This window comes from Mycolicibacterium sp. lyk4-40-TYG-92 (genome assembly GCF_030209435.1).
Taxonomy (GTDB): domain Bacteria; phylum Actinomycetota; class Actinomycetes; order Mycobacteriales; family Mycobacteriaceae; genus Mycobacterium.
On sequence record NZ_JARVRX010000003.1, the window covers coordinates 57,672 to 173,014 of the forward strand.

General features: G+C 66.3%; 95 protein-coding genes, 2 pseudogenes and 1 riboswitch (2 of these 98 cut by a window edge). Of the genes and pseudogenes, 48 read left to right on the forward strand and 49 right to left on the reverse strand.

What is annotated here, in order from left to right; all coding sequences use genetic code 11:
• Both QRN63_RS06520 and QRN63_RS06525 read left to right on the forward strand, forming a co-directional pair.
• On the forward strand, positions 1–739 hold the 3' portion of the coding sequence (locus QRN63_RS06520) for a tyrosine-protein kinase domain-containing protein (RefSeq protein WP_285030061.1). 650 nt of this gene lie to the left of the window's left edge; 739 of the gene's 1,389 nt are visible here — the last part of the coding sequence; the start codon falls outside the window, past its left edge; the stop codon is at positions 737–739.
• Positions 740–1,033: 294 nt separating this feature from the next.
• Complete coding sequence (locus QRN63_RS06525) at positions 1,034–1,615, forward strand: hypothetical protein (protein ID WP_267316080.1); 582 nt, start codon at positions 1,034–1,036, stop codon at positions 1,613–1,615.
• Here the strand turns inward: QRN63_RS06525 and QRN63_RS06530 are convergent.
• Together QRN63_RS06530 and QRN63_RS06535 are read right to left on the reverse strand one after the other, a co-directional pair.
• Positions 1,612–2,583, reverse strand: coding sequence for a class I SAM-dependent methyltransferase (locus QRN63_RS06530; RefSeq protein ID WP_267316081.1), 972 nt, complete (start codon positions 2,581–2,583; stop codon positions 1,612–1,614). The two genes, QRN63_RS06525 and QRN63_RS06530, sit on opposite strands and share 4 nt — an antisense overlap.
• 184 nt (positions 2,584–2,767) lie before the next feature.
• A complete protein-coding gene (locus tag QRN63_RS06535; RefSeq protein WP_267316082.1) occupies positions 2,768–4,204 on the reverse strand; it encodes a hypothetical protein in 1,437 nt (478 codons plus the stop codon).
• Positions 4,205–4,929: 725 nt separating this feature from the next.
• Between QRN63_RS06535 and QRN63_RS06540 the strand changes: the two genes are divergently transcribed.
• Positions 4,930–5,790, forward strand: coding sequence for a sulfotransferase family protein (locus QRN63_RS06540; protein ID WP_267316083.1), 861 nt, complete (start codon positions 4,930–4,932; stop codon positions 5,788–5,790).
• Positions 5,791–5,852: 62 nt separating this feature from the next.
• Here QRN63_RS06540 and QRN63_RS06545 read toward each other — a convergent pair whose 3' ends face one another.
• Positions 5,853–6,467 (reverse strand): class I SAM-dependent methyltransferase, encoded by a 615-nt coding sequence (locus tag QRN63_RS06545; RefSeq protein ID WP_285030064.1) that lies wholly within the window; start codon positions 6,465–6,467, stop codon positions 5,853–5,855.
• A gap of 378 nt (positions 6,468–6,845) precedes the next feature.
• Between QRN63_RS06545 and QRN63_RS06550 the strand changes: the two genes are divergently transcribed.
• The 5 genes from QRN63_RS06550 to QRN63_RS06570 all read left to right on the forward strand — a co-directional run bounded on the left by QRN63_RS06550 (position 6,846) and on the right by QRN63_RS06570 (position 11,506).
• A complete protein-coding gene (locus tag QRN63_RS06550) occupies positions 6,846–7,298 on the forward strand; it encodes a hypothetical protein (protein WP_267316085.1) in 453 nt (150 codons plus the stop codon).
• Positions 7,299–7,420: 122 nt separating this feature from the next.
• The gene (locus QRN63_RS06555; protein WP_285030066.1) at positions 7,421–8,764 is read left to right on the forward strand and encodes an acyltransferase family protein; all 1,344 of its coding nucleotides are present in this window, start codon (positions 7,421–7,423) and stop codon (positions 8,762–8,764) included.
• On the forward strand, positions 8,757–9,572 hold the full coding sequence (locus QRN63_RS06560; RefSeq protein WP_267316087.1) for a 2OG-Fe(II) oxygenase: 816 nt from the start codon (positions 8,757–8,759) through the stop codon (positions 9,570–9,572). Before QRN63_RS06555 ends, QRN63_RS06560 begins: the two co-directional genes overlap by 8 nt.
• Positions 9,573–9,623: 51 nt before the next feature.
• Positions 9,624–10,541, forward strand: a complete 918-nt coding sequence (locus QRN63_RS06565) for a class I SAM-dependent methyltransferase (protein ID WP_285030067.1) — start codon at positions 9,624–9,626, stop codon at positions 10,539–10,541.
• Positions 10,457–11,506, forward strand: a complete 1,050-nt coding sequence (locus tag QRN63_RS06570) for a glycosyltransferase family 2 protein (protein WP_285030068.1) — start codon at positions 10,457–10,459, stop codon at positions 11,504–11,506. Before QRN63_RS06565 ends, QRN63_RS06570 begins: the two co-directional genes overlap by 85 nt.
• Positions 11,507–11,510: 4 nt before the next feature.
• Here QRN63_RS06570 and QRN63_RS06575 read toward each other — a convergent pair whose 3' ends face one another.
• On the reverse strand, positions 11,511–12,581 hold the full coding sequence (locus QRN63_RS06575) for a glycosyltransferase family 4 protein (protein WP_267316090.1): 1,071 nt from the start codon (positions 12,579–12,581) through the stop codon (positions 11,511–11,513).
• 108 nt (positions 12,582–12,689) lie between these two features.
• On the reverse strand, positions 12,690–13,901 hold the full coding sequence (locus QRN63_RS06580; RefSeq protein ID WP_267316091.1) for a glycosyltransferase: 1,212 nt from the start codon (positions 13,899–13,901) through the stop codon (positions 12,690–12,692).
• A 501-nt stretch (positions 13,902–14,402) separates the two neighbouring features.
• Between QRN63_RS06580 and QRN63_RS06585 the strand changes: the two genes are divergently transcribed.
• Positions 14,403–15,887: an oligosaccharide flippase family protein gene (locus QRN63_RS06585; RefSeq protein WP_285030539.1), complete on the forward strand. Its 1,485-nt coding sequence runs from the start codon at positions 14,403–14,405 to the stop codon at positions 15,885–15,887.
• Between the two features lie 34 nt (positions 15,888–15,921).
• Here the strand turns inward: QRN63_RS06585 and QRN63_RS06590 are convergent, their stop codons facing one another.
• The 4 genes from QRN63_RS06590 to rfbA all read right to left on the reverse strand — a co-directional run bounded on the left by QRN63_RS06590 (position 15,922) and on the right by rfbA (position 20,400).
• Complete coding sequence (locus QRN63_RS06590) at positions 15,922–16,347, reverse strand: LbetaH domain-containing protein (RefSeq protein ID WP_267316093.1); 426 nt, start codon at positions 16,345–16,347, stop codon at positions 15,922–15,924.
• A 297-nt stretch (positions 16,348–16,644) separates the two neighbouring features.
• On the reverse strand, positions 16,645–17,583 hold the full coding sequence (locus QRN63_RS06595) for a methyltransferase domain-containing protein (RefSeq protein ID WP_285030069.1): 939 nt from the start codon (positions 17,581–17,583) through the stop codon (positions 16,645–16,647).
• A 299-nt stretch (positions 17,584–17,882) separates the two neighbouring features.
• On the reverse strand, positions 17,883–19,079 hold the full coding sequence (locus QRN63_RS06600) for a DUF1972 domain-containing protein (RefSeq protein WP_267316095.1): 1,197 nt from the start codon (positions 19,077–19,079) through the stop codon (positions 17,883–17,885).
• Between the two features lie 451 nt (positions 19,080–19,530).
• A complete protein-coding gene (gene rfbA / locus QRN63_RS06605) occupies positions 19,531–20,400 on the reverse strand; it encodes a glucose-1-phosphate thymidylyltransferase RfbA (RefSeq protein WP_267316096.1) in 870 nt (289 codons plus the stop codon).
• 76 nt (positions 20,401–20,476) lie between these two features.
• Between rfbA and QRN63_RS06610 the strand changes: the two genes are divergently transcribed.
• On the forward strand, positions 20,477–20,989 hold the full coding sequence (locus QRN63_RS06610) for an arsenate reductase/protein-tyrosine-phosphatase family protein (protein WP_267316653.1): 513 nt from the start codon (positions 20,477–20,479) through the stop codon (positions 20,987–20,989).
• Between the two features lie 9 nt (positions 20,990–20,998).
• Here the strand turns inward: QRN63_RS06610 and QRN63_RS06615 are convergent, their stop codons facing one another.
• On the reverse strand, positions 20,999–22,078 hold the full coding sequence (locus QRN63_RS06615; RefSeq protein ID WP_285030540.1) for an NAD(P)H-dependent amine dehydrogenase family protein: 1,080 nt from the start codon (positions 22,076–22,078) through the stop codon (positions 20,999–21,001).
• Positions 22,079–22,476: 398 nt separating this feature from the next.
• Here QRN63_RS06615 and QRN63_RS06620 point away from each other — a divergent pair, with 398 nt between their 5' ends.
• From QRN63_RS06620 to QRN63_RS06630, 3 genes are all read left to right on the forward strand, one after another.
• Positions 22,477–24,312, forward strand: coding sequence for an acyl-CoA dehydrogenase (locus QRN63_RS06620; RefSeq protein ID WP_267316098.1), 1,836 nt, complete (start codon positions 22,477–22,479; stop codon positions 24,310–24,312).
• Between the two features lie 105 nt (positions 24,313–24,417).
• Positions 24,418–25,038 (forward strand): hypothetical protein, encoded by a 621-nt coding sequence (locus QRN63_RS06625; protein ID WP_285030071.1) that lies wholly within the window; start codon positions 24,418–24,420, stop codon positions 25,036–25,038.
• Entirely contained in the window at positions 25,035–26,171 is a 1,137-nt protein-coding gene (locus tag QRN63_RS06630; RefSeq protein ID WP_285030072.1) for an HTTM domain-containing protein, read from the forward strand. The genes QRN63_RS06625 and QRN63_RS06630 overlap by 4 nt, the downstream gene beginning before the upstream one ends.
• A 20-nt stretch (positions 26,172–26,191) precedes the next feature.
• On the opposite strand, the gene QRN63_RS06635 is transcribed toward QRN63_RS06630, so the two are convergent.
• Positions 26,192–27,370, reverse strand: coding sequence for a PucR family transcriptional regulator (locus QRN63_RS06635; RefSeq protein WP_285030073.1), 1,179 nt, complete (start codon positions 27,368–27,370; stop codon positions 26,192–26,194).
• Between the two features lie 107 nt (positions 27,371–27,477).
• On the opposite strand from QRN63_RS06635, the gene QRN63_RS06640 reads away from it, so the two are divergent.
• From QRN63_RS06640 to phaZ, 3 genes are read left to right on the forward strand one after another with little or no spacing between them, the layout of a single operon-like run.
• Positions 27,478–28,980, forward strand: coding sequence for a long-chain-fatty-acid--CoA ligase (locus QRN63_RS06640; protein ID WP_285030075.1), 1,503 nt, complete (start codon positions 27,478–27,480; stop codon positions 28,978–28,980).
• A 7-nt stretch (positions 28,981–28,987) separates the two neighbouring features.
• A complete protein-coding gene (locus tag QRN63_RS06645; protein ID WP_502888093.1) occupies positions 28,988–30,667 on the forward strand; it encodes a PHA/PHB synthase family protein in 1,680 nt (559 codons plus the stop codon).
• Complete coding sequence (gene phaZ, locus QRN63_RS06650; protein ID WP_285030077.1) at positions 30,664–31,479, forward strand: poly(3-hydroxyalkanoate) depolymerase; 816 nt, start codon at positions 30,664–30,666, stop codon at positions 31,477–31,479. The genes QRN63_RS06645 and phaZ overlap by 4 nt, the downstream gene beginning before the upstream one ends.
• A 48-nt stretch (positions 31,480–31,527) precedes the next feature.
• On the opposite strand, the gene QRN63_RS06655 is transcribed toward phaZ, so the two are convergent.
• Positions 31,528–32,241 (reverse strand): VIT1/CCC1 transporter family protein, encoded by a 714-nt coding sequence (locus QRN63_RS06655; RefSeq protein ID WP_267316105.1) that lies wholly within the window; start codon positions 32,239–32,241, stop codon positions 31,528–31,530.
• A gap of 61 nt (positions 32,242–32,302) precedes the next feature.
• A complete protein-coding gene (locus QRN63_RS06660) occupies positions 32,303–33,268 on the reverse strand; it encodes a TIGR03564 family F420-dependent LLM class oxidoreductase (protein ID WP_285030079.1) in 966 nt (321 codons plus the stop codon).
• A gap of 33 nt (positions 33,269–33,301) precedes the next feature.
• On the opposite strand from QRN63_RS06660, the gene QRN63_RS06665 reads away from it, so the two are divergent.
• Positions 33,302–34,417, forward strand: coding sequence for a TDT family transporter (locus tag QRN63_RS06665; RefSeq protein ID WP_285030080.1), 1,116 nt, complete (start codon positions 33,302–33,304; stop codon positions 34,415–34,417).
• Between the two features lie 37 nt (positions 34,418–34,454).
• On the opposite strand, the gene QRN63_RS06670 is transcribed toward QRN63_RS06665, so the two are convergent.
• From QRN63_RS06670 to QRN63_RS06680, 3 genes are all read right to left on the reverse strand, one after another.
• The gene (locus QRN63_RS06670; RefSeq protein ID WP_285030082.1) at positions 34,455–34,931 is read right to left on the reverse strand and encodes a MerR family transcriptional regulator; all 477 of its coding nucleotides are present in this window, start codon (positions 34,929–34,931) and stop codon (positions 34,455–34,457) included.
• 8 nt (positions 34,932–34,939) lie between these two features.
• Complete coding sequence (locus QRN63_RS06675) at positions 34,940–35,812, reverse strand: SDR family oxidoreductase (protein ID WP_285030084.1); 873 nt, start codon at positions 35,810–35,812, stop codon at positions 34,940–34,942.
• Between the two features lie 411 nt (positions 35,813–36,223).
• A complete protein-coding gene (locus tag QRN63_RS06680) occupies positions 36,224–37,525 on the reverse strand; it encodes an acetyl-CoA C-acetyltransferase (RefSeq protein WP_285030085.1) in 1,302 nt (433 codons plus the stop codon).
• Positions 37,526–37,670: 145 nt separating this feature from the next.
• Here QRN63_RS06680 and QRN63_RS06685 point away from each other — a divergent pair, with 145 nt between their 5' ends.
• Together QRN63_RS06685 and QRN63_RS06690 are read left to right on the forward strand one after the other, a co-directional pair.
• The gene (locus QRN63_RS06685) at positions 37,671–39,032 is read left to right on the forward strand and encodes a 3-oxoacyl-ACP reductase (protein ID WP_285030086.1); all 1,362 of its coding nucleotides are present in this window, start codon (positions 37,671–37,673) and stop codon (positions 39,030–39,032) included.
• A 1-nt stretch (position 39,033) separates the two neighbouring features.
• Entirely contained in the window at positions 39,034–39,876 is an 843-nt protein-coding gene (locus QRN63_RS06690; protein WP_267316112.1) for a MaoC/PaaZ C-terminal domain-containing protein, read from the forward strand.
• A gap of 65 nt (positions 39,877–39,941) precedes the next feature.
• Here the strand turns inward: QRN63_RS06690 and QRN63_RS06695 are convergent, their stop codons facing one another.
• From QRN63_RS06695 to QRN63_RS06715, 5 genes are all read right to left on the reverse strand, one after another.
• On the reverse strand, positions 39,942–40,715 hold the full coding sequence (locus QRN63_RS06695) for an ABC transporter ATP-binding protein (RefSeq protein ID WP_285030087.1): 774 nt from the start codon (positions 40,713–40,715) through the stop codon (positions 39,942–39,944).
• Entirely contained in the window at positions 40,712–41,701 is a 990-nt protein-coding gene (locus QRN63_RS06700) for a FecCD family ABC transporter permease (protein ID WP_285030541.1), read from the reverse strand. The genes QRN63_RS06695 and QRN63_RS06700 overlap by 4 nt, the downstream gene beginning before the upstream one ends.
• Before the next feature lie 20 nt (positions 41,702–41,721).
• Positions 41,722–42,729 (reverse strand): ABC transporter substrate-binding protein, encoded by a 1,008-nt coding sequence (locus tag QRN63_RS06705; RefSeq protein ID WP_285030088.1) that lies wholly within the window; start codon positions 42,727–42,729, stop codon positions 41,722–41,724.
• Positions 42,730–42,797: 68 nt separating this feature from the next.
• Positions 42,798–42,983: riboswitch (cobalamin riboswitch) on the reverse strand.
• 385 nt (positions 42,984–43,368) lie between these two features.
• On the reverse strand, positions 43,369–43,968 hold the full coding sequence (locus QRN63_RS06710; protein WP_267316115.1) for a TetR/AcrR family transcriptional regulator: 600 nt from the start codon (positions 43,966–43,968) through the stop codon (positions 43,369–43,371).
• A gap of 25 nt (positions 43,969–43,993) precedes the next feature.
• Positions 43,994–45,181 (reverse strand): glycoside hydrolase family 3 N-terminal domain-containing protein, encoded by a 1,188-nt coding sequence (locus QRN63_RS06715; RefSeq protein WP_285030089.1) that lies wholly within the window; start codon positions 45,179–45,181, stop codon positions 43,994–43,996.
• 118 nt (positions 45,182–45,299) lie between these two features.
• Here QRN63_RS06715 and QRN63_RS06720 point away from each other — a divergent pair, with 118 nt between their 5' ends.
• Both QRN63_RS06720 and QRN63_RS06725 read left to right on the forward strand, forming a co-directional pair.
• Complete coding sequence (locus tag QRN63_RS06720) at positions 45,300–45,473, forward strand: DUF2613 domain-containing protein (RefSeq protein WP_020103457.1); 174 nt, start codon at positions 45,300–45,302, stop codon at positions 45,471–45,473.
• A 52-nt stretch (positions 45,474–45,525) separates the two neighbouring features.
• A complete protein-coding gene (locus tag QRN63_RS06725) occupies positions 45,526–49,662 on the forward strand; it encodes an alpha-(1->3)-arabinofuranosyltransferase (protein ID WP_285030542.1) in 4,137 nt (1,378 codons plus the stop codon).
• Between the two features lie 6 nt (positions 49,663–49,668).
• On the opposite strand, the gene QRN63_RS06730 is transcribed toward QRN63_RS06725, so the two are convergent.
• From QRN63_RS06730 to QRN63_RS06745, 4 genes are read right to left on the reverse strand one after another with little or no spacing between them, the layout of a single operon-like run.
• Positions 49,669–50,880 carry an MFS transporter gene (locus QRN63_RS06730; protein WP_285030095.1) on the reverse strand — a complete coding sequence of 404 codons (1,212 nt, stop codon included), beginning with the start codon at positions 50,878–50,880 and terminating at the stop codon, positions 49,669–49,671.
• Positions 50,877–52,439, reverse strand: coding sequence for an FAD-dependent oxidoreductase (locus QRN63_RS06735; RefSeq protein WP_285030097.1), 1,563 nt, complete (start codon positions 52,437–52,439; stop codon positions 50,877–50,879). The genes QRN63_RS06730 and QRN63_RS06735 overlap by 4 nt, the downstream gene beginning before the upstream one ends.
• Positions 52,440–52,442: 3 nt before the next feature.
• Entirely contained in the window at positions 52,443–53,312 is an 870-nt protein-coding gene (locus QRN63_RS06740) for an alpha/beta fold hydrolase (RefSeq protein ID WP_285030099.1), read from the reverse strand.
• Positions 53,313–53,320: 8 nt separating this feature from the next.
• Entirely contained in the window at positions 53,321–54,163 is an 843-nt protein-coding gene (locus QRN63_RS06745; protein WP_285030100.1) for an alpha/beta fold hydrolase, read from the reverse strand.
• Between the two features lie 57 nt (positions 54,164–54,220).
• Between QRN63_RS06745 and QRN63_RS06750 the strand changes: the two genes are divergently transcribed.
• Positions 54,221–54,904 carry a TetR/AcrR family transcriptional regulator gene (locus QRN63_RS06750; RefSeq protein WP_350224433.1) on the forward strand — a complete coding sequence of 228 codons (684 nt, stop codon included), beginning with the start codon at positions 54,221–54,223 and terminating at the stop codon, positions 54,902–54,904.
• Positions 54,905–55,072: 168 nt separating this feature from the next.
• On the forward strand, positions 55,073–56,470 hold the full coding sequence (locus tag QRN63_RS06755; protein ID WP_285030101.1) for an amidohydrolase family protein: 1,398 nt from the start codon (positions 55,073–55,075) through the stop codon (positions 56,468–56,470).
• 8 nt (positions 56,471–56,478) lie between these two features.
• Here QRN63_RS06755 and QRN63_RS06760 read toward each other — a convergent pair whose 3' ends face one another.
• Positions 56,479–57,588, reverse strand: a complete 1,110-nt coding sequence (locus tag QRN63_RS06760) for an acyltransferase family protein (protein WP_267316658.1) — start codon at positions 57,586–57,588, stop codon at positions 56,479–56,481.
• Between the two features lie 217 nt (positions 57,589–57,805).
• On the opposite strand from QRN63_RS06760, the gene pgfA reads away from it, so the two are divergent.
• Together pgfA and QRN63_RS06770 are read left to right on the forward strand one after the other, a co-directional pair.
• The gene (gene pgfA / locus QRN63_RS06765; RefSeq protein WP_267316121.1) at positions 57,806–59,002 is read left to right on the forward strand and encodes a cell envelope lipid trafficking protein PgfA; all 1,197 of its coding nucleotides are present in this window, start codon (positions 57,806–57,808) and stop codon (positions 59,000–59,002) included.
• 47 nt (positions 59,003–59,049) lie between these two features.
• On the forward strand, positions 59,050–60,714 hold the full coding sequence (locus tag QRN63_RS06770) for an MmpA family trehalose lipid delivery protein (RefSeq protein ID WP_285030544.1): 1,665 nt from the start codon (positions 59,050–59,052) through the stop codon (positions 60,712–60,714).
• On the opposite strand, the gene QRN63_RS06775 is transcribed toward QRN63_RS06770, so the two are convergent.
• From QRN63_RS06775 to QRN63_RS06795, 5 genes are all read right to left on the reverse strand, one after another.
• Positions 60,680–62,161 carry a sugar transferase gene (locus tag QRN63_RS06775; protein WP_285030102.1) on the reverse strand — a complete coding sequence of 494 codons (1,482 nt, stop codon included), beginning with the start codon at positions 62,159–62,161 and terminating at the stop codon, positions 60,680–60,682. The two genes, QRN63_RS06770 and QRN63_RS06775, sit on opposite strands and share 35 nt — an antisense overlap.
• A gap of 340 nt (positions 62,162–62,501) precedes the next feature.
• Positions 62,502–63,284: a type VII secretion target gene (locus QRN63_RS06780; protein WP_285030104.1), complete on the reverse strand. Its 783-nt coding sequence runs from the start codon at positions 63,282–63,284 to the stop codon at positions 62,502–62,504.
• A gap of 43 nt (positions 63,285–63,327) precedes the next feature.
• Entirely contained in the window at positions 63,328–64,245 is a 918-nt protein-coding gene (locus tag QRN63_RS06785; RefSeq protein ID WP_285030106.1) for a hypothetical protein, read from the reverse strand.
• Positions 64,246–64,248: 3 nt separating this feature from the next.
• Positions 64,249–66,651, reverse strand: a complete 2,403-nt coding sequence (locus QRN63_RS06790) for a TPR repeat domain-containing protein (protein ID WP_285030108.1) — start codon at positions 66,649–66,651, stop codon at positions 64,249–64,251.
• A gap of 78 nt (positions 66,652–66,729) precedes the next feature.
• A complete protein-coding gene (locus QRN63_RS06795; protein WP_285030110.1) occupies positions 66,730–67,917 on the reverse strand; it encodes a glycosyltransferase family 4 protein in 1,188 nt (395 codons plus the stop codon).
• Between the two features lie 33 nt (positions 67,918–67,950).
• Between QRN63_RS06795 and QRN63_RS06800 the strand changes: the two genes are divergently transcribed.
• From QRN63_RS06800 to QRN63_RS06810, 3 genes are all read left to right on the forward strand, one after another.
• Positions 67,951–68,763: a class I SAM-dependent methyltransferase gene (locus tag QRN63_RS06800; RefSeq protein ID WP_285030112.1), complete on the forward strand. Its 813-nt coding sequence runs from the start codon at positions 67,951–67,953 to the stop codon at positions 68,761–68,763.
• Between the two features lie 55 nt (positions 68,764–68,818).
• Positions 68,819–70,291: an aldehyde dehydrogenase gene (locus QRN63_RS06805; protein ID WP_267320489.1), complete on the forward strand. Its 1,473-nt coding sequence runs from the start codon at positions 68,819–68,821 to the stop codon at positions 70,289–70,291.
• Between the two features lie 171 nt (positions 70,292–70,462).
• On the forward strand, positions 70,463–70,684 hold the full coding sequence (locus QRN63_RS06810) for a hypothetical protein (protein ID WP_267320490.1): 222 nt from the start codon (positions 70,463–70,465) through the stop codon (positions 70,682–70,684).
• A gap of 198 nt (positions 70,685–70,882) precedes the next feature.
• Here QRN63_RS06810 and QRN63_RS06815 read toward each other — a convergent pair whose 3' ends face one another.
• Complete coding sequence (locus tag QRN63_RS06815) at positions 70,883–71,677, reverse strand: crotonase/enoyl-CoA hydratase family protein (protein WP_285030114.1); 795 nt, start codon at positions 71,675–71,677, stop codon at positions 70,883–70,885.
• Between the two features lie 154 nt (positions 71,678–71,831).
• Here QRN63_RS06815 and QRN63_RS06820 point away from each other — a divergent pair, with 154 nt between their 5' ends.
• Entirely contained in the window at positions 71,832–71,966 is a 135-nt protein-coding gene (locus QRN63_RS06820; protein WP_267320492.1) for a hypothetical protein, read from the forward strand.
• A 56-nt stretch (positions 71,967–72,022) separates the two neighbouring features.
• Entirely contained in the window at positions 72,023–72,598 is a 576-nt protein-coding gene (locus QRN63_RS06825; RefSeq protein ID WP_285030545.1) for a TetR/AcrR family transcriptional regulator, read from the forward strand.
• On the opposite strand, the gene QRN63_RS06830 is transcribed toward QRN63_RS06825, so the two are convergent.
• On the reverse strand, positions 72,595–73,122 hold the full coding sequence (locus tag QRN63_RS06830; protein WP_285030116.1) for a dihydrofolate reductase family protein: 528 nt from the start codon (positions 73,120–73,122) through the stop codon (positions 72,595–72,597). The two genes, QRN63_RS06825 and QRN63_RS06830, sit on opposite strands and share 4 nt — an antisense overlap.
• 58 nt (positions 73,123–73,180) lie before the next feature.
• Here QRN63_RS06830 and QRN63_RS06835 point away from each other — a divergent pair.
• From QRN63_RS06835 to QRN63_RS06850, 4 genes and pseudogenes are all read left to right on the forward strand, one after another.
• Positions 73,181–74,299: pseudogene (locus QRN63_RS06835) on the forward strand (acyl-CoA dehydrogenase family protein); the annotation flags it as partial.
• A 552-nt stretch (positions 74,300–74,851) separates the two neighbouring features.
• Positions 74,852–75,313: pseudogene (locus tag QRN63_RS06840) on the forward strand (acyl-CoA dehydrogenase family protein); the annotation flags it as partial.
• 89 nt (positions 75,314–75,402) lie between these two features.
• A complete protein-coding gene (locus tag QRN63_RS06845; RefSeq protein ID WP_267320494.1) occupies positions 75,403–75,888 on the forward strand; it encodes a hypothetical protein in 486 nt (161 codons plus the stop codon).
• Between the two features lie 60 nt (positions 75,889–75,948).
• Positions 75,949–76,398 (forward strand): hypothetical protein, encoded by a 450-nt coding sequence (locus tag QRN63_RS06850; protein ID WP_285030118.1) that lies wholly within the window; start codon positions 75,949–75,951, stop codon positions 76,396–76,398.
• Between the two features lie 6 nt (positions 76,399–76,404).
• On the opposite strand, the gene QRN63_RS06855 is transcribed toward QRN63_RS06850, so the two are convergent.
• Positions 76,405–77,181, reverse strand: coding sequence for a crotonase/enoyl-CoA hydratase family protein (locus QRN63_RS06855; protein WP_267320496.1), 777 nt, complete (start codon positions 77,179–77,181; stop codon positions 76,405–76,407).
• Between the two features lie 156 nt (positions 77,182–77,337).
• Between QRN63_RS06855 and QRN63_RS06860 the strand changes: the two genes are divergently transcribed.
• The 3 genes from QRN63_RS06860 to QRN63_RS06870 are packed head-to-tail and all read left to right on the forward strand — an operon-like array spanning position 77,338 to position 80,944.
• A complete protein-coding gene (locus tag QRN63_RS06860; protein WP_285030547.1) occupies positions 77,338–78,090 on the forward strand; it encodes a lysophospholipid acyltransferase family protein in 753 nt (250 codons plus the stop codon).
• Positions 78,091–78,096: 6 nt separating this feature from the next.
• Positions 78,097–79,719: an acyl-CoA ligase FadD12 gene (gene fadD12 / locus QRN63_RS06865; protein ID WP_285030120.1), complete on the forward strand. Its 1,623-nt coding sequence runs from the start codon at positions 78,097–78,099 to the stop codon at positions 79,717–79,719.
• Positions 79,709–80,944 (forward strand): alpha/beta hydrolase, encoded by a 1,236-nt coding sequence (locus QRN63_RS06870; RefSeq protein WP_285030122.1) that lies wholly within the window; start codon positions 79,709–79,711, stop codon positions 80,942–80,944. Before fadD12 ends, QRN63_RS06870 begins: the two co-directional genes overlap by 11 nt.
• Before the next feature lie 29 nt (positions 80,945–80,973).
• Here the strand turns inward: QRN63_RS06870 and QRN63_RS06875 are convergent, their stop codons facing one another.
• Both QRN63_RS06875 and QRN63_RS06880 read right to left on the reverse strand, forming a co-directional pair.
• On the reverse strand, positions 80,974–82,392 hold the full coding sequence (locus QRN63_RS06875; protein WP_285030124.1) for a WS/DGAT/MGAT family O-acyltransferase: 1,419 nt from the start codon (positions 82,390–82,392) through the stop codon (positions 80,974–80,976).
• A gap of 47 nt (positions 82,393–82,439) precedes the next feature.
• A complete protein-coding gene (locus QRN63_RS06880) occupies positions 82,440–83,663 on the reverse strand; it encodes an alpha/beta hydrolase (protein ID WP_267320500.1) in 1,224 nt (407 codons plus the stop codon).
• A gap of 144 nt (positions 83,664–83,807) precedes the next feature.
• Between QRN63_RS06880 and QRN63_RS06885 the strand changes: the two genes are divergently transcribed.
• The 3 genes from QRN63_RS06885 (at position 83,808) to QRN63_RS06895 (ending at position 88,313) form a co-directional block, all read left to right on the forward strand.
• On the forward strand, positions 83,808–85,967 hold the full coding sequence (locus QRN63_RS06885; protein ID WP_285030126.1) for an acyl-CoA dehydrogenase family protein: 2,160 nt from the start codon (positions 83,808–83,810) through the stop codon (positions 85,965–85,967).
• Positions 85,968–86,056: 89 nt separating this feature from the next.
• Positions 86,057–87,283 (forward strand): septum formation family protein, encoded by a 1,227-nt coding sequence (locus tag QRN63_RS06890; RefSeq protein ID WP_267320502.1) that lies wholly within the window; start codon positions 86,057–86,059, stop codon positions 87,281–87,283.
• 133 nt (positions 87,284–87,416) lie between these two features.
• Positions 87,417–88,313 (forward strand): PDDEXK family nuclease, encoded by an 897-nt coding sequence (locus tag QRN63_RS06895; RefSeq protein WP_285030129.1) that lies wholly within the window; start codon positions 87,417–87,419, stop codon positions 88,311–88,313.
• A 96-nt stretch (positions 88,314–88,409) separates the two neighbouring features.
• Here QRN63_RS06895 and QRN63_RS06900 read toward each other — a convergent pair whose 3' ends face one another.
• Both QRN63_RS06900 and QRN63_RS06905 read right to left on the reverse strand, forming a co-directional pair.
• Positions 88,410–89,768, reverse strand: coding sequence for a WS/DGAT/MGAT family O-acyltransferase (locus tag QRN63_RS06900; protein WP_285030131.1), 1,359 nt, complete (start codon positions 89,766–89,768; stop codon positions 88,410–88,412).
• A 44-nt stretch (positions 89,769–89,812) separates the two neighbouring features.
• Positions 89,813–91,300 carry an amino acid permease gene (locus tag QRN63_RS06905; RefSeq protein WP_267320505.1) on the reverse strand — a complete coding sequence of 496 codons (1,488 nt, stop codon included), beginning with the start codon at positions 91,298–91,300 and terminating at the stop codon, positions 89,813–89,815.
• Between the two features lie 97 nt (positions 91,301–91,397).
• Between QRN63_RS06905 and QRN63_RS06910 the strand changes: the two genes are divergently transcribed.
• Both QRN63_RS06910 and QRN63_RS06915 read left to right on the forward strand, forming a co-directional pair.
• The gene (locus tag QRN63_RS06910; protein ID WP_285030134.1) at positions 91,398–92,315 is read left to right on the forward strand and encodes an alpha/beta hydrolase; all 918 of its coding nucleotides are present in this window, start codon (positions 91,398–91,400) and stop codon (positions 92,313–92,315) included.
• Positions 92,316–92,585: 270 nt separating this feature from the next.
• The gene (locus tag QRN63_RS06915; RefSeq protein ID WP_267320507.1) at positions 92,586–92,855 is read left to right on the forward strand and encodes a hypothetical protein; all 270 of its coding nucleotides are present in this window, start codon (positions 92,586–92,588) and stop codon (positions 92,853–92,855) included.
• Positions 92,856–92,924: 69 nt separating this feature from the next.
• On the opposite strand, the gene QRN63_RS06920 is transcribed toward QRN63_RS06915, so the two are convergent.
• From QRN63_RS06920 to QRN63_RS06935, 4 genes are read right to left on the reverse strand one after another with little or no spacing between them, the layout of a single operon-like run.
• Entirely contained in the window at positions 92,925–94,070 is a 1,146-nt protein-coding gene (locus tag QRN63_RS06920; RefSeq protein ID WP_285030135.1) for a 3-ketosteroid-9-alpha-monooxygenase, oxygenase component, read from the reverse strand.
• 43 nt (positions 94,071–94,113) lie between these two features.
• On the reverse strand, positions 94,114–95,664 hold the full coding sequence (locus QRN63_RS06925; protein WP_285030136.1) for an FAD-binding protein: 1,551 nt from the start codon (positions 95,662–95,664) through the stop codon (positions 94,114–94,116).
• A 12-nt stretch (positions 95,665–95,676) separates the two neighbouring features.
• Positions 95,677–97,359: a steroid-22-oyl-CoA synthetase gene (gene casI, locus QRN63_RS06930; RefSeq protein ID WP_285030137.1), complete on the reverse strand. Its 1,683-nt coding sequence runs from the start codon at positions 97,357–97,359 to the stop codon at positions 95,677–95,679.
• Positions 97,352–97,912 (reverse strand): nuclear transport factor 2 family protein, encoded by a 561-nt coding sequence (locus QRN63_RS06935; protein ID WP_285030138.1) that lies wholly within the window; start codon positions 97,910–97,912, stop codon positions 97,352–97,354. Before QRN63_RS06935 ends, casI begins: the two co-directional genes overlap by 8 nt.
• A 209-nt stretch (positions 97,913–98,121) precedes the next feature.
• On the opposite strand from QRN63_RS06935, the gene QRN63_RS06940 reads away from it, so the two are divergent.
• Positions 98,122–98,550 (forward strand): PaaI family thioesterase, encoded by a 429-nt coding sequence (locus QRN63_RS06940; RefSeq protein ID WP_267320102.1) that lies wholly within the window; start codon positions 98,122–98,124, stop codon positions 98,548–98,550.
• A gap of 14 nt (positions 98,551–98,564) precedes the next feature.
• Here the strand turns inward: QRN63_RS06940 and QRN63_RS06945 are convergent, their stop codons facing one another.
• Genes QRN63_RS06945 through fadD4 form a run of 3 tightly spaced genes read right to left on the reverse strand, consistent with a single transcriptional unit; the run spans position 98,565 to position 102,118 of the window.
• A complete protein-coding gene (locus QRN63_RS06945; protein WP_267320101.1) occupies positions 98,565–99,596 on the reverse strand; it encodes a PucR family transcriptional regulator in 1,032 nt (343 codons plus the stop codon).
• Positions 99,597–99,615: 19 nt separating this feature from the next.
• On the reverse strand, positions 99,616–100,599 hold the full coding sequence (locus QRN63_RS06950) for a MaoC family dehydratase (RefSeq protein ID WP_323849191.1): 984 nt from the start codon (positions 100,597–100,599) through the stop codon (positions 99,616–99,618).
• 1 nt (position 100,600) lies between these two features.
• Entirely contained in the window at positions 100,601–102,118 is a 1,518-nt protein-coding gene (fadD4, locus tag QRN63_RS06955) for a fatty-acid--CoA ligase FadD4 (protein ID WP_267320100.1), read from the reverse strand.
• A 270-nt stretch (positions 102,119–102,388) separates the two neighbouring features.
• On the opposite strand from fadD4, the gene QRN63_RS06960 reads away from it, so the two are divergent.
• Positions 102,389–104,098, forward strand: coding sequence for a GMC family oxidoreductase (locus QRN63_RS06960; protein WP_285030139.1), 1,710 nt, complete (start codon positions 102,389–102,391; stop codon positions 104,096–104,098).
• On the opposite strand, the gene QRN63_RS06965 is transcribed toward QRN63_RS06960, so the two are convergent.
• The 3 genes from QRN63_RS06965 to QRN63_RS06975 all read right to left on the reverse strand — a co-directional run bounded on the left by QRN63_RS06965 (position 103,999) and on the right by QRN63_RS06975 (position 108,810).
• Positions 103,999–105,288, reverse strand: a complete 1,290-nt coding sequence (locus QRN63_RS06965; RefSeq protein WP_285030548.1) for a calcium:cation antiporter family protein — start codon at positions 105,286–105,288, stop codon at positions 103,999–104,001. The two genes, QRN63_RS06960 and QRN63_RS06965, sit on opposite strands and share 100 nt — an antisense overlap.
• 480 nt (positions 105,289–105,768) lie before the next feature.
• Positions 105,769–107,598, reverse strand: coding sequence for a phosphoenolpyruvate carboxykinase (GTP) (locus tag QRN63_RS06970; protein WP_267320097.1), 1,830 nt, complete (start codon positions 107,596–107,598; stop codon positions 105,769–105,771).
• 216 nt (positions 107,599–107,814) lie between these two features.
• The gene (locus tag QRN63_RS06975; RefSeq protein ID WP_285030140.1) at positions 107,815–108,810 is read right to left on the reverse strand and encodes a hypothetical protein; all 996 of its coding nucleotides are present in this window, start codon (positions 108,808–108,810) and stop codon (positions 107,815–107,817) included.
• A gap of 110 nt (positions 108,811–108,920) precedes the next feature.
• Between QRN63_RS06975 and trmB the strand changes: the two genes are divergently transcribed.
• The 3 genes from trmB to mmpL3 all read left to right on the forward strand — a co-directional run bounded on the left by trmB (position 108,921) and on the right by mmpL3 (position 113,495).
• On the forward strand, positions 108,921–109,724 hold the full coding sequence (gene trmB, locus QRN63_RS06980; RefSeq protein WP_285030141.1) for a tRNA (guanosine(46)-N7)-methyltransferase TrmB: 804 nt from the start codon (positions 108,921–108,923) through the stop codon (positions 109,722–109,724).
• Positions 109,721–110,431, forward strand: a complete 711-nt coding sequence (locus QRN63_RS06985; protein WP_410506159.1) for an NYN domain-containing protein — start codon at positions 109,721–109,723, stop codon at positions 110,429–110,431. The genes trmB and QRN63_RS06985 overlap by 4 nt, the downstream gene beginning before the upstream one ends.
• Before the next feature lie 85 nt (positions 110,432–110,516).
• Positions 110,517–113,495 carry a trehalose monomycolate exporter MmpL3 gene (gene mmpL3, locus QRN63_RS06990; RefSeq protein ID WP_285030142.1) on the forward strand — a complete coding sequence of 993 codons (2,979 nt, stop codon included), beginning with the start codon at positions 110,517–110,519 and terminating at the stop codon, positions 113,493–113,495.
• Here the strand turns inward: mmpL3 and QRN63_RS06995 are convergent.
• Positions 113,455–114,627 (reverse strand): AI-2E family transporter, encoded by a 1,173-nt coding sequence (locus tag QRN63_RS06995; protein WP_285030143.1) that lies wholly within the window; start codon positions 114,625–114,627, stop codon positions 113,455–113,457. The two genes, mmpL3 and QRN63_RS06995, sit on opposite strands and share 41 nt — an antisense overlap.
• Positions 114,628–114,749: 122 nt before the next feature.
• Between QRN63_RS06995 and QRN63_RS07000 the strand changes: the two genes are divergently transcribed.
• Positions 114,750–115,343: the 5' portion of a lysylphosphatidylglycerol synthase transmembrane domain-containing protein gene (locus QRN63_RS07000; protein WP_285030549.1), read on the forward strand. It continues 552 nt past the right edge of the window; the window shows 594 of its 1,146 coding nt (coding positions 1–594); it begins with the start codon at positions 114,750–114,752; its stop codon lies off the right edge, out of view.

The window sequence follows — 115,343 nt, forward strand, 5'->3', positions numbered from 1 at the left end:
AGGCGAGATTCCAGTGGACAAACCTCGCCGCACGGCACCAGCCATCACGTTCAGCAGCGACAATTCACGGATCGCCGAATCCTTTCGAAAGTTGCGTACAAACCTGAGCTTCCTGGCAGTCGACAACCCACCGCGGGTCATCGTGATCACCAGCTCGATTCCCAATGAAGGCAAATCAACCACGGCAATAAACATCGCTCTGGCACTGGCAGAGGCCGAAAACAACGTCCTCGTAGTCGACGGCGACATGCGACGACCGATGGTTCATCAATATCTGAAACTCGAAGGAGCGGTGGGTCTAAGCACTGTCCTCAGCGGTGCGGTTTCCCTACCGGAGGCTCTGCAGGACACGCAATTCGCCGGGCTGACAGTTCTGGCGGCCGGCGCAATCCCGCCGAACCCAAGCGAGCTATTGGCATCTCAAGCCGCGAAAAAGCTACTCGCGGAGCTCCGCGGACAATTCGACTACGTAATCATCGATTCGTGCCCGCTATTGGCTGTCACAGACGCCACCTTGTTGGCCGCCAATGCCGACGGAGCACTGTTGTTGGCACGGTATGGGAAGACGCGGCGTGATCAATTGGCTCATGCGTCTGATGCCCTTGAGAATGTGGGTGCCACCTTGCTCGGCACGGTCTTCTCGATGACGCCCCCGCGTAGTCATTCGCCCTACGCCGGCTCCTACTATTACTACTATCACGGCAAAAGCCGTAACGTCGGACGTCACGGCCAGGCCTAAGCCATTCGAGCGATGACTCTCCAAATCATTGGCGCCACGCGCGATAGGGTGACATGGAATCGCGCACGACAGGTGACCATCAAAAGTTTGTGCCTGGTGGGTGTCGTGTCGGCACTCACCGCGTGCACCCCGGGGCCCCCACCCTATGAATCGAGAAATGTATCGCCGTCCAGTGTCTCCCACAAACCACCGAAACCTGATTCCGTACAGCCGGATTCAGGACCGACGGAAGCGTCTTTCGTTGATGACTTCGACCGACCAGACATAGCAGACGGGTTGGGTGAAGGCTGGGATATGCGCACCGCGCAGAGTGGCGAGCCATCCTTGCGTCCCGCGACTGACGGATACCTCAAGGACGGACATTTCAGCTACGCAGGGAAGAGCGACGTCATTGCCATACGCCAGTTTCGCGCCCCGATCCTAAGCCTCGGTGCAGAAGGACAATTCGTCCGGCGGGGCGGCTCGACCGCCGACACCATCATGATGTTCGGTACCGCCGAAGACAACAACATCCAAACGAACATGGTCATATTTACGTCCAGCAGAACCGCCTGGGGCGTACATCTGCGAAACCAGGTCGCCAGCAGCAAGCTCAAGGCCATAGCGAGCGGTCAGTATGCCCATCCCCTGGAATTGGGGCGCAACTACAGGTTCCTGCTCCGCATCACCGACGGCCAAATCAGGATCACAGGTCCGGGCCTCGATGTGAGTAAATCATTACCGATGCCCCTCCCCCTCAACGTGTACGGATTCTGGCGTGAGTATCCCGACCGGCCATCAGCGGGCGGAATCTTTGACTTCGACAAGGTGTGGGCTCTCGAAGACGGCCTGCCGGCCGAACCCGTAGCGGCGTCAAGCGCCACTCCGGGAAATTAGGATCGTTGGATCCATAGCGAACCAGGCTCCCAGAGGTCGGTTCGCTTACCAAATACAGGGCACGAGCTAGACAGTTCTTGCGGATGGTGGTGCTTCAAGAAATTCAATGCGCCGATGATCTTGTACTCATGATTGAAGCAGAGAAATGCCTCCACGAGGTACTGCTCATTCCAGAATCGGACTTCACGGCTGAGCCATCCCTGCTGGTAGTCCTTGGGCGTACGAATGTCGTGAATGTGTACGAATACACCCGACTGGAGCACCGGCAGAATTTGCAGATACTCGAACAGCACATCGCCCTGCGGACGGATCATATGCGACGAATCAATAAATAGAATGTCGCCCTCTTCAAGTTCCCGGAAAACGTCGAGGTCGATTTGTTCCACGGGAGTACGGACCAGCTCCACGTCCAACTCGTTGAGCCAACCTGCTTCATACGGCTCAATGCAGACATGGCGGCATGAGTAGGCAGCTTCCTCGGCTCGGTTAGCGGCAATGGCGTGGCGCGCCATGAGCGTTGACTGGCCGCTGCCAATTTCGATGATCCGCTTCGGCCTCGCGTATCTGATCATGCTGTACAGGAACTCGGCGTCAGCCGGTCCGAAGACATGGTTGTCGTAATAAAAAACCGACTCCGATTGACTGTCCATCGGAAATGCGAGCAGCTCATTGCCGTACGAGAATTTCGTGAGTAGATCGAGCTGCTGACTGACATTCAAATCAAGCCCGGGCAATACGCGATCTTCTTCCAACGGCCGCCTCAGGGCAGTCGTATCGAACAGCGGTTCATAATAGTGATTACGGATCGGAAATATCCCTACGGTCCTGAACAACCAACGCGTTCGGGGCAGTCTTTCAATTCCGAAACGGCGGACAAGTTTCATCACGAGCGAGGCGACGAAGACTATCGGAACGAAGATGATGTCGATCAGCGGCGCCAGAGCTTGCGTCAGTCTGCCCACGGTCATCCCTTCTGAGAACACGCGACGCTGTCAGCCCAGCTCGAGGCCTGCAAATCCAGGCACAGCTACAGTCAAATCAAACCACATCCAGCGCGACCTACTGATCAAATTTGACGACCTCGCCTGGATCACATTCCCGCCGCCGAAGTGGACCCATGCCCCGGGACCCTCGACAAGGTCGAGCCGCAACTCACATGCGACGCATGGCAAATCGATGCTCCCGAGCGTTCGCTCCGAAAGGTGATTGAACCGCGCTGCTGTCAGCATCGCTGCTGAAACCACCGGCTAATTGAGGACCGCGAACCAGCAGTGCGATCCCGAGCAAGATGCCGAATGCCGGCGCGCCGAACGCGTCCTCGGGAATCGGAGTGACCACCATGGTGGCCATGTAGCCGACTGCCGCGGCCGCTGCGGCCGACCGCAATGCAAATCCGCCCCGTCCGAAGATCGCATGCAGAACTGGGGCGACGAAAGTAATCATGTACGCACAAAGTCCCAGCCAGCCGACCTTGGCAATAGCCCACCAATAGAAGTGGTGCGCGTAATACGTTCCCGAAGTCGCCGTGAATCCACGGCCGACTGGCGGCCTGTAGATAAAGCCCAAACCATTACCGAGCAGTTCATGGTCTACGATTCCGCTCTTGAGCCACTTGACTTCACTCTGCCGGTACAGCAATGAGTAGTCGAACTGTTGCGCAGTACTGCTGAACCCTTCCAGCACTCGAGCGGAGTACGCACTGTAAATTGATCCAATATAGTTCAGCCCTGGAATACCCGCCGTTGCAGATAGAAATAATCCCATCAGCTCGAACATCGCGACGCCACCGACAGCGATGAACACCGCGCGCAACACTCCGCTACGGGTTTGGCTTCCATCGACAGCAGTGCCGCTTCGATAAAACAATGGTGTCAGCAGCAACGTGACCACCACCAGAACTACGGCGTTTCGCGAGAACCCGATGGCGGTCACACCCAAAGCGGGGATCAAGTAGCCAATGGTCTTTCGAATCAAATCGGGCTTGATCGCCCACAACGCGATCACTATCGCGAGAGTGGCGCTCGCCAGGTGGGTTGTCGGTCCAAGCACTCGCTCCACGTCCGCTCTGGCGTGGACCGTCGTGCCGAATAGCGCCGCATCCTCGATGCGCGCGTTGAGGTTCACGAAGTTCCACGTACTGAGCAGAATCAGGACGAATGACACCCACAGGGTGATCTTCACCGCACGAAGGGCCGCATACGCCTCTGAGGTCGACGCGATGCGGCCGACGATGAACACGTACAAAGCCATCATCAAGATGCTTCGACCATCGTTCACCGTGGTCGGCACCCCATGACCGTTCCACAGCCCATGGGCGATGCCCACCGCGGTAATTACCCCGATGCCTACAGCACACAGGTCCGTGTTGCGGTTTGCGGGTCGGCAGATCAGCAGGTACAGCGCAGTGATGATCAACGGAATCTCGTGCAAATAGATGCCTGAGCCGAATATGCGAATCTGCGATGGGATGAACGCTGGGAAGCTCGAGAAAGTGACGATGACGACGGCGCCTATCCACCATTCCGGCGCGCGCAAGACCGCGATCGTGACGAAGACCGCGATGAAGGCGACGATGACCATCGTCTGCATCCAACAGATGGTAGCCCAGGGTGGCGCGGATCACTCCAAATATTGACGCATCCGTTCGGCGGGCCGAATGTCCTCTCGGACAGGGCGAATGACGCCGGCGGGTACGCACGCTTCGGATATCTGCGGCTCCCGGAACCTCGAAGACCAGGCGCTATGACATGCGACCACTGTCTCGATCCCACCACCCGCACGCCGGCGCCGACTACGGTCCGCTACCGACCGGGCTTCGGCATTACCGCGGCGCCTAGCGCCTCGCGAAGATGAGCGCCCCGAGGAGCGATATTGACGTATCGGAAAAATCTTTGGGAAAACCCCCGCCTGTACGAGTCCTGTGGACGTAGCATCTGCGACATACCGAGGGCCGTGCCAGGGTGGTGGACCGGCGTCAGAAAATATTGATTCTCTAACCGAGGGCACGATCGGGAGCGGGGTCCGATGTCGGCAGTCGCGATGGTTGATATAGCTGAATGCCCAAGTTATTGCGGCAGCTCTGAGGCGGCTCCGGGCAAAATCCACTCTGCTTCGACCTTCGGTCCACGGCACCCACCGCGACGTCGAGACGTCCGACTTCCGACCCGATGCCGCCGTGGCGAATAGCAAAGTAGCAACGTGCTCCACTCTCGATGTCCAGGCCGCGGGAAAGCTGTAGGCGGAAGACCAAGCCCCGCAACGGGTGCGTTCAACTTCGAGCGAATTCGCAACGGAGAGAGTAGCGAGGTGCGTACATGGCAGACGGGTTGACCATTGTTGGAGTTGGCCGCAGTGGTACTTCGACGGCGACGGCATTTGCCGAGTTTGCAGGGCTGCGCCTGCCCCGTGATGTCCTTCCAGCCGATCAGTGGAACCCTGACGGATACCTCGAAAGCAGCAGCCTCATTCATTTCAATGATCGCCTGCTGGCGGCCAGCGGTCAGACGTGGCTGAAGCCACGCCGCACCGACCGCAATTCCGTAACGGAATACCGCTGCTTACGCCGCGCCATGAAGGCGTTCAAAACCTCGTTCGGGAGCGGCCCGGGTTGGGTCTGGAAAGATCCCCGATTGCCCATGTTGCTTCCGTTCTGGGATCAAGTGCTCGGCGTGCAGCCGGCACTGGCCCCCTACCGAGAGCCGGTCGCAGTCGCCGCGAGCATCTCACGACGCGACAATGTCAATCTTGATGTTGCCCTTGCGATCTGGGAGCGCCATTCGCGTCAGATGCTCACCTCGGTCGCCGGTCGCCCAGTCCTGTTCAGCGATTATTCCCAACTTACCGGGCAGCCTGAATCCTGGTTCCGGCAGTTTTTCGACTTCTGCGTGGCGGCCGGGCTCAAAGTAACCGATGCAAATATCGACTTCGGTGCGCGCATTCGACACATCGACCGACCCGCCATACAGAAGAAGCCCACTTCGGAGCAATCCGAGTTGGCAGAACTGATCTGTAGCCTGGACGGCCCACACGAGAATTTCCAACAGATTTCACTACCGGATGAATCCCCGAGCACCCAGCGACTCATCGAGTCGGTGCAGAGCCCGCGCATGGCTGCCCGCATCCGCGCAACGTTCACCATGAGGCCGAAGTACGTCGTACTGGCGAACTTACTCTGATCACGCAATAGCGCGCACGGATGACGTTGCGCAACCAGCCAATTTACGCATCAGGTGCAGGTTCAACGTGCGTAGCGTGCAGTGAACGTCGGGCTGAGTAGCCGTCCGGATACCTTGGCGGTGCGCGGCAGCAGCGCACGAAATTCACGTCGCGACAGCAATCGCGTAAATTCCTTCTGGTGGCGCTTTCGCCAAGCCGGAATCCAATGCAGAAATAGTGTCGATGTGTGGGACTCGACTGGGAACCACTTGTTCGGTGTGGTTATGATCCACGTGCGCGCCACCCGCGTCATCTCCTCAACCATTCGCCGCTGGTCGATTTCCTGCCCTACGTGCTCAATTATGGCGTTTGCCAACGCAAAATCGACGCAGTCGTCGACAAAGGGCAGAGCGCGTGCGTCGGCAAGCATGAACGGATACGTCGTCGCAGCACGCTCGATGTTGATGCCTATTTTGACTGGATAGTGCTCTGCGATACACCTTTCGATAACGCCGGAATTCGCCAGATTTGGGTCGTCACCGTGTTCATCGCCCGTTGCTCCCACCAACAACACGTCCCCGGCGCCCTGCGCAGCCATGAAGCCGAGGATGAAGCGCGCCTTCTTTCTCCGGTTGTACAGGCTGTACGCAAGGACTGCCTTGCGGACGGTTTTCCCGACGAGTTCCGCCAGCGACACGCACCCACCCCCGCTCTCTGACAATTCCCCACAGATGCAATTAGGTCGCTGCTCGTAGCACTCGTAGCAGTGGCCAAAGTACCCCAGGGAGCGAATCCCGAGGCTCGAATCTCAATTCCCCGATCACGGCTTGCCGTAGCGACGGGCTCTCACTCCCTCAAGGCATCTCGTGCTGCCGATCACTTCAAACACCGCGTTCCAGGATCTGGCTCACGTCGACGGCCGGCTACTCGGCCCAGGTCGCGCATACGCCTTTGGCGAGCGTGGCTGCGTGTTCAAGGGCGCAACTCCGAGCCCGCCGATCAGGCTTTGCCATTTACTGACGTCAGCGTCAACATCGACGTAAGCTCTCACTCATCGGGCTGAGAGGTGACCATCGTGACCAGTTTCGCCACACGCATAGCAGCCATCACCGGAGGAACGCTCGCACTGACGATAGCGGCGGGCGTTGGCGGCGGAGTCGCGTCCGCCGTCGACCCGTTCGCGGGCATGCGATACGACAAGGTCGTCGAGTCCCTCAAATCCTGGAACGGCAAATCCGAAGTGGTAGCCGTCGTTGGGGACCAGTTGAAGCGCGATGACTGCATCGTGTCTTCTTCCCGCAAAGAGAAGAAGACAGGAACCTACTTGCTGGCGCTCTACTGCGATGGCGCCTACGCAACCGCGGGCCAGCCCGGTCGGTCAATGGGAACCCCAGAAGGGCGTAACGCCGTGAAGCACGAAGCCCAAGTCAAGTGGCTGCGTGAGAATCCCGACTACTGCCGCACGATGAAGCAGTCTCATCCCGAATGGTTCAAACAACCGGTAGAAGGGTGTGAAAACCTCGACTAGGCCGGCCATCGGGGCCCTGCGCACGAGATCGGAGCTCACGGGCGAGATGTTCGGTGGAGCTACGATCGGCCGCACCACCGGAACCCGCGCACCGGCCGTCTTCGCCGCTTTCGGATGGACAGATGATCACGCGACTGTCTGAGTGGTTCCGATACGATCCGAGTCGCTATCCGCTGGGATACAACCCCGGGCTCGACGGCCTGCGCGGTACCGCGACGCTTTGCGTACTGGCAGCACACCTCAGTCCCACCTGGTGCCCCGGTGCATTCCTGTACATGGACATGTTCTTTGTGATGAGCGCGTATCTGATTACGTCGCTCCTCCTCAAGCGGTGGGCGAAGAATGGCAACGTCGGGTTTGGCACGTTCTATGCTCGCCGCGTACTTCGGCTGTTCCCCGCAAATTACGCGATGATCGGCTGCTTCGTCGTTGCCGCGTACCTGATCCTCGACGACGATTTCATTTGGCATGTCATCGAAGCGGCCGCGGCAGCTACCTACGTCTCCAACTGGACCCGCGCCTTCGAAGCTCCGATCCCCGGATTCTTAAGCCACACTTGGTCGCTCGCCGTCGAAGAACAGTTCTATCTGATCTGGCCTGTGTTACTCACATTGCTGCTAAAGGCCATCGGACTCCGGATCCGCCTTGTTGTGCTGCTGGCGGTCCTGGCACTCGGTTCCGCCGGCTGGCGGAGTTGGCTCACGTTCCACGGAGCATCCATGGAGCGCCTGTACAACGGAACCGATGTGAGAGCCGACGCGCTCCTGATCGGCTGCGCGCTGGGTATTGCATTGGCAATGCCCAAGATACGCAACAGCCCGACCCTGCAGCGAACCGCGAAGATCCTGGCGGCCCCATCGCTGATCGCACTACTCGTGGGCGGGTTCACCATGGATCAACACAACCTCGCGATGTACGCCGGAATCTCATTGTTCTTCACTTTGGCGTCCGCGTGCCTGATAACCGCGCTGGTGCTGCCCGAGCAGACGATTGCCCACCAGGCATTTCGATCACCGCCGCTGGTCTTCCTCGGCCGCATTTGCTACGGCCTCTACATCTGGCACTTCCCGATATTCATGTTCATCATGTTCGGATTCGGGATCACCCATCCAGTGGTGGCGGGGCTGATCGGCGTTCCCTTGACATTCGCCGCCGCAATCCTATCGTGGCGATTCATCGAAAGCCCCTTCCTCAAGGCGAAGGATCGAATTCCGATCCAAGGCCCGGCGCACGCCACACGAAAACTCAGCCCATCGCCTAGCCCGGGTATACGCTGGCAACGGCGGGAATCGCTGCTAATTCAATTGCCTTCGCTATCGCCGAGCCTGCTGCGCTCACCACGTGTAACTGCGCAGGCGAGCCAGAATCTAGCGGCCAGCGTCGATGGCTGCAGCACCGAGTCAACGGCGCACAGGGCGAACCGAACCAGGACCAGCAGGAAGGCGGCAACTCACACCAATGAATGAAACAACTAGTTTCACGTTCAGCCGTGAAGAACTTTTCCCCATCGCAGACGCGTATCGAGAGAAGTTTCAAAACGCCGATCCGTTTCCACACATAGTAATTGACAATTTCCTGCCTGCGGCGGTTCTGGAGCCTGTGCTGAGCGAGTTTCCGGAACCGGGTGGCACCGAATGGCAGCAGTACGACAACGGTCGCGAAGTGAAGCTCGCGCTTGCCGACTCAGAACGGATGGGCCCAGCAACCCAACATCTGTTGGCGCAGTTCAACTCTGCACCTTTTGTCGACTTCATCGAACGACTCACCGGGATCGAGGGGATCGTTCCTGACCCCCACTTCTTTGGAGGTGGACTGCATCAGATCCGGACCGGCGGCTTCCTCAAGGTCCACGCTGATTTCAATCGCCATCACCGACTGAACCTGGACCGGCGGTTGAACGGCCTTCTCTATCTGAACAAAGATTGGGAGGAATCCTGGGGCGGGCACATTCAGTTGTGGGATCGCGACATGCAGCAATGCGTCCAGAAATCGCTACCCATCTTCAACCGATTCCTGCTCTTTGCGACAACCGACTTCTCGTATCACGGTCATCCAGATCCTCTGACCTGCCCGCCGCATCGTTCACGCCGGTCGATGGCGCTCTACTACTACACCAATGGCCGCCCAGATGAAGAGAAATCGTCGAGCGCACACTCGACGCTGTTTCGCGCCCGGCCGGGTGAGTCCATGAGCTCCACATTCAAGCAGAAGCTGAAGCGCTGGGTGCCGCCCGCCGCCATCGAAGGAGCGCAAAAGTTTCGGAATCAGCACTGAGCGCGCAGATTTCGGCGCTCGCCCGATCAACGACCTCAATGCGATTACGATTTGACTGAAGCGTCGATCAGTTGGGAGGTAGCAGTTTTGGTGTCGGATGTCGTGTTGAGATACCGCCAGAACTATGGCTTGGGTGACGAAATCGGGATCGAACAGGTGCAGGCCCACGAGCAGCTCGAGGCCCGGCTGACTCGCGAGTTGCTCGCATCCACACCCGAGTTGCGCTGGGAGGTCTTCAGCGCGGCGTATACCGAACTGTACGAATCTCTACCCTGGCTCAATACAACTGACGACTCTAGACCCGCATGGTGGACGGCGACATGGCTGAGGCTGGTGCCGGCGCACTCCGACGTCATCGAGGTAGGAAGCGGTCGAGCGGCCCTCATTCGTGACCTCGTGCGCTCCGGGCACCGGTGCGTCGCCACCGAGATTTCCCCAGAGCGGGGATCAAAACACCTCGCTGAGTCGGACGGGCTCCAGTGGCACATAACCGACGGCATCCACCTCGCATCATTCGAACCTGACGATTCGTTCGATGTTGTCATTTCCACACAAGTTATCGAGCACTTCCACCCTGACGACCTGCTGGTGCACTTTCAGAACGCGCGCCGCATCCTTCGACCCGGCGGCCGCTACCTGTTCGACACTCCGCACCGCAGTTCGGGCCCGCACGACCTCTCTCGCGTATTCGATTACGAACGCGCACAATTCATGCATCTGAAGGAGTACACGCACGACGAACTCACGAGCACTCTGAAGGCCGCCGGTTTCGACGAAGTAAAGGCTGTCATCGCGTTTCCGGGCGTTGTCGTCCAAACCGGCATCGGTCTACGTCTGTTGCGCTTGCTAGACCGAATTGAAGATCGGATGATCACGCGCACCAAGTGGAAGCGAATCCTCAGGGGACTGTTGAGCAAAGTCGGGGTTTCGAGGAACATCTGGCTCGCGGCGTATCGCAAGTCCGCGTGATGAGCAGCCCTCCCGCGTCGATCATCGTCGTCGCGTTCAACTCCGCATCGACGCTCGCCGATTGCATGACGTCGATACCGGCAGAGTACGAGGTCATCGTCGTCGATCAGCAGTCGTCGGACTCGTCGGTGCAGACTGCGCTGGATCACCGGCCTGACGCCAAGGTGATACGGGCCGGGAAGAATCGGGGCTTCGGTGCTGGCTGCAACCTGGGTGCGGCCAACGCGGCGTCGGAAATTCTCATCTTCTTGAACCCCGACGCCGCATTCCAATCATCCGAATCCGTAAAGATCCTCGCGGAGAGCGCGGCCCAGAACAACGTTGTCGCGGGGCCCAGAATCCTCGATTCCTCAGGTGCGGACCGGACCCGGGCCCGCTACTGGTCCTGGCCGGTTGCCGACATAGTGGATGTCTTCGCGCCAAACGCGCTGATCCTCGGCCGGCTGCTCCGCGACATTCCACCCGATGACCCGGTATACACCGAAGGTGGAGAGGTCGCATTCGTCCAAGGGTCGTGTATGGCCGTGAGCGCGACGAACTTCTGGCGCGCGGGCGGGTTTGATGAGCGCTTCTATCTGTACCAGGAAGAAGAGGTGCTGGCTCGGCGCTTGCTGGACCTTGGAGTGAAGAACCGCCTTGAACCGACCGCTGTCATCACCCACCTTGTCGGACGCTCCACCTCGCAGTTCCCAGAGTTCTCCGCGGGCCACTACTTCCGCTCGCTGGCGCTGTCGCTGATCTTGTTCCGCCGCAAGCTCGTTGCGCTGCCCACGATCTTTACCCTGTGGATGGTGCTGCGATTGATGGCACTCGTAACGCCGCTCCGCAAGCGAATCGGCTGGCGGTCCGAGCGAGGCCGAAGTTGGTACCGCGCCGCAGCAGCCGGATTGATCTGCGGAGCCCGTCGGCGGATGGCGGACCCGCCACCCAGTTCCCCAACGCGCCCGACAACGCCTTCGCGCTGAGCAGTCAACGGGGTCGACGTGCTTTCGCAGCGGCGGCCGCGGCATAAACCGCCTCATGCTGGCGGGCGATAGTTGCCGGCCGAAGCGATTCAGCAGCCGTTCTCTGAGCCCCGTCGGCCAACGTATCGAGCAGGCCGGGCTCAGTGAACAAACGAACGATGGCGTCTCGAAGCCCTTCGACCGTCGGAGATGCCACGAGCAGGCCGTTCACGCCATCGTCGACGGCTTCACCGAGTGCACCAACGTCGGTTGCGATGACGGGCCGGCCATTCGCGAACGCCAAGGGCACTACGCCGCTCTGGCTCGCTTCCCGATAGGGCAGAACCACGGCGCTGACCGATCCGAACAGCTTAGGCAAATCCTCGTCTGGAACGAAACCCTCGCGCCAATCGAATAATTCGGGATTCCGGACGAGCGCGCGGGCTCTCGGACCCTCTGACCCGTGGCCGGCAATGATGAGCCGGACATCGCCCAGAACCTGCGCGGCGGCTTGTGTCGCCTCGATCAGCAGATCGAGGCCCTTGTAGTATTCCCACCACCCGAAGAACAGCAGGGAACGACCTAGCGGCATCGGGTAACTCCCTGACGGTTGAGCAAGCGCACCATGTGGCACTACTCCGACGTACGCCGACAGCGGGACCCGCGGATCCTCGCGAAGCTTTGGTACCAGGCGCTCACCATGGACGACGAACCCATCGCTGGTCTTGTAGAGGGCCCACCTCACCAATCGCTTCAAATAGTTCGTGTGAAACTGGCGGCCGGGGTGGGGCGTGACGTCATGCACGGTCAAGATCCGGGTCGCGCGCGGCACTACGAGCGAAAGCAGCAGCAACCGCCAGTCCGAGTGCCACTGCGAATGCACTATGTGAGGACGAAAAGCCCGGGCATTCTTGACTACTCGGATCAGCGCTCCCAGACTGCGGGGGTCGAACTGTTTACCGGGAACGAAGTCGACTTCGAGCGGATCGAACATCGCAGTCTTCTCGCGAACAGCCTTGCCGGGCAGCCCCATTTCGGTGCCATGGTCCTTGAGGACACATCTCACATCGGCCGTCTCGTTCAGTGAAAGTGCCATCGGCGCAAGGTAGTAGACAAACCAGTCTGCAATCATCAACACCCGGAGTTCGGCAGTCGATCCAGATCGGTTAGGCATGGGCTCGCGCGGCTCCATCTCTAGCACAGCCTAACCTCGGTGGATGCTGCCGGGGACAGCCGTGCGACAGTTCCACCCAGTTCGCCTGCGGCGCTTGGCCGCTAGGTCGACTGCCCGAACAAACACGGGCGACAAATTCCGCCAGAACACCTCCGTCGTGAACTCGGACTCGACCCGAGTCCAGGCAGCGAACCCGATCTTGTCTATGAGGCCAGGCTCGTCGAGTACCCGCAATATCGCTTGTTGCAAGCTCACCTGGTCGCCCGGCGTGACCAGGAAGCCGGACACTCCGTCCTCGATCATCTCCACCGCGCCGCCATGCCGGGCCGCAATGACCACACATCCGCTACGCATGCCTTCCAGCACCACGGTAGGCAAGGGATCAGGAAGTATCGACGGAACCACGACAACGTGCATCGAGTCGAAAAGGGCTGGAATGTCTGAATGGAAGCCAACCGCCCGTATTTGGCCGGACAGCCCCCGACTGTTGATGGCCGATTCGATCTCATCGGTGCGCCACAGCTCGTTCGGCACAGGTTCGCCGGCGATGACGAACTCGACAGGCGCACCTTGCGAGGCGAGTCCGACTGCAGCGTCAAGGAATACGCCATACCCTTTCCACTCGCTCAACCGACCGGCAAAGCAGACGCGAAGCGGCACCACGCTGGGCTTTACGGGAAGCGCACGCGGCGCGATTCCATTGCGTAGCAACGTGACGTGTGGCGCAGCGTCGGTACTGCCGCACAAGTGCCGAAGTACCGCCCCCGACACAGCGATTACCTGGTCGGCGGTAAGCGGCAACTTTCGAAAGAGCCACGCCAGCCCGCGGGGATGCTCGATGATCTCGTGGACATGCCAAATAAGGCTCCAGCGACGCTTCCGGCCCAGGAAAGCGCCGATGATAAGCGCCGACGTATTGACGTAGACGATCTCGGGATCGAACGCCCTGATCTGCTGGCGCACGAACCAGCGGGCCTTCGCGAGGCCGGCGAGGTACTTCAGCAGGTTGCTTTTGGTCAGATACCGTCGCCTCGCCGTACCCAACGGTCCGTGCCGGACGGTGACGCCGATTTCGGTCAAGCGATCTGTCAACCATCCGGGGCCCGCGTCGTCGGGCAGCAGTACGTAGACCTGCGCCTGCATTTGGCACAGGTACTTCGCCACCGACAAGAGCACCCGGTCAGATCCGTAAGCTTCGTCTGCCGGATGCAGAAGCAATACGCGACTACCGGACTTGAGCACGACACTCCATCCGGCTCCACGTGCAACATGTTTTCGACGCAGACGCCTTGCTTACCGTCCCCGTGATGGTCGGGCACATCTGTAGCGCTCTCCCCGACGTCGGGGCTGACGCGCTCCCTTCACAAGCACTTGGCTTCGGGTTTTCTCGGCACGAACGCACGGTTGCAACTGTAGTGTTGTACGCAGATTCAGTTGGCCTAACTTCACAGTAATTACTTGGTATTTCAGCGGGATCCAGGATCTGCTGACCGTCATGGGAACGACGTTGGATGCCTTGAGCACATCGAAATTGGTGTCACCGCTACCCCGTCGATTTGCTCAGGACTTCTACACAACTCCAGGATTCGGCGGCGCCTGGTCCTACGGGAGCGCCGCCCGAGGATCAGCAGACGCCGGCGCCCAGGCGGGTGCCAGAAGTGGGGTTCGATCACATTGACAGAATCCGAGGAAGCACGGCCGACAAAGGGCGCAACGTCACTCAAGCTGGGTTCCGCTGTCCAAATGCTTCCAATTGTGGCCGGTTACAGCGTCCAGATCGTCTGCACCCCGTACGTCGTCGCGCGGCTTGGCCTGCACGATTTCGGCGTCTGGGCCGTCACCGGAGCAATCGTGCAGTACGGCGCGCTCCTCGATCTGGGCGCGGCACGAGCCACTGTCCGATATGTGGCCTTGTTCCACACCAAAGGCGATGTCAGGGGTCAGGGCAGTGTCCTCACCATGTGCTTCGGGATGCTGCTTGCGATCTGGGCAATCCTCAGCGGCGCAGCAGTATTGGCAGCAGAGCCCATGACTCATGTGCTTGGGTTGGATGATCCGGCGTTGACGCGCTGCCTGTTTCTGAGTTCGATCTCGATCTTGATTCTCGGCATCCTGGGCTGGGTGCTGACAGCTGCATCTATCGGTATCGGCCGGGTCGTACCGACAACCGTCGGCCTGGCCATCTTGTCGGTACTTCAAGCGTCCGGAGGCGTCGTGGCGCTGGCATTGGATCCGACATTGCGGGCGTTTGCCTATGGGTCCGTCGCCGGTTCAGTCCTTGGTTGTGCTGTGGTGCTCGTCATCAAACTTGGCGGCGAACGCCGAATACCCTTCGCCATCCCGACGCCGGCGTTGATGCGTGAATATTTCGGCTATGCACTGACGTCGCAGGTCGCGGCCGCCGCCGATACGTTGGTATTGCAATCGGGAAAGATCATCGCGGGCCTCATGATCGGACCTTCCGCGGCGGGCGTCTATGAGCTTGCCAATCGGCTCGCGATGGGGGCGCAAGTCTTGGGCAGCGCCTCAGCATCCACCTTGACCCCGCACCTGACGCAGAGTTACATCACCGGTGGCATGGACGGTGTCCTCCGCCAGTACGAGCATCTCACTCGGCGCAACACATCAGTCGCACTGATCTTCCCGTTTGCTATGGCTGCCACCGCTTTGTCGGCGATCACCGTTTGGCTCGGCCACGATCGCCAGCAGGTCACCGTCGTATTGCTCGCGCTACTGGCCGGAATAGCCGTCAACCTGTCGACCGCAATATGTTCATGCACGCTATCGGCAATCGGCAGGCCGGCAGTGATCGCGCAAGTGTCGGTGGTCACCGGCATCATTCAAACGATCGCCGCAGTAGCCGCCACATACTTCTGGGGATTCGCGGGACTCGCTGGGGCACTTGCCATCTGCGTTCCTATCGCGAAGTTCCTCGGCCTTCGCTATGCGCATCTGAAGCTCAACATCCCGTTGAAGCTGTACACCCGTGGTGTTGCGGGACCCTTCGCCGCCGCCGCTATGGCGGCCATAGCCGCTCTACCCTTCAATTTGATAGCGGAGACCGACGACCGCAGGTCGGCCATCTTGCCCTTCTGCGCATCGGCCGGGGTGTTCTTCGCAACCTATTTATTCGTCAGCTGGAAGCGTGAATACTTACCCGAGATGCCGCTTCCTTCGAAATGGCGCGCAGCATTCAAAGGGAAAGGCCTGCCCAGCCGAAGCCGGTAGACAAGTCGGTCTTGGCCGCGACACCGGCGTAGTTCTAGTTCGGCGTCTCGCTGTCTGGCCGCCGCCGGTCGAGACGTACGGCAAGTGGTGCCACGACGGTCTCACCGGCAGCAACGTCATGCATCACCGTCGCGTTGGCCCCGACTGTGGCGCCGTCGTGCAGGGTGATCGGCCCGAGGACAATGGCGCCGGCCGCGACCCAGACTCGGTCACCGAGCGTCGGCCGGCCCTTGGCGGTGTAGCCGATACTCACCTGATGGTTGATCCAGCAATGGCTTCCGATTGACTCGGCGCTGACGATCGTCCCCACTCCGTGCTGAATGAACAGCGCGGGGCCGATGCTGTCGGCAACAAGTTTGGGGTATGCAGGCGGCCGATACATCACGTACAGGATGAGGCGGACCGGCAACGGCGCACACCGTAGTCGGTAGTGCACCAATGTCCGGAACTCAGGCAGCATGCTGCTCAGATATGCGAATCGTGAGGACCAACCGAGTGCCTCGAGTTCGCGGTCCCCAAGGCAACGCACCCACCAATCGACATCCGCGGCAACTGTCGCCGCAGCCTCAGATCTGTTGACGCCAAACCGAAGTGGGAACGTCCAGAAGCGCATGAGCGGAACCAATCTCATCCGAACGCTACGCCCCATGCATCGAATTCTAATGGACCTGGGGCAGCCGATGGCGCCATCTGAATCCATTCGACCAGGTTATGTTCGCAGCGCTACGAGCGGGTCGCTGCCGGTCCACGCCCCGGATCAGCGCTCCCCGCAGGTCAATTCGACTGCCAGGAATGGCGCCAACGGTGTTGCGCCCAGCCAGCTTGGCAGATGATTCAGATAGAAGCGTGCCGCGGGCACCACCCACCCTGCACGCGCTGAACCGACACGCACGAATTGGAAATAGTTCGCCATGCTGAGTGGACGGATCTTGCTCGCACCCGCCGCGCGCGCCATTCGCCGAACCTCGGCGAAAGACATCAACGGGTGCGGCCCCCAGGTTGGGTGAAGGCAGAGGTGCGTTCGCTCGAAGAGACGGTGCCCAAACTTGCTCGTTGACCAGTCATGTGCTGGATCCAACGGGAAAAGCTTATTTGGCGCGACGATGATGGCTCGGCCGCCCGGCTTCAGGACCCGCATCATTTCGCTGATGTAGCGCTGGCGGTCAGATTCTCGTACCGCCGGCGGGTCTGGCTCACCAATGTGTTCGATGACACCGAAGGACCAGACCAGGTCGAACATGTCGGACTCGAACGGAAGATCCAGTGCGGAGCCGGACACCACGCGCTCAGGACTCGCCTCAGCGCTCTGCCAGCCGGGCAGGTTACCGGGGAGGTCGACTCCCCAAGCATCGATCGTCGGGCATGACTCGACGATTGACTTTCCGATTGAGCCGGTTCCACATCCGATGTCCAGCGCGTTGTGGTCTCCCGGTCGCAGTTGACGGACCAGCCACCGCTCGGCACGATCGGCTGCGCCGCAATCTATCTGCTCAGCCAAGTAGTCGTCGGATGGAACAAGCGCAATGGTCGACGAATGCGGCATCAAATTGAGATAGCCGCCGTCAAGCAGTGGATAAGTTATCGAGCAGGTCCGACAGACGGCGCCTGCCTCGTGACGGTCCAAGTTTCCATGACATTCAGGGCAGGCTATTGGACTCACGAGCGGCAGCCTTTCGGCCGTTCCTTCGATGCTCACTGTCGAAGTATGCCACGCCCGGATTCCTCGAAACTGCGTTTTCTCGTTGTCCCCCAAGTATCTTTTGCGACTGACGGCCGGGTGTTCGCAAACGGCTCAGCGGTGAGCGACGGACGACGTTTCGGCCTTCAACAATCGAACGAATCTGCACGCTAAGGTCTTTCGACAGACATCCAAACTGGCTACTCGAGTATCACCAGCGCGATTAGAAGTCCGGCGCCGTGCGCGATTCGAACAGTTACCCATTACGCCTATACGCCACACCGAGCAAGCCCTGAATCGCTCGAATGCCGATTCCGCTACATGGCGAGCCTCTGGGAACCAACAGGGTTCGGGACTGGAATGTTCAGCGCCGCAGCACGACTCAGGATGGGATGGACTTCGGCGTGCGCCGCGACGCCGCGCGCTTCCATCACAGCGCGCATTGCACCGTCATAACTGCGGGCAACCTGCGCCCACGAATAGTGCTGGGCAGCCCGCAGCATGCCGGCGTGCGATTCCTGCTCCCGCGCAGCGCGATTATCCATCAAATGAAGCACGGTCTTGGCGATCAGTTCCGGGTCGTCAGAGACAAACTCACCTGCAGAACCGAGCACCTCCCGGTTGTAGTCGGTGTCGCGCGCCAGAATCGGCGCACCTGCGGCCATCGCCTGCACCAATGCCGGGTTGGTCCCGCCGACGCTGTGACCGTGGAAGTAGAGACCGGCGTGTTGCCACAGCGCAAGCAACAACTCGTCATCGTGCACATGTCCCAGCCAGGTGACCGAAGGATGGGCGGACAGACGTCGGGCAGTGTCGTCCAGCTCACCGCCGTATCCGGAGCTCCCGACGATCACCACGGGGTATTGTTCGGCGATCGCCGGCACCGCCTCGAAGAACTGCGACACGGTGTTCTCGGGAACGAATCTCGTTACTACCAAAACGTATTCGCGATGGTTCAGGCCCCCTGGCACCGGTAGCTCGGCCGTGATGTCGCCGCCATAAGGAATGAAAGTCCCCTCGGCGCCAAAGGTGTCTTTCCAGTACTTGGCGATCCGGCGCGCATCAAAAACAAGACCGTCCGCCCACTGCGCCGTACACTCGGCAGCCCGTCTATAGACCTTCTTGGCGAGGGGACTCCACTTATCGCGTTCCCATTCCAGCCCATCGACATTCACCAACGTCGGGATACCACGCGCCCGCAGAATCGGGAGAAAATACCCATTCGCGCAATTCATGATCAATGCGACGTCAGGCTTGCGCACGGCAGCGTCCAAGGCAGCGGTCAGACCATGCGACAGCGTGCTCAGCTTTTGCGTCTCCATACCCCACGTGACCCGTCGCTTGATACGCGGATCCAAAGTGGGGTCGTCCGGCTTCGTGGCGCCGCGCCTGCCATATACCGTGACGTCCCAGCCCATATCTGCGAGATCTGGTGCAAGTTTTCGGACGGCCGTCTCAAATCCCCCGTAATAACTGGGGTACCCGCGCGTTCCGATTATTGCTACTGAAGACATCAGGCCCCCGATCTAGACCAAGCTCCAATGGTGCGGAAGCGGGCTTCTAATGGGAATCCGATGGAACCCACATGAAGGCCCGATACGAGGGCGATGCTACGACCACAGCGGACCATCAGGAAGCTCTTTCGCGAAGTTTTTTGCTAAACCGTCAATATAGTTTTATTGCTTTTCGTTAGCCTGTTTTATCGATTTCTAGACCAGCAATCAATTGAGTATTTGCATGAGCAACTTCAGCCATTGCCGTCCACCAAGCACGCCGGGGTCGACCTAAACTAACAGGAACGTTAAATAATTGCAGGTCAGGGCTTCGCGGAATCCGGTACCTGCGGTCCCCGCGTAGGCGACTCTCCCCTTGCCCACCAGCCTCGAGGGGTAGCCGCAGCGGGGCTCAGCAACGTCTCGCCAGACTGCGCCGCACGCGGTGCCAGATCGGCCGATAGACCGCCATTCACCACCCACTATCCAGAAGATCGAGCAGGTAGGAGCCATAGCCCGACCGTACGAGCCGCTCAGCTCGCTCCCGGAGCTCGTCGTCGGTGAGGAAGCCCTGTCTCCATGCGATCTCCTCGGGGACGCCGATCTTGAGCCCCGTCCGCCGCTCCATGGTGCGGACGAACTCTGCCGCATCGGTCATGTGGTCAACCGTTCCGGTATCGAGCCACACCGTCCCGCGGGGTAGCACCTGCACGTGCAGCTGGCCCCGCTCCAGGTACCGCCTGTTGACGTCGGTGATCTCGTACTCACCGCGATCACTCGGCTTCAAGTCCCGCGCGATCGACACCACGTCATTGTCGTAGAAGTAGAGGCCAGGAACAGCGTAATTACTTTTGGGTACTTTGGGTTTTTCCTCAAGAGAGACCGCCAATCCATTGGCGTCGAACTCAATGACGCCATAATCACTCGGCTCCGCCACCCAATACGCGAAAATTGCGCCACCATCGACTGCGTTGAAATACTGTAGTCGAGTACCCAAACCCGTGCCGTACAGCAGATTGTCACCTAGTACGAGCACGACTTTATCCGCGCCGATAAAGTCCGCACCAATACAGAATGCCTGCGCCAGCCCGTCCGGGGACGGCTGGCGTGCATAAGTGATCGATACGCCGAATCGCGACCCGTCGCCCAAAAGACGCTCGAAACTGGGCGCATCGAAAGGCGTTGTTATTACCAGGATGTCGCGGATCCGCGCCAGCAGCAGTGTCGACAGCGGGTAATAGACCATCGGCTTGTCATAGACCGGAATCAACTGCTTGGACACACCCAGCGTGATCGGGTGCAGTCTGGTGCCTGACCCGCCCGCTAGGATGATGCCCTTCACGGGCATATCGTGGCACGTCAAGGCCGTGCGCACGGGATTATTAACGTTTGCGTTAAGGCTCTTTTGGGAGGTCGACCTGCGCATCCTCTTCGTCTGCACCGGAAACATCTGCAGATCCCCTACGGCAGAACGACTTTCAGCGGGACTGGCCGCGCAGATGGGCATCCCCGACTTCACCGCGTCGAGCGCGGGAATCCACGCCGTGATCGGCCATCCGATCCATCGCTTCGCGGCTGAGGTCTTGATCGGACTCGGCGGCGATCCCGCGAACTTCGCCGCGCGACAGCTGACTCCGCGCATCGCCTCCGATGCCGACCTCGTCCTCACCATGACGTCGGCCCACCGCACAGCCGTCCTCGAACTCGCGCCGCGTCAGCTTCGGAGGACATTCACCCTCGGCGAGGCCTCGCTCCTGGCTTCCACCTACGGGGCACGCACAGTTGCCGACCTCGCTCCGCTACGCCTCCGCCTCAACGAACACCAGCCGGTCGAGATCGCTGACCCCATTGGGCGGGACCTCGACGCCTTTGAGGCAGTGGGTGAACAGATCGCCGCGCTGCTACCGCCGGTGATCGCGCTGACCCGCTAACCGGACCACTCAAACCCAGCGCGTTGCCTCGACCTCGGCAGGCAGCGGCGGGTGCAGCGGTACGTCGAGGCCGTCATAGATACCCGGCTTCTGGGTCGCGAGCCATTCGATCGCGCCGAGGAGCCGGTTGGCCGCGGTGGTGTTGCCGCCATCGGCGCGCGTGCCACCGGGCACGTCGGCCCGGACCACGATGGTCAGCTGCGGATCGCCGTCGATGATGACGCGGTGATCGCCCACACCCTCGTCCGGCTGCGGCCAATCCGGCGCGCAGGACGGGTCGATGCGGGTGATGTGCTCGATGATCACGCGCTGCACGCCCTGCGACCACCCGATGACCTCCAGCCGGAAGGCGCCCTGGGTCCCGGCCTCGAACCGGCCCATGACGTTCTCGACGGTCTCGGTCAGTGGCAGGCGCTCGCAGGTCTCGGTGATGTCGTCGATCTCGATGCCCAAGCCGCGGCCAATCAGCCGGACGTTGCCACCCCAGACCATGGTCGGGATGGTCGGGATCAGCATCAGCGGCGTCTCATCCATCGAACCGCCGAAACCACAGCGCACGCGCACCGCTTCGGGCTGGTTGTACGTGGAGTAGTCGAAGATCTCCTGACACCGGATGGTCTTGATCCGGGTGCACAGCCCGGCCGCCGTCACAGCGAGCGCGTCATTGCCCCATCCGGGGTCGACACCTGATACCAGCAACGAGGCGTTGCCGGTCGCCGCCGCGTCAGCGAGCCGCTCGACCCATTCGGCCGGCGCCGAAGCCGGGTCATACAGCGAGTACAGCGACGGCGTCACCACGTGCTTGCCGGCCCGCAGGCAGCGCTCGATGTCGGCGATGGCCTCCTCCGGGCGGATGTCTCCGGAAGACATATAGGCCACGGCGTCGCACTCCGCGAGGGCCGCGTCGACGTCGGTGGTGGCGGCCTTTCCCGTCGCGGTGTCGAGCTTGCCGAACGTCGCCGCATCGCGGCCGGCCTTGTCCGGACTCGAGGTGATGACCGCGGTCAGCTCGAGCCCCGGGAACGCGACCGCTGATCGGATCGCCGTCGCCCCCATATTTCCTGTTCCCCACACCGCTACCCGACGCATCTCGCCACATAACCACGGCATGGTGACCCGCCTCACAGCGACCCCCCAGGATTGCCCTCAAACCGCGCCGATCCGGGTCTGCGATCGCGGCGGGCGCAAGCCTTCGCGTCGACCGTCAGGCCCCCACAACAGGGCTCCCACTGACCCCAACTGACACGTCCTCCTCAGTTCCGGAGGTTTCCGGTGGCGGACATCACATTCGGCCTAAGCTGCAGGTCAGCGGGCATAAATCACCCCGAGTGCCGCCCCGTTCAACCACTGGGTTGGTTAGCTACGAAAAATTTGCTCTTGACTGCTTTGCGAAGAAGTTACCCGGCGGTATAGTTAAGGCCAGTTACTGGTGGGTAACTTAGCCCTGAGTACCCAACCCCAACAGTCCATCTCATCGAGGAGAAATCGTGGGCCACTACAAGAGCAACGTCCGTGACCAGGTGTTCAACCTGTTCGAGGTCTTCGGCGTGGACAAGGCTATGGGTGAAGGCAAGTTCGCCGACCTGGATGCCGAAACCGCCGGCGATATGCTCAACGAGATCGCGCGCCTCGCCGAGGGCCCGATCGCCGATTCGTTCGCCGACGGCGACCGCAACCCGCCGGTCTTCGACCCCGCGACCCACACCGTCACCCTGCCCGCGCCCTTCAAGAAGTCGATGCGCGCCCTGCTCGACGGCGGCTGGGACAAGGTCGGCCTGAAAGAGGAGCTCGGCGGCATGCCGATGCCCCGCGCGCTGCAGTGGGCGCTCATCGAGCACGTCCTCGGCGCCAACCCCGCCGCCTACATGTACGCCATGGGCTCGGGTATGTGCGAAATCTTCTACAACAACGGCACCGACGAGCAGAAGAAGTGGGCCGTCCTCGCTGCCGAGCGCGGCTGGGGCGCCACCATGGTGCTGACCGAGCCCGACGCCGGCTCTGACGTGGGCGCCGGCCGCACCAAGGCCACCCAGCAGGCCGACGGCACCTGGCACATCGACGGTGTGAAGCGATTCATCACCTCGGCCGACTCGGACGACCTGTTCGAAAACATCATGCACCTGGTCCTGGCCCGCCCCGAGGGCGCCGGCCCGGGCACCAAGGGTCTGTCGCTGTTCTTCGTGCCGAAGTTCCACTTCGACCCCGAGACCGGTGAGCCCGGCGAGCGCAATGGCGCCTTCGTCACCAACGTCGAGCACAAGATGGGCCTGAAGGTTTCGGCCACCTGTGAGCTGACCCTGGGCCAGCACGGCGTCCCCGCCGTCGGTTGGCTCGTCGGCGAGGTGCACAACGGCATTGCGCAGATGTTCGACGTCATCGAGCAGGCCCGCATGATGGTCGGCACCAAGGCCATCGCGACCCTGTCGACCGGCTACCTGAACGCTCTCGAGTACGCCAAGAGCCGCATCCAGGGTGCTGACCTGACCCAGATGATGGACAAGACCGCTCCGCGCGTCACGATCATGCACCACCCCGACGTGCGCCGGGCGCTGCTGACCCAGAAGTCCTACGCCGAGGGCCTGCGCGCCGTGTACCTGTACACCGCGACGTTCCAGGACCCCGAGGTCGCCAAGGCCGTCCACGGTGTGGACGCCGAGCTGGCCTTCAAGGTCAACGACCTCATGCTCCCGATCGTCAAGGGTGTCGGCTCCGAGCGCGCCTACGAGAAGCTGACCGAGTCGCTGCAGACCTTCGGTGGTTCCGGCTTCCTGCAGGACTACCCGGTCGAGCAGTACATCCGTGACGCCAAGATCGACTCGCTGTACGAAGGCACCACCGCCATCCAGGCGCAGGACTTCTTCTTCCGCAAGATCATCCGCGACAAGGGCCAGGCCCTGGCCTTCGTCGCCGGCGAGATCGAGCAGCTGATCAAGAACCAGGACGGCAACGGCCGCCTGAAGGCCGAGCGCGAACTGCTCGCCACCGCCCTGGGCGACGTCCAGAGCATGGCCGCCACGCTGACCGGCTACCTGATGGCCGCTCAGGAAGACTCGAAGTCCATCTACAAGGTGGGTCTGGGTTCGGTCCGCTTCCTGGTGGCCGTCGGTGACCTGGTCATCGGCTGGCTGCTGCTGAAGCAGGCCGCGGTTGCCATCAAGGCACTCGACGAGGGCGCCACCGGCGACGACCGGGCGTTCTACGAGGGCAAGATCGCGTCGGCTTCGTTCTTCGCCAAGAACATGCTGCCGCTGCTCACCAGCGTCCGCGCCGTCATCGAGTCCGTCGACAACGAGGTCATGGAGCTGGACGAAGCGTCCTTCTGATCCTCAGGCAAAACAGCAGCCCCCGGCATCCGCCGGGGGCTGCTGTTTTTTGTCGGTGCGCCGGCGCAGAATTTTGCAGGTAGCCGTCTACGAACCCGGAAACACGTGTCGGCCGAAGGGATGAACTTTGCTCCCAAAGCCCTCACCGGGTCACAGGCGGTGTACGACAGTGGGAAAGGGGGAGGGCAAGACGACCACGGTGCAGCGCATGATCGCGACGGTGTTGGGGAGACGCTAGTGGGGGCTGCGGAGAAACGCAGGGTGCGGACAGTCTTTGCTGTCACGTTCTTGTGGATCGCCCTGCTGCAATATGTCTTCCTCGGCATGGCGCGCGGGGAACCCTATCCGGCACTCATTCTCCCGGGATTCCCGGCGAACTGTCCCGGCTGCCTGTTGGAAACCGGGACGCCCAGGGCCAACGAGCCGGGGCTCATCGTTCGTTTCGCGGATGGGCATGTCGAGCCGGCGCCAATCGACACCATCCTGCCTCCGGGCCCGTCGGTGCCCTTCATCGCGTTCTCGACTGCATACGACAATGACGCCTTCAAGGAAAACCCTGCGGCAGTCGCGTGGCTCCGATCGAAAATCATGAAGCGGTTCCCGGGCCAAGATGTTGTAGGCCTGGAAATCGTATGGCGCACCGCGACATACCCTGCCGCTGAGCCATCGGCGACTGAGTATGCGCCATTGCGCACCGTCCGCATCGACTTCGGAAATGCGAAGTGAGGCTCGCCGATAAATTCGACCGCTGGGTCGAAGACGGACCGTTCACCTCTGAGGATTTGGGTATCTACCGGATCATTTATGCGCTGGGCGCGCTGCTGGTCGCGCCGGATATCGCATGGCTCTCCGACTATCCGGATTTCATGTTTCGCCCGCCTCCGGGCCCGCTTCAACTCCTCTCGGGATTTCCGTCCCCGGCAACACTCATCGGATTGGAAGTACTTCGTTCGGTCATTCTCATCATGCTCGGACTGGGTATATGGACAAAGTATGTGTCGCTCGCAGCCTGGTTCATCCTGTCCGCGACCTATGGCGTGACGTTCTGTTTGGGAAAGGTCGACCACACGATCTTGTTGACGTTGCCGCCTCTGGTGTTGGCGTTCGCCAATTGGGGGAACTGCTTTTCGGTCGACGCACTGCGGCGCCGCAGTGAATCTGCTGGTCAGGCGCAGTGGCCCTTGCGCCTGTTGGCCCTGCTGATCGGGTGGGGCTTTTTTGCCGCCGGGCTGACCAAGGCGCTGACAGGCTGGTTGTCTTTTTCGAGCCAGGCGTCGCGCGGATACTTCGTACTCGGGTTCGTGACCCAAGACCGGACACACTGGCTGGCGCGGTGGATAGCCGAACATGACGTGCTCGCCGCGTGGGAAGTCGTCGACTGGATGACTGTCGCTTTCGAGCTCTCCGTACTGATTTCCCTACCGTGGTGGCGGGCTTTCCGGATTACGCTCGCGGTAGCGACCATATTTCATTTGGTCGTATTGCTGATCATGAACATTGATTTCAGTCATGCCGTCGTGGCTTACGGTGCTTTTGTCTCGTGGGGTGCGACTGCCCGACGGATAAGCAGTTCACGGATCGGCAGATCCGGCTTGAGGGTGCTGGAATCGCGGCGCCAACTATTGACGGGCGCCGGCGGTCGCATTCTTTTGATGGTGCTGGCGATTGCAGTCGGCGCCGGGGCATGGTTCCTGATGGTGAGCCCCACGGGCACAATATCTACCGGCCCGATCGGCAGTAACCTGATCATTGTTATCGGCGCACTGATTGGGCTGACGTATCTCACGTTCGAAGCGCGGGCTGCCGTCACCGAGATCCGGCGGCAACGCGCCGGCAGTGCTGAACAGCCGGTCCCCTGACGGTCCGGACTACTGCCCGCCTAATCCGGCAGGCGCTGGCTGATCTCGAAGGCCAGGCACAGCTCGGCGACGTCGCGGGGACGCGACAGGGACCGTCCCGTCCGCTCCTCGATGCGGTGCAGGCGGTGCCGAATGGTGTTGGGGTGACAGAAGATTGCTGATGCCGCTTCGTTGGCGGAGCCACCGGCGTCGAGCCAGGCCTGAAAGGTCTGGGAGAGCATGGCCCGCTCCTCGGGAGGCAGCGCACGGAGGCCGCCGAGCACCGACTCCTCGATGCGGTTCATCACCTCAGGCGCGCTGACGGCGGCGAACGCCAGCGGCGCGTCGTCGAAGGCGCAGACGAAACCGTCGCGGCTCGGCTTGCCGGCCACCGCAAGCCGGGCCAGGCGCAGGCCCTCGCCCGTCTCCGCCAGGCCGGCGAACGCCGGACTGAGGCCGACCCGCGCCGTCGCGATCTTGCGCAGTACCTCGACCAGCACGCCGTACGTCGCGTCCTGCCGCAAGTGCACGACGCCGACCTGCAGGTCCGGCAGCAGGCGCCAGGCAGAGCGGATGTCGCGGGCCGCGAGCTTGCTCGCGATCTCGGGCAGCCCGAGCTTGCCGATGGCCGGAATCTCCGCCGCCGCGACCACGTAGGGGCCCGTTGTCGGCAGGCCCAGCAGATCAGCCGCCTCCCACAGGCTTTGGTTGTCGGTGATGCGGCCGAGCAGCACCGCCTCGACCAACGCCGACCGTTCCTCTTCCCGGTCCATGATCTGGCTGGTGAGCTGTTCGCGGTACGCGCCGGTCATCGCCTGCGTGAACTCGTCCTGGCTGAGGAAGATGCGCGCACTGGCCTCCAGGATCGACTCGGTCGGGATGCCGGCCTCTCGTGCGGCGGCGACACTGCTCTCCCACATGGAGCGGAAACCGATGCGATAGGCGGTCATCACCGATGCCAGCGGAATGCCCTCGACGGCCCGTTGCCGGCCGGTCGCTTCCGCCGGCGACAGGTCCGCCTCGCCGTCGTTGCAGAGGGTGTGGAACACGAAAGTCATATTGGCGACGCAACTTTCGCGCACGTTGTCACGCGCCGAGGGCGTGGCGCGGTAGCCGTCGATCCGGCTGTAGATGCGGTCGGCCAATTGCTCACCGAGAGTCTCCACGCGGGTCAGCATGATCCGGCTGAGTTCCCGCATGTGCTCGTCGACCCCGGCCATCAGCCAACCTTAGGCGAGGTGCCGATTGTGGCCGGTCACATTTGGCGGTGGGCACTGTTGTTCCCGCCACCATCGCCTCTGAAGCCGCGCGGAATCACGCTTGATGCATGACCAACCTGAGCCAGAACCTCGTCGCCAGCGCCACCCGTCGCCCGGACGGTGTCGCCCTACGCTGCGACGACCAGACCTACACGTACGCCCAGTTCGACAACGCCGCCGCTCGCGTCGCCACGCTGTTGCAGCAGGCCGGTATCGAACCGGGCGACCGGGTGGGCGTCATGCTGCCGAACGGTCCGGCCTTCGCCGCCGCGTTCTACGGGATTCTGTACGCCGGTGCCGTCGCAGTGCCGATGAACCCGCTGCTCAAGGCCCCCGAGATCGAGTTCTACCTCTCCAACACCACGGCCAGGGCGCTGTTCGCCCCACCGGCCTTCGCCGGCGAGGCGCAGGCCGGTGCCGAGGCTGCAGGCGCCGACTGCTGGGTGGTCGACGATGCCGGGTTGGCGGCGCTGATCGACGGCCTGCCCGCACAACCGGCCCCGGTCGAGCGCGCGGACGACGACACCGCCGTCGTCCTCCACACGTCGGGTACGACGGGCAAGCCCAAGGGCGCCGAGCTGACCCACGGCGGTCTGCGCCGCAATGCCGACGTGTGTGTGCGGACGCTGCTGAACATCGGGCCTGACGACGTGGTGATGGGCTGCCTGCCGCTGTTCCACGTGTTCGGCCTGACGTGCGGGCTGAACTCGGCGGTGCTGGCCGGGGCGACCCTGAGCCTGCTGCCGCGCTTCGATCCGGCGAAGGCGCTGGAACTGGTCGAGCGCGACGGCGTCACCATCTTCGAGGGCGTGCCGACGATGTACTCGGCGCTGCTGGCGACGCCCGGTGCGGCGTCGACGACCACGCTGCGGGTGGCGGTCTCCGGCGGTGCGGCCATTCCAGTTCAGGTGCTGCAGGACTTCGAGAAGACCTTCGACTGCCCCATCCTGGAGGGCTACGGCCTGTCCGAGACCTCGCCGGTGGCGGCGTTCAACCACCCGAACCGCACACGCAAGCCCGGCTCGATCGGTACGCCGGTCGAGGGCGTGGAGATGCGGATAGTCGACAACGACGGCGTCGAGGTGACACAGGGCGAGCCAGGCGAAATCCAGATCCGCGGACACAATGTCATGAAGGGCTACTGGAACCTGCCCGAAGCCACCGCCGAGGCCATCAACGCCGACGGCTGGTTCGCCACCGGCGACATCGCCCGCACCGACGAAGACGGCTACTACTACATCGTCGACCGCAAGAAGGCACTCATCATCCGCGGCGGATTCAACGTCTACCCCCGCGAGATCGAAGAGGTGCTCTACACCCACCCCGCCGTCGCCGAAGCGGCTGTCGTGGGCATCCCGCATGACTCGCTCGGCGAAGAGGTCGGCGCCGCCGTCAGCCTCAAGCCGGGCATCGAGGTCGCCGCCGATGAACTCCGCGAGTTCGTCAAGAGCCAGGTGGCCGCCTACAAGTACCCGCGACGCATCTGGTTCCTCAACGACCTGCCCAAGGGCCCGACCGGGAAGCTCCTCCGTCGCGAAATCACCATTCCCACAACCGAAAGCGACAACTGACATGGCTATGACACCACCTGATGAACTGGCCGCCCCACTCGACCTGCTGCTGACCAGCGCCACCAAACCGTTCGCGCGCCGGATGATGCCCGACCAGACCTGGGCCCGCATGGGTGTCAGCCTGGCCAAGCAGCCCGGCACTGTGCTCGAGCGCGGCAAGGAGCTGGCCCGCGAGCTCGGCAGCATCGCCACCGGAGACTGCGACCGCGCCCCGCTACGCGCCGACAAGCGGTTCAGCGACCCTGCATGGCAACAGAATCCGGTGCTGCACCGCATCATGCAGGCCTACCTCGCCGCGTCGGACACCGCCGAGAAACTGTTCTCCGACGCCGACCTGGACTGGCGCGACGAAGCCCGGATGCGGTTCGTCTTCGACAACGCCATCGAGGGCCTGGCCCCCACCAACAACCCGTTGATCAGCCCGCTGGGCTGGAAGGCCATGATCGACACCGGCGGGCTCAGTGCCGTCCGCGGCCTGAAAGCCTTTGCCCGCGACATGATGTCGTCACCGCGGGTGCCGGCCATGGTCGAGCCGGATGCCTACACCGTCGGCGAGACGGTCGCCGTCACCAAAGGTGCGGTGGTGCTGCAGACTCGGATGTTCGAACTCATCCAGTACGCACCCCAGACCCCGACAGTGCACTCGGTTCCGCTGCTGATGGTGCCGCCGGTGATCAACAAGTACTACATCATGGACATCGCCCCCGGGCGCAGCATGATCGAGTACTTCGTGCAGCAGGGCCAGCAGGTGTTCGCCATCTCGTGGCGCAATCCCCAAGCCCGGCACAAGGATTGGGACGTCAACGCCTACGGCGCGGCGATCATCGAGGCCATCGATGCGGTGCGGGCCATCACCGGCGCGGCCGGCACCCACCTGATGGCGAGCTGCTCGGGCGGCATCATCACAGCCATGACCGCGGCGCACCTGGCCGAGACCGGCGACGGCGACAAGGTCGCGAGTCTCACCCTCGCGGTGACGGTGCTGGACCAGGACCGGGCCGGATTCGCCTCTGCCGCAATGAGCGACCGCGCCGCACAGGCCGCCATCGCCACGTCGGCCCGCAAGGGCTACCTGGACGGCAAGGCCATGGCCGAGATGTTCGCCTGGCTGCGCCCGACCGATCTGGTGTGGCGCTACTGGGTGAACAACTACGTGCAGGGCCGCAGCCCGGCCGCGTTCGACGTCTTGTTCTGGAACGCCGATACCACCCGCATGGCGGCCGCGCTGCACCGCGACATGGTGCTGATGGGCCTGAACAATTCGTTGGTCACTCCGGGCGCGGTGAGCATGCTGGGCACGCCCGTGGACCTGTCGAAGATCACGTGCGACGCCTACGTCATCGGCGGCATCGCCGACCACATCTCACCGTGGCAGGCCACCTACCGCAGCGCAAAGCTGTTGGGCAGCAAGGACAACCGCTACGTGCTGTCCACCAGTGGCCACATCGCGGCGCTCGTCAACCCGCCGGGCAACCCGAAGGCGTCGTACCGGATCGCCCAGGTGCAGGACGGGACACCGGAGGAATGGCTGGCCGACGCCGAAAAGTCCAGTGATTCCTGGTGGCCCGACTATGTCGCGTGGCTCGCCGAGCGCAGCGGCGACGACGTCGACGCCCCGACGACGCTGGGCGCCGAGGGCTTCATCGCCACCGGCCCGGCACCCGGCACGTACGTGCTGCAGAAATGACGGTCACCGAGCAGTACGTGTCGGTCGGTGGCCAGCGGCTACGGGTCCGCATTGACCATGGCAGCGACCCGAGCGCGGTTCCCCTGGTGCTGTGCAACGGCATCGGCGCCAGCCTGGAGGTGCTCGACCCCTTCGTCGAGCACCTGCCCGGCACTGTGATCCGGTTCGACGTGCCAGGCACCGGCGGCTCGCCGACCTCCTTCGCGCCCTACGGCTTTCCCTATCTGGCATGGGTCCTGGGCCGGCTGCTGAACAAACTGGGGTTCACGGTCGTCGACATCCTCGGCCTGTCCTGGGGTGGGGCGCTGGCGCAGCAGTTCGCCTTCCAGAATCCACGGCGCTGCCGGCGGCTGGTGCTGGTGGCCACCGGGACCGGCGCGGTGATGATTCCGGGCCACCCGCAGGTTCTCGCGAAAATGGTGACACCGAAACGATTCTCGAACGCCGGGTACGCGGCATCGATCGCCGGGGAACTCTACGGTGGCACCGTCCGCCAACACGGCGACGACATCGCCAAGCTGTTCCTCCAGCAGCTGCATGCGGGTTCGAAGATCGGCTACGTGCACCAACTGCTGGCCGGCGCGGTGTGGACGAGCATCCACGCGCTGCCGGCGGTGCGTCAGGAGACCCTGATCGTGGCGGGCACCGACGACCCGATCATCCCCGTAGCCAACGCCCGCATCATGAATTTCCTACTGCCGCACTCGCATCTGCATCTGCATTCCGGCGGGCACGTCGACCTCATCACCAACGCCGGGGAGTTGGCGCCGGTGATCGCCACGTTCCTGACCGAACCCGGCGAACGCGCTTGAGCGCGAGCCGGCGCCAGGAGCCGAGGATGACGTCCACCGCGCTCGGGCTCAGGCGACGACGCCGCCGACCAGATGGCCGACGAGGTAGGTGGCACTCAGTGCGAGCGCGCCGCCGATTACGTTGCGTGCCACGGCCTTTCCAACCGGTGCACCGCCGAGCCGGGCCGACACCACGCCGGTGATCGCCAGTGCCAGCAGCACTGCGAACATCGTGACCGGAACACGCAGTGCCGTCGGGGGCAACAGGATCGCCACCAGAGGCAACAACGCGCCGATGGTGAACGACACCGCCGACGAGAAGGCCGCCGCCCACGGGTTGGCCAGATCGCCTGGCGTGATGCCCAATTCGACGACCGCGTGCGCGGCGAACGCGTTGTGGTCGGTCAGCTCCTCGGCCGCGGTCCGGGCCGTCGACGTCGACAGGCCTCTGCCTTCCAGCAGGCTTGCCAGCTCATCGAGTTCCGCTGCGGGATCCTCTTTGAGCTCGCGACGTTCTTTGGCCAGCAGGGCCCGTTCGGTGTCGCGCTGCGAGCTGACCGACACGTACTCGCCCAACGCCATCGACACCGCGCCCGCCACCAGTCCGGCCATACCGGCGGTGAAGATCGGCCCGCGGTCGGCCGTCGCGGCCGCGACACCGACGACGATGCCGGCGGTCGACACGATGCCATCGTTGGCACCGAGCACGCCAGCGCGCAACCAGTTCAGCTTCGACGCAACCGAACCCGCGTGGGGCTCGGCTTCATGGGACGAGATCGCCATTCCTGCAACGCTATGCGGGCGCGCGGCGATCCGCCAGCCAATGAAGCCTTGCCAAACCTGGTCAGGATTCCAGCTTTTTGAGCGCCGCGCGGGTGCGGGCCCGGCCTTCGGCCGACGGATCGAACGTCACGCCGACGTATTCGTCGACCCCGGCGGCTTCGAGTTCGGCCAGCCGATGGCGCACCGTCTGCTCATCGCCGATGATCGCGATGTCCTCCGGACCGGCGTAGCCCTCGCGATCGAGCATCGCCCGGTACGACGGCAGGTGACCGTAGATCGCGAACTGCTCGGCAGCCTGCTTCCGGGCGCCGTCGACGTCGTCGGTCACGGCAACCGGGATGGCCGCGACCACCCGAACCGCGTCGGCACGGCCGGCGTCGGCAGCGGCCTGGCGCAACATCGGACCGACATGGCCCGCAAGTGTTTTCGGTCCGGTCATCCAGGTGACGGTGCCCGACGAGCGCCGTCCGGCGATCTGCAGCAGCTTCGGTCCGAGTGCGGCGATGTACACGGGCGGGGTCGGCGCGCCGGGGATGATCAGCGCGCCGCGGGTGGTCACCGTCTCCCCGGTGGCGTCGGCCTTCTCGCCGTTCAGCAACGGCAACAATCCGTCCAGGTACTCGTTGAGCCGGCGCACTGGCTTGTCCCACGGAATGCCCCACATGCCCTCGGTGACGGCCTGATGCGTCATCCCGAGCCCGAGCAGCAGACGGCCGCCCGCCATCTGGCTGATGGTCAGCGCCCGCTGCGCCAGCAGCATCGGAAGCTGATTCTGGATGGGCAGCACGCCGGTGCCGACCTCGATGCCGTCGACCTCACGCAGCCCGACCGCCAGCACGGTGAGAAGGTCTGGCTCGTAAGGCATCTGGGCGAACCAGACCCTGCGGAAGCCCTCGTCACGCAGCTGGGCGAGGTATGCCACGGTGTCGTCGACTGGCGATTTGAGACCACTCAACGAACCGAAAATGCTGATCTGCACGGGATGCTCCTTGAAGCCGGTTTGGGTCACCTGTTTGTATCGAACCATGACTTCCCAGCGAGTAGTGCAGGCGGATCGCGCATGAGTACGGATGCGCCCGAGACTGCCCGGCTGCAATATTTCGGGCCCAACTGGTTCGCATCGGTCATGGGCACCGGCATTGTCGCCACCGCCGCTGCGTCGCTGCCCGTGCACCTGCCGGGACTGCGGGGCTTCGCCGAAGGCGTCTGGGTGATCGCCACCGCCCTGCTGGTGCTGCTGATCGTCGCGGTGTCGGTGCAGTGGGTACGCCACCCCACCGTGGCGCGCAGCCAGGTCCGCAATCCGCAGATGACGCACTTCTACGGCGCGGCGCCGATGGCGCTGATGACCGTCGGCGTCGGCGCGCTGCTGATCGGCAAGGACCTGATCGGCACGCGCTTCGCCGTCGACCTCGACTGGATCCTGTGGACCGCGGGCACCATCGGCGGCCTGTTCACCGCGATGACCATCCCGTTCCTGATGTTCACGCAGCTGGAAGTCGGGCCGGACGCCGCGTTCGGCGGCTGGCTGATGCCCGTCGTGCCGCCGATGGTGTCGGCGGCGTCGGGCGCACTGCTGCTGCCGCACCTGCCGCCGGGCACGGCCCGCACCACGATGTTCTACGGCTGCTTCGCGATGTTCGGGCTGTCGCTGATCGCGGCGCTCATCATCATCACGATGATCTGGAGCCGGCTGGCGCACTACGGCACCTCGGGGTCCGCGCGCGTGCCGACGCTGTGGATCGTGCTGGGACCGCTGGGGCAGGGCATCACCGCCGCGGGGCTGCTGGGGACGGCCGCGGCCTCGGCGATCAGCCCGGAGCTGGCGTCGGGCATGAACATCTTCGCGGTGCTGTTCGGTGTCCCGGTGTGGGGCTTCGCGGTGCTGTGGATCAGCCTCGCCAGCGCACTGACGGTGCGCACCATGCGGCGCGGCATGCCCTTCGCCCTGACATGGTGGAGCCTGACCTTCCCCGTCGGCACATTCGTCACCGGCACGTCGCAGCTCGCCTTGCACACCGGGCTGCCGGCCTTCCGCGTCGCCGCCGTCGCGGCATATGTCTTCCTGCTGTGCACCTGGGCACTGGTCGCGGTGCGGACGTTGCGTGGCTGTGTCGGAGGCAGTCTGTTCACCCCACCGCCTGCTCCGGCCGTCATCCACAAGGACCCGAAATGATCGACACTGCGCGGGTGTACGACCTAGACCCCGACAGTCAGCAGGTGTCGCCGGTGGTGCCCCCGTAGGTGGCGATCTTGTACTCGGTGGCGGCCAGCGAGAGGGTCAGTTCACGGATCTGGCGGCGGATCGTGTCGCGATGTTCCAGCAGCATGTCCAGTCGTTCTGGCACGGTCTGCTCGCCGCTGTCCACGAGTGCGATGTAGTGCTGCAGATCGCGAATAGCCATGCCGGACAAGCGCATCCGAGTGAGGAAGACCAGTCGGCGGACCGCCTCGGGTCCGTAGCTGCGGTGGCCGCTGCTGTCGCGGTCGACCTCGACCAGGCCGGCCCGTTCGTAGTAGCGCAAGGTGTGCGCGGAGACGTCGAGCAGGTCGGCAACGTCGGTGATCGTCATCGGATCGCTGAGGCCGTCGGTGTCCGCGAGCCGGTGGATCACCTCGATCGACATCGGGCCGTCCATCTCGCCGAGCGCCGCGAGCGCCCTGTTCATCAGGTCGTCGGTGGAGGACATACTCGATCCTAGATCGGCCGCGATGAGGCGGCGGCGTCCGCAAAGTCGGCGCTGCGGGCCAGCGTTGCCCACCGGCCGACCTCGTCGAGACCGCGGTGATAAGTGGCCGTGAGCCGCTCGACGGCCTCGGCACCCAGCGGCAGCCGCAGCGGCACATCCTCGGAGCGGACCAGGGAGACGATGATCTCTGCGGCCGCGACGGGGTCACCTTCCTGCTTCCCGTCCGCGCCGGCCATGTCGGCTCGCACGTCGGCCAGGACTTCCCGATAGGTCGACGACGCGGTGGTGAAGTCGAGCACCTCGGCGGCGTTGAAGGCGGTGCGGAACCGGCTCGGCTCGACCAGCATCACCCGAATGCCGAACGGCGCGACCTCCCCGGCCAGGGCTTCCGACCACCCCTCCAACGCGAACTTCGACGCCGAGTACGTCGAGACGCCGGGGAACGACATGCGGCCGCCTTGGCTGCTCATCTGGACGATCGTCCCGCGTCCCTGTGCCCGCATGACCGGCAACGCCGCGCGCACCAGGGCGGCAGGACCGAAGAGATGCAGGTCCATCAGGTCGCGCAATTGCGCATCGGTGACTTCCTCGGCGGCGCCGACGATGGCCCGCCCCGCGTTGTTCACCAGCACATCGAGGCGACCGTAGCGATCGACGGCCGCCTCGATGAGCTTGGTGGCGCCGCTCACGCCTCGGGCATCGAACGCAACGCCCGCGAAGTGGTCACCGTAGGTGGCGCTCAGGTCGGCCACACTGTCCGGATTACGGACCGCGGCGACAACCTGATCGCCTGCGGCAAGGGCGGCCTCGGCCAGTGCCCGCCCAAGTCCTTTCGAGGCGCCGGTGATGATCCAGGTCTGTGGTGACGTCGAGGTTGTCATGGCTGCGACGCTAAGAGTTTGAGCGCGCTCGAACGCAAGCCCGAACCTCCGCCGCGACGGCCGTGGGAATTCGGTCGATACGAGGACGCGCGGATGTTGCGGTCGGCAGGGCAGGTTGCACGTCTGCTCCGGGGTGCTACGCCGAACGTGCAGCTTTTGGCGCCAGTTCTCGAATCTGACGGCCGAAAGCTGCACGTTCGTCGTAGCAGCGCTGGGCCCATACCGACCTGGACAGGCCTCCTGGCCCCGGACACGAGAGTGCCCCGTGCCTCCGTCAGGTCGGGGGTCAGACGGAAACACGAGGCACTATGGGTATCGCAGCGGCTTCGCGGGGCGTTACACACTCGGCGAAATTAGTGGAAATGGCCGCAAAACCGCAGGTCGTGCGGCCATCTCCGGCGCGTTCGGAAGTTAGGCCTCCAGGATGGCCGTGACGCCCTGCCCACCTGCAGCGCAGATGGAGATCAGGCCACGCACCGGCTTGCCGGTCTCCTTCTTCTTCTCGGCGAGCTGCTTGGCCAGCTGGGCCACGATGCGGCCGCCGGTCGCGGCGAACGGGTGACCCGCGGCCAGCGACGAGCCGTTGACGTTGAGCTTCGACCGGTCGATCGAGCCGAGCGGCGCGTCGAGGCCGAGGCGGCCCTTGCAGTACTCGGGCGACTCCCAGGCCGCGAGTGTGGCCAGCACGACGGAGGCGAAGGCCTCGTGGATCTCGTAGAAGTCGAAGTCCTGCAGCGTCAGGCCGTTACGGGCCAGCAGGCGCGGCACGGCGTAGGTCGGGGCCATGAGCAGGCCGTCCGTGCCGTTGACGTAGTCGACGGCGGCGGTTTCGGAGTCGACGAAGTAGGCCAGCACCGGGATGTCGTGTTCGGCGGCCCACTCATCGGTCGACAGCAGCGCCACCGACGCGCCGTCGGTCAGCGGGGTCGAGTTGCCTGCGGTCATGGTGGCGTCGCCCAGCTTCACGCCGAAGACCGGCTTGAGCTTGGCCAGCTTCTCGGTCGACGAGTCGCCACGCAGGTTGTTGTCGCGGTACAGGCCCAGGAAGGGGCTGACCAGGTCGTCGAAGAAGCCGCGGTCGTAGGCGGCGGCCATGTTCTGGTGGCTGGCGGCGGCCAGGGCGTCCTGGTCGGTGCGCTTGACGCCCATCTCCTTGGCGGTCTGGGCCGCGTGCTCGCCCATCGACAGGCCGGTGCGGGCCTCGCTGTTGACCGGGATCTCGACGCCGACGGCGGCCGGCAGCTTGCCGACGAGCTTGAGGCGGTCGACGTTCGACTTGGCACGGCGCAGGCTCAGCAACACGCGGCGCAGGTCATTGCCAAGGGCGATGGGCGCGTCCGAGGCGGTGTCCACACCACCGGCCGCGGCCACCTGATAGCGACCGGCAGCGATGCCGTCAGCGGCCGCGATGGCCGACTGCAGACCGGTACCACAGGCCTGCTGCAGGTCGAAGGCCGGCGTGTAGGGCGACAGCGAGGTGCCGAGCACACATTCGCGCATGAGATTGAAATCACGGCTGTGCTTGAGGACTGCGCCACCGATGACCATATCGAGCTTCTCGCCCTTGAGGTTGAAGCGGTCGATCAGGCCGTCCAGGGCCGCGGTGAACATGTCCTGGTTGGAGGCGTTTGCGTACGCGCCGTCGGAGCGCGCGAAGGGAATGCGGTTACCACCCAGGACGGCCACGCGGCGGCGGCTGTTGGTCTCGGCCACGGTTTTTCTCCAGTTCCTTGACGTTTGATGACTGAGGCAAGATGTTGCTTGACGCCTATATTACCCACCGTTCTTACTCTGGAGTAAGTTCGTCTCTGACAAGACGGTTCCGTCTATACGACACACGTCCGCAGAAAGGTCCGCAATGGCTGACGTCCTCTCCCAAGTCCTCACCTCTGGCCCCGGTTCGTTCCTGGCCAAGCAGCTCGGCGTGCCGCAGCCCCAGCCGCTGCGCCGCTACAAGGCCGGCGAACCCCCGCTGGCCGGCCCACTGCTGATCGGCGGCGAAGGCCGCGTCGCCGAGCCGCTGCGCGCTGCCCTAGCTGACGACTACGACCTGGTCGGCAACAACGTGGGCGGCCGCTGGGCCGACTCGTTCGGCGGTCTGCTGTTCGACGCCACCGGCATCACCAAGCCCGAGCAGCTCAAGCAGCTCCACCAGTTCTTCACGCCCGTCCTGCGCAACCTGGCCGCCAACAGCCGCGTCGTCGTCGTCGGCACCACGCCCGACGAGACCGACAGCATCGACGAGCGCATCGCCCAGCGCGCCCTGGAAGGCTTCACTCGGTCGCTCGGCAAGGAGCTGCAGCGCGGCGCCACCATCGGCCTGGTCTACCTGTCCGCCAAGGCCGCGCCGGCCGCGTCGGGCATCGAGTCGACCGTCCGCTTCCTGCTGTCGGGCAAGTCAGCGTACGTCGACGGCCAGGTGTTCTACGTCGGCGCCGCCGACTCCGTCGCCCCGGCAGACTGGGACAAGCCGCTCGCCGGCAAGGTCGCGCTGGTGACCGGTGCCGCCCGCGGCATCGGCGCCGAGATCGCCCGCGTCTTCGCGCGCGACGGTGCTGCCGTCGTCGCCATTGACGTCCCGCAGGCCGCGGACGCGCTGGCTGAGACCGCCGCCGCGGTCGGTGGCACCGCGCTGGCCCTGGACGTGACGGCCGACGACGCGGTGGACCAGATCGTCGCGCACCTGACCGAACATCACTCGGAAACTTCGGGTGGCAAGGCTCACATACTCGTCAACAACGCCGGCATCACCCGCGACAAGCTGCTCGCCAACATGGACGACGCCCGCTGGGACTCCGTCATCGCCGTGAACCTGCTTGCGCCGCAACGTCTTGCGCAGGGTCTGGTGGAGAACGGCACCATCGGTGAGGGCGGCCGGATCGTCGGCCTGTCGTCGATGGCGGGTATCGCCGGCAACCGCGGCCAGACCAACTACGCCGCCACCAAAGCCGGCATGATCGGCATGACCGACGCGTACGCCGAAGTTTTCGGCGAGAAGGGCGTCACCATCAACGCCGTCGCGCCGGGCTTCATCGAGACCAAGATGACCGACGCCATCCCGCTGGCCACGCGCGAGGTCGGCCGCCGGCTCAACTCGCTGTTCCAGGGCGGCCTGCCGGTCGACGTCGCCGAGCTGATCGCCTACTTCGCCAGCCCCGCCTCGAATGCCGTCACCGGCAACACGATTCGGGTCTGCGGCCAGGCCCTGTTGGGAGCCTGAGATGAGCCAGCCCAACGGTCTTCTCAACATGGCACGGGCGGTGGCGGGTGCGCTGCCGTTCGTGTCGCGGGGTTCCACCCTGCCGGCGCGCACCGTGACGGTGTCGGGCCTGACCATCGACCCGAAGAACGTCGCCGAGTACGCCGCGGTGACCGGGCTGCGGTTCGGCGACACCGTGCCGCTGACCTACCCGTTCGCGCTGACGTTCCCGACCATGATGTCGTTGGTCACCGGATTCGATTTCCCGTTCGCCGCAATGGGTTCGGTGCACATCGAGAACCACATCACCCAGCACCGGCCCATCAAGGTGACCGACAAGCTGGACGTGGCCGTGCGCGCGGAGAACCTGCGCGAGCACCGCAAGGGCCTGCTGGTCGACATCATCACCGACATCAAGGTCGGCAATGACCTGGTGTGGAGCCAGGTCACCACGTTCCTGCACCAGCAGCGGACCAGTCTTTCGGGCGAGCCGAAGCCGGAGCCGGTGAAGCAGCCGAAGCTGCCGCCGCCCAACGCGGTCATCAGCATCACGCCGGGCCAGATTCGGCACTACGCCGACGTCGGCGGCGACCACAACCCGATCCACACCAGCTCGATCGGCGCCAAGCTGTTCGGCTTCCCGACCGCCATTGCGCACGGAATGTTCAGCGCCGCAGCGGTTCTGGCCAACATCGAGGGCCAGCTGCCGGACGCGGTGAAGTACTCCGTGAAGTTCGGCAAGCCCGTGCTGCTGCCGGCCAAGGTGGGCCTGTACGTCGAACCCATCGACGGCGGCTGGGAACTGGCGCTGCGCAACCTGTCCAAGGGTTACCCGCACCTGACGGCGACGGTCACCAGTTTGTAGTCACGAGCAGACGCAAAACCCCCCTTTTACTCCGAAAAATGGGGGTTTTCGCGTCTGCTCGCGGGTTAGGGCGGGAGTAATTGGACAGACGGGCGGCCGTCTCCTGAACCGTCCGGGACGATGCGGGCAGCGACGCCATAAGCCGACCAAATCAATTCAGCGGTAAGGACTTCCGCGGGCGTACCGGCGGCAACAACCCGCCCCTTGTCGAGCACGACGAGCCGGTCGCAGAACAACGCCGCGAGCGTCAGGTCGTGCAGTGTCACCACCGCCGTCACCGGCAGCGCCCGGATCAGAGCGAGCAGTTCGAACTGGTGCCGGATGTCGAGGTGATTGGTAGGCTCGTCGAGCAGCAGTTCGCGGGGCTCCTGCGCGAGTGCCCGGGCGATCTGCACGCGCTGCTGCTCGCCGCCGGAAAGCGTGCGCCAATCCCGGTCGCGCATGGCCGTCGTCTCGGTCTGCTCCAGAGCACGCTCGACCGCGCGGTCGTCGGCCGCAGTGTCGCCGGACCAGATGCCACGGTGCGGAATTCGGCCCAACCGAACGATCTGTTCGACGGTGAGCTCCAGCTCCGTGCTGACCTGCTGCTCGACCACCGCGACGCGCTGCGCCACCGCGCGGCGACGATGGCCGGCAAGCGGCTGCCCGTCGAGCCGCACGGCGCCGGCGTCCGGATGCCGTAGCCCGGCCAGCAACCGCAGCAGCGACGACTTGCCGGCGCCGTTGGGCCCGAGCAGCCCCAATGTCTCACCGTCGGCCACGGCCAGCGACACCCCGTCGATGACGAGCCTGCCGCCCGCCGACCAGCTGACCGATTCGGCACTGAGCGCGCCCGTCATCGAATCCTCCTGCGCCGAGAGAGAATCCACATGAAGATGGGTACTCCGACGAGTGCGGTCACTACACCGACAGGCAGTTCCTGCGGCGCGAACACCGTACGGGCCGCGGCGTCGACCCAGACCAGGAAGATGGCGCCGGTGACCGCGGTGACCGGCAACAGCCGCCGGTGCGACGGCCCGACGATCATGCGCGCCGCGTGCGGCAACACCAGTCCGACGAAACCGATTGCGCCCGCGGCACTCACCAGCACGGCGGTCAGGAGCGCCGTCGTCGCCAGCAAGACGGCGCGGACCCGGCGCACCGATACCCCCAACGCGGCGGCCGCATCACGGCCGAAGGCGAACGCGTCCAAGGCATCTGACTGCAGCCAGCAGATCGCCAGGCAGGCCGCGCAGACGAGGCCGCACAACGCCACCTGAGACCAGCCGGCCCCGGCCAGCGAGCCCAGTAGCCAGAACAGCACCCCGCGGGTCTGTTGCGCGTCGGCCGACGAGAACACCACAATCGCCGTTGCGGCGGAAAAGAGTTGGGTACCGGCGACTCCGGCCAGCAGTACCCGGTCCTGTCCGCCGCCGGACACTGCGGCGAGCGCCAGGACCAGACCGAACGCGATCACCGCACCGACGAACGCGCCCCCCGACAGCGTCAGCGCACCACCGATACCCGCGACGACGACCAGCACCGCTCCCGTCGACGCTCCGGAGGAGATGCCCAGCATGAACGGGTCGGCCAGCGGGTTGCGCATCAGCGACTGCAGGATCGCCCCGCAGATGGCCAGGCCCGCACCACAGATCGCGGCCAACAGCGCGCGGGGCAGCCGCAGTTCCCAGACGATGCCGTCGTCGATCGGCGCGATCTGTGCGGGCCGACCCCAAAGATGTTGCGCGACGACCGCATACACGTCTCCGAAACCGAGGTCGGCAGGCCCGATGATCATGGCCGCCGCGATCGACAGCGCCAGGACCGCGCAGCCGAGCATCACCATTCCGGCGGTGCGCACAGCAGTCAGGACTTCCCGTCCAGCCCGAAAGCGCGTAGTCCGGACGCGACGGTCTCGACGGCGTCGACATTGCGCAGTGACGGGTCCATCGCACTGGCCGGCAAGATGATCCACCGCCGCTCCCGTACGGCCTTCAACTTGCTTGCCGCCGGGTCGGTTTCGAGGAACTTGATCTTGTCGGCGACGCTGTCGCCGTCCTTGCCCCGCGTCAGATCGGCGAGCACCAGCACGTCGGGGTCCCGCTGCAGGATGGCCTCCCACGAGATCTCGGGCCATAGCTGCCGGTTGTCGGCGAACGCATTGCGGGCCCCCACCGCGGTGGTGATGATGCCGGGCGCACCACAGCAGCCGGCGATGTACGGCGTTCTGGTACCGGCGTACCACCACATCAGGGAGACGTCGTCGGCTTTGAGACCGTTGGTGGCGGTCGTCATTCGCGAGCGCAGCGTCGATACCAGTCGGTCTCCCCGTTCTGAAACACCGAAAATCTTGGCGACATCAACGATTTCGGCGTACATGTCGTCGAGTGTCAACGCGCGTTGTTGCGCCGCATCCTGGCCGCCGCACTCACTGGACGACTGGTATGTCGGCACTCCCAGCCGCTCGAACCGATCGCGCGGCGCGACGCCCTGATCGGTGAACGACCAGTCGAACGTCGCATACACGAAGTCGGGTTTCTCTTTCAGCACCCGCTCGAACGACGGGAAATCCCGGCTCAGCACAGGCACTTTGGCGTTGTCGGCGGCGAGGTCGGGCCGGACGTCGTCGCTCCAGGACGCGGTACCGACCATCCGGTCGGCGAGGCCGAGCGCCAGGAGCAGTTCATTGGCCGGCTGGTTGATCGAAACAGCGCGCTGCGGTGGCGCTTTCACGGTCACCGTCCGTCCACAGTTCTTCAGCGTGACGGGATTGCCGGCGGCTCCGGCGTTGACAGTTCCGGTCGCCCGCGGTCCGCCACAGGAGCAGACCAGCGAAACAACCAGTGCGACAAGCACAATGGTACGTCGAGACACGGCGGCGCCTTCCGATCCGGGACTCAGGTCGCGGAGTCCATGCGTGGGCGGGTCCTCGCGCCGCCAGGCCGCGAGAGCCCGAGCCAGCAGGTCTTCGGACTCGGGATCGACCAGGCCGGAGCGCCTTCCCAGCCCACGTGGGGCCAGTGGCAGTTGCTCCGCCTGTCCCCCTCACCGCTGCGCGTCAGTTCCGGGTTCGCACCGGATTCCCTGACCCAACCGCGTTGGGTTCGACTGGCTCGAGTCGGACCATACCAGCGCCGCGGGGGTGGTATGCCTGGCAAGCAGTTCGCCGTGAGCATTCATTCTGCGCTGAGAGCGACAAATGTCGAGTGGACGCGGCCGTGAGCGCAGGATCGACCGCGGCGCCCGGTTGACCCTGCGGCCACGGCGCAAAAGTTCGAGTACCCACCACCGCCAGCGCAGAGTCAACACACGCGTGAGTGATCCTGCGGCCAGGGCGTGGTTGCCCAAGTGGCACTTGCGAATTGAAGCCGTCAGCAAATGTTGACGTTGTCAGCCCAAGCTGACCGCTCCCGGCGAAACATGCCAACAGAGACCGATACTCAAGTTGCAGATGTGACGACTCGCGTCATGCCCGCAGCGCCACGTACCGCCCGCCGGGAAGGCCGAAAAGAATCAGGGCTCGGCGCGCTTACCCTTCAGGCCGCGCCAGAACAGGTTGATCATCAGCTCGGTGGCGTCGTTGACGTCGGTGTCGCCGGCGCTGACGCGGGAGGCGATGGCCTCACCGGCGCCCACGAGGGCCACGGCCATCATCTCGAAGTCGCTGTCCGGCTCCGGGTTTCGGGTACCGGTGCTGAGCAGCCGGGCCACCAGGTCGATGATCTTCTCGCGGCCCTCGCGCACGGTGTGGGCGAACGCCTGCGAGCTGGTGGCCTGCGTGTAGAGCACGATCCAGGACGCCCGGTTGCGGTCGATGTACGTCATGAACGACAGCACCGCGTTGCGCAGCAGGTCGCGCGGGCTCTGGGTGAAGTTGATGTCGGCCCGCACGGTATCGACGAAGCGGGTCAGCTCCCGATCCAGGCAGGCGGCGAACAGCTCTTCCTTCGAGCCGTAGTAGAGGTACAGCATCGGCTTCGAGATCTCGGCCTGCGCGGCGATCGCGTCCATCGAGGTCTCGTGATAGCCGTTCACCGAGAACATCTGCACGGCGGCGTCGAGCATCTGCTGTTCGCGGACGGCCCGCGGCAGCCGTTTGGTTCCACCTGCCATCAGATCAGGGTATGCAACGAGCGGCTCACTTCACGCATTTCGCGCCCGGACCCTTCATGGCCGCCACCCGCAGCACCGACTTGTCGACCTGCGCCTGGTCCAGCTGGCCGGCCTTCGCGGCCGCCTCGAGCTTGTCCAGCACCTCCGGGATGCCATCGGTGGTGATCCACAGGGCGACGTCCGCGCCGGCCTGCAGCGCCTTGAGCGCCGCGTCGGCCACGCCGAAGTGCTGGGTGATGGCCGCCATGCCGGTCAGATCGTCGGTGAACACCACTCCGTCGAACGGCGGGCCGCCGTACTCGCCGCTGCGCAGCAAGTCGTAGGCCGGCTTGCTCAGGCTGGCCGGGTCGTCGCCGAGCGTCAGGCCCGGCACCTGCAGATGACCGACCATCACGGCGACGGGCTGCTGCGTCGTCAGCGTCCGGTACGGCACCAGGTCGTTGTCCTTCAGCGCCTCCAGCGGCGGCGTCTTCACGCCACCGGTGTGCGAGTCGCCCGAGCCGTGCCCGTGTCCCGGGAAGTGCTTGAGCACCGGTACGAGTGCCGCCTCGCGCAGGCCCGCGGCGTATGCCCCGGCGTACTCGGTGACCTTCTGCGGGTCCGAGCCGAAGGAGCGGTCCCCGATGACCTCGTCGTCGGCCTCTTCGGTCACGTCGGCGTCGGGCGCGAAGTCGACGGTGATGCCGAACTTGTCCTTCATCTGCTGCCCGCGGTCCTTGGCGATGGCCTGCACCTCGGCCGGGGACTTGGTCGCCGCAAGGACCCGCGCCGACTCCTGCGGGCCGATCAGCTTCTTGAGCCGGGACACCCGGCCCCCCTCCTCGTCGATGCTGACCGCCAGCGGCAGCGCGCCCGATGCGGCCTGCAGCGCAGGGATCGAGCCGTCCGACAGCATGGACAGGTCCGTCCAGCTACCGATGAAGATGCCGCCGACCTGCTGCTGTGTCACCGCGGCGCGGGCATCGGCGGCGTCCTTGACGCCCACCATGAGCAACTGGGCCAGCTTCTGCCGCAGGGTGAGGGTGCTGAGCAGCGCGTTCGGATCGCACGGCGGGGCGGTCGGTGCGGGCGCGTCCATCGGCTTGCTCGACGACGCGGTGCTGGGGGCCTGGCTGGACGTGCTGGACGCCGCCGGACGGTCGGACGACGACGAGCAACCGGCGACCAATCCGGACACCAGTGCCAGCGCGCCGAGGGTTCGGGTCAGGGACATGGGGTCCGAGCCTAGCCGTGCGAGGAGTCGCGCGACCGGGGCACATTGGTCCCGCGATGACCTGCACGCAGGCCGGCGAGCACGGAAGCAGGCAGGTCGTCATGCTAGTTTGGGCGCCATGGACCGCTTCCTCGTGCCCGCCGGAGCCAGCATCGTGGTCGGTCTGTTGCTCGGCGCTGCAGCGGTCTTCGGCACCACGCTGATGCTGGAGCAGGACACCAAGCCGACGCTGCAATCGGGCGATCCAGCGTCATCGGTGCTCAACCGGGTCGAATACGGCAACCGCAGCTGATCCCGCGGCGCCGCTCTCGCGGCGCTGCCTATGGGTCGTCAGCGCGGCCGCACTGGTCCTGACGTTCGCCCAGTCACCGGGCCGGGTCTCGCCCGACACCAAACTCGATCTCACCGCCAACCCCGCACGCTTCCTGTCGCGGGCCGCGAATCTGTGGAGCAGCGACCTCCCCTTCGGCCAGTCGCAGAACCAGGCCTACGGCTACCTGTTCCCGCACGGCACGTTCTTCCTCGCCGGTGACGTCATCGGCCTGCCCGGCTGGGTGACTCAGCGACTGTGGTGGGCACTGCTGCTGGTCGTCGGATTCTGGGGGCTGGTGCGCGTCGCCGAGGCCCTCGGCATCGGCAGCCGATCGTCCCGCGTCCTCGCCGCCGTGGCGTTCGCCCTGTCCCCGCGGGCGCTGACGACGCTGGGCGCCATCTCGTCCGAGACTCTGCCGATGATGCTGGCGCCGTGGGTGCTGCTGCCGGTGATCCTGGCGCTGCGCGGCGATCCGCGGATTCGGCAGCTGGCGGCCCGCTCGGCCGCCGCCGTCGCGCTGATGGGCGCGGTGAATGCCGTCGCCACGCTGACGGGCTGCCTGGCCGCGATCTTCTGGTGGGCCGCGCACCGGCCCAACCGGCGCTGGTGGCGCTTCACGGCCTGGTGGTTCGGCTGCACGCTGCTCGCGATCCTGTGGTGGGCCGTGGCGCTGCTGCTGCTCGGCCGGATCAGCCCGCCGTTCCTGGACTTCATCGAATCGTCGGGCGTGACGACGCAGTGGCTGTCGCTGACCGAGGTGCTGCGCGGAACCTACGGCTGGACGGCGTTCGTCGCGACCAATGCGACGGCCGGGTCGTCGCTGGTGACCGGTTCGGTGGCGGTACTGGCCACGACACTGGTGGCGGCCGGCGGCATGGCCGGCCTGGCGATGCGCAGCATGCCGGCGCGTGGGCGGCTCATCTCGATGCTGCTACTCGGTCTGCTGCTGCTGGCGGTCGCGTACTCGGGTGGCCTGGGCTCGCCGATCGCGCACCAGGTGCAGATCTTCCTGGACGCCGCCGGCACGCCGCTGCGCAACGTCCACAAACTCGAGCCCGTGCTGCGGCTGCCGCTGGCGCTGGGCCTGGCCCACGTGCTGGGCCGGATTCCGTTGCCGGGCACCGTGCCGCGGCGGGAGTGGATCAACGCGTTCGCGCACCTCGAGCGGGACAAGCGGATGGCCGTGGCCGTGGTGCTGCTGACAGCGCTGGCCGCCGGCACGTCGCTGGCGTGGACGGGCCGGCTCGCCGCGCCGGGTACCTACCGCGCCATCCCGCAGTACTGGCACCAGACCGCGGACTGGCTCGACGCCCACAACGCCGAGACGCCGGGACGCGTGCTCGTCGCTCCGGGTGCGCCGTTCGCGAACCAGGTCTGGGGCAATACGCATGACGAGCCGCTGCAGGTCCTCGAGCGCGGCGCGTGGGGCGTGCGCGACTCGATTCCGCTGACGCCGCCCGAGACCATCCGCGCCCTGGACTCCGTGCAACGCCTGTTCGCCACCGGGCGGCCGTCCGCCGGATTGGCCGACACGCTTTCCCGCCAAGGTATTTCGTTCGTCGTGGTGCGCAACGACCTCGATCCCGACAACTCCCGGTCCGCGCGGCCGCTGCTGGTGCACCGGGCCTTGGAAGGTTCCCGGGGGATCACAAAAGTCGCCCAGTTCGGTGACCCCGTCGGCCCGGGCACGCTCGACGGCTTCGTCTCCGACAGCGGCCTGCGGCCGCGCTACCCCGCCGTCGAGATCTACCGCGTGACGGGCGCCGCGACCACCGTGCCGTACCTGGCCGACGCCGACACCATGCCCCGCATCGACGGCGGGCCCGAATCACTGCTGCGCATCGACGAGCGTCGCCGCCTGATGGGCCGAAACCCGTTGGGCCCCATGATCTTGACGTCCGACGCGCAGCGCGCCGGACTGCCGGTGCCCGAGGTCACCGTCACCGACACCCCGCTGGCCCGGGAAACCGACTACGGCCGTGTCGATGACCACTCGTCGGCGGTGCGGGCCCCCGACGACCCGCGGCGCACCTTCAACCGCGTCATGGACTACCCCAGCCCGGGCGCCACGACCGCCTACGGCCAGTGGCCGGGCGGACGGATCACGACGTCGAGTTCGTCGTCCGATTCCACCGCGCTGCCCAACGTGGCGACGGCGGCCGGGCCGGCCGCGGCGATCGACGGCGACACTTCGACCAGCTGGGTGTCCAGCTCGTTGCAAACCGCTGTGGGGCAATGGCTTCAGGTCGACTTCGACCATCCGGTGACCAACGCGACCATCACCCTGACACCCAGCGCCACCGCCGTCGGCGCCCAGGTGCGCCGGATCGAAGTGGCAACAGCCAACGGCACCAGCACCATTCGTTTCGACCAGCCCGGCAAACCACTTACCGCAGCCCTGCCCTATGGCGAGACGTCGTGGATCCGGTTTACCGCGACCGGCACCGACGACGGCTCCCCCGGCGTGCAGTTCGGCATCACCGACTTCTCCGTGACGCAGTACGACGCGTCCGGTTTCGCCCACGCCGTGAGCCTGCGGCACACCGTCGACGTTCCCGGTCCACCGCCGGGATCAGCTGTCGCACAATGGGATCTGGGCAACGACCAACTGGGCCGGCCCGGCTGCGCCCAGGGCCCGAACGGGGTCCGGTGCGCCGCCACCATGGCCCAATCGCCCGAAGAGCCCGTGAACATGAGCCGCACCCTCACCGTGCCGGCTCCGGTCGCCGTCGTCCCCACGATCTGGGTGCAGGCCCGGCAGGGGCCGCACCTGGCCGACCTCGTGACCCAGCCCGGCACCACCCGGGCGTCCGGTGATTCCGACGTCATCGACGTCGAGGGATCGGCCTACGCCGCCACCGACGGCGACCCGCGCACCGCCTGGGTGGCCCCGCAGGGCATCGTCCAGTTCCGGGGCGGCGCCAACCTGACCGTGCACCTGCCGGCCCCGACGACCGTCAGCGCCCTGCGACTCACGCCCAGCGCCTCCGAGCTGCCGGCGCATCCGACCGTCGTCGCCGTCGATCTCGGCAACGGACCGCAGGTCCGACGGATCGGCGACGGGCCGCAGACCATCAAGCTCGCCCCCGCCAAGACCGACACCATCAAGCTGTCGATCCTCGACTGGCACGACCTGATCGACCGCACGTCACTGGGATTCGATCAGGTGAAGCCGCCGGGCCTGGCCGAGGTCACCGCCCTCGACGACCGCGGCGCGCCGATCGCCCCCGCCGACGCGGCTGCCAACCGGCGCCGCGCCATCACGCTGCCGTGTGGCCGCGGACCGATCATCGCGATCGCGGGCCAGTTCCTGCAGACCTCGGTGCACACCACGGTCGGCGCGCTGCTGGAGAGCGAGCCCATCGCGGCCCAGCCGTGCCAGTCCGCGCCGCTGCAACTGCCCGCCGGGAAGCAGGAGCTGCTGATCAGCCCCGGCCCGTTCTTCACCGTCGTCGGCGCCCGCCTCACCGGCCCGCTCGCGACCCACATCCACAGCGCCCCAACAACTCCCGCGCAGCTGAAGAAATGGACGTCCGACCACCGCGAGGTGGACGTGGCCCCGTCTCCGGTACAGCGGGTGCTCGTCGTGCCCGAGAGCGTCAACCCCGGCTGGACGGCTCATACCGCCAACGGCGCCATCCTCACGCCGGTGACCATCAACGGCTGGCAACAGGGCTGGGTGCTACCGGCCGGCACCGCGGGCATCGTGACGCTGACGTTCCCGCTCAACACTCCGTACCGCATCGGGCTGTTCGGCGGGCTCGCGCTGCTCCCGTTCCTGGCACTGTTGGCGCTGCTACCGATGCGGCGCCGCGTCGATGACGACGCGACGCAGACCTGGCAGCCGGGTCCCGCGGTCGTCGGCGTGGCCCTCGTCGGGTTCGGTTTCCTGGTGGCCGGATTCGCGGGTCTGGCGACCGTCGGCGCGGCCATCGGCATCCGGTACCTACTGAGATCACGGGTGCGATGGCTGGACGGCTGGACCGTCATCGCCTCGGCGAGCGGCCTGATCGGTGCGGGCGCGGTGCTCAGCGCGTACCCGTGGCGGTCGGTGGACGGCTACGTGGGGCATTCACCGTGGGTGCAGTTCCTGGCACTGGTCTCCGTCGCGGCGCTGGCCGCGTCGTTGTGGGACCCGCCGCCGCGTGCGGAGAAATTGATCAGCTGAACATCGTCAGCGCCGGCGACGCACCGCCGGCAGCGCGACCAGGCAGGTGGCGGCGAGCACGCCGACTCCGATGGCGAAGCAGATGCCGGCGCTGCGCAGCCCCCAGCGCTGCGCGGCCAGGCCTTCGCCGATGACGGGCAGCGAGATGGCCAGGTAGGCCACCACGAACAGCGTTGAGGTGACTTCGGCGCGCCGGTCGACCGGCGTGGCCTCGGTGATGGCGGCCAGGCCGCGGCTGAAGCTGATGCCTTGTCCCGCACCGGAAATGATCGCGGCGGCGACGAGTCCGGCGAGTGAGCTGGTGACCAGCGCCGCGGTCAAGACGATCATGCCGAGCACCAGCGTGGCGCAGCCGATGGCCAGCGCGCGGTGTGGCTGCATCCGGTTGGCCGCCACCTGGGCCCCTGCTGAGGCGAGGAAGGCGCAGCTAGCGACCACCCCGGCTGCGGCATGGTTCTCGATGCCGATCATGGTGGACAGGAATGCCGGTGCCAGCGCGGCGAACAGTCCCATGCACGCAAACCCCGCGAACGTCCCGATGGCCGCGAGGGCGAAGGTGCCACGCACCTCCGCGGGAAGCTGCAGCCGCTGTGCACCGAGTTGTCCTGTCCTGGCCGATGTTTCGGGCACCGCGATGACCGCGAGACCTGCCGCCACCGCCAATCCGATGTGCAACGCGAAGGCCAGCTGCAGCGGCGCCGGACAGTACTGAACCAGAACACCGGCCAACAAGGGACCGGCGCCCAGACCGCCGATGTTGGCGATGGTGGTGATCGCGGCAGCCTTGCTGCGCCACTTCGGCGGTGCGGATTCGATGATCGCCGCGGTGGCCGTGCCGGTGAAGATGCCGGCAGACAATCCGGACAACACCCGAGCCACCACCAGAGTGAGCACGGTGTCAGCGACCAGGAACGTCGCGGCACTGGCGACCGCGAGGGCCACCCCGGTGAGCAGAACCGGCCGTCGGCCGACTGCGTCGGACCAGCGCCCGAACAGCACCAGCGCCGCCAGCACGCCACCGGCGTAGGCCGCGTAGATCACCGTGCCGGTGAGGACGGTGAAGCCGACGGTGCCGGCGTACAGGGCATACATCGGGGTCGGCAGGGTGGTGCCGGCCATGATCACCGCGAATGCGTAGGCCAGCAGCACGGTGGCCGCGCAGCCACCGGACCTGCGGTTTCGACCGCTCGACGTGCGGGCCTCGGCGCTGACCGTCATGACCGCTTCGATGACGCCGACGTCGCGGACGGCGGCGTCATGGCCTGTACCGCGCCCCGAGTTGTTTCGGCGAGGTCGTGGATGGCGATGTGGCCGATGTAACCGTCGGGCCGAATGAGCACCAGCGTGTCCCGGGTCAAGCCATAGATCTTGGCGAATTCTCCGGTCGGGTCACTGAGTGCGCCGTCAGGGCCGCCATCGATGACGAGGCGGTCGAGTCGCGCACCGCCGGTGGGCCAGTCCAGCGCCGCCAACGCGTCAGCGGCGTGCCGACCGTAGGCCAGCGCGGTGAAATGCGGTCCGCGGCAAGCGTCGAACAGTCGTACGCGGCGCCCGTCCGCGGTGACGAGGTCGGCGTCCGGCGCGCGGTCACCCACGCGCAGCGTCGCGGTGTGGTCGGCGGCCAGCGGCGCCAGCGGCCCGCCGCGGTAGGTCAGGGCGAGTTGTTTCTCGTCCTTGCCGCGCCGCATGCTCGAGGGGTCGAGCTTGGCAATCCCTTCGTACTTCTTCGTGGAGAGCCCGAGCACGCCGGCGGCGATGGGCCGGCGTTCCTGCTCGTAGGTGTCGAGGAGCCGATCGTCGGCACCGGCGAGGACCTGGCCGAGTTTCCAGCCCAGGTTGTAGGCGTCGCCGATGCCGGTGTTGAGGCCCTGGGCGCCGGCGGGGGTGTGCACGTGGGCGGCGTCACCGATCAGCAGGACGCGACCGCGGCGGTAGTTCTCGGCCAGCCGGATGTTGGGCCGAAACACCGACTGCCACTGGATGTCTCGCAGCGCGAGGCGCTTGTTGCGGGTGTGCGATTGGATGCGCGCGTTGATCTGAGCCAGGTTTTGCGGCGGTTGTTCGTCGGGCGCGAGCCGGATCATCCACTGGAAGGTGTCGCTGTGCGGCAGCGGGCAGGCGCCCACGAAGCGGCCTTTGACGCCGGGCCACACGTGCCAGTACTTGCGCGACAGGCCACCCGAGACGGCGCCGTCGACGATGAGGATGCGGTCGGCCTCGTCGGTGGATCCGCTGAACTCGACGCCAAGGATTTTGCGGATCCGGCTGGCGCCGCCGTCGGCGCCGGCGAGGTACCGCGCGGTGATGTCCTCGCCGCCATCCGCGGTCGTGACGTGTGCGGTGACATGGGTGCCGTCGTCGGTGTAATCCACCAGCTCGGTGCCGAATTCGACACGCCCGCCGAGGGATTCGAACCGCGCGTGCAATGCACGGTCAGTGCGGTGCTGCGGGATCAGCCAGGTGTCGGGATAGGGCACGTCGGGACTGCGCTTGCCCTTTGCCATCGCGCGGTACGGGATGGTGAGGGGGCCGAGGTGGATTCCCATCGGCGGGTACAGGGCGCCCTGATCGACGATGTCGGGCAGGGCGCCCAGGTCCTCGAGAACCTCGAGGGTGCGCGGCTGGACGCCTTTGGCGCGCGAACCGTCGAAGGCGTGCGGCGCCTTGTCGATGAGACGTACCGCCACGCCTCGGCGGGCGAGGTCGATCGCGAGCGCGGTGCCGGCAGGCCCCGCGCCGATGATCAAGACGTCGGTCGTGCTGCTTGTTGTGGTCATGGGTCAAGCCGATCTGTAGAAGGTCGCCAATTGATCGGCGACGACGAGCGGGCGTTCGAACGGAGCCATGTGGCCGCAGTCATCGATGACGTGGCATTGGCTGGGCCGGAGCAGTTCACGGACCTGGTCCAGGCTGCTGATCGGGGTGACGTTGTCCTGGCGACCCCAGATCAATTGGGTGGGCAGGCCGAGTGCGCCGGTCTGCCGGTAGAGCTCGGCGCGCTGGAACAATGGAAAGTGCTGCAGCGTCGCGAAAAGAGCGTAGATGGACCCTTCGTATCGCGAGGCGTCGCCGATCATGGCCGCCAGTGCGGCAGCGCGGTAGGGCTCCGCCACATTGTGTCCCAGATGCTGTTCGAGGAAGCGTCGCCCGAACCGCTTGGCGATGGCGCCGGCCGCGATGTCATTGCGCAGCAACAGTTTCTGCGCGACGGGTTGCCGGCTCAGCCCGGCGGGGCCCACCAGCGTCAGGGTGGCCGCACTCCCGACGTGTTGCCTCACATAGGCCATGGAGATCAGCGCACCCATCGACGTGCCCACCACGTGGTAGGACGCGGGTAGGTCGAGGTGCTGGACGAGTTCGCGGAGTTGGCGGACGAACAGCGCCTCGTCGTAGCGGGCGACGACGCGGTCGGAGTAGCCGCGGCCGTAGGCACTGTAGGCCAGTGTGCGCAGGCCGCGGGCATGGAGCTCGGCAGCCAAGTCGTCCCAGTAGAACAACGGAATCGTCAGCCCGCCGGCCAGCACGACGACGTCGCCGCCGTCGGGCCCGGTCAGCTCGTAATGTGTTACGCCGTCGGATAATCGGATGTAGTCGCCGCGCAGAGTGCCCCGTGTGGCGGCATCGAGCCGGCGGTCTTCACCACTTGCCACGAAGTACTTCATTCGGCGCCCCCGAACTGGAGGGACCGCAGGTACTCGGCGATCGCGTCGGCCACCCAGACGGGGTCTTCCTCGGGGAGCAGGTGCCCGCCGTCGGGATGGACTTTTTCAACGCTGCCGGCGATGTCGCGGGTGAAGTGCTGGCCGTCCATGTCGGCACTGCGCAACACCAGGGTCGGCACGTGGATGTGGGGAATCTCGCCACTGCGGTCGGGCTGGTCGGTGCACAGGAAATCGACGAACGCTGCGCGGTTACCGGGCCGGTTCCACATCCGGTGCGCGCGCTCCACCATCGCGGCGTCGACGATGTCGGAGTTGGGCCCGACGGCCTGGCGCAGACTGCGCTCGACGGCGCGCCGCGGCATGAACCGTCGCAACAGCTGACCCACAATGGGATTGCGCGCCAGTGCCATCGCAGCCGGCAGTTCCTTGTCGGGGTAGCCGGTGGCATTGATCAACACCAGACCCGTCAGCTGCAGATGGTCGGGGTGATCGAGCGCGAGGTTCCAGGCGATGTTGCCGCCCAGCGAGTTACCCGCCACGGCGCATCGCTCGACGCCGAGGGCGTCCAAGAAGCGCGCGAGCGTCTCGGCGTACGTAGTGACGCGGTAGTCGCGGTCGGGACGCGGCCCCGTCACCCCGAAACCGGGCAGGTCCAGACGGATCACGTCGAAGGACGGCCATAGCCGTTGGGCGACGGCCTCCACCCCGTACAGCGACGACGCGCTGCCGTGCAGCAGCACCAAGGTCGGGCCCGTACCCGAGCGCTTGTAGTGGATCCGCATGCCGTCGACGGTGGCGAACTGCGAGTTCGAATGAACGTCGGTATCGCTGATTTCCATAATGGATACAGTGTTGCCGTTATTGTGATTGCTGTCAAGGGTCGGCATACTGGCCGCGTGAGCACATCACGTACCAGCGCCGAGCTGGAGCAGAGCCCGCGGCGATCGCGCGGCCGTCCCCGGGTGCCGCTGGACCGGATCATCGCGACAGCCGTTGCGCTCCTGGACGAGGACGGCGCAGACGCGCTGTCGATGCGCAATCTGGCGCAGCGTCTCGACTCGGGTACCGCGACGCTGTACCGGCATTTCACCGGCCGGCCTCAGCTGGTCGCCCAGGTGATCGACAGCGTGCTGGCCGAGGCGCACGTCGACGACGAGGCACTCGACGCCATGACATGGCAGCAAGCCTGCGAAGCGTTGGCGCACAACCTGTTCGATGTATTCCGGCGCCACCCGCACGTCGCACCACTGCTGGTCGAGAAGATTCCGACCGGGCCCAATGCGATGGCCCAGCGCGAGCAGACAATCGCACTGCTGCTCAAATCGGGCTTCGCGCCGCCATTGGCCGCGCAGGCGTGCGCCACGCTGGCGCGCTACGTGCTGGGGTTCGCCACGCAGCTGTCCCCGCCGGACACCGACGCCGCGGACCGGGACAAGGTCTGGCAGTCCCTGGACCCACAGGCGTTTCCCGCCACCGTCAGCGTGGCCGATCACCTGCCTGTGCCACTGGAACAGGAGTTCGCCTTCGGCCTGGAACTGCTGATCAAAGGCCTGAGTCAGGTTGCGCACCAAAGTAGTTGAGCCCTGACGGCAACCTGGTCACGATTGCCTGTTGACATCGCACGACATTATCGGACACACTGTATCCATTAATCTCGCTGTGGTTATCGGCGCGTGGGTGGATTCGCGCTGCGGCACCGATCACACCAGCGCGACGGCGCCCCGCGAAGGCCGTACAGGAGACAATCAGTGACCCGAATTCTGTTGCGCGACGCGCAAGTAGTGACCATGGCTCCGAATCGGCCCGACGCCGAGCGCATCGACATCCTCATCGAGGACGATCGCATCGCTGCGATGGGCGACCGCGTCGACGCCACCGGCGCCGACGTCGTCAACCTCACCGGCCGCATCGTCATCCCAGGGCTCATCAATGCCCACCTGCACACCTGGCAGACCGCGCTCCGGTTCGCCGGCGCGGACTGGTCGTTACTGGAATACCTGGCCCACACCCACGGCCACGTCGCCCGCAGATACCGCCCCGAGGACATGCACATCGGCACCTTGGCCGGTGCGTTGAACCAGATCAATTGTGGCACAACAACAGTGGGCGACTGGTGCCACAACTGCCTGACGCCGGCGCACGCCGACGCCGCGATCGACGCGCTGAACGCCGCCGGCATCCGCGCCGTCTTTTTGCACGGCACCCCGCATGGCGGCCCCGCCAAACCTCATGACCTGCGCGAGGTCGACCGACTCCTCGACGGCCCCATCGCCAAGAGCGCACTGCTCACCCTGGGCATGGCCATCAAGGGCCCCCAGTTGTCGACGTCCGACGTGGCGATCGCGGACTTGCGGGCAGCCGTCGAACGCGGCGTGATCGCATCGATGCACCAGAGCGTCGGCGCCCCCGGGCCGGGCTGGAAAGCCGTCGGCACTGCCGGCCTGTGGGGGCCACATGCCAACATCGTGCACGGCACCGGCCTGACCGACGACTGGGTCAAGAGGCTCGTCGACGCCGGAGCCAGCTTCACGTCCACCCCGGAAAACGAACTGGGGCAGGGACATTGCACGTCGATCACCGAACAACTACTGCGCGCCCACGCGGCGCCATCGCTGGGCACCGACACCGAGACCGCCGTCGGCGGCGAAGTTCTCACTGCCGCCCGCATCACCTTGGCCCACCAACGCGGACTGGCCCACGAGTTGGAATTGCACCGAACCGGCATGGGCGCACCGAGCGTCATGCCCACCAGCAAGCAGGCACTGTCGTGGGCGACCGTCCACGGCGCGCGCGCCCTGGGCTTGTCCGACCGCGTCGGCCACCTCGCCCCCGGGATGCATGCCGATCTGGTCGTCATCGACGCCCGGGCTTTGAACCTGTGGCCCGCCCACGACCCCATCGCTGCGGCGTTGCAAGCCGGCATCGCCAACATCGAGGCCGTCATGATCGCCGGCAACTGGCGCAAGCGCCACCATGCTCTGACGGACACCGACATCGATGCGGTCAAGGACCGGCTGAAGGAGTCGGGCGCACGTTTCGCAGACAAGATCCGCGCGACCGGCCCGGTGGCCCGCACCCGACGCCGCGTCGTCCGCACCGTTGTGCGCCGGCACCTCCGCCACCAGACGCGCTCCGGTGGCGGGTAGGAACGCCGCTACCCGACCGCGGCGGGCTCCGGAACGTCCGTGATCGCACTGTCGCGCGGTGACGGCGCATGCCGCGATTCCCAGCGGCGCAGCAGCTCGCGGCACGGCGACTCGATCAAGCCGTAGCTGACGGCGGCGATCGCGAACCCGAAAATCCAGGTGAGTATCAGCACGATCGGCATGTGGCCGTTGAACGGGAACTCGCCGATCACCGGGAACACCATCGCCAGCGCCGCGAGGTGCCAGATGAACAGGCCGTAGGACCAGCGTCCCAGCGTCACCATCGCGGTGCTGCCGAGGATGCGGTGCGGCGTTCCGGGTGCGTCCAGCACCAGCGGTGCCAGCAGCGCCCCGGCGACGACGGCGCCCATCGCCGTCTTGACCACCACCTGGCTGACGGCGCCCGGCGCGAGTCCGATGTTGCCGGCCAGCGGGGTCGCCGCGATGACGAACGCCGCCCCGGCGATGGCCGCCATCACCCACCGGCGCCGGGCCAGCTCGTGCATACGGCCGACGGGCATGACCGTCAGCTCGGCCAGCAGCATGCCGGCGGCGAACCACGAGAACAGCGCCGGCAGCCAGTTCATCTGGTTGACGCCGAACGGCAGGTGCCACGGCAGCGCGGGCCACGCGAAGCTCGCCACCGCCAGCGCCGCGATCACGGGCACGCGCCAGTCCACCGGCAGTCGGCGGGCCAGCAGCGCCAACAGCGGCAGCACCAGATAGAAGGAGACCTCGACGGCCAGGCTCCACATCTGCGTCAGCCCGGCGGTCAGCGTCAGCGGCACATAGACCTGGGTCAGCGTGAGGTTGGCGAGCCACACCGTGAGGTCGGCGTGGGCGTCGGGCAGCAGCGCCAGGATGACCACGACGGCCACCAGATAGCCCGGCATGATCCGGACGATGCGCGAGCGCAGATAGTGGCCCGTCGGCGGCCGGTGCCGTAGGCCCCGTGCGGCGGCGGCGTGCCCCCGCCACAACAGGAAGCCCGACAGCGCGAAGAACACGGCGACCGCCAGGTCGAAACGGGTGAACAACCGGCCGTACCAGCCGCTGCTGTTGGCTGTCTGGAACGCCACGTGCGTGAGCACGACACCCATGGCGGCGCAGGCCCGCATGCCCTCGACAGCGGGCAGGAAACTGCGGGTGCCGCTCACCTCAGCACCGTCCGCGGTGTCGTGTCCCTGGTCGCCCACGACCCCAGTGTGCCGGGTGCCCGGTCTCGGCGGCGAATCTCACCGACGCCCGCACACCACTCTGAGGGTGTGCCTTAGTAAGGGCTGTTAGGGTCAGTCGGGTTGCTGTGTGGCTGGCAGACAAAGTAAGGAGCACGGGTTGAACCGCGCTGTGGGGTTGCGAATCGCGGCATGCGTGTTGATGGGGCTCGGCGCCGCCCTGCTGATTGCTGCTCTGCTGTTGACTACTTATACGTCGGGCAAAATCGCCAAGATTCCGCTCGACATCGACACCACGCTGGTCAGCAACGGCACCGGGACCGCACTGGACCCCGCGTCGCTGCTGGGCGAGAAGTTCGTCGTCAACAAGAACGTGCCACTGGTGCTGCAGCGACAGCTCAGCGTCGAGAACCCGGCGAACGCCGACGTGGTGACGCTGCAGGTCGGTAACACCGTGCGCCGCACCGACAAGCAACAGGACAACGGCCTGCTGCTCGCGCTCGTCGACACCGTGACGCTCAACCGCACCACCGCCGCCGCGGTGACCGGTGCGGCCGGCTCGGTGCAGAAGCCGCGCACCATCGAGGACCAGAATCCGCCGACCAACATCGCGCTGCCGCACACCGGGCTGAGCTACCGCTTCCCGTTCAGCACGGAGAAGAAGACCTACCAGGTGTTCGACCCGATCGCGCAGAAGGCGTACGACGCCAACTACGAGGGCGAAGAAGACGTCAACGGGCTGTCGGTCTACAAGTTCACCCAGAACGTCGGCTTCGACGCCGACGGCAAGCTGGTCGAGCCGATCAAGTTCTCGTCGCTGTACGACAAGGACGAAGACGGTTCGGTGACCGCCCGCGCCGAGCTGTGGGGCGTGCCGTCCGCCGAGCCCACCGACCCGATCACCATGCAGCGCTACTACGCCGCAGCGCGCACCTTCTGGGTGGACCCGGTCTCCGGCACCATCGTCAAGGAGAAGGACCGCGGCTTCCACTACTACTCGCGCGATGCCCTCAAGCCTGAGGTGACGTTCGCCGACTACACCGTCACCTCCAACGAGCAGACAGTCGAGTCGCAGGTGGCCGCCGCCCACGACGAGCGTGACAAGCTGGCCCTGTGGGACCGCATCCTGCCCATCACCTTCGGTGGTCTGGGACTGGTCTTCCTCGTCGGTGGCGTGCTGCTGGCCGGGTACAGCCTGCGTTCGCAGGCCGCGTTGATCGACCCGGGCCTCGACGCCGCCGGGCACGGTTTCTTCGGCCGGCGTGACACCGATTCCGGGCCGATGCCCGCCGCTGAAGCCATGACCGAGAAGCTGCCCACCCAGCGGCCGACCGATCTGCCACCGGACCGGATCTGATCTCTTTTCGTCCGCGCATCACCCGCCGCTTCGCTCGCCCTGAATCCCTGCCGGCGCTGTACGCGCTGGGGCTGACGCTCGCTGTCACCGCGCCACTGCTGGCGCCCGGTTATCTGCTGCTTCGTGACGCGGTCTCGACGCCGCGGTCGTATCTGTCCGACGCCGCCCTGGGTTTGTCCGAGGCCGCGCCGCGGGCCCTGCCGCAGGACTTCTTCCTGGCCGTCCTCTCGCCCGTCGTCGACGGCGGAGTGCTGGTCAAAGCGCTGCTGATCCTGGGCCTGTGGTGCGCCGGCTGGGGCGCGGCGAAGCTGGCCGCCTCGGTTCTCGACGCCGGTCTCGGCGGGCAGCTGGTGGCCGTCACCGTCGCGGTGTGGAACCCCTACGTCGCCGAGCGGTTGTTGCAGGGGCACTGGAGCCTGCTGGTCGGCTACGGCTGCCTGCCCTGGGTCGCCCGCTCGAGCAATTTGTGCACGATTTCTCGCGGTGAGCGCGAACAATCGTGCACAGATCGCTGGGGCCTGGTGTTCTGGATCGCGCTGGCCGGGCTGACGCCGACGGGTCTGCTGCTGGCATTGGTGGTGGCGCTGGTGTGTTCGCGGACCTGGCGCGGGGTGTGGGTGGCGCTGGCCGCTTCAGTCGGAGCCGCGCTGCCCTGGCTGGTGGCGACGGTCGTGGCCCGCTCGGTGCTGCCGGTGGCGAGCGCCGGCGTGCCGGCATTCGCGGCGCGGGCAGAACCGGGACTCGGGACGCTGGGCAGCCTGGCCGGACTCGGCGGTATCTGGAACGCCGGCGCCGTTCCGGTGTCCCGGACGACGCTGTGGGCCCTGGTCGGGACGGTGGCGCTGCTGGCTGTGGTGGCCTGTGGAGCGCGGAAGGCGTGGTCGGTGGCGGCGGCTCGGCCGCTGCTGGTGCTCGCGGTCGTCGCCGTGGTGGTGCCCGCGCTGCTCGCGACCGATCCCGGGTCGGCGTTCCTCGACTGGCTGATCCGGACCGTCCCCAGTACCGGCGTGCTGCGCGACGGCCAGAAGTGGGTGGCGCTGGCAATGCCGGGCTATGCCCTGGCCGGTGCCGCCGCGGTGACGGTGCTTCGGCGCTGGCTGCCAACGGCTTTCGCGGCGGCGGGATGTTGCGTGGTGGTCGTGGCCGCGTTACCTGACCTGGCATGGGGTGTCGGCAGCCAGCTGCGGTCGGTGCAGTACCCGGCCGGCTGGTATTCGGTTGCGGCGCAGATCAATTCCGACCCGAGGCCCGTCGCGGTGCTGCCGCCCGACGTCATCCGGCAGTTCCCGTGGGCCGGCCCCTCGGCGGTCCTGGACCCGCTGCCCCGCTGGGTCTCCGCCGACGTGCTGGCGACCGGGGACCTCGTGATCGGGGGCCGGACCGTGCCGGGCGAAGGCGTGCGGGCACGGCGGGTGCAGGACCTGCTGCTGCGGGGCGCCGACGTGCACCAGTTGGCCGCGGCCGGGGTCGGCTGGGTGGTCGTGGAGGGCGGAGAAGGCGCAGTTCCCGCGTCATCATTGCCGATTGCCTATCGGGACAACGACATTGCGCTGTATCGAGTGGGTGGGACGACTCCCGCGGCAGCGGGACGGCCGCTGCTGATCGCCGCACACGTGGTGTGGTTGGGCATGCTGATCGGCGCGCTCGCCGCGATGGTGCTCCAGCGGCGGCGGGGCCTCAGTACGCTCCGTCGCCGCGTGCCACCACACTGATGGTCTTCAGGATGATGCCGACGTCCGTCAGCATCGACCAGTTGTCGACGTACGAAAGATCAAGGCGCACAGCCTTGTCCCACGTCAGGTCGGACCGGCCGCTGATCTGCCACAACCCCGTCACACCCGGCTTGACGAGCAGCTTGCGCCTGATGTCGCCGTTGTAGGTCTCGACCTCCCGGCGCAGCGGGGGCCGCGGACCGACCACACTCATGTCCTGCTTGAGCACATTGATGAACTGCGGGAGCTCGTCGATGCTGTAGCGGCGCAACACTTTACCGACCAGCGTCACCCGCGGATCGTCGCGCATCTTGAACATGACGCCGCCCGCCATCTCATTCGACGGAAGCAGTTCGCCGAGACGCTCCTCCGCGTCGACCACCATGCTGCGGAACTTGATCATGGTGAACGGCTCACCGTCCAACCCGATGCGTTCCGACCGGTAGAACACCGGACCGCGACTCGTCATCTTGATGGCGATGGCCGCGAGCACGAGCAGCGGCGCCGTCCCGATCAGCGCCGCCAGCGCGAATCCGAAGTCGAACGCCTTCTTCAGGAAACTCTTGGCGCCGTGATACTGCGGCTTCTCGACGTGCAGCAGCGGCATGCCGGCCACCGGCCGCATCGCCAGCCGCGCACCCGCCACGTCGAGCAAGCCGGGCGACACCACGAGGTCGACATCGGAGGCCTCCAGACGCCAGGTGAGCCGCTGGATTCCGGCGACACCGAAGTGTTCGGCGTCGGTCAGCGCCACGGTGTCGGCGGCGCAGCGGTCGCCTAGTGCGCCAAGCGCGTCGTTCTCGTCGCCGAAGATCGGGATCACCCGGTCGCCGACCGTGATGATGTCACCGCGCGCGCCGGGCTGGCCGGGGATGCCGGCGCCGACCACCACATAGCCGTCGCCGGGGTCGTTCATGAGTTCGGTGGCCAGGACCGCGATGGCGTCCCGATCACCAATGGCAAGAACAGATGTCAGGCATTCGCCCGCGTGCCGGCGCGCACGAACGCGGCGCCGCCACACCTTGCGGCCGATCAGCAGTCCGATCGTGCCCAAAGGGAAAGCCAGGGCCAGGTAACCGCGCGCGATCTCGAGCCGCGCCAGCAGGGCCACGATCGCGATCACCCCGAACGTCCAGAAAGACGCTGCGACGACGCGGCGATACTCTTCGATGCCACAGCCGAGGATCGACGCCGAGCGGGCGTGGTGCAGCGTCAGAACGGCCAGCCACAGGCAAGCCAGCACCAGCGAATACCCGGTATAGAGCATGGAGGCCGACGGGCCGTAACCCGCTCCGCCGAATCGGACCCATTGCGCGAACAGCATCGCGAGGACGATGGCCGCGGCGTCGGTGATCAGCACACGACGCGCGTAATGCGGCTGCCAGACCGTGCGTGAACTCGGCAGCCGGGTGAGCCCGAACGTCGACAGCGTCATCGGCAACTCCACATGCTCTACTCCTCAGAACCGGCGGTACATCGATGGAGCGGGATATCCAATTGCATTGAATGAGAACGGAGTTCGAACGCACAGCATCACCGGGCCCAGTTGCCTGGATCCGCAAAATTCGAGGGACACCCGAAGGCCAAAACCCGGAGGTGGCCCTCATTTCTATTAAATTTGACTTGGCCGTCAGTTTATGCGGCGGGGCGATGTCGAACAGCAAAACGGCGGATTTGCATCAGAAATGATCGCCACCATGAGGACGGGTTGCTGGTGACCCGCCATTCAAGGGCCCCGGACATGCCACCTGGCCCGAAGACCCGGTTGCCGGGCGTCATCGCCTCTTTCAGTCGACAGGCGCGCGCGTAGCCGTCGGACGAGCCGCCGGCGCGCTCGGATCGATCGGCGCCCGCCCGGCTCCGCTCGAATTACCTTGAACCGCTTGATCGTGGGACGTCTGAGGCCGGCCCGTTCCGTCGCGCTCTGCCCGTGCAGACTTCTTACGTTCCGCATCATCGCCCTCACGCGCGCCCCGTTCAGCGTCGCGCACCTTGAGGTCCTTGCCCTGACCGGCGCCGCCAGCCGAAGTAGACTGCGATGCTTGCTGTGCAGCTTGTGCGATCTGCTGCGGGATCTGTTGCAGGCCCTGCGCCAGGCCCTGCAAAGGCTGGGTGACCGATTGCGCCAGCTGACCGACCTGCTGGCCCACCTGCCCCAGCATTTGGCCCATTTGGCCGATCATCTGTTGGCCTGCCTGAGCACTGGGAGCGCCGTCGGTCGGTCCGCCCGTCTGGCTACCGGAACCATTACCGTCCATCCCGCCCGCAGCGGCCTTGATTCGTTCCCCAGCTTGTCGATCGCCGTCAGCGTATGCCCTCGACGCGCGCTGCAGGCGTTCCGAAAACTTGTCGGCAGTCTCCGTGACAGCGCCAAAGACCTCACCACGGCCCTCCAGCGCACTCGAAAGCGCCGTGGAAACGGCGGACGACACGACGCCGTGGCTGGTGTCAACGCCCTTACCGTCGGGCGCACCCGCGCCGAGTAGACCTGACATACCCGAGGAGACATCGGCGTGCTGCTGGGCGTAGTTCAACAATCCCGCAGGGTCGACGCGCAGCGGTTCGGTCATGACAGATCTCCCGTCCAGTGGGTAGCGAGTTCCAATGGAGACGTCAAGGTCGGTCACCTATTGGCAGCGGCCACCCCGGGATTGCGTCGCCGTGCGGAGGCGGCGTGTCTCTGAACCCGGTGATGGTGGCGCGACGTTCCGCGGCGTTCTGCGGCATGACGGCATTACAACGGTTTTGAGGTTCGGGGTATCTCCAATGCAGCGACTTTGTATCGCCTTTTGGACCCCATCCGCCAAAACTCGCCGCAGTGATAAACCAGTTGCCGAAAACGTCGAGGTCGGGCGAGAAAGCAGGCCCCTTCTGCGGAGTCGTAACATCACCGGGAGCATCCGGACCGATGCGAGGATCGTGCTGAGTCAGCGTGATCCGGACGGGATATACCCCGAGATCTTCAGGCTTGTCACCACCCTTATATGGCTCCCCGGTCACCGCGTCCGCGTTGACGGCAACAAACTTTCCTGGTCGCACGCGGCTGGCCACAAAATGGGGATAGGACCCTGTACAGACGATTGCTTCCCAGCCAGCCCCCTGCGGCACAAGCTCCAGGAAATGGTTGATCTCGTATCCGAAATGCGCAACCGCGCCCTTCGGAGTAGTCGGATATCCCTCGCCCAGCGGACGCACATACGTCTGTTGCAATAATTCCGCTTGCTTGAATGTCAGATTCTCCGGCGTCGCCCGCATGAAACCGGGATACACGTTGCTCGCATCCACAGTGAACGTCGCAACCCCATAGGCTTCCACATACGCACGGACCACCATGGCCGGACCCGTCGTAAGGTCAATGCCGGGTTCGGCGCTCCAACGGAACCGGAAATCATTGAGCAGGGGCGGCCAATACTGGAACAGGCGCTTCGACTCGGACGTCGTTGCACCGGTATCAGTTTTCGGATCATCGATACATCCAGAAACCAGCGAGACAACAGCAAAAAGACACGCAGCGATTCTCGTTATTCGCATTATCTAACCGGTCCCATAGATCGAGCCAGTGTAGGTGTTCCAGTACGACTGCAGAAGACTATCGATGGACCCTGATTTACCGATTGATTCAAGATAAGCCACGACCGCATTGTGGTAGTCCTGATAATCCCTGCCACCGTTTTGATCAGGCGGCTTCAACTTTCCATCTTCGAAATAGCCTGACAACTTCGACAAATCCCCCGCGTTCGACTGCGCCAGTACCTCCGCCATGTGCTGCTGCGTGGGAAATGTACCTGGAATGACAGGACTGGCTGCCTTACCTTCCTTCGGCTCCGGGCCGATGATGTATTCCTTACCGAGGTCCATCACGTCCTTCGCAGCACCACCGGGGGCGCCGAATTGGTCGACACCCGCGCCGGCAATGTCGTACAACTTCGAACGCAGTTGCCACGCATCGTGCTGAGCCTGAAAATCGTTGTGCAGTCGGGAATTTGCTTCGTCGAAGCTTCCCAGATTCAGCGCTGCCTGTAGACGACCTGCGGCCTGAGCCGAGAAGTCATCTTTCGCGCCATTTGGGTCCACCGCGGACAATGCCGCCTTGTCGAACATCTCATTCACGTGGTGCTGAGTGGCCTCGAAAACGATCTGGCTGGCAGTCTTCGGCACATGCGCGTCGGGCTTTTGGTCGGCCGGCGGATGGTCGGACATCAGCACGCTCATGACGTGGCGCGTGTTCGTCGGTTCAGTCTTACTGCCATCAGCCGGATCAAGTGGCGGGAACAGTCCGTTGTTTCCACCGGTGTTGTTGCCCACCATGTCGTCAAGATACGGAGATAAGGCCCGCGCCCAATCACGGGTGAGTTCGGGGTTGACCTGGCCAAGGGACTGGCCGAGCGATTGGCCCGGCGCGCTTTCCAAATTCAGCAAGTGATGCTTGTCCGGGTCGCTCATGTACTCGGCGAGAGCATGCGCCGTCTGCGCAGCACGACCGTTCGAATCGTGCGCGGCAGTGTCTCCGACCCAGTCAAAGAGGCCGCCAGCGGCCAATCCGTTGTCCTGCCACTCATGCTTGGTGAGATTATCGAGAAAATTGTCCCTGCCAGACCCAGTAACGGCATCGTGGATCACCATGTCGTCCTTGTTCAGGGCGTTGAACATATTCTGTAGGGTCGGGTCAACGTGCTCGTGGTACCAACGCGCGCGGTCTGCCCCATCGGCTCCGGGCGCGTGAGCCTGAGCGATCGTCATGTTGTTCGACTGATCCAGCATTTCCTGGCTTTTTGTGAACAGCCCTGAATCGAGGGCGGTTCCTGCCTGGAGATCGCGATTGCCGCTCTGGACGATGTTGGCGAGGTCGTTCAGTCCAGTCGTTCCATGCATTGGACCGATGGGGTCCGGTGGTACCAACCACCGACCGTCTGCGAACACGCCACTGCTGAAATCCTGTGTCAGAGCGGGCCCATCGAGCACCTTCTGAATGCCGTCGGGCAGGGCGTACTTTCCACCGCTGGACGGATGGTCAATTGACGGAGGTTGTGTCTCCGGCAGTCCCGTCTTGATGTTGGGGTTCGATGCGAGCTGAAAGACATCAGCGACGCGTTTACCGTCAGGGCCGGCTTTGTCCATGATCGCTTTGATCTCGGCCGGCGTCTTGTCGCCGAATGCGCGGGAGAATCCCTGGAGATACGCCATCTGGTCGGGCGGCATATTCAGTTTTCCGTTGTGCAGCGCGGCCTGTTGCTCGGGACTCAGGGTGGTGTTTTGTGTCAGACGCTCACGCTGTTCCGGGGTCAGCTGTCCGTTCTGCAGGGCATTGGCATCGTCAGCGCCCGTTTGAGCCGGCGACTTCTTGTCGTCCTTGCCATCCTTTTTGTCATCGCCGACGACCGTTTCCTTGTCGCCCTTGTTGTCCTTGTCGTCCTTCTTGTCGTCCTTCGGCGACAGCGGCAGGTCGCCTTTGATTGCGCTGTACTGCGTTGTGAGCGCCTTGATGTCGCCGGCAACGGCATTCTGCTGCGTCACAGTCGACGTCAGCAGATCGCTAACCTGCTTGAGTCCCTGACTGGCGATGGGCAACAACTGCATGTCGCGGTTACGTCCGGCCGGCACCTGGGCCGCCATATCCTGAACCCACTTACGGGTCTCATCAAGGCCCTGCCGACCCTTCGTGACGATCTCGGCCGATCGATCGACAGTGGCGCGCAACTGCTGGTCCAGGTCCGCCAGTCCACCTAGGGCACGTCCCTGACTGTTGTTGGCCTTGCCATAAGCAGTGGACGCGGTACCGCTCCAGTTATCCCCTGGCGCTGCAGCCTGCACGGTGGCCTGCATGCCACGCAACTGCGTGCTCTTGTCGAAATGTTCGCCCGTCTGCGGCGTACCGGTACCGAATGTGGCGTGCGCCCGCTGCCACACCGAATCAAACGCATCGAGCACATCCCCCATACCGACCTAGTCTATTCGTGGTCGGCGAACTGCCAGACGGTAATTTCCCAGCTCAAGCCAGTTTCGCTCGCAGTCGCGTCAGACGATCCCGTTGACGAACTTGCCGTCCCGGACCGCTTGGGCAACGGTCAGCATCGCGGAAGCGCTTTGCGGCCACGAGAATTCGGCAGCCCGCACCTGTGCCTTGGCGCCCAGCTGATCGCGCAGGACGGCGTCGGTCAGCAGGGTCTCGAGCGCGGTCACCAAGCCGCGGTGGTCGTCGACCAGCAGGCCCGTCACCCCGTCGACGATCGAGTCGGTGAGGCCACCCGAGGACCGGTAGCCGACCGTCGGCACGCCGTGCTGCGCGGCCTCGATGACGGCCAGCGCCCAGCCTTCCTTGCGCGACGGCAGCGCATGGACCCAAGCCTGTTGCAGCACTTCGTGTTTGGTGGCCTCGTCGACGTGGCCGTGGAACGTGACCGCGGAACTGATGCCGAGCCGCCGGGCGTGCGCGACCAGCCGCTCGTCCCACCAGCCGCCGCCGACGACATCCAGCCGGAGGCCCGGCACCACCGGCGCCAGCAGCGCGACGGCGTCGAGCACGTCCTCGATCTGCTTGTGCGGCACCAACCGCGACAGCACCACGATGCGCGGCTGCTCCGAGCGCGACGCCGACAACGACTCAGCAGGCGCGAGGTCGACCCCGTTGCGGACGACGGCGATCCGCGAAGCGTCGACGCCCAGGTCCACCAGATCGCGCGCCGACGGCAGCGACACCGTCACGTACTGGTTGTTCCGATGCAGCCGGGGCGAGAGCCGCGACTCCACGAACCAGCCGAACTTGCTCATCAACCGCCCAGCTACCGGCCACTGGTCGCGGTGGCAGTGATGGACCAGCACCATCGCGCGCCGGCCGTAGGCCAAGCGAGCCAGGAAAGGAATGCCGTTCTGCGAATCGATCACCACATCCGGCCGGACGCCGCGCAGCGGACCCAGCCCGACGCGGGCCAGCACCATGGCCAGCCCGGCCCAGATGTAGACCGACAACCGGCCACCGCCGCGGCTGATCCGGATGCCGTCGACAACTTCGGTGCGCGACGCCCCGCGATACCGGGCGGTCCGCAGCGTCACCCGCACTCCGGACTCGGCCAGCTGTGCGCCGATGCGCTGGAGATACGTCTCACTGCCACCGCCCTGGGGGTGGCCGGTATCGCGCCAGCAGAGCAGCAGCACCGACCGGATCTCGTCAGGAGATCCAGCAGGCTGCTGGGGGTGGTCTGGCATCGAATGAAGGGTACCGGTCAGTAGGGTTGCGGAGTGAATCGCTGGGCAGCCAAACGACTGGTCACCACGCGCAAGCGGGCCACCCTCTCCCGCTCGATCCGACTGCTCAGCGAGTTCCGTTTCGAGCAGACCGACCCGGCCCGCTTCTACGGCGGCCTCGCCCGCGACACGGTCGCCTTGGTGGACGGCCTGTGGCGCGACCTCAACGGAACCGCACCCGAGGGCGCGACGGTGCTCGACGTGGGCGGTGGCCCTGGCTACTTCGCCACCGAATTCTCCAGCGCCGGAATGACGTACATCGGTGTCGAGCCCGATGAGGCCGAGGCGCACGCCGGAGCCGCCCTGGCGGCGACATCCAGCACGAGCCCGGCCGCCCAGCCCGATGCCGCCGGCACCTTCGTGCGCGCCTCGGGCATGGCGCTGCCGTTCGCCGACGACAGCGTCGACATCTGCTTGTCGTCGAACGTCGCCGAGCACGTTCGCGAACCGTGGCTGATGGGCCGGGAGATGTTGCGGGTCACCCGGCCGGGCGGACTGGCGATCCTGTCGTACACGGTGTGGCTCGGCCCCTTCGGTGGCCACGAGATGGGGCTGACGCATTACCTGGGGGGCCGGCGGGCCGCCGAGATGTACACCCGCAAACACGGTCACCGGCCGAAGAACGACTACGGATCGTCGTTGTTCGCGGTATCGGCCGCAGCTGGGCTGGAATGGGCACGCAGCACGGGGGCGCTGGTTGCCGCATTCCCCCGCTACCACCCGCAATGGGCCTGGCGTGCGACTTCTGTACCGGTGTTACAGGAGTTCTTGACGAGCAACCTGGTGTTGGTGCTCCGACCCAGCTGAACGACCTAAATGGAACATGTTCTCGTTTGGCCGAAAACTCGGTAGTGTGACGGCCATGACACAGAGCACGGCTTTCAAAACCGAGTGGGACCAGCTGTTCATCGGCGGTCAGTGGACCGCACCCTCGACGTCGGACGTCATCGAGGTGCACTCCCCGGCCACCGGCGAGCTCGTCGGCAAGGTGCCCCTGGCCTCGAAGGCCGATGTGGATGCCGCCTGTGCCGCGGCCCGCAAGGCGTTCGACGAGGGCCCGTGGCCCAAGATGTCCCCGGCCGAGCGCGCCGCGGTGATCGCCGAGGCGTCGCGCATCATGACCGAGCGCGCCGACGAACTGAAGTTCCTGCTGTCCGCCGAGACCGGCCAGCCCCCGAGCATCGTCGACATGATGCAGTACGGCGCGGCCATGTCGTCGTTCAACTACTACGCAGGCGCCGCCGACAAGTTCCAGTGGAGCGACATCCGCGACGGCATCTACGGCCAGACGCTGGTGACCCGCGAGCCCATCGGCGTCGTCGCCGCCGTCGCCGCGTGGAACGTGCCGTTCTTCCTGGCCGCCAACAAGCTGGGCCCGGCGCTGCTGGCCGGCTGCACCGTCGTCCTCAAGCCCGCCGCCGAGACGCCGCTGTCGGTGTTCGCCATGGCGCAGGCCTTCGCCGACGCCGGCCTGCCCGAGGGCGTGCTGTCGATCGTGCCGGGTGGCCCCGAGACCGGCCGCGCGCTGACCGCCAACCCCGAGATCGACAAGTTCACCTTCACCGGCAGCTCGGCCGTCGGCAAGGAGATCGGCAAGGTCGCCGCCGAGCGGCTCAAGCCCTGCACCCTGGAACTCGGTGGCAAGTCCGCGGCGATCATCCTCGAGGACGCCGACTTGGACTCGACCCTCCCGATGCTGCTGTTCTCGGGTCTGATGAACACCGGCCAGGCCTGTGTCGGCCAGACCCGCATCCTGGCGCCGCGGTCGCGGTACGACGAGGTCGTCGAGAAGGTGGCCGCCGGCGCGGCCGCCATGCAGGTCGGTCTGCCCGACAACCCGGCCGCCATGATCGGCCCGCTGATCAGCGAGAAGCAGCGCGAGCGCGTCGAGAGCTACATCAAGAAGGGTGTTGAAGAAGGCGCCCGCATCGCCACCGGCGGCGGCCGCCCCGAAGGCCTGGATTCCGGTTGGTTCGTGCAGCCGACGGTGTTCGCCGATGTCGACAACTCCATGACCATCGCCCAGGAGGAGATCTTCGGCCCGGTGCTGGCGATCATCCCCTTCGACACCGAAGAAGACGCCATCCGGATCGCCAACGACTCGGACTACGGCCTGGCCGGCAGCGTCTACACCACCGACATCCCACGCGCCATGAAGATCGCCTCGCAGATTCGCACCGGCACCTACGCGGTCAACATGTACGCGTTCGATCCGGGCGCGCCGTTCGGCGGCTACAAGAACTCGGGCATCGGCCGCGAGAACGGCCCCGAGGGCATCGAGGCCTACTGCCAGGCCAAGAGTGTGCTGCTGCCGTTCGGCTACACCCCGGAGTAACACCGCCTTCGTCCGGATGGCCACCCGCGTCTCGTCCTTCGCCCCTCGGGGGACTCGGCCGGGTGGCCATTCGGCTTTTCGGCACCCGTTTTTTAACCCAGGCGACACCCAGCAATGGCTGATACCGTCACGCCCGTCCGAAGGTCTGGCAAACAATCTGGGAGGAAACGCATGGCTGTCTCTGTAGATCTCGACAAGGCACTCGACAAGGCTTACGAGGAGAAGTCCCTCAAGGACATCCTCGACGCATCGCCCGCAGCGCTGGCCGGGGTCAGTGACTCCGACGCCGAGCACCTCGCCGCGGCGTTCAACATCAAGACCGTGCGCCAGCTCGGTGCCAACAAGTACTTCGCCGTCGCCGCCGCGCTCGTGGCGCTGGAGAACGCCGGCTAGTTTTCCGCGCGGGATTCACCGCGAACAGTCGCAAACCTGCCCCTTTTCCTTGGAGGAGGGGCAGTTTTGCGTTTCCCGCACGTGGGCGGCACCCCGGGAGTTGAGTGGGAACTGAGGTCGCAAAAGTTCGAGTGCGCAGATGCGTTGGTTCGCAGTCAACGAAATTCTCGCGCGGCCGGCGCTCGAGCTGGAACGAGCCTAGGCCCCCCGGAACTGGGCGGCACGACGCTCGACGAAGGACTGGACGCCTTCAGCGGCGTCCTGGGTGGTGAACAACCTGGACACTTCGGGTTGGAGCCGTCCGACCGCAGCTTGCGGGTCAGTGAGCGCGAGTTGCGCCGAGGCCAGCGTCGCCTGCACACCCAGTGGGGCCGCGCGGTCGGCGATTGTGTGGGCGATCTCGATGGCCCGCACGCGAGCGGCCGCGGCATCCTCGGCGACCTCCTGCACGAGGCCGATACGGTGCGCTTCGGTCGCGCCGAATTCGTCGCCCGTCAGCAGCCACCGCATGGCGTTGCCCCAGCCCGCGTCGCGCGGTAGCCGTACGCTGGCGCCGCCGAACGGGTAGATGCCGCGCAGTACCTCGATCTGAGCGAACCGGGCGTCGGCGGCAGCCACCCGAATGTCTGCGGCGAGCAGCAGTTCGATACCGAGTGTCAGGCACCGCCCTTGGACCGCCGCGACGAGCGGTTTGGTCCATGGCCCGTCGAGCCGCCACGGGTCACGACCGTCGGCGGGGAACGGACTCGCCCCCGCCGCAATGGACGGTGCGACGTCGAGCAGATCCAGCCCCGCGGTGAAGTGCTCACCATGCGCGACGAGCACTCCCACACGCAGGCTGCCGTCGCGCTCCAACAGGCCGTAGGCCCGTGACAGATCCGCCAGCATCGCGCGGTCGAACGCATTTCGCTTCTCGGGCCGGTTCAGGCCCATCACCAGAACATGCCCATCCCGCTCGAGGGTGACGGTCTGCAGATCGAGATCGGTCGTCATGCAAGCAGTGAACTCTTGATCCCAGAATTATGCAATAGACCATAGTTTTGGCCACGCACAGTCGCCAGAGCGGCCCGATAGTGACCTGGCATACATTCCTTGGCCCGATGTGTGCGACGTTTTATGCTCATCCCCATATCGAGGAGGGCGCGCCATGTGGGTGGTCGAGGTCAACGTGAAGGGTCATCGCTTCACGCATACCGTCCTGGGTGCCAACGCGCGGCTGCGTGAGGCAGCGCGCGGCGTACAGGATCGGATGACGCAGCTGCGGAACCGGGTCACGCATTGACGTCAGCTGAGCCCGCCACCAAGACCGTCAACAAGCGCGGCGCCACACGGGAACGGATGGTGCGCAGCGCCGCCGCCGTGCTGCGCGAACGCGGTGCCGCAGGCGTGACCATCGACGAGGTGCTGGTCCGCAGCGGTGCGCCGCGCGGCTCGGTCTACCACCACTTTCCCGAGGGCCGCAGCCAGCTGCTGATCGAGGCCCTGCAGTTCGCCGGTGATGCGATCGCCGCCCACATCGACGGTTCGGCCGCATACGGCGGCATCGCCCTTGTCCGCGGATTCGTCACCTTCTGGGATCGCATCCTCGCCGACAGCGACTTCACCGCCGGCTGCCCGGTGGTCGCCGCCGCAGTCGGGTCGGGCGATGAAGCACCGATCCTGACGCCCATCGCCGCCGAGATCTTCGACCGGTGGCGCACCGCGCTCGGACACGCCTTCACCGCGGAAGGCTTCAGCGACACCGATGCGTCAACGCTGGCGGTCACCTGCCTGGCGGCGCTCGAGGGCGCCGTGGTGCTCAGCCGCTCGTCGCAGAGCGTCGAACCGTTGCACGACGTCGCCACCCAGCTCGAATTCCTCATCAAAGCAAAGGCTTTCGTCAAGAACAACGGCCTGCCAACCGCGGGCGGTTAGCCTTCCGCGCGCACCCACCGCGCACACACGAAGTCCCCGTTGACCGCGGACTCCTGCAACCGCCACTCCGAGCGCACCGGCAGCACGGGCGCGCCTTCGCCCAACGAGCACGGCGCGTAGGACACCACGAGTTCGTCGACCAGACCGGCCGTCACGAACTGCGCCGCGACGTCCCCGCCTCCGAGGACCCACACGTCACGCTCGCCCGCCGCCTCGACGAGCGTCGGATGCAGTTGCGCCACATCACCGCTCACCGCCTGCACCGGATGCCCGTCGACGACGACGCACTGCCGCGAGGTGAGCACCCACGTCGGTTGGGGGTACGGCCAGTCGCCCGGCTCGTTCTCGACGACCCAGCGGTACGTCGTCGACCCCATGACGAGTGCACCTACGGACTTCTCGAACGCCTTGTAGCCGAACGGCCCGTCGACGTCGATGTCGCGCGAGAGCAGCCAGTCCAGGCTGCCTGCGGAGTCGACGATGAAGCCGTCCAAGCTCGATGCGGTGTAGTAAATGGTCGCCATCGCAGCGAGTATGCCGGGACCCACCGACAATCCGGGGTGCCACGATTAGTGTTGCCGGATGGACGATTTCGACGCGCTCCGCGCCGACGACGGTGACCTGGCGGAACTGCGCGACGACCTGCGCCGGTTCCTGGCCGCGGACGCGGAGCAGTTCGGCTGGCAACCGGGCGTCGACTGCTGGCTGTCGAAATGGGACGCCGACTTCAGCGTGCGGCTGGCGGCAGCCGGCTTCGTCGGGTTGACCATCCCCGTCGAGTACGGCGGCCGCGGGCGCAGCCATATGCACCGGTACGTCGTCACCGAGGAACTGCTGGCCCACGGCGCCCCGGTGGCCGCCCACTGGATCGCCGACCGGCAGGTGGCGCCCGCCCTCCTCACCTACGGCAGCGAGGAACAGCGGCGCCGCCTGCTGCCCCGAATCGCCTCCGGCACCCTGTATTCCGCCATCGGCATGAGTGAGCACGAGGCGGGTTCCGACCTGGCCGCCGTCACCACCAGGGCCACGCGCACCGACGACGGCTGGCTGCTGAGTGGTAGCAAGGTGTGGACCAGCGGCGCACACCTGGCACACCAGATCGTGGTGCTCGCCCGCACCAGTCCCCTGGACCCGAAACATCGGCACGCGGGGTTCAGCCAGTTCATCGTGCCGACCGACGCCCCGGGCGTCACCATCGAACCCATCGTCCAGATGAACGGCGAACACCATTTCAACGAGGTGCTGTTCGACGACGTCGCGCTGACCGACGCGGACCTGCTCGGCACCGTCGGCGCCGGCTGGCACCAGGTGACCTCCGAACTGGGTTTCGAACGCAGCGGGCCGGAACGCTTCCTATCCACGGCCACACTGCTTTTCGCGCTCATCGAGGCACTGCGCGACGACCCGCGCGCCGACGTCGGTGATCTGCTGGCGCGGATGATCTCGCTGCGCCAACTCTCGATATCGGTCGCCCGGGCACTGACCGCCGGCCGCGACGCCGCGGTGTCCGCCGCACTCGTGAAAGACCTCGGTACCCGTTTCGAACAGGATTCCGTCGAGATCGCGGCCGAGTTGCTGGACCGGTACGACGGCCCCGGCCGGCCGCGACTGCGGACGATGCTGGACACCGCCCGCGTACACGCACCACTGTTCACGCTGCGCGGCGGTACCAACGAGGTGCTACGCGGCATCGTCGCCAAGAATTGGACCAAACAGGCTGCCACCCAACATGATTCGGACGACTACGCCGAGCTGCGCGAACTGGCCGACCAGATCGGCCGCACGGCCGCGCCCGCCAGGACACTGCCGCTGACGTTCGACGACGCCCTGTGGCGCACCGCCGAGAGTTCCGGACTCACCCGGCTGAGCAGCGACGCCGACGCCGGACCCGCCGCCGCGGCCGTCGTGCTGGGCACCCTGGCCCGTCATGCCGCCGCGGTGCCGATCGCCGAAACCGATGTGCTCGCAACATGGTTGGCCACCGAAGCCGGCCTGCCGGTACCGGAGTCGGGACCGCTCGCGCTGGCGCTGGACGGTGTCGCCACCTGGCCCCAGTGCGGGCCCGTGGTGGTGGCCACGCACGCACCGGACGCGCTGTACGTCGCGCTGCGCGATGCCCCGACACTCGTCGAGAGCGGACACAACCTTGCCGGCGAGCCGCGGGCCGCTGTCGAATTCGACACCGCGGCAGCCGATGTCGTCCGGCTGCCCCTCACCATCGCCGAGGAGCTGACCATCCGCGGCGCCTGGTGTCGCTGCGTGCAGATTGTCGGCGCATTCGATGCGGCCGCACAACTGACCGTCACGCACACCGAAATGCGCGTGCAGTTCGGCCGCCCGCTCGCGGCGTTCCAGGCCGTGCAGCACTCGCTGGCCACGATGCTCGGGGAGATCGAACGTGCCAGGGCCGCAACCACTCTCGCAGTCACCGCCGCCGCGCAATACGGCTTCGGCGACGACCGCACCGCCTATGCGACGACGGTGGCCAAAGTCGCCGTCGGCCGGGCCGTCGCCCCGGTGACGACCATCGCCCATCAGTTGCACGGTGCCATCGGCACCACCGCGGAACATCCGCTGTGGCGCGCGACCCTGCGGGCACGCAGTTGGGCCGACGAGTTCGGCACCACCAGCTGGCATGCCCGGCGTCTGGCCGGCCGCACGGCGACGGCGGACCCGTGGGATGTGACGGTGGGCCGCATCGCAAACCCGTTGTGACCTAGGTCAATATCGGCGCCGATAGTGCGTTCCGTCCGTTTGTGACGGCGACCACTGCGCTACCGGCGGTCCCGGTAAAAACTCGACACATGTCCAAATTGAGTGGCACTTTCGCCGCGTTGGCCGTCTGTGCCGCCCTGCCCGCCGCGACCGTCGTCGCCGCACCCGCCCAGGCCGCCGGCACGGCCCGCCAGACCCTGATGTCGCGGACCTACACCTGCGACCGGCAGCCGATCAACTACATGAAGTTCCGGTTCCCGGCGGTGCCGACGGCTGAGATCACTTCCGACGGGCGCACCGCGACCGCCCACATCGAGATGCTCGACGGGGCCCGCAACGCGCAGTACACGGTCCGGGTGATCCCGGCCCCGCATGCCACGCTCGGCTGCCTGCCGGGTGACCCGAGCATCGCCACCGGCGCGCTGAGCACCGACGGCTTCGGCAACGGCAGCTCGACTGTCCAGCTTTCCGTCGCCCCCGGCACCACCGGTGTCTGGGTCGCGGTTGATCTGCCCCAGCCGAATTCGCAGAGCCCGGCCGAGTTCTACAGCAGCGACTTCGTCGCCTCGGTCTGACCCCGCTGGCCGGCGGCAGCCGTCTCCCGGTAGAACAAACACATGCGCTACCGGGAGAACATGACATCGCGGCGACTCGATGGCCGTAAGGCCGCGGTGCTGGCAGCTGCCCTGCTGCTGGCCGGATGCTCGGGTGACAAACAGCCGGCGCAGCCGACCACCTCGACGTCGAGCGCGCCGGCGCCCAGTTCCTCAGCCGCCCCGAGCACGCCCGACGCCGGCGCACCACCGTCCCCGACCAGCCGTCAGCTCGACGGCGGGACCTGCCTGCAACTCACCAGCGCGGTGGTGAACCTGATGTCCGGCACATCCCCCGACGACGCGAAGGCTGCCGGGGACACCATCAACGGTTTCCACCCGCCGGCCGATGTGCAGGCCGCCGTGACGCATTTCGTCAAGACCAACGGCCTGCACAGCAGCGATCCCGACCGCAGCCAGTTCAGCCGCACGCTCAACAACTGGGTTGAGCAGCAGTGCCCGGTGCAGCAGCCGGAAAAGAAACCCAAGTAGCGAAGGTCAGCTACCGGTCCACTGCGGGGGGCGCTTCTCGGCGAAGGCCACCGCGCCCTCGCGCGCGTCCTTCGACATGAAGACCGGCCCCAGGATCGCGGCCTGCTTGTCCCATTTCTCCGCGTCGGACCAGTCGGACGACTCGACGATGATGCGCTTGGTGGCGGCGACCGCGAGCGGGCCGTTGGCGGTGATGCGTTCAGCCAGCGCGAGGGCGGCATCGAGTGCGCCACCGGCCTCGGTCAGCTCGTTGACCAGGCCCAACTCATGAGCCCGCGGAGCGGTCAGGTTGTCACCGGTGAGCGCGAGTTCCATGGCGATGGCGTACGGGATGCGCTGCGGCAGCCGCAGCAACCCGCCACCACCGGCGACCAGACCACGCTTGACCTCAGGGATACCGAAAGCCGAGGCGTTGGAGGCCACGATCAGGTCGGCTGACAGCGCCAGCTCGGTGCCGCCCGCCAGCGCGTAGCCCTCGACGGCCGCGATCAGCGGCTTGGCCGGTGGGCGCTGCGTGAAGCCGAGGCCACGGTCCGACAGGACGTTCTCGCCTTTTGCGAAGGCCTTGAGATCCATGCCCGCACAGAACGTGCCGCCGGCACCGGTCAGGACGCCGACCGACAGTCCCGGATCCTCGTCCAGGCGGTCCGCGGCAGCGGCCAGGCCCTTGCTGACCGCTGAGTTGACAGCGTTCTTGGCCTGGGGCCGATTGATGGTGATGATCAGTATGCGGTCGCGCTGTTCGACGAGGACAGCATCTTCGCTGGTGGCTTCTTCGGTCACGACGGTGATGCTAGCCACAGGGGATTGGCGTCCGGCGGTCAACCAGTGAATAATCGAAAATTAGAACATGTTCTAGTTTTTGCCGCAGCCAGAGGAGAAACCGTGGCCAAGCTGCCCGAAATCACCAAATTCGACCCCGATCTGACCGAGAAGGTCATGGGAATTCTCCGCCCGCTGCTGAAGATCTATCACCGCTCCGAGGTCCGCGGGTTGGAGAACATTCCGCTGGGCGGCGCATTGGTGGTGAGCAACCACTCCGGCGGCATGCTGCCCATGGACGTGCCGATCTTCTCGTCGCACTTCTACGACAAGTACGGCTACGACCGCCCCGTCTACACCCTCAGCCACGCCATGCTGATGGTCGGCCCGACCGCGGACTTCTTCAAGAAGACCGGCTACATCCTGGCCAGCCACGAGAACGCCGACGAGGCGCTGCGCTCCGGCGGCCTCGTCGTCGTGTTCCCCGGCGGTGACTACGACGTCTACCGGCCGTCGACCGACGCCAACAAGATCGACTTCGACGGCCGCAAGGGCTACGTGAAGGCCGCCATCAACGCCGGCGTGCCGATCGTGCCGATGGTCGGCATCGGCGGCCAGGAGACCCAAATCTTCCTCACCCGCGGCGAGAAGATCGCCAAGGCCCTCGGCCCCATCGCGCGCGCCGCCCGTGCCAAGGTCGTGCCGCTGTCCATCGGCCTGCCGTTCGGGCTGTCCGCCGTGCTGCCGTTCAACGTGCCGCTGCCCTCGAAGATCGTCATGCAGGTGCTGCCGCCCGTCGATCCCGCCGCCATCGCGTTCGCGTCCGGCGATGAACCCGACATCGACGCGGTCGACGCGCATGTCCGCAAGGTCATGCAGGTCGCTCTCGACGAACTCGCCGAAGAGCGCCGCTTCCCGGTACTAGGCTGACCGGCCGTGGGTATCACCGACAAGCTGGCCGCGACCGCCGGCCTGGTCAACACCATGGTCCGGGCCGGCGTCATCGCCCCACTCCGTCCGGACAAATACATCCGGATCGCCGGCGCCATGGCGCGCGAAAACATGAGCGTCACTTCGGGTTTCGCAAGTTCCGCGCAGCGTTGCGGTAACCGTCCCGGCCTGATCGACGAGCTGGGCACGCTGACCTTCAGCGAGCTCGACAAGCGTGGCGACGCGTTCGCCGCCGCCCTGCAGATGCTGCCCTCGGCCAAGGTCGTGGGCATCATGGCGCGTAACCACCGCGGCTTCGTCGACGCGTTGATCGGAGCGAACCGCATCGGCGCAGATGTGTTGCTGCTCAACACTTCTTTTGCCGGGCCCGCGATGGCAGAGGTCGTGGCGCGCGAGAACGTCGACGTCATCATCTACGACGAAGAGTTCACCGCGACGGTGGATCGTGCGCTGCAGGATCAAAGCCGCCCCGTCAGCCGCATCGTCGCCTGGACCGACACCGAAGACCACCCGCTCACCGTCGAGTCGCTCATCATCGATCACATGGGCGTACAGCCCCGGCGCACCGGCGAGAAGAGCCGGGTGATCCTGCTGACCTCCGGAACCACCGGAACCCCCAAGGGCGCCAAGCATTCCGGCGGCGGCCTCGACGCGCTGAAGGCGATCCTGGACCGCACACCGTGGCGCACGGAGGAGACCACCGTCGTCGTCGCGCCGATGTTCCACGCGTGGGGCTTCTCGCAACTGGTGTTCGCGGCGTCGATGGCGTGCACCGTCGTCACCCGCCGCAAGTTCGACCCGCAGGCCACGCTGGCGCTGGTCGACAAGTACCAGGCAACCGGATTGTGTGTTGTCCCAGTGATGTTCGACCGCATCATGGAACTGCCGGACCACATCCGCAACCGCTATAGCGGCCGCTCGCTGCGGTTTGCCGCGGCCTCCGGTTCGCGCATGCGCCCCGATGTCGTCACGTCGTTCATGGACCAGTTCGGTGACGTCATCTACAACAACTACAACGCCACCGAGGCCGGCATGATCGCCACCGCGACACCGGCCGACCTGCGCGCCGCCCCCGACACCGCCGGCCGTCCGGCCGAGGGCACCGAGATCAAGATCCTGGACGCCGACTTCAAGGAGTTGCCGGCGGGTGAGGTGGGCACCATCTACGTGCGCAATTCCACGCAGTTCGATGGCTACACCACCGGTGCCACAAAGGATTTCCACGACGACTTCATGTCATCGGGCGACGTCGGCTACCTCGATGCCGCCGGCCGCTTGTTCGTGGTGGGCCGCGACGACGAGATGATCGTGTCGGGCGGCGAGAACGTCTACCCGATCGAGGTGGAGAAGACGCTGTCCACTCATCCCGAGGTGGCCGAGGCCACCGTATTGGGTGTCGACGACGAGCAGTACGGCCAGCGCCTGGTGGCGTTCGTCGTGCTGACAGACGGTTCAGCCGTCACCGCGGATGCACTCAAGCAGCACGTGCGCGACAACCTGGCCAATTACAAAGTGCCACGGTCGATTACGGTGCTGGGCGAGCTGCCACGAAACAGTACCGGGAAGATCGACCGCCGCGAGCTGAAGGCGCTGGCCGATGGCGCGTAAGTCGGTGACCCTGCTGCGGGCCGTCCTCGGACTCGTCAACGCCACCAACGCGGCCAGCCCGCTGGCCCGCTCCGGGAACCCCGGCATCGTCGCGTTCGCCTACGGCTGGCCGTCCAGTGAAGCGGCCGGCTTCGTGCTCAGTTCCTCGATGCTGTCCGCGATCCGCCGCGGCCGGCGCGGTGATTTCTCCGGCGCCGGTGGCCGAATCGCATTGGCTATCAACGCGATCACGTGGGCCATCCTGGGGTACATCTTCGCCCGTAGCCGGAGCTCGCAGCCGGCGTTCGAGAAGCCGCTGACCGACGTCATCGGTCCGCGCAACCCCACCGACCCGGGCGTCCCGCGCCTGCCCGGCATCGGGCGCACCATGCTGTCGCGCCGCAAATACAACAAGGACACCGTCAAGTACGGCCCGCACCGCGCCAACCTGGCCGACATCTGGCGCCGCCCGGACCTACCGAGCGACGGCAAAGCCCCTGTGCTGCTGCAGGTTCCGGGTGGCGGATGGATGCTCGGCGATCGCCGGCCGCAGGCGTACCCGCTGATGGGTGCCCTGGCCGACCGCGGCTGGATCTGCGTGTCCATCGGCTACCGCGTCAGCCCGAAACATCAGTGGCCGGCGCACATCATCGATGTGAAGCAGGCACTGGCCTGGGTCAAGGAGCACATCGCCGAGTACGGCGGCGACCCCGACTTCGTCGCGATCAGCGGCGGCTCGGCGGGCGGCCATCTGTCGTCACTGGCAGCCCTGACGCCCGGGGATACCCAGTGGCAGCCCGGTTTTGAGGACGCCGACACGTCGGTGGTAGCCGCGGTTCCGGTGTACGGCCGGTACGACTGGTTCGGGTTCGAAGGCCCCGGGCGCGCCGAGATGATGCGCGCCCTCGAGCAACTGATCATCAAGAAACGGTTCGCCAACGATTCGAAGGTGTTCCTCGACGCCTCTCCCATCAAGCGGATCGGCCCCGACGCCCCGCCGTTCTTCGTACTGCACGGCACCAACGACACGTTGATCGACGTGCAGGAGGGACGCGATTTCGTCGCCGCGCTGCGGGCGCAGTCACCGGCGCCGGTGGCGTACGCCGAGATCCCCAACGCGCAACACGCATTCGACGTCTTCGGTTCGGCACACGGCCGCTACACCGCCGAGGCCATCACGCGGTTCCTGGAATGGGTGCGGGCCGAGAAGGGGCACGTAGCGGTCCCCAGGGACGGCGTCGGCTAGCGGCGAAACCGCCCGCCGGGGCGCAGACCCTACTGCGCCATGGCGGTCTCGACGACCGTCAGCTCCTCGGAAAGCCCTGCCGCCCTGCGGATCTTCTTGAAATCCTCGACCATGCCGGCGGTCACCTCATGCGGATCATCGGTGGTCGAACCGTCGGCGAGCACCGAGATGTTGAGCTGGTCGACATAGCTCCACACGGTGATGTTCAGGCCACTGCCCGCCGTGAGCGGGCCGACCGAGTAGATCTCGGTGACGGTCGCGCCGCCCACCTTGCCGACTTCCCGGGGTCCGGGAACGTTGGAGATGTTGAGGTTCAGCACCTTGTTCTGCCCGTCCTTGTTGGACAGCCGGCGGAACATGGCCTCCATCGGCGCCGGCGGCATGTAGGCCGCCCACCGGGCGACGAGCTCCGGGCCGACCAGCTGGTGACTCTCCTTGGCCAGCAGGGCGGCCTCGCGGGCCTGCTGGACGCGCTGCGAGGCGTCGTCGACGTCGACCGGCAGCGCGATCAGCACGCCGCTGAATCGGTTGCCGGAGATACGATCCGGCGAAAAGTCGTAGCTCATCGGCACCGACGCCAGCAGCGGGTGGTCGGCCTTGCCGTCGTACTTCAGCAGCAGCTCCCGCAGCGCGCCCGACGACATGGCCAGCACGAGGTCGTTGATGGTGACGCCGAGCTTCTTGCTGGTCTCCTTGACATCGGCGAGCGCCAGAGTGGCTGTGGCGAAACGTCGTCTGGGAGTGAGCACGTGGTTCATGAAGCTCGGGGGCGGGGTGAACGGCCGGGTCAGTTCGGGCGACAGCTTGCGGGTGCTCTTACGCACCCGCGCCATGCCGTCGGCGGTGTACTTGACCACGCCGGGAATCCGGCTGATCTGCCGGAGGTGATCGACGAAGGCCGAGCGCACCAGCTCGCCGCGCGACGGCGCCGGATCAGCGATGTAGAGGTCCTGATCGCGCTGCGGACCCTCGGTGATGTCCATGCCGAGTGCCAGCAGGTTGGCGGACGCCACCCCGTCGGCCAGCGCGTGATGGATCTTGCCGACCACGGCGACCCGCCCGTTGGCCAGACCTTCGACGAGGTACATCTCCCACAGCGGACGGCTGCGATCCAGTGGGGTACTGGCGATTTCGCCGATCGCCTCGTCCAGTTCGCGGCGGCCACCCGGGGCGGCCACGCGCCACGGCCGGACGTGGTACTCGAGATCGACTGCGGCGTGCTCCCGCCACATGGGGTGGTGGAATTTGAACGGGATGTCGACGAGTTGATAGCCGAAGGGCTCCAGTTTGTGCAGTCGTTCCCGGAGGACGCGGCGGAATTCGTCGATGCCGAAGGTGCGGTCCCCCAAGCCGGACAGGTCGATGACGGCGATCTTGAGGGTGTGCATGTGCACGTTGGGCGTTTCCGAATACAGGAGGAACGCATCCCACCCACTCAGTCGTTTCACTCGACCTCTCCTGCGCTTCGGGTCAGAACCTCGGCCGGTCGAATGGTCTAGACGACCTCTTCGACGCAGTGCTGGTTCTGGTTCCGGCGAACCTCATCGAGGAACAACCCTATGGCAGTGGCCATCGAACCCGTGCGGGCACCGTCGGTCATGTCGAAACCGTGTCCGGCACCGGGCAATTCGATGTAGCTGACCGTCGACGCGGACACCGCGCGCAGCTCGTGCACGAAGTCCCGCGCCTGCGCCACCGGGATGACGCTGTCGCCGCTGCCGTGAATGACAAGGAACGGTGGCGCATCTCGGTGCACGCGCGCGATCGGCGAGGCCTGCCGGTAGATCTCCGGATGCTTGTCGATGCGGCGCCGGACCACGACGCGCTCGAGGAAGTCGACGAACTCCTCGCGCTCCTTGGTGGACCGGTCCTCCCAGTCGTAGCGGCCGTAGATGCCGACGACGGCGTCGACCGAGGTATCGGCGCCCTCAGGCAGCTCCGCCTGCAGTTCGGGGTCGTTGGCCGTCAGGCCGGCCAGCGCGGCGAGGTGACCACCGGCCGAGCCACCGGAGATCGCGATGAAGTTGCGGTCGCCGCCGAACTTGTCGACATTGGCCCGGGCCCAGGCGATCGCGGTCTTGACGTCGGTGATGTGTTGCGGCCAGCGGTGATTCGGGGCCACGCGGTAGTCGATGGACAGGCAGACCCAGCCCTGTTGGGCCAGGTGGCTCATCAGGGCGTAGCCCTGCAGCAGCCGGCTGCCGTGCACCCACGCCCCACCGGGCAGGTAGATCAGGACCGGGGCCGGCTCGCTGGGCAGGTCGTCGGCACGCCAGACGTCCAGCAGCTGCGACGGGCTGTCGCCGTAGCGCACCGAGGTGCGGTGCACCTGGCGCCGATGTTCGCGCGCCCGCCAGAACGGCGGCGTGCGCTCGGGCGCGGGCCATTCGATGTCGAGTTCGGCGGGGGGCACGACGCCCGTGAGTGCGGCCCGGACGACCTCGTTGGTGGAGTCCCGCTCGGCCCGGCGGATCTCGGCGACGCTGGGAGTGAACAGCGCCTTCGACGTCGACGCCCAGAAGCTGGGCACGTGCCGCATGCCCCACAGGGTCATCGCGGTGGCGCCGCCGAGCGGCTCGAGGCTCTTGCCGATCACCGGCAGCGAGGCCGCCGCCGTGGCCATGGCCAACAGGTGATCGGAGGGCTTGGCTGCCATGAACCAGCGCAGCCTGGTGGCCAAGGAAGGGCTGTGAACATCATTGTTCGGTCGAGCCGTCATTTCGCGAGCGTACACCGGGCTGACCACGCAGTTTCGGGGCCACGGGAAGTTCGCGGTCACAGTTCGACGACTGTTCGTTTGTGAACTGCATCACAGCTGATCAGGGCCTATTCGAAGTCGTACCGTCGTGCTTACAGTCGAGCAATGGGTACCTCAGCGCTGGCGATCACCGACGACCACAACGACCTCGCGGACTCGGCAACGGGACTGCTGCACCGGCTCGGCAGCCGGGCCGCCGCCCGCGCCACGCTCGAGGGTGGGCCGTCGCATCCGGCCGGTTTCTGGACGGCCGCCGCCGGTCTCGGATGGCAGGGCCTGGCCATCCCCGAGGCCTACGGCGGCGCCGGTTTCGGGCTGCCCGAGCTGGCGGTGGTGCTCGAGGCGCAGGGCCGCGAACTGTGTCCCGGGCCGTTCCTGCCCACCGTCGCCGCCGCCGTCGTCATCGACCGGTGCGGAACCGACGAACTGCGCGCCGCGCTGCTGCCCGGGCTGGCGGACGGCACCACCGTCGCCGCGCTGGGATTGTCGGGCCACGTCCACATCGCCGGCCACACGGTGTTCGGCGAGAGCCCGACGGTGCTCGGCGCCCCGGATGCCACGCTGCTCGTCCTGGTCGCCGGTGACGACGTGGTGGTCGTCGACGCCCAGGCCACCGGCGTCACCGTCACGCCGCTGGACGGGACGGACACCACGCGCAGCATCGGCTCGGTGACGCTGGACCAGGCCGCGGCAATCACCGTCATCCGCGGTGCGGCGACCAAGGCGCACACCGCTTTTCGCGTCCTGGCCGCCGCCGAGGCCGTCGGCGTCAGCTGGGCGGCGCTGGAGATGGCCGTCGAATACGCCAAGGTGCGCGAGCAGTTCGGCCGCACCATCGGCACCTTCCAGGCCGTCAAACATCACGCCGCCAACATGCTGGTGGCCGCTGAACTCACCACTGCCGCCGCGTGGGACGCGGCCCGCGCCGACGATCTGGACGATGCCTGGTTCGGCGCGGCCGTGGCCGCCACTCAGGCGATGCACAGTCAGATCTTCAACGCCGAGAACAACATTCAACTGCACGGCGGCATCGGCTTCACCTGGGAACACGACGCGCATCTGTATCTGCGCCGCGCTCTCACGCTGTCCGCACTGACCGGAGACGGCGCCGACCCGTTGGCCGATGTGGTCGAGGGACAGCGCACCGGGCGCGCCCACAGCGCGTCGTTCGCGCTGCCCGAGGAGGCCGCCGAATATCGCACCGCCGCTCGCGACGCCGTCGCCACCCTGCGGTCGCTGCCCGACGACAAGCAGCGGGACTTTCTGGTCGTCTCCGGCTATCTGGTGCCGCACTGGCCCAAGCCGTGGGGCCGCGACGCGGGCGTGCTGGAACAGCTGGCCATCGAAGAGGAGTTTCGTGATGTCGAGCGGCCCGACCTCGGCATCACCGGCTGGGTGACGCTGACCATCGCCCAGGCCGGCACCGACGAGCAGCGTGAGCGCTGGGTGTACCCGGTGCTGCGCGGCGAGATCATGTGGTGCCAGCTGTTCTCCGAACCCGAGGCCGGCTCGGATGCGGCCGCGGTGCGCACCAGCGCCAAGAAGGTCGACGGCGGCTGGCTGGTGACCGGCCAGAAGGTGTGGACCAGCCTGGCCCAGTACTGCCAGTGGGGCCTGGCCACCGTGCGCACCGACCCCGATGCGCCCAAGCACGCCGGCGTCACGATGATGGCGATCGACATGAAGGCGCCCGGCGTGACCGTCAACCCCCTCAAGGGTCTGACGGGCAACGCCCACTTCAACGAGGTGTTCTTCGACGAGGTCTTCGTCCCGGACGCCGACGTCATCGGTGACGTCAACAAAGGCTGGCTGGTGGCGCGGGCGACGCTGGGAAACGAGCGGCTGTCGATCGGCGGCGGCTCGGGTGCGCAGTCCGGCTTCAGCGCGGACGACCTGATCACCCTGCTGGACGCGGCCCCGCCCGAGCTGGCGGCCGGGCTGCGCGACCGGGCCGGCGCGGTGATCGCCGAGGGACACACCCTGCGGCTGCTGAATCTGCGCCGGATCAGCCGGGCCATCGCGGGCACCGGTCCGGGACCCGAGGGCAATGTCACCAAACTTGTGGTCGCCGAACAGGGACAGCGGCAGACCGAGCTGGGCATGAAACTGGCCGGCCCCGCGGCCGTGACCGGGCAAACTCCCGCGCTCACCCAGGCCTACCTGGGCTACCGCGCCATGACCATCGCCGGCGGTACCTCGGAGATCACCCGGAACACCATCGCCGAACGCATTCTCGGACTGCCCCGCGACCCTTTGCTCAAGTAGGCGCTCACCCATCACGACTCGGCCCCGACTCGGTAGCGATCGATCCGCCAAGCTGCGCCGATCGGTCGAATATGTCACGCTAGGCACCGATGAGTGTGCTATCGGTCAAGTTCTGGACGCAGCGCCGCGCTTTGCTAGCGGCTTTGCTGTGCGCCCAGCTGATCGCCGGCGTGGTCACCGTGGCCGCAGTGGGCCCGTCCGCCGGCGGCGCGACCGACGACGACCACACCGACGCCGTCTTCCGCAGCGCCCATGCCGGCAGCTGCCTGACCTGGCAACCTGAGCCGCCGCAGCGCCCCGCCTTCGTCCAGTGCAGCAGCCCGCACCTGTTCGAGGTCGTCAACGCGGTCCAGGGCGACGGTGACCAGGAATCCTGCGCGGTGTCGGGACGCCGGTACCTCGGCTCGCACTACGACCCCAACGGCCGGTTCGCGTATGGCCTACTGCGCTCGGTGGGCGAGGGTTCCGGGCCCCGTATCTCGCTGTGCGGACTGCAACTACCCGGCCCGAACGGCGAGCAGCTGCCGTTCCGCGGGCAGGTCGCCGAGCAGGACCAGTCGCGGGTGTGGCCGCCGGGCACCTGCCTGGGAGCCGACATGAAGGGCGGCCAGACGGGCCTCGTACCCGTGGACTGCGCCGAGGCGCACTCGGTCGAGGTCGTCGGCCCCATCGACCTCGGCGCGCACTTCCACGACGGCCCGCCGCCCTCGGATGCCGAGCAGGACGACGTGCTGCGGCCCGCCTGCGTCACGATGGCCGCCGCCTATCTCGCACCGAAGACCCTGGCCGGCAGCGCGTTGACCCTGAACCACCGGCCGATCGGACCGGCCAGCTGGGCCGCCGGCAGCCACCAGGTGCTCTGCGTACTCGCACCCCGGACACCCGGCCCGATGACCGGCAGCGTCAAGGCTCCCGGCGGCGCCACTGCAGTGCCCGCTCCCGTGGCCGCGCACCCGGTCGCACCTCCGCCGCCCGCCACGACGACGACCGTCGCTCCGACGAGCAGCGAGCCGACCACCGCCGCGGCTCCGACCGTGGCGCCGAGTACCGCGGCGGCACCGGCGTCGTCGTCGTCGCCGTCATCGTCGTCGTCCTCGTCGGCGGCGACTCACACCGCCGAAGCACCGAGTCCCGCGGTCACCGACACCACCGCGCCGCCGGCGGCCCCGGCGTCGCCCGTCGACAACCCGGCGCACGTTCCGCAGGCGCCCCCGGCCGAACCGGCGCCACCGGCCGAGCCGGCCCCGCCGTCGCATGTGCTCGAACTCCCGGGCATGGCCCCCATCACCCTGCCCTGGGCCCCGCCTCCGCTGTAGTCAGCCGCCGAGACTGACCACAGGGAGAATTTCGGGCAGGTTTTCCGCCACCCAGTCAGTCTCGCGGGAGTTATCCACAGCGAGGACCGACAGATGCTGGCTTCGTCGCCGAATCACGGGGCACACTGCCGACGTGGGGGAGCCGTTCATCGGGAGTGCCGCAGTGTCGGCGGGTCGCCTTACCCGTCATCAACTGCGGACGTCTTACGTAGCAATCCACAAAGACGTGTACGTGGCGAAGGGAACCCGCCCAACCGCGATCATCCGGGCGAAGGCAGCATGGCTGCGCTCCCATGGCGCAGGAGTTCTCGCGGGGTTCTCAGCGGCGGCAATGCACGGCGCCAGGTATATCGATGCGTCCTTGCCCGCCAACATCATTGGTAGCCCATGCCGACCGACGCGCGGCATCGTGGTGTGGGCCGACCACCCCGACGCCGATGAGGTGTGTCAGATCGGCGATCTGCGGCTGACCACCGCGGCCCGCACCGCGGTCGACCTGGCACGCAGGTTCCCCGAGGACATGGCGGTCGCCGCCATCGACGCGCTGGCGCGAGCAACGAAACTAACGGTCGCCGACATCGAATTGGCGGCACAGCGTCATCCAGGTCAGCGCGGAATCCGGCAGGCACGGAAGTCCATCGCGCTGGTCGACCCGAAAGCCGAGTCGCCGCAAGAAACCGCCTTGCGACTGCTCATTGTTCGGGCGGGGTTCCCAAGGCCGGTGAGCCAGCATCCGATCCTCAACGAATTCGGTGTGCTGATCGGCGTCGTCGATTTCGCCTGGCCGGAATTGCAGGTCGCCGTCGAATACGAGGGTCGGCACCACATGGACCCCGACCAGATCCGCAAGGACATCGCCCGGATCGAGGAGATGGTCGAGATGGGCTGGCACGTCATCCGCGTCACTTCGCGCGATCCCGCCGGTGTTGTGCTCCGCAGGATTGCCCATGCCCGCACGTCGCGGGGCGCGGTGGACGACGTGGATCTGCGGATCGATTGCGCCGAGTCCTCGTGGCGGTACGCCTCATGAACCGAGCCCACCGCCCAGACTGACCACGTGGCGATTTCCAGCCAGGTTTTCCGCCGCCCAGTCAGTTTCGCGAGCCGATGACAGCGACCGCTGCGACTAGCGGACCGCGGCCTCCAGGTCCGTCAGCGAATCTTCGAGGTGAACCAGCAGCCGCTGCAGGTGCGGCACGCTGTGCCGGCAGCCGACCAGCCCGAAGTCGAGGTTGTCGCCGTTGTTGACCAGCGTGATGTTCAGCGCCTGCCCGTCCAGCGCGATCGACAGCGGGTAGTTCCCGTCGAGCCGGGCGCCCTTCCAGTACATCGGCACCCGCGGCCCCGGCACATTCGAGATGACGATGTTGAACGGCGGCGGGGCCGCGTCGACGAAACCCGGCACAGTGGACAGCGCGATCGGAGACAGCAGCAGCGCCGACAGGGCCAACGACTCCGTCTTCGACAACCCGGCGAACACCTGCTTGTTGCCGTGCATCGAGTCGGCGATGGTCTGCAGCCGCGTCGCCGGATCCTTGACGTCGGTGGCCAGGTTGCACAGGATCGCGCCGACCTGGTTGCCGCCGGCATCGGCGTCGGCCTCGGACCGCAGGCTCACCGGGACCATCGCGATGAGCGGCGCGTCGGGCAACGCGCTCTGCTCGAGCAGGTAGGCGCGCAACGCACCCGAGCACATGGCCAGCACGACGTCGTTGACGGTGACGCCGGCGGCGGCCTGCTTGACGGCCTTGATGCGGGCGATCGGCCAGGACTGGGCCGCCACGCGTCGGGCGCCGCCGATCTTGACGTTGAACATCGTCTTCGGCGCGCTGAAGGTCCGGGTGAGGTTCTGCTCCAGCAGCACGGCGCGGGCCACCCGGAAGGTCGACGGCGCGAGACCGGCCGCCGCGCCGACGGCGCCGACCGCCGAACCGATCAGGGATGTGCCCTGCTTCGGCGCGCGCTTGCGGGACGGCAGGTCCCACGGCACCCGCACCTCCGTCTCGGCCGGGTCCTCGGACAGCGTGCGCATCGCCATCCGCAGCGCGGAGACCCCATCCAGCAGCGCGTGGTGGGCCTTCGAATAGACGGCGAACCGACCGTCGTCCAGGCCTTCCACGAAGTACGTCTCCCACAACGGACGGTGCCGGTCCAGCAGACTGGTATGCAGCCGGGAGGTCAGTTCCAGTAGTTCCCGGATCCGGCCCGGCCTGGGCAGGGCCGACCGACGCACGTGGTAGTCGACGTCCACGTCGTCGTCATAGGCCCAGCCGAAGCTCGCGATGCCGCCCAGAATTCGCGCCGGGCGTTTGCGGTAGGTGGGGTTGAAGTCGGTGTGCGCCAACATGTCCCGATAGAGCTCGGGCAGGAACTCCGGCCCGGATCCCTCGGGCGGGGTGAACAGCTGCAGGCCGCCGACGTGCATCGGATGCTCGCGCGATTCGCCGAGCAGAAACATGGCATCGGTCGGCGACATGATCTCCACCAGCCAAGTAAACCCCGAATCGGCCGGCCGTAAACGTCAACTCATCAAGGTTGACGTTCGCCCGGTGGCGGCGGGTTGGCGACCACCGGGAACTGGCCGGTGAAGCCCTGCCGCTGTTTGGCGATCTCCAGGACCCGGCCGCGCGCGGCGTACCAGCCGAGGATCAGCGCCGGGATGATGATCACCAGTGTCGCCACCGTCCAGGTGCCCACCGGCTTGTCGAACGCCATGAGCACCAGCACCGCGGCAAGGAAGGCCAGCGTCGCGTATCCGGTGTACGGCGCGCCCCACATCCGGAACGCGGGCCTGACCATCTCCCCCCGCTGCGACCAGCGGAACAGCTGCAACTGACAGATCACGATGGTGGCCCACGAGGCGATGATGCCCAGCGCCGCCATGTTCAGCACGATCTCGAACGCCTGGGCCGGCACGACGCCGTTGAGCACGACGCCCAGGAGGCCGATGCTGGCAGTGAGACAGATACCGCCGTACGGCACACCACGTTTGGACATGACGCCGGTGAACTTCGGGGCACTGCCGTTCATCGCCATGGAGCGCAGGATGCGGCCGGTCGAGTACAGCCCGGCGTTCAGGCTCGAGAACGCCGCGGTGAGGACGACGACGTTCATCAGGGTGCCGGCGCCCTCGAAACCGATCTTCGAGAAGAACGTGACGAACGGGCTCTCGCCCGGCTTGTACGCGGAGTACGGCAGCAGCAGGCCGAGCAGCACCAGCGAGCCGACGTAGAAGAGCGCGATGCGGAAGATCACCGAGTTGATGGCGCGCGGCATGATCTTGTGCGGTTCGGCCGTCTCACCCGCCGCGGTGCCGACGAGTTCGACTGCGGCATAAGCGAAGACGACACCCGATGTCACCACGACAAGGGGCAGCAGGCCCGTCGGGAACAGGCCGCCGTGGTCCGCGACGACGCTGAAGCCGGTGGACTGACCGTCGACCTTGAAGCGGCCGGCGAGGAAGACGGTGCCGACCACCAGGAAGGTCACCAGCGCAACAACTTTGATCAGGGCCGCCCAGAACTCGAGCTCGCCGAACAGCGTCACCGAGATCAGGTTCATGCTCAGCACGATGGCGAGGGCGATCAGCGCGATCAGCCACTGCGGGATCGCGTCGAACGCCGTCCAGTAGTGGAAGTAGGTGGCGATGGCGGTCGAGTCGACGATCGACGTCATGGCCCAGTTCAGGAAGTACATCCAGCCGGCGACGTAAGCCGCCTTCTCGCCGAGGAATTCACGCGCGTACGACACGAACGACCCCGACGACGGCCGGTGCAGCACCAGCTCCCCCAGGGCCCGCAGGATCAAAAAGACGAACGCGCCGCAGATCAGATAGACGAGGAACAGCCCTGGCCCCGCGTTGTGCAACCGGCCGCCGGCACCCAGGAACAGGCCGGTGCCGATGGCACCGCCGATCGCGATCATCTGCAGCTGGCGCGGTTTGAGCGTGTGGTGGTAGCCCGCGTCCTCGGCCGTCAGACCCGGTGGCTCGACATGCGTATGCGGCGTGGAAGTCATAGCGTTTCAGTGAACACTGATGCGCAGTCTCGCGCAGGACAACGAGTTTCCTGTGTGTGAACCCGCCGAGACGGCCCAGGTCGGTAATGTCGGTCGAATGTCGGGCCTCTCCCAAACAGTCGACTTCCACCCCGAGCTGGCGCGGGCCGCACGGTTCATGCCGCGCAGCCCCATCACGCCGTGGAACATCCGCGTTGTCCGGCTGCTGTCCAAACTGATGGAACGCCGCACACCCGAGGGCATCGAGGTGCTGACGCTGCCGTCGGGCGTCGGAATCCGGCTGCACCGCCCGCCCGCCGGGGCCGACAGCGGCGGTGCGCTCCTGTGGATCCACGGTGGCGGCTATCTCATCGGCAGCCCCGCGCAGGACGACGCGCTGTGCCGGCGTTTCGCCGACGAGCTGGGCATCACGGTGGCCGCCGTCAAGTACCGGTTGGCACCCGAGAATCCGTATCCGGCCGGGCTCGAGGACTGCTACACGGCGCTGAGGTGGCTCGTCGACCTGCCGGGAGTGGACCCCGCCCGGGTAGCGGTCGGCGGCGCCAGCGCCGGTGGTGGGCTGAGCGCGGCACTGGCCCAGCTGGCGTACGACCGTGGTGAAGTCCCCTTGGCGGCACAGCTTCTGGTGTATCCGATGATCGACGACCGGTCGGGGAGCCAGCCGGGGCTGGACCACCCGGGGCACAGGTTGTGGACGCAGAAGTCGAACCGCTTCGGCTGGGGTGCATACCTCGGTGGCGCCGATCCCGCGGTGGCCGTCCCCGCCCGGCGGACCGACCTGTCCGGTCTGCCGCCGGCCTGGGTCGGGGTCGGCACCTTCGACGTCTTCCACAACGAGGATGTCGAGTACGCCGAGCGATTGCGTGCGGCGGGTGTGCCGTGCGAACTGGAAGTGGTGCCGGGCGCCTATCACGGGTTCGACGGCGTCGCCGCCAAGACCCAGGTGGCCCGCGACTTCTTTGCCAGCCAGGTGGAGTTCCTACGGCCGCTACTGAACCCGGCCGTCGTCGGCTAGGCGCGTCGGCTAACCCACCGGCAGGCCGGGCCACGCCGGCGGCTGCCGCAACCCCCTGCAGCACTGCCGATCCCGCGCCGCGGCCCGGGAACAGCGTGATCTTCGTTACTTAGATTATATTAACTAATTGATATTTGCGCACGTCAATGCCTATTTTCGGAAAATTAGCCGATCAAATAAACCCTTGCGGGGAAGCATTTGAGGGCGCATGGTTGTTGAAGAGACCAACGACCAACTCGGTCGTGATCTTCACCGAGAAGAGGCACGGCAATGACCACCCTGACCCATCAGACGACCGAAAACATCGGCCCCCTGCGGCAGCTGTTCCGGCGTTCCACCGCTGTGGTGGTGCTGACGGCGGCAGGCTTGGGCGTGGCCGGCTACATGGCCCTCGGCATGCTGCAGGACAAGCCGGCCGACCCGGTACTGCCGGCGTTCTCGGCGGTCCCGGTCCCGTCCGCTCCGGACATGGACAAGCTGCAGAACCTGGGCCAGCTCGCCGCCATCGTGCAGGGCCCCCAGGCGCACCCGGCCCGCTAGGCCTGAACACCTCCGACCTGACCACTGAGCCGCCCCCGATTTCGAGGGCGGCTCAGTGCTGTCCGGCGACTACTGGACGACGTGCGCCTTGCCAACGGTGGCGCGGTTGGCCAGGTTCTGGGCGACCTCGGCGTGCCAGAGGTCGTTGGCGTGGGTGGTGTCGACTTCCTGTTCGAAGCGGGCGACCATGTCGGGTTTGATGTCGGCGACGTCGACGTAGAACTGCTCGTACCAGCGGCGGTGCTGGTAGACCGGGCCGTCTTCCTCGGTCAGCAGCGGGTTCTCGATCCGCGTCTTGTTCTTCCAGATCTCGACGTCTTCCATGAAGCCGTCCCCGAAACTGCGGCTCAATGACGCCGCGAGCTTGGCGGTCTTGTCCGCCGGCATCCCCGGGTTGTTCTGCACCGCCACCCCCCACTGCAGCACGAACGAATCGTGGGTGACCGGGTAGTGGCAGTTGATCAACGCGATCTCGACGGTGAAGTTCGGGGCCAGATCGTTGTGCAGCCAGTTGATCATGTACGCCGGCCCGAAATACGTCGCCTCCGACCGCAGGTAGGTGCCGTCCCACAGCTCCCGGGTCGCGTAGTCCGGGCGCGGCTTGGACTCCATGAACTGGCTCGCGGTGTGACCCTCGATGACGTTCTTGAAGTACGTCGGGTAGGCGTGGTGGATGTAGAAGAAGTGCGCCATGTCGACGTTGTTGTCGACGATCTCGCGGCAGTGCGATCCCTCGATCAGCAGCGCGTTCCACTGCCACGGCGACCACCGGCCCTCGGCATACCCCTCGATGGTCGGCGGCGTCAGCTCCGGCCCCGGTGTCGAACCCTCCGGGTCGTGCCAGATCAGCAGCTGCCCGTTGACCTCGGTGCTCAGCCAGGTGCGGGTGCGGGCCAGCCGCGGCGTGCGCTTGGCATACGGCACCAGCTGGCACCGGCCGTCCCCACCCCAGCGCCAGTCATGGAACGGGCACGCCACCGCATCACCTTTGACGGTGCCCTGGGACAGGTCACCACCCATGTGCCGGCAGTAACCGTCGAGCACCTTGATGGCACCGGCCGAGTCGGCGAACACCACGAGCTTGGTGCCGAACGCCTCGACCGCATGGGGCTTGCCATCGCGGAACGACTCGGCCAACCCGATGCAGTGCCAGCCCCGCGCGAACCGCGTCATCTCCACACCCGCATCGATGTGCCTGACCTCAGCCTCAGTCATCTTGCGCCCCTTTCGAATTCGCGGAGTCCTGGGTCCAGGACTCTTACGAAGCCTCTCGTTTGACCATGTCGAGCACCGCCAGGTGGGAGAACACCATGCTGGTGCCGATCGGGTTGCCGCCACCCGGGTAGGCGTAGCCGCTCGGTGCAGCCATGGTGTTGCCCGCCGCGTACAACCCGGGGATCGGGTTGCCGGCGGTGTCGAGCACCTGGCCGGTGGTGTCGGTGCGCAGGCCGCCCTTGGTGCCCAGGTCGGAGATGCCGAACTTTGCGGCGTGGAACGGCGCCTTGTCGATCCGGACCATCGGGCACGCGCCGCCGGAGAAGGCGCGGTCGTAGGCCTCGTCGCCGCGGCCGAAGTCCGGATCGGAGCCGGCGTCGGCGTATTCGTTGAACTGCTTGACGGTCGCGGCGAGCTGCTCGGCGGGCACGCCGATCTTGGCGGCCAGCTCATCCAGGGTGTCTGCGGTGTACCAGAGCCCGGCGTCGACATACTTCTCGGTTTCCACCATGGACACGTTCGTGGCCTTTATCGGCGGGACGCCGGCATCGGTGTCGTCGTAGATCATCCAGAACGGCAACGCCATCTCACCCTTGGCCAGCCGGTCCACGACGACGCGGCCGATGCGGTCGTACGCCGCGGACTCGTTGACGAACCGCTTACCGTCCTGGTCGACGAAGATGCCGCCGGTGAACCACAGTGCGAACGCGCTGCGACCGTCGGGATGGGTCAGACCGGGCGACCACCAGGCCTGCTCCATCAGATCGGTGTCGGCGCCGACGGCGATGCCCGCCTCATGCGCCTGACCCAGATTCCCCCAGGGCCCCATGGTGTCTCGCGCCTCGCCCGGTACACCGAACTTGCGCCGCAGCTCGTCGTTGCCCTCGAAGCCACCGGCCGCGAGCAGCACGCCCTTGCGCGCCCTGATCGCCTTGCGAACCCCGTCCGTCTCGACGACAGCACCCACGACAGCACCGTGCTCGGTCACCAGCTCGACGAGAGCGGTGCCCAGTTGCGTTGTCGCCGAAGGGTATTGCTTCAGCGCCACCAGGAAGCGGGCGATCAGTGCGCGACCGCCGATGAAGTAGTCGTCGGGCTGCGGCACGCCGAGCCGGTCGTTGTCGAGCGGGCCGCGCACCAATTCCTTGAATTCCGGCGCCTTTTCGATCTTCAGTGGACGGGCCGCGACATGCCGCTGACCGTCCAGCCGGGCCTTCGGCATCTTCCCGAAGTAGTCCGGCCAGGGCAGCATGTCGAACTTGAGGTTGGGGTCGGCTTCCAGGTACTCCATCAGCGGGGCGCCGCCACGGACGTAGGTGTCCTGCAGCTCGCGCGGCGTCCGGTCACCGACGACGGCGTGGTAGTACTCCAGCGCGTCCTCGATGGTGTCGTCGGTACCGGCCCGCTGCAGCACCGGGTTGCAGGGGAACCACACCCCGCCGCCACCGGAGTAGGCCGTGGTGCCACCGAACTTGTCGGTGGCCTCGACCAGCAGCACCTCGAGTCCCTCGCGCGCGGCGGTGTAGGCGCCGGTGACACCACCGCCACCCGAACCCGCCACCAACACGTCAACCGTCGCGTCCCAGTCCGTCATGCCCAAGCTCCCCTACAGATATCGCTGCCGTCCGTATTGCGTGAACTCCTCGTCCAACGCGCGCTTGGCATCCTCTGACATGAGGCCGTACCCCGGTACCCCCCTACCCACCCAGCGGTACACCAGCTCCTCGGTGTGCCACTTGTCCGCCTGCAGCGCACGCTTGAGCACCTTGTTGGACCCGGTGACCGGCAGCGAGTCCGAGATCCGCAGGAACCGCGGCGTGCCCTTCTTGCCCAGGTCGTCCTGGTCGTTCAGGTACCGCACGAACTTGTCGACGTCGAACAGGATCGGATCGGCCACCTCGATGGCCGCCATCACCTGATCGCCCGAGCGGGGGTCCGGCACCGCGTACACGCCGGCAGCGATCACCTCGGGATGACGCCGCAGCACGCGCTCGATGGACAGCGCCGAGGTGTTCTCGCCGTCGACCCGGATCCAGTCGCCGCGCCGGCCGGCGAAGTAGATGAAGCCGTTCTCGTCGAGGTACCCGAGGTCGCCGGTCCAGTACCAGCCGCCCCGAATGCGGTCGGCGTCGGCGGCGTCGTTCTTGTAATAGCCCTCGAACTTCTTGGTGCCGAGCTTGTCGACGATCTCGCCGACGGCGTCATCCGGGTTCAGGATGCGGCCGTGCCGGTCCAAAACCGCTGGGACACATTCGATCATGGTTTCCGGGTTGACGATCGCGACGCCCGGATGGGCGGGACGGCCGAGGGCCCCCTCGGGCTGGTCCGGGTCGAGCACGACAGCGCCGCCGCCCTCGCTGGAGCCGTAGCCTTCATAGAGATCGGCGCCGAAGCGGCGCTTGAAGTAGGCCTGGTCTTCTGGCGAGGCCTCGGTGCCGAAACCGCGGTTGAGCGTGTTGTCGGCGTCGTCGGGCTGTTCGGGGGTGGCCAGCAGGTAACCGAGCGCCTTGCCCACGTAGGTGAAGAACGTCGCGCCGAAGTACCGCACGTCGGGCAGGAACCCGGACGCCGAGAAGCTCGGGGTCAGGCAAACGGTCGCGCCGACGGCCAGCGCCGGCGCCCACAGCGCCATGATGGCGTTGCCGTGGAACAGCGGCATGCAGCAGTAGTCGACGTCCTCGCGGACGTGGTGGAACTTCTCCACCGCCGAGTAGGCGATCCACGCCAGGCGTCCCTGGCTGCACTTGACGGCCTTCGACGCGCCGGTGGTCCCGGAGGTGAAGAGCAGCAGGAGCAGAGACTGGTCGTCGACCCCGTGGGCCGGTGCGATTTGTGCACGATTTTCCGCGCCGGCCGCGGGTTTTCGTGCACAAATCGCGTCCTGGTAGGCCGGGTCGTCGACGACGAGGATGCGGTCGGGTGTCAAGCCGAGATCGAGTCCCGAAAGTCGTTCCCGCCCAGCCGAATCCGTGACGATCAGCTGGCAGTCCGCGTGCCGGACCTCGCCGGCCAGACCCTCGTTGCCGCGCGTCGGGTTGATGCCGACGATCGTCGCGCCGGACAGGGCGGCACCGCCCAGCCAGAAGGTGAAGTCGGGCACGTTGTCCAGCAGCACGCCGATATGGAAAGGGCCCTCGGCCCGCAACTCGGCCGCGTATGCGCCGCGGGCGGCGGACTCGCGGACCACCTCGTCCCAGGTCCAGTCCTGGTCCCGGGTGCGCAGACCCAGCCGCTCGTCGCCGAGGCGGTCGAGCAGCAGGGACGCGATGTCCTCGCGCGGCTCAGGCATCGGCGACAGCGGCGTTCTTCTGGTCGAGGTACGCCTGCGGCAGGTCCGCCACGCCCAGTTTGGTGACGCTGACCGGGCCGGTCTGGTAGGCGTCCTCGCCGATGATCAGGCCGTCGGCGTCGATCGGCCAGTTGATGAGCTGACGGAACACCAGCAGGTAATCGCCGTTCGGGTCGTCGACGTCGACGCCGATGGCCTGCGCGGCGGCACCCGGGTAGATCATCTTCATCCAGCCTTCGGTCATCACCAGATCATCGTCGACAGCGAGGCGATCGATCTCGAAGACGAGGTGATTGGCGCCGCTGGCCACGAACGCCTCGTAGTAGGCGCGCACACCTTCGGTGGTCTTCGGGCCCATGTCGGTGTTGGCGTACCAGAAGTGGTAATCCGGGTTCGGCGACAGCGTGGCCATCAGGCGATCCATGTCTGGCACGGCCTCCGCCTGCATGTGCTCGAGCACGATGCTCAGCACCTGGCGATGACGCTCGTTCGTGGTGCGCGACAGGCGTTCCTCCACCAGTTCCCAGGTCTTGGTGGGGTCGATGACGGCCATGTGGGTACTCCCTTGAATCTGTGGACTGAGCATGGGCTGTTCAGCGTTCTGTGGCAATCATCACGAACCCGGCCGCAGCCGGTCATCCGACGTACGTCGGATCTTGCGCGCAGTTTTCCCGACGCTCGTCGGGGCAGAGCTAAACGGTGCCCGGCCGTAGCCGAGGGCGATAACATGCGGATCTCCCGCGCGACAGGAGGTGCCCGGCCATGGTGCACGCGTTCCGCGATCCGCTCGAAGCGACCGCAGACCTGCGGCGTTCCCCCGTCCACCGGCACCTGCAGCTCAGCGTGGTGTGGCAGGAGCAGGGCGTCGCGATTCTGTCGATGCCGCTCGCGCCGGACCTCGAAGGGCTCGCAGCCGGTGGCATCCACGGCGGAATGCTGGCGACCCTCGCGGACGCTGCCTCCGGCTTCTGTCTCGAAGGCCTCTTCGACCTCGGCTCAGAAATCCCGGTGACCACCGACATGCACGTCCGCTACTACCGCCAGCCGCACGGCGGGCCGCTGGTCGCCGAAGCCCAGGTGGTCAATGTCGGTCGCCGGCTGCTCAGTTGCGAATGCTCGATAGTCGATGCCGGCGAGCGCGTGCTGGCCCGGTCCACCGCCACGTTCATGATCGTGCCGTTCGAGGGCTGACGACGCCGCGCGGGTCAGTCCGTCAGCTCCGCCGACGACAACGCGATACGCCGGATCATCAGCACCAGGGTCGCCGAGAACCGGTCCAGGGGATCGTCCATGTCCCAGCCCAACTGGGATTCGATGTGCGCCAGCCGCGCCGCCACCGTGCTGTGGTGCACGTGCAGTTCCTCGGCCGTCCGCCGCAGCGAACCGAACACGCAGAACGCCTCGGCCGTCTCGACCTGCAGCCGGCCCGCCGGGGTCGCCGCGATCTCGTTGAGGCGGGCCAGCGCGTGACTGCCGCGCGTCGCCTCGGGCGGCAGCTCTGCGAGCAACTCCAGCGCGCTCAACCGCTCGTAGGCGACGGCGCGCCGCCCGAATCCGGTCGACGACGCAAATCGCAGCGCCCGCAGGGCCTGAGCCCACGAAGCCGGCGCCGCGAAGACGCCGCCGGCCGCCCCGAGGCCGACCCACGGGCCCCGGTCGGCGCCGACCGGGAGCGGCGCCGGGAACGCGGTGACGATGGCCTGGTCCAACTCGTCGGACAGCGCGCGGGTATCGGTGCGGCCCTGGCACAGCACCGCCGTCGCGGTGCCCAGGTCCGCGGTCCGCACCGACACCGCCTTCAGGGCCGACGTGATGACCCGTAGGGCTTCCGGCGACGACTGCGCCGACACCGCCAGTACCCTGACCTCGCGGGACTCATCGAGCCCGAGCAGCCTGATCGCCCGCGCCCGATCCTCGGAGCGCTCGCGGCTGGACAGCACCACCTCGACGAGCGCCGGGTCGCCGAAGCTGGGCGGCACCCGGGCGCCGATGTCCCCCAGCGTGTGTCGCACCCGGTCGAGCAGCACGCCGTCCAAGGGGTGGCCCGGGGCGTCGCGCTCCAACCAGACCTCCGGCACGGAGCCGTCCCAGCGCACATGGACGGGACACCCGGCGACCTCCTGTGCCGCCTCCAACACCGCGTCGACGCCCGTGGCATCGAGGTCGTCGAAGAAGCGGACCACCCGCAGCACCGACTCGGGGTCACTGCCCAGCCCGGACAACCGCAAGGTGCTCACGCCGCCATTCTGGCAATGCTCAGAACTGCAGGACGCTGAACCGCCAGTCCAGGACCTGCCGGTCGGGACCGTCGGCGTCGGCCGCGAACACCACGGACCGCAGATCCAGCGTGCCGCCACGGCCCGGCGTCTCGTGGGCCGCTTCGACGTGCAACTCGCTGTACAGGGTGTCGCCCTCGTGCACGGGGCCGGTGTGGTCGCAGGACTCCCAGCCCAGGACGGTGACGATGTTCGGCAGGAGCCGGGTGGCCTGGGCCAATGCCAGGCCGATGGTGTGCCCGCCGTACACCAGGCGGCTGCCGGCCACCCGCGAATCATGGTGCGTGGCAGCGACGTTGAGTGTCAGCCGGGCCAGTTCCGGGGCGCTGCTGACGACGTCTGCCGTGCTGGTGAACACGCCGCCGGCGAGCTCCGGATCGAAATGCAGGCCGGGCACCGCGGAGCGCCAGGCGTCGGCACTCCATCCTGCGGCCGGGTCGGGAAGTCCGGGCACGGCAGTGCCGATGGTGCTGAGGTCGTCGGCGTGGCCGGTGTCGCCGGCGTCGTCGCGCAACGGCAGCATGGCGCACCGGTGGAAGTCGAGCACCGTGCGGCCGTCCTGGTCGATGGTGATCATGCGCAGGGCGGCCAAACCCGTGCGCGACCTGCCCGGCTTGGCCGAATTCTGTTTGAGTCCAACGACTTCGGTGCGGGTGGTGATGGTGTCGCCGATATGCGGGAAGCGGTGGAACCGCAGTCCGCGGTAGAACAGATTCGCCTTGACGCGCCGGGTCACCAAGGTCGACTGGCCGATCGCGACGTCACACACGAGCGCCGGATGCACCAGCGCCCGCGGCGATCCGGTGACCGCGGCAGCCAGGGCGGCATCCAGCGGTAGCCGCATCCGGTCGCCGAGAATGGCCTGGTGCACCGCTGCCGTGCCGTCGGTGAGTGTCATGCCGGGCGCCCAGTCGAAGACCTGACCTATTCTGAGGTCCTCGAAAAACGGTCCGCCAGTGGGCACGTCACACAGAGTACTTGTCGATCAGCGATTGCTTGTACAGCTTGCCCGTGTCGGTTCGCGGTAACTGCGCTTCGAACGAGATGGACCGCGGGCACTTGTAGTGCGTCAGCCGGTCCCGCAGCCAGCTCAGCAGCTCGGCGCCGAATTCCTCGGTGCTGTCGGCCGGATCCACGGTCTGCACAACCGCTTTCACACTCTGGCCCATCTCGGCATCCGGAATACCAAACACCGCGGCATCCATCACCTGGGGATGCGTCACGAGGACGTTCTCGGCCTCCTGCGGGTAGATGTTCACGCCGCCACTGATGATCATGTGATGCCGGCGGTCGGTGAGGTAGAGATAGCCGTCCTCGTCGAGGTAGCCGATGTCACCGACGGTGGCCCAACCGTGCGCGTCCCTTGAGGCCGCGGTCTTTTCGGCATCGTCGAGGTACTCGAAGGTGTTCCCGCCCTCGAAGTAGATTTCGCCGGGCACGCCCTGCGGCTGCTCGTTGCCGTCCTCGTCGAGGATGTGCAGGACGCCCAGCATCGGCTTGCCGACCGATCCGGGATGGGTCAGCCAGTCCTCGGCTGTGATCAGGGTGGAGCCGATGGCCTCGGACGACGCGTAGTACTCATCGACGATCGGCCCCCACCAGTCGATCATCTGCTTCTTGATCTCCACGGGACACGGGGCGGCGGCGTGCATGACGCGCTTGAGCGACGACAGGTCATACGAATCCCGCACGGACTGCGGCAGTTTCAGCATACGGGTGAACATCACGGGCACGAACTGGCCGTGGGTGATGCCGTAGCGCGCGATGGCGTCCAGACAGCCCTCGGCGTCGAACTTTTCCATCACGACCGTGGTGACGCCCTCGGCCTGAATCTGCATCGACCACACCGACGGCGCGGTGTGGTACAGCGGCGCCGGGCTGAGGTAGACGGCGTCCTTGGGAAGCCAGAAGCTCATCAGCATCTTCATCAGGCCGGGCACCTCGGCCGGCGGCAGGTGCGTCAGCTCGCGCTTGATGCCCTTGGGACGACCGGTCGTGCCGGACGAGTACTGCAGCAGGTCGCCTTCGATCTCGTCGTCGATCGGCGTATCGGCATGAGCCGCAACGCATTCCGGGTAGCGGTCCCAACCCGGCAGGTCACCGTCGGCGATCATGAGCAGCTTCGGCAACCCCGAGGCGAGGTGCTCGGCCAGGCCGGCACAGGTGTCGCCGAGGGCCGCCGAGCCGATCACCGCGGACGCCCCGCTGTTCTCGATGATGTACGCGGCTTCGGCTGGTGTCAGGTGGATGTTGATCGGCACGTAGTACAGGCCGCTGCGCCGCGCGCCCCACATCGCGGCGTGCATGTGCTCGTTGTTCTCCATCAGGATCGCAACGACATCGCCCTCGACCAGCCCGTTGGCCCGGAAGTGATGCGCCAGCCGGTTGGCTCGGGCCTCCAGCTCGTCGAACGTCACCACAGCCCCGGACGGGTGCAGGATCACGGCCGGTTTTCCATTGCCCACATGCTGGCGAATCTGCATGACGGCACTCTACGACAAGTGACTTGACACCTGTCAAGAGCGTGGATGTGTGGGCATCCCCGGCCTTCACCCACCCCGCCGCAGCACTCCGGCCAGGGTTCGGCACGCTGCCGATATTTTGCTATTTCCGCAATTTTGGCAAACTGCCAGCAAATCGCCAGAACAGTATCCGGTCGACATATTTTGCAGATCTATGCGACTATCGCTCGATGTCGCGTACTTGCGACTGTAGTTTTGGCAAATTTCCTGACACGTCGACCGGAGGTCGCGATGGCCACATTCGATTACCTCGTGGTGGGCGCCGGGACCGCAGGGTGTGTGCTGGCGAATCGCCTGTCCGCCGATCCTCGCAACCGGGTACTACTCATCGAGGCCGGCGGTCACGCGCGCAGCCCCTACCTTCGGGTCCCCAAACTCGGCAGCCGCTTGTTCGGCAACCCGCGATACATCTGGCAGCACCAGACCATTCCCTTCGGCCCCCACGGCACCACCGAACTCTGGCCACGCGGCAAGCTCCTCGGCGGATCCAGCTCGGTCAACGGCATGGTCTACAACCGCGGCCAGAAAGCGGACTTCGACGAGCTCGAAGAGCTGGGCAATCGCGGCTGGGGCTGGGACAACATCCTCGCCGCGTACCGAAGCTTCGAACACAACACCATCGGTCAGTCGTCGACCCGAGGGTTCGGCGGCGAACTGGCGATCAGCGTCGTCCGCGACCCCGATCCGCTCGCGCTGACCACGATCACCGCCGGTACCCGCCTGGGCATGCGACCCCTGGGCGACCTCAACGAAACGGACGAACCGCGCATCGGGCTGTCACCCGCGACCATCCACAACGGCAGGCGGGTCAGCGCCGCCACCGCGTTCCTGGACCCCGTGCGCGGCCGCCCCAATCTTCAGGTGCTCACCGGCGCCACGGCAGAGCGGCTGGAGATCACCCGGGGCCGGGCCACGGGCGTGGTGATCCGGATGGACGGGCTGTCCACGGTCGTCCGGGCGAATCGCGAAGTGATCCTCACCCTGGGTGCGCTGGGCTCACCAAAACTGTTGCAGCTCTCCGGAATCGGGCCAAGCGATGTCCTCGCAGCCGCCGGCGTCCCGCGCTACCTGGAGCGGGCGAACGTCGGGCGGCGGATGCGGGACCACCGCACCCTCGTGAACACCTACCGGCTCAACCGGAACATCGGGCACAACCGGCACCTGTCGACGACGTGCGGCAAGGTCCGGTCCACGATCAGATACGCCGCAAGTGGCCGAGGACCGCTGGCGGCGCCGACCGGCGACGTGCTCGCGTTCTTCAAGACCGGACCCGACCAGCCCCGCGTCGACGGTCAGATGCTCGTCACCGCCCTGACGCTGGCCGGCCACGGCGGTACCGTCGAGCGCCTGCCGGGCCTGTCCTGTATGGGCGAGATTCTCCGGCCGACGTCGGAAGGCAGTGTCTGGATCAGCTCGCCCGATCCCGACCACCCCTTGATGATCGACCCCAACTACCTGGCCACCGCCCACGACCGGACCGCTGCCATCGGAGTCCTGCGCACCATGCGCGAGGTGTTCCAGCAGTCTCCCATCGCCGACCTCATCGCCACGGAGCTGGCGCCCGGTCCCGACACCCAGTCCGATGACGAGCTCCTGCATGCCGCGATGACGCAGGGACTGACCGGGTTCCACGCGATCGGCACTTGCGGCATGGGACCGGACGACGAGGACATCGTCGACGACCAATTGCGGGTCCGCGGCATCGACGGACTACGGGTGGCCGATCTGTCGATCATGCCGATCATGTTGTCCGGCAACACGAATGCGCCCGCCATGGCGATGGCCGCGCGGGCTGCCGACCTCATCCTGGACGCGCCGGTCCGCGCCGGTCGCCACCGCCGTCACCGACCGGCGATCGACAGCTCCCGACCGTCGAACCGCAACCCGTCGCCGTCGTGGTCGTCGGCGCTGAACGGCGCCCGCAGCGTGGCGACGATGTGACGGCGGTTGACGATCAGACCCACCACCGTCAGCGCACCGTAGACGCCGCACAGCACCAGGCGGCCGGTGGTCGAGGTGATCGGGAACTGCACCACGAACAGCGCCAACAGCAGCCAGGCCGTCGCCCGGTGGAACCGCAGCGACAGGATCAGCGCGACGCCCATCATGGTCTGGGTGGCCGTCAGTAGCACTTCCTCGACCTGGCGGCCGTCGAGAACCAGCTCGGTGCCGCCACCACCGGCGAGGTAGGCGATGGGCAGCGAGCCCATCAGCAGTGTCCACTGATTGACCTTGGATGAGATGAGGGTCGCGATCGCCGCGGTGCTCTTGCCCCGCGCGGCGAAGATGGTCGCGATGATGAACTCCGGCGCCTCCGAGGCCAGCGGCGCCAGCCACTGCACCAGCAGGAAGCGGTCGACGCCCAGCTCGGTACCGGCGTTGATCAGGCTGTTCGCGAACGGCTCCGCGCACATCAGGATGACCGCGCCCGACACCAGGAACAACGTCACGACCGTGATGCGGCGGGCCCGGTCCGGCAGCGCGCCGATGGCCGCGGCGGTACCGACGAGTTCGGGCTCCTCCGGTTCGCCGCGGGTCAGTTTGTACAGGTAGAAGCCGAACCAGGCCAGCATTGCCACGCCGAGCACCAGGTGAATGCGGCCGGTCGCCGGGATGACGAACGCGACGAGCCCGGCGATGAGCAGGAAACCCAGCTCGACCCGGTTACCGGGCTCCAGCGCGAGCAGCCGTTTGCTGCTCTTGTCGGCCGACATCTTCTGTGCGACGTACAGCCCGACGATCACCACGACCGGCCAACCGATCCCCATCAGCAGCCGGTTGGAGCCTGTCATGTTGGCGGCGGCGTATTGCACGTATTCGGCGTCGTGGCCGGCGACGTAGGCGTAGTAGAGGTCGACGGCGTACTCGGGCAGCACCGCGATCAGAGCCAGGACGGCGATGGCGAGGCCACCTGACACGTCGACCTGCGCCGCCTCGGCCGCCCAGGCCAGCACGAAGCTGGCGGCGACGACGGCCGCGCCGAACGCCAGCAGCGAGACGACGGGGTTGGGGTGCGCTCCCGTGAGACGCAGCGCGACGGCCGGGAGAACGAACGCGGCGGCCAGCAGCAGGGATCGCGCAAGCGGCCGACGCGTGGTCGGGCCGGCTGATCGGGTACTGGTCACGCCGATGACGGTAGCCGCCCGAAACCGCGCCAGCAACTTAGCGTTGCTACGAATTGCCGCGGCTTGCGGTGCTGAATTTGCTGGTCAGAGTCCTGAATGTTTTGAGTTCGGTTATCCTAACTTGATTGTGTGGCTAACCGACTCGGCGATGCCGGCGGGTTCCGGCGGGCACAAACCGCGCCGAACACCCCAGCCATCGACCCCTGGCCGGACCCCGAGTCGAGCTCGGTCGCTGCTTTCGGGAGTGATATCAGCGCTGAGTCCCGGCGCAAAGTGCGTGGGTTCAATCGTGGCCGCCATTTGCCGGTGGTCACTGAACTCACGGACCGCTGACGCCCAGAAAAAGTGCCCAGCTTCCGTCATCGGCGGCTCTGCAGGCCGTGATTGAAGCCAGGCACAGCCAGGCACAATCGCGGCCGAACCGCAAAAACACCCAACCCCCGATCTCCTGGGAGACGGGGGCTGGGTGTTTGCGCGAGAGATGTACTACGCCTCTTCGGCCAAGCGGTGCTTGAGGGCGTCGAACTCGTCCTTGATGCCGGTCGGCAGTTTCTCGCCGACGAACTCGAACCACTCCTCGATCAGCGGCAGCTCGTTGCGCCACTCGTCGACACGCACTGCCAGCGCCTCGTCGACGTCCGCGGCCTTCACGTTCAGGCCCTCCAGATCGAGGTCTGCCGCAGTGGGAACGATGCCGATCGGGGTGCTCTTGCCCTCGGCCTGGTGCTCGATGCGCTCGATGGCCCACTTCAGCACACGGCTGTTCTCGCCGAAGCCCGGCCACAGGAAGCGGCCGTCGTCGCCGCGGCGGAACCAGTTGACGAAGAAGATCTTCGGCATCTTGGACTCGTCGGCGTTCTTGCCGATGTTGATCCAGTGCTGGAAGTAGTCACCGACGTGGTAGCCGAGGAACGGCAGCATGGCCATCGGGTCGCGGCGCACGGTGCCGACCTTGCCCTCGGCGGCGGCGGTCTGCTCGGAGCCCAGGGTGGCACCGATGAACACGCCGTGCTGCCAGTCGCGGGCCTGCGTGATCAGCGGGACGGTCGTCTTGCGGCGGCCGCCGAACAGGATCGCCGAGATCGGCACACCCTGCGGGTCGTCCCACTCGGGGGCGACCGACGGGCACTGCGAGATCGGGGTGCAGTAACGCGAGTTCGGGTGCGCGGCCTTGGTCTCGGTCTCCCGCAGGATCCAGTCCTGGCCCTTCCAGTCGATGAGGTGCTCCGGCTCGCCCTCCAGGCCCTCCCACCAGACATCACCGTCGTCGGTCTTGGCGACGTTGGTGAAGACGGTGTTGCCGGCGGCGATGGTCTTCATGGCGTTGGGGTTCGACGACCAGTTGGTGCCCGGCGCGACGCCGAAGAAGCCGAACTCGGGGTTGACGGCGTACAGCCGGCCGTCCTTGCCGAAGCGCATCCAGGCGATGTCGTCACCGACGGTCTCGGCGCGCCAGCCCGGGATGGTGGGCTGCAGCATCGCGAGGTTGGTCTTGCCGCAGGCCGACGGGAACGCGGCGGCGATGTAGTACGCCTTGTTCTCCGGGGAGATGAGCTTGAGGATCAGCATGTGCTCGGCGAGCCAGCCCTCGTCGTGCGCCATGGCCGAGGCGATGCGCAGCGAGTAGCACTTCTTGCCCAACAGCGCGTTGCCGCCGTAGCCCGAGCCGTAGCTCATGATCTCGCGGGTCTCGGGGAAGTGGGTGATGTACTTGGTCTCGTTGCAGGGCCACGGCACGTCGGCCTGGCCCGGCTCCAGCGGTGCACCGAGCGAGTGCAGCGCCTTGACGAAGAAGCCGTCATCGCCGAGCTTGGCCAGCGCCTTGGCGCCCATGCGCGTCATGGTGCGCATCGAGACGACGACGTACTCCGAGTCGGTGATCTCGACGCCGAGCTTGGGATCCTCGGCGTCCAGCGGGCCCATGCAGAAGGGCACGACCCACATGGTGCGGCCGCGCATGCAACCGCGGTACAGGTCGGTCATGATGCCGCGCATCTCGGCCGGATCCATCCAGTTGTTGGTGGGGCCGGCGTCCTCTTCGCGCTCCGAGCAGATGAAGGTGCGCGACTCGACACGGGCGACGTCAGACGGATCCGACAGTGCCAGATACGAATTCGGCTGCTTGTCGTTGTTCAGCTTCTGAAACGTGCCGGCTTCGACGAGGTGCGCGGCGAGGCGGTCATATTCCTCTTCCGAGCCGTCGGCGAACATCACCCGGTCGGGCTGAGTCAGCTCCGCAACTTCACGAACCCAGGCCAGTAGCCCGGCGTGATTGGTCGGTGCGGCGTCGAGACCGGGAATGGTCGCTGAGGTCATCAAATTCTCCTGCTCGCAAATCGCAGCTATACCTCTTTAGAGGTTAACGTGAGTGACATTCAAGTGGACAATCGGGCCGCTGTCCGATCTCTCACAAGAACGATTCAGAAAGCCCAATCGGCGCTCCCGAACCCGCAGGTAACGCGTTTGAGGGCACCGACGGGCGGTTACCGGTCAGTAGCGCGACGGCCTCGATGGGCGCAATTCGTAAAGCGGTCAATTTTTCGTTTTGTGATCTGCGGTCGCCATGCCCGCCTGCGCCTCCAGTAACCGGTACGCGAGTTCCTCTTCACTCGCCTGCCGCGCCACCGCGACGGCGGCCCCGACCCAGCGCTCAAGCACCGCGCGCCGGTGCAACCGGGCGCGGCCGCCGACGACTGCCACGGTGAGCGCCAGACCGAGGGCCAACCCCACCGCGCCGCCGATCCCGTCGGGCACGCCTGCCAGCCCGGTTGCCAGCCGGGCCAGCCCCAGGGCCGCCCCCAGGCCGAAACCCGCGCCCAGCACGAGGCCCAGCCACAGTTCGTCGGGGCGCTGGGCCGGCATGGGACCCGTGACCTCGGGCCGCGGCCACCGCCCGCCAGGCCCGGAAACGCCCAGCGCACGGGCGGTCGCGTCGCGAGCGCGGTCGGCGACCTCGGCCAGCCGCTCGCGGGCATCGGCTTCGAAACTCCCTACCGCAGCCCGCCCGGACGGCACCCGGGTGAGCAGCTCGGCCCGCAGGTCGGCGTACTGGCGGCGGAGGTCGCGAACCAGCTCCAGCCGGATGCGCTGCAGTTCCAGCCGGGACGTCACCCGGCCTGCGCCGGTACGTGCCAGCAGCCGCAACGAACCGCGGCTGACGTCCATTGCACAGCGACGGTGCAGGTCATCGGTGGTGCGACAGCCGAAGCGGCGCCAGTGCAGCGCCCGCCGCAGATGCGCGTCGGAGTCCATGGCGGCGTCGACGGCCAGACCGTCGGCTTCGAGTGCTGCCGTCGCCGCGGCGGTACGCAGTGCTGCCGTCGCGTCGGATGCCGACCACTGCCGCACCCGGTCGTCATCCAATTCGCTTGCCGCCCAGGTTATTTCACTCAGCACCGCGACAATCGTCCGGTACCGGCCGGCGGCGTCACCCGGGTCCTGGCCGGCGACGACGTGCGCCAGCTCCGGCACCTCGTCCGTCAACCGCTGCAGCGCCGCCGTGAACCGCTGCCAAACATCCCCTGACACCACGTACCCCCGGATGCCATCGTCGCACCTCGGCGCGGGTCCGGCCGACGCCGTTTTTCAGGCAACTGTTGGGTATCAATCTGCACCACGATGCGGGCTCTCACAGCCGGATGAGAGACGATGGACGGATGTATGCCCAGCGCGAGGACGACGCTGCCTCGTCGGCCGGCGCCTCGGCGGCCGAAAACGAGTCCGCAGCCGACACCACCGGCAGCCCCGCACACCAGCACCGGCGCGTCACCAGCTTCCGGTCCCGCCGGTCGAGCCTGTCCACCAAGCAGCAGAGCACGTGGGACCGGCGGTGGCCTGAGCTGGGCAAAGTCGCCCGCTCCGACGACGGTGAACCCGCCCCGCTGATCGACACCGCCGCCTGGTTCGGCCGCACCGCACCGGTCGTGGTGGAGATCGGCAGCGGCACCGGCATCTCGACGCTGGCCATGGCACAAGAGGAACCGCACCTCGACGTCATCGCGGTCGAGGTCTACCGCAAGGGCCTGGCCCAGCTGCTCGGCGGCGTCGATCGGGCCGGCCTGACGAATGTGAGATTTGTCCGCGGCGACGGCGTCGATGTGCTGGAACACATGATCGCGCCGGGCACCCTCACCGCCGTGCGCGTGTTCTTCCCGGATCCGTGGCCCAAGGCCCGCCACCACAAACGCCGGCTGCTGCAGGCCGAGACGGTGGCCCTGATCTCCAGCCGCCTCAAGCCCGGCGGCATCCTGCATGCGGCCACCGACCACGCCGACTACGCGGTGCAGATCGCCGAGGTCGGCGATGCCGAGCCGACGCTGAAGCGCACGTCGGCCGACGCCGACCTGCCGATCTCGGTGCAGCGGCCCACCACCAAATATGAGGCGCGGGGCATGCGGATGGGCAGTCCCATCACCGAGCTCATCTGGGAGAAGCCCGAGTGACGATCACCGAGGCCTTTCCGCAGGCCGTCCCCGGACCCAAGCCCTACCCGCCGGCTCCGCCGCCGGGACCCCGGCCGCACCGGGTGCTGCTGGTCTGGGACGCGCCCAACCTGGACATGGGCCTCGGATCGATCCTCGGCGGCCGTCCGACCGCTGCCCACCGTCCCCGCTTCGACGCGCTGGGCCGCTGGCTGCTGGCGCGTACCAATGAGATCGCCAACGGCCGCAGACCCGACCAGGCACCGGTGTCCCTGGAGCCCGAGGCGACGGTCTTCACCAACATCGCCCCCGGTAGCGCCGACGTCGTGCGCCCGTGGGTGGAGGCGCTGCGAAACGTCGGTTTCGCGGTGTTCGCCAAACCGAAAACGGACGAGGACAGCGACGTCGACAGCGACATGCTGGCGCACATCGCGCTACGCCGCAGCGAGGGCCTGGCCGGCATTTATGTGGCCTCGGCCGACGGCCAGGCGTTCCGCCAGCCGCTCGAGGACATCGCCCACGACGGCACTCCCGCGACCGTGGTCGGATTTCGCGAACATGCCAGTTGGGCGTTAGCGTCGGATACCTTGGACTTCGTCGACCTGGAAGACATCCCTGGTGTCTTCCGGGAGCCGCTGCCGCGAATCGGCTTGGATTCGCTGCCTGATCAGGGCGCCTGGCTGCAGCCCTTCCGGCCGTTGTCCGCGCTGCTGAGCTCGCGCGTTTAGGAAAAACTACAGATGACGTGTGCGGTGGCCAAAAATGGCAAAAACATTGAGCAGGACTTTATGCAGATAATCGTGAGGAGCTGACGTGTTCGCCTGGTGGGGTCGAACGGTGTACCGATTCCGATACGTAGTGATCGGTGTCATGGTCGCACTGTGCCTTGGTGGCGCCGTGTACGGGTCCAGCCTCGGTGAGCATGTCACGCAGAGTGGCTTCTACAACGAGGGCAGTGAGTCCGTCGCCGCGTCTGTGCTCGGTGACGAGGTGTACGGCCGCGACCGGACCAGCCTCGTGGTGGCCATCCTGACGCCGCCCGATGACAAGAAGATCACCGACCCGGCCTGGCAGAAGAAGGTCAGCGGTGAGCTCGATACCTTCGTCAACGACCACAAGGACAAGGTCGTCGCCTGGGTCGGCTGGCTGAAGGCGCCCAGCGACGGCCTGAAGAAGATGACGACGCCGGACCTGCGGCACACCTTCATCACCGTCCCGCTCAAGGGCGACAACGACGACGCGATCCTGAAGAACTACCAGTCCGTCGCCCCTGACCTGTACAAGGTCAACGGCGGCAACATCAAACTGGCCGGCCTGGAGCCGCTCGCGAGCGAGCTGACCGGCACCATCGGCACCGACCAGAAGCGCGCCGAACTCGCGATCGTGCCGCTGGTCGCGGTCGTGCTGTTCTTCGTGTTCGGCGGCGCGGTCGCCGCCGCCCTGCCCGCCATCATCGGTGGTCTGACCATCGGTGGCGCGCTCGGCATCCTGCGGTTCACCGCCGAATTTGGGCCGGTGCACTTCTTCGCCCAGCCCGTGGTGACCATGATGGGCTTCGGTATCGCCATCGACTACGGCCTGTTCATCGTGAGCCGGTTCCGAGAAGAGCTGGCCGAGGGCTACGACGTGGAAGCGGCCGTCCGAAGATCCGTCATGACCTCGGGCCGGACCGTCGCGTTCTCCGCGGTGATCATCGTCGCGTCGTCGCTGCCGCTGCTGCTGATCCCGCTGGGCTTCCTGCGGTCGATCACGTACGCGATCATCGCGTCGGTGCTGCTGGCGGCCTTCCTGTCGAACACCGTGCTGCCCGCTGTCCTCGGCATCCTGGGCACCAACGTCGACGCGCTCGGCGTCCGCACCCTGCTGAAGGTGCCGTTCCTGGCCAATTGGCCGTTCTCGCGCAAGATCATCGACTGGTTCGCCGAGAAGACGCAGAAGACCAAGACCCGCGAAGAAGTCGAGAAGGGCTTCTGGGGCAAGTTGGTCAACGTCGTGATGAAGCGGCCGCTGGCGTTCGCCGTGCCGATCACCATCGGCATGATCCTGCTGGTCATCCCGCTCGGACAGCTGGCCCTCGCCGGCATGAGCGAGAAGTACCTGCCGCCGGACAACTCGGTTCGTGTGGCGCAGGAAGAGTTCGACAAGATCTTCCCCGGCTTCCGCACCAACGCCCTGACCCTGGTGATCAAGAGCGACAACGGCCAGCCCGTCACCGATCAGCAGATCGCCCAGGTGCGGGCCAACGCCGGCACCGTCAGCGGGTTCGTCACCCCGGACGACAACGACAAGTCGAAGATGTGGGCCGAGCGGACGTACCAGGAGGGCGGCACCAAGGACCCGACCGTCCGCGTGCTGTCGAACGGTCTGATCAACAGCGGTGACGCCGCCCAGAAGATCGGCGAACTGCGCGGCCTGCAGGAACCGCACGGTGTCCACGTCATGGTCGGCGGTACCCCCGCCCTCGAGCAGGACAGCATCAGCACCCTGTTCGAGAAGCTGCCGTTGATGGTGGTGATCCTGGTGGTCACCACGACCGTCCTGATGTTCCTGGCGTTCGGCTCGCTGGTGCTGCCCATCAAGGCCGCGCTGATGAGCGCCCTGACCCTCGGCTCCACGATGGGCATCCTGACCTGGATGTTCGTCGAGAACGGGCATGGGTCCGGGTTGATGAACTACACCGCGCAGCCGCTGATGGCGCCGATGATCGGCCTGATCATCGCGGTGATCTGGGGTCTGTCCACCGACTACGAGGTGTTCCTGGTGTCCCGCATGGTGGAAGCCCGCGAGCGCGGCATGTCCACCGCCGAGGCCATCCGGATCGGTACCGCCACCACCGGCCGCCTCATCACCGGTGCCGCGCTGGTGCTGGCCGTCGTCGTCGGCGCCTTCGCGTTCTCCGACCTGGTGATGATGAAGTACCTGGCATTCGGTCTGCTGATGGCGCTGCTGCTCGACGCCACCGTCATCCGGATGTTCCTGGTGCCCGCCGTCATGAAGCTGCTCGGCGACGACTGCTGGTGGGCGCCGCTGTGGATGAAGCGCGTGCAGCAGAAGTTGGGTCTCGGCGAGACCGAGCTGCCCGACGAGCGCAAGCGTCCGGCGGTCCGCGAACCGGAAGATCCGCGTGCGCTGGTCGGTTCCGGCGCCCCGGTCCGGGCGCCGCACGATCCGACGCATCCGGCCGCCGGCCAGCGCGCCGTCCCGACCCGGATCAACCCGGGTCAGCCGCAACCGCCGAGCCAGGCGCCGACCAACCGGATGCCGAGCGCGCCCGTGCAGCCACCCGCTCCGCAGGCCCCGCCCGCGCCGCCGTCGGCTCCCGCTGCTGAGCCCCCGACCACGCGGTTCAGCGCCGCCAAGGGCGCCTTCCGCAACGTGGTGTCGAACGTGACCCGCGCCGTCACCCCGCAGAACGGGGACCCGACGCCGCCGACCACAGCGATCGGCGACCCGGCAACCACTGCGTTCCGTCAGGCCGATCCCGCCACCACTGCGTTCCGTGCGCCGGGCGGCGTCAAACCGCCCGCCGGCGACACCGGCCCGGGCGGCGGCAACCGGGAGATCGAGTCGTGGCTGGGACAGCTGCGGGGCAACATCAGTGCCTCGGGTCCGCAGATCCAGACTCCGTCAGACGCGCCCGGTGAGGGCAACGAGCCGACCACGGCGTTCCGCGCCCAGCCGGCCGACGCCCCCGACGCCACCGAGAAGATCGATACCGCGGAAACTCAGCGGCGCGGTACCGGCGGCGGGGTCAGCGCGCAGGATCTGCTGCGCCGGGAGGGCCGTCTGTAGCAGGGGCGTCTGCCCCTTGCGAGACGGTCGCGGCGGCGACTGAGCCGGCTTCGGCGAGCAGCTCGGCTTGCTCGGCGTCGGGGTCCTTGGCGACCAGCACCCGGATGGCGCTGTTGAGGAAAGCCACGATGGGCACTGCGATCAGCGCGCCGATGACCCCGGCCATGACACCGCCACCGGCGATGGCCAGCACGACGGCGAGCGGATGGACGGACACCGCGCGGCCCATCACGATCGGCTGCAGCACGTGGGCTTCCAGCTGCTGCACTGCGATGATGAGGCCGAGCGCGATCAACGCGTAGATCCAGCCCTTGGCGATCAGCGCCACCACCACGGCCACGAAACCGGTCAGCACGGCACCGACCAGCGGGACGAACGCGCCGAGGAACACCAGCGACGCCAGCGGCAGCGCCAGCGGCACGCCCATGATGGCCAAGCCGGTGCCGATGCCGACGGCGTCGACGAGCGCCACCACGAACGTCGCGCGGACGTAACCGATCAGCGAGCCGAAACCGGCGCGGCCGGCGTCGCGAACCCGCTCCCGGACCGACGCCGGGACGATCTTGGTGACGAAGGCGTAGATGTCGCGCCCGCCGTGCAACAGGAAGATCAGAGTGAACAGGACCAGCAGCATCCCGGTGATGATCTCGGTCAGTGCGCCGGCGGTGGAGAAGACGCCACTGGTCAGCTTGGACTGATTGTTCTTCAGGGCGTCGATGGCGCTCTGGCCGACGCTGTTGATCTGCTCGCTGCTCAGATGCAGGATCGGGCCTTCGGTCAGCCATTTGCGGGCACCGTCGATGCTCTTGGTGACCTGCTCCACCAAAGCTGGCGCGCCGTCGATGAATTGGAAGACGACGAACGTCAGGATGCCGCCCATCACCACGATGGAGCTCAGCAGCATCGCCGCCACGGCCGCGCCGCGGGGTAGCCCCCGCGCGGTCAACAGGTCCACGGCAGGCAACAGGAACGCCGCCGCCAGCGTCGCCAGCAGCACCGGCACCACGATGACCTCGAGCTTGATGACCACCCACAGCAGTGCGAGCACCGCACCGAAGATGACCAGTAACCGCCAGGACCAGGCTGCAGCCTTGCGTACCACCGGATCGACCGCTTCGTGGGCGTGTGACATGGGCGCCAGCGTAGCGCCGCGCGATGACGCCGCGAGGTTGTTGACGATGCGCCGCGCAGGCACGCCGGGCACGACACGCCGGATACGCTAAGCGCGTGTCGAACGAGGCTGCGCCAGGACCGATGACGGCTCGCCGTCGCGGGCCCTGGGCGGCGTGCCGTCGCGCTGATGCCCGTCCAGGGCCGACGCGCCCCCGCGGCAAGTACTGGTGGTTGCGCTGGGTGCTCATCGGCATCGCCGTCGCCGTACTGACCGTCGAGGTGGTGATGGTGTGGGAGCAGCTGGCCAAGGCGTGGCGCAGCCTGCTCTCGGCGACGTGGTGGTGGGTCGCCGCCGCGGCCGTCGCGGCCCTGGCCTCGATGCACAGCTTCGCGCAGATTCAGCGCACCCTGCTCCGGTCCGCCGGGGTCCAGGTCAAGCAGTGGCGGTCCGAGGCCGCGTTCTACGCCGGCAATGCCCTATCCACCACGCTGCCGGGCGGCCCGGTGCTCTCGGCCACCTTCGTCTACCGGCAACAGCGGCTGTGGGGCGCCTCGCCTCTGGTGGCGTCGTGGCAGCTGGTGATGTCCGGGGCGCTGCAGGTGGTCGGTCTGGCGCTGCTGGGGCTGGGCGGTGCGGTCCTGCTCGGCGCGAGCAAGAACCCCCTGTCGCTGATCTTCACGATCGGCGGTTTCCTGGCGCTGCTGCTGCTGGCCCAGACCGTCGCCGCCAATCCG

Coding starts and splice junctions, on each gene's coding strand:
- QRN63_RS06890 (WP_267320502.1), top strand. CDS start 86,057: ATGAGTGTGCTATCGGTCAAGTTCTGGACGCAGCGCCGCGCTTTGCTA.
- QRN63_RS06590 (WP_267316093.1), bottom strand. CDS start 16,347: ATGCTGCCTGAGTTCCGGACATTGGTGCACTACCGACTACGGTGTGCG.
- QRN63_RS06555 (WP_285030066.1), top strand. CDS start 7,421: ATGATCACGCGACTGTCTGAGTGGTTCCGATACGATCCGAGTCGCTAT.
- casI (WP_285030137.1), bottom strand. CDS start 97,359: ATGCCTGAGCCGCGCGAGGACATCGCGTCCCTGCTGCTCGACCGCCTC.
- QRN63_RS06845 (WP_267320494.1), top strand. CDS start 75,403: ATGTCCAAATTGAGTGGCACTTTCGCCGCGTTGGCCGTCTGTGCCGCC.
- QRN63_RS06535 (WP_267316082.1), bottom strand. CDS start 4,204: ATGCAGACGATGGTCATCGTCGCCTTCATCGCGGTCTTCGTCACGATC.
- QRN63_RS06780 (WP_285030104.1), bottom strand. CDS start 63,284: ATGACCGAACCGCTGCGCGTCGACCCTGCGGGATTGTTGAACTACGCC.
- QRN63_RS06615 (WP_285030540.1), bottom strand. CDS start 22,078: ATGCGTCGGGTAGCGGTGTGGGGAACAGGAAATATGGGGGCGACGGCG.
- QRN63_RS06885 (WP_285030126.1), top strand. CDS start 83,808: ATGGGTACCTCAGCGCTGGCGATCACCGACGACCACAACGACCTCGCG.
- phaZ (WP_285030077.1), top strand. CDS start 30,664: ATGACGGTCACCGAGCAGTACGTGTCGGTCGGTGGCCAGCGGCTACGG.
- QRN63_RS06995 (WP_285030143.1), bottom strand. CDS start 114,627: ATGTCACACGCCCACGAAGCGGTCGATCCGGTGGTACGCAAGGCTGCA.
- QRN63_RS06915 (WP_267320507.1), top strand. CDS start 92,586: ATGACCACCCTGACCCATCAGACGACCGAAAACATCGGCCCCCTGCGG.
- QRN63_RS06910 (WP_285030134.1), top strand. CDS start 91,398: ATGTCGGGCCTCTCCCAAACAGTCGACTTCCACCCCGAGCTGGCGCGG.
- QRN63_RS06820 (WP_267320492.1), top strand. CDS start 71,832: ATGTGGGTGGTCGAGGTCAACGTGAAGGGTCATCGCTTCACGCATACC.
- QRN63_RS06715 (WP_285030089.1), bottom strand. CDS start 45,181: ATGTCCCTGACCCGAACCCTCGGCGCGCTGGCACTGGTGTCCGGATTG.
- QRN63_RS06675 (WP_285030084.1), bottom strand. CDS start 35,812: ATGACAACCTCGACGTCACCACAGACCTGGATCATCACCGGCGCCTCG.
- QRN63_RS06790 (WP_285030108.1), bottom strand. CDS start 66,651: ATGGGGGATGTGCTCGATGCGTTTGATTCGGTGTGGCAGCGGGCGCAC.
- QRN63_RS06710 (WP_267316115.1), bottom strand. CDS start 43,968: ATGGCAGGTGGAACCAAACGGCTGCCGCGGGCCGTCCGCGAACAGCAG.
- QRN63_RS06920 (WP_285030135.1), bottom strand. CDS start 94,070: ATGACTGAGGCTGAGGTCAGGCACATCGATGCGGGTGTGGAGATGACG.
- QRN63_RS06815 (WP_285030114.1), bottom strand. CDS start 71,677: ATGACGACCGATCTCGATCTGCAGACCGTCACCCTCGAGCGGGATGGG.
- QRN63_RS06880 (WP_267320500.1), bottom strand. CDS start 83,663: ATGACGGCTCGACCGAACAATGATGTTCACAGCCCTTCCTTGGCCACC.
- QRN63_RS06730 (WP_285030095.1), bottom strand. CDS start 50,880: ATGACGGTCAGCGCCGAGGCCCGCACGTCGAGCGGTCGAAACCGCAGG.
- QRN63_RS06525 (WP_267316080.1), top strand. CDS start 1,034: ATGCGCACCGCGCAGAGTGGCGAGCCATCCTTGCGTCCCGCGACTGAC.
- QRN63_RS06575 (WP_267316090.1), bottom strand. CDS start 12,581: ATGGCACTTTCACTGAACGAGACGGCCGATGTGAGATGTGTCCTCAAG.
- QRN63_RS06960 (WP_285030139.1), top strand. CDS start 102,389: ATGGCCACATTCGATTACCTCGTGGTGGGCGCCGGGACCGCAGGGTGT.
- QRN63_RS06695 (WP_285030087.1), bottom strand. CDS start 40,715: ATGACGGGCGCGCTCAGTGCCGAATCGGTCAGCTGGTCGGCGGGCGGC.
- QRN63_RS06825 (WP_285030545.1), top strand. CDS start 72,023: ATGGTGCGCAGCGCCGCCGCCGTGCTGCGCGAACGCGGTGCCGCAGGC.
- QRN63_RS06850 (WP_285030118.1), top strand. CDS start 75,949: ATGACATCGCGGCGACTCGATGGCCGTAAGGCCGCGGTGCTGGCAGCT.
- QRN63_RS06655 (WP_267316105.1), bottom strand. CDS start 32,241: ATGGCGATCTCGTCCCATGAAGCCGAGCCCCACGCGGGTTCGGTTGCG.
- QRN63_RS06830 (WP_285030116.1), bottom strand. CDS start 73,122: ATGGCGACCATTTACTACACCGCATCGAGCTTGGACGGCTTCATCGTC.
- QRN63_RS06760 (WP_267316658.1), bottom strand. CDS start 57,588: ATGCGGGCCTGCGCCGCCATGGGTGTCGTGCTCACGCACGTGGCGTTC.
- QRN63_RS06735 (WP_285030097.1), bottom strand. CDS start 52,439: ATGACCACAACAAGCAGCACGACCGACGTCTTGATCATCGGCGCGGGG.
- QRN63_RS06530 (WP_267316081.1), bottom strand. CDS start 2,583: ATGACCGTGGGCAGACTGACGCAAGCTCTGGCGCCGCTGATCGACATC.
- QRN63_RS06670 (WP_285030082.1), bottom strand. CDS start 34,931: ATGTCCTCCACCGACGACCTGATGAACAGGGCGCTCGCGGCGCTCGGC.
- QRN63_RS06940 (WP_267320102.1), top strand. CDS start 98,122: ATGGTGCACGCGTTCCGCGATCCGCTCGAAGCGACCGCAGACCTGCGG.
- QRN63_RS06660 (WP_285030079.1), bottom strand. CDS start 33,268: ATGGTTCGATACAAACAGGTGACCCAAACCGGCTTCAAGGAGCATCCC.
- QRN63_RS06745 (WP_285030100.1), bottom strand. CDS start 54,163: ATGGAAATCAGCGATACCGACGTTCATTCGAACTCGCAGTTCGCCACC.
- QRN63_RS06560 (WP_267316087.1), top strand. CDS start 8,757: ATGAATGAAACAACTAGTTTCACGTTCAGCCGTGAAGAACTTTTCCCC.
- QRN63_RS06685 (WP_285030086.1), top strand. CDS start 37,671: ATGGCTGACGTCCTCTCCCAAGTCCTCACCTCTGGCCCCGGTTCGTTC.
- QRN63_RS06905 (WP_267320505.1), bottom strand. CDS start 91,300: ATGACTTCCACGCCGCATACGCATGTCGAGCCACCGGGTCTGACGGCC.
- QRN63_RS06795 (WP_285030110.1), bottom strand. CDS start 67,917: ATGCCAGACCACCCCCAGCAGCCTGCTGGATCTCCTGACGAGATCCGG.
- QRN63_RS06970 (WP_267320097.1), bottom strand. CDS start 107,598: ATGACCTCAGCGACCATTCCCGGTCTCGACGCCGCACCGACCAATCAC.
- QRN63_RS06645 (WP_502888093.1), top strand. CDS start 28,988: ATGACACCACCTGATGAACTGGCCGCCCCACTCGACCTGCTGCTGACC.
- QRN63_RS06935 (WP_285030138.1), bottom strand. CDS start 97,912: ATGGCCGTCATCGACCCCACCAAGACCTGGGAACTGGTGGAGGAACGC.
- QRN63_RS06810 (WP_267320490.1), top strand. CDS start 70,463: ATGGCTGTCTCTGTAGATCTCGACAAGGCACTCGACAAGGCTTACGAG.
- QRN63_RS06700 (WP_285030541.1), bottom strand. CDS start 41,701: ATGGTGATGCTCGGCTGCGCGGTCCTGGCGCTGTCGATCGCGGCGGCC.
- QRN63_RS06785 (WP_285030106.1), bottom strand. CDS start 64,245: ATGCGAATAACGAGAATCGCTGCGTGTCTTTTTGCTGTTGTCTCGCTG.
- QRN63_RS06860 (WP_285030547.1), top strand. CDS start 77,338: ATGGGAATTCTCCGCCCGCTGCTGAAGATCTATCACCGCTCCGAGGTC.
- QRN63_RS06870 (WP_285030122.1), top strand. CDS start 79,709: ATGGCGCGTAAGTCGGTGACCCTGCTGCGGGCCGTCCTCGGACTCGTC.
- QRN63_RS06540 (WP_267316083.1), top strand. CDS start 4,930: ATGGCAGACGGGTTGACCATTGTTGGAGTTGGCCGCAGTGGTACTTCG.
- QRN63_RS06720 (WP_020103457.1), top strand. CDS start 45,300: ATGGACCGCTTCCTCGTGCCCGCCGGAGCCAGCATCGTGGTCGGTCTG.
- QRN63_RS06665 (WP_285030080.1), top strand. CDS start 33,302: ATGAGTACGGATGCGCCCGAGACTGCCCGGCTGCAATATTTCGGGCCC.
- QRN63_RS06635 (WP_285030073.1), bottom strand. CDS start 27,370: ATGGCCGGGGTCGACGAGCACATGCGGGAACTCAGCCGGATCATGCTG.
- QRN63_RS06640 (WP_285030075.1), top strand. CDS start 27,478: ATGACCAACCTGAGCCAGAACCTCGTCGCCAGCGCCACCCGTCGCCCG.
- QRN63_RS06805 (WP_267320489.1), top strand. CDS start 68,819: ATGACACAGAGCACGGCTTTCAAAACCGAGTGGGACCAGCTGTTCATC.
- trmB (WP_285030141.1), top strand. CDS start 108,921: ATGAGAGACGATGGACGGATGTATGCCCAGCGCGAGGACGACGCTGCC.
- QRN63_RS06585 (WP_285030539.1), top strand. CDS start 14,403: ATGCTTCCAATTGTGGCCGGTTACAGCGTCCAGATCGTCTGCACCCCG.
- QRN63_RS06925 (WP_285030136.1), bottom strand. CDS start 95,664: ATGACGGACTGGGACGCGACGGTTGACGTGTTGGTGGCGGGTTCGGGT.
- QRN63_RS06600 (WP_267316095.1), bottom strand. CDS start 19,079: ATGTCTTCAGTAGCAATAATCGGAACGCGCGGGTACCCCAGTTATTAC.
- QRN63_RS06690 (WP_267316112.1), top strand. CDS start 39,034: ATGAGCCAGCCCAACGGTCTTCTCAACATGGCACGGGCGGTGGCGGGT.
- fadD4 (WP_267320100.1), bottom strand. CDS start 102,118: ATGCAGATTCGCCAGCATGTGGGCAATGGAAAACCGGCCGTGATCCTG.